General features: G+C 60.3%; 117 protein-coding genes, 1 tRNA gene and 1 pseudogene (2 of these 119 cut by a window edge). 58 read left to right on the forward strand and 61 right to left on the reverse strand.

Annotation, left to right across the window (positions count from 1 at the left end):
- The 4 genes from CAF90_RS05105 to CAF90_RS05120 all read right to left on the reverse strand — a co-directional run.
- On the reverse strand, positions 1–263 hold the 5' portion of the coding sequence (locus CAF90_RS05105) for a hypothetical protein (protein ID WP_085604417.1). The gene continues 235 nt to the left of window position 1, outside the view; the window shows 263 of its 498 coding nt (coding positions 1–263); it begins with the start codon at positions 261–263; its stop codon lies off the left edge, out of view.
- 74 nt (positions 264–337) lie between these two features.
- The gene (locus CAF90_RS05110) at positions 338–535 is read right to left on the reverse strand and encodes a hypothetical protein (protein ID WP_085604420.1); all 198 of its coding nucleotides are present in this window, start codon (positions 533–535) and stop codon (positions 338–340) included.
- A gap of 34 nt (positions 536–569) precedes the next feature.
- Positions 570–1,025 (reverse strand): GNAT family N-acetyltransferase, encoded by a 456-nt coding sequence (locus tag CAF90_RS05115; protein WP_085604423.1) that lies wholly within the window; start codon positions 1,023–1,025, stop codon positions 570–572.
- A gap of 108 nt (positions 1,026–1,133) precedes the next feature.
- Positions 1,134–1,790 (reverse strand): O-methyltransferase, encoded by a 657-nt coding sequence (locus tag CAF90_RS05120; protein ID WP_085604426.1) that lies wholly within the window; start codon positions 1,788–1,790, stop codon positions 1,134–1,136.
- Positions 1,791–1,902: 112 nt separating this feature from the next.
- Here CAF90_RS05120 and CAF90_RS05125 point away from each other — a divergent pair, with 112 nt between their 5' ends.
- Entirely contained in the window at positions 1,903–2,535 is a 633-nt protein-coding gene (locus CAF90_RS05125; protein WP_085604429.1) for a TetR family transcriptional regulator, read from the forward strand.
- Here CAF90_RS05125 and mug read toward each other — a convergent pair.
- Together mug and CAF90_RS05135 are read right to left on the reverse strand one after the other, a co-directional pair.
- Positions 2,508–3,020 (reverse strand): G/U mismatch-specific DNA glycosylase, encoded by a 513-nt coding sequence (gene mug, locus CAF90_RS05130; protein ID WP_085604432.1) that lies wholly within the window; start codon positions 3,018–3,020, stop codon positions 2,508–2,510. The two genes, CAF90_RS05125 and mug, sit on opposite strands and share 28 nt — an antisense overlap.
- On the reverse strand, positions 3,017–3,640 hold the full coding sequence (locus tag CAF90_RS05135; protein ID WP_085604435.1) for a TetR/AcrR family transcriptional regulator: 624 nt from the start codon (positions 3,638–3,640) through the stop codon (positions 3,017–3,019). Before CAF90_RS05135 ends, mug begins: the two co-directional genes overlap by 4 nt.
- Positions 3,641–3,868: 228 nt before the next feature.
- Here CAF90_RS05135 and CAF90_RS05140 point away from each other — a divergent pair, with 228 nt between their 5' ends.
- The 5 genes from CAF90_RS05140 (at position 3,869) to CAF90_RS05160 (ending at position 9,877) form a co-directional block, all read left to right on the forward strand.
- Positions 3,869–4,993, forward strand: coding sequence for an HlyD family secretion protein (locus CAF90_RS05140; protein WP_085604438.1), 1,125 nt, complete (start codon positions 3,869–3,871; stop codon positions 4,991–4,993).
- On the forward strand, positions 4,993–6,459 hold the full coding sequence (locus CAF90_RS05145) for a DHA2 family efflux MFS transporter permease subunit (RefSeq protein WP_085604441.1): 1,467 nt from the start codon (positions 4,993–4,995) through the stop codon (positions 6,457–6,459). The genes CAF90_RS05140 and CAF90_RS05145 overlap by 1 nt, the downstream gene beginning before the upstream one ends.
- Positions 6,460–6,477: 18 nt before the next feature.
- The gene (locus tag CAF90_RS05150) at positions 6,478–7,896 is read left to right on the forward strand and encodes an efflux transporter outer membrane subunit (RefSeq protein ID WP_085604444.1); all 1,419 of its coding nucleotides are present in this window, start codon (positions 6,478–6,480) and stop codon (positions 7,894–7,896) included.
- Between the two features lie 22 nt (positions 7,897–7,918).
- A complete protein-coding gene (locus CAF90_RS05155) occupies positions 7,919–8,869 on the forward strand; it encodes an aldo/keto reductase (protein WP_085604447.1) in 951 nt (316 codons plus the stop codon).
- A 72-nt stretch (positions 8,870–8,941) separates the two neighbouring features.
- Positions 8,942–9,877: a LysR family transcriptional regulator gene (locus CAF90_RS05160; RefSeq protein WP_085604450.1), complete on the forward strand. Its 936-nt coding sequence runs from the start codon at positions 8,942–8,944 to the stop codon at positions 9,875–9,877.
- A gap of 45 nt (positions 9,878–9,922) precedes the next feature.
- Here the strand turns inward: CAF90_RS05160 and CAF90_RS05165 are convergent, their stop codons facing one another.
- Entirely contained in the window at positions 9,923–10,180 is a 258-nt protein-coding gene (locus CAF90_RS05165) for a DUF2790 domain-containing protein (protein ID WP_085604453.1), read from the reverse strand.
- A 1,056-nt stretch (positions 10,181–11,236) separates the two neighbouring features.
- Between CAF90_RS05165 and CAF90_RS05175 the strand changes: the two genes are divergently transcribed.
- From CAF90_RS05175 to CAF90_RS05185, 3 genes are all read left to right on the forward strand, one after another.
- Complete coding sequence (locus tag CAF90_RS05175; protein ID WP_007955279.1) at positions 11,237–12,145, forward strand: alpha/beta fold hydrolase; 909 nt, start codon at positions 11,237–11,239, stop codon at positions 12,143–12,145.
- Positions 12,146–12,310: 165 nt separating this feature from the next.
- Positions 12,311–12,610: a hypothetical protein gene (locus CAF90_RS05180; protein WP_085604456.1), complete on the forward strand. Its 300-nt coding sequence runs from the start codon at positions 12,311–12,313 to the stop codon at positions 12,608–12,610.
- Between the two features lie 275 nt (positions 12,611–12,885).
- On the forward strand, positions 12,886–13,359 hold the full coding sequence (locus tag CAF90_RS05185) for a hypothetical protein (protein ID WP_085604459.1): 474 nt from the start codon (positions 12,886–12,888) through the stop codon (positions 13,357–13,359).
- A gap of 78 nt (positions 13,360–13,437) precedes the next feature.
- Here CAF90_RS05185 and CAF90_RS05190 read toward each other — a convergent pair whose 3' ends face one another.
- Entirely contained in the window at positions 13,438–13,884 is a 447-nt protein-coding gene (locus CAF90_RS05190; RefSeq protein WP_085604462.1) for an anti-virulence regulator CigR family protein, read from the reverse strand.
- Between the two features lie 136 nt (positions 13,885–14,020).
- Here CAF90_RS05190 and CAF90_RS05195 point away from each other — a divergent pair, with 136 nt between their 5' ends.
- The 4 genes from CAF90_RS05195 (at position 14,021) to CAF90_RS05215 (ending at position 17,551) form a co-directional block, all read left to right on the forward strand.
- The gene (locus CAF90_RS05195; protein WP_085604465.1) at positions 14,021–15,058 is read left to right on the forward strand and encodes an alpha/beta fold hydrolase; all 1,038 of its coding nucleotides are present in this window, start codon (positions 14,021–14,023) and stop codon (positions 15,056–15,058) included.
- 67 nt (positions 15,059–15,125) lie between these two features.
- A complete protein-coding gene (locus tag CAF90_RS05200) occupies positions 15,126–15,449 on the forward strand; it encodes a gamma-glutamylcyclotransferase (RefSeq protein ID WP_085604468.1) in 324 nt (107 codons plus the stop codon).
- 434 nt (positions 15,450–15,883) lie between these two features.
- Complete coding sequence (locus CAF90_RS05210; protein ID WP_085604471.1) at positions 15,884–16,576, forward strand: phytanoyl-CoA dioxygenase family protein; 693 nt, start codon at positions 15,884–15,886, stop codon at positions 16,574–16,576.
- Positions 16,577–16,633: 57 nt separating this feature from the next.
- Positions 16,634–17,551: a helix-turn-helix domain-containing GNAT family N-acetyltransferase gene (locus CAF90_RS05215; protein WP_085604474.1), complete on the forward strand. Its 918-nt coding sequence runs from the start codon at positions 16,634–16,636 to the stop codon at positions 17,549–17,551.
- 3 nt (positions 17,552–17,554) lie between these two features.
- Here CAF90_RS05215 and CAF90_RS05220 read toward each other — a convergent pair whose 3' ends face one another.
- The 3 genes from CAF90_RS05220 to CAF90_RS05230 form a co-directional block, all read right to left on the reverse strand.
- Positions 17,555–18,757: an FAD-dependent monooxygenase gene (locus tag CAF90_RS05220; protein WP_085604477.1), complete on the reverse strand. Its 1,203-nt coding sequence runs from the start codon at positions 18,755–18,757 to the stop codon at positions 17,555–17,557.
- Positions 18,754–19,275: a MarR family winged helix-turn-helix transcriptional regulator gene (locus CAF90_RS05225; RefSeq protein WP_085604480.1), complete on the reverse strand. Its 522-nt coding sequence runs from the start codon at positions 19,273–19,275 to the stop codon at positions 18,754–18,756. Before CAF90_RS05225 ends, CAF90_RS05220 begins: the two co-directional genes overlap by 4 nt.
- A 186-nt stretch (positions 19,276–19,461) precedes the next feature.
- A complete protein-coding gene (locus CAF90_RS05230; protein WP_085604483.1) occupies positions 19,462–19,917 on the reverse strand; it encodes a helix-turn-helix domain-containing protein in 456 nt (151 codons plus the stop codon).
- Between the two features lie 96 nt (positions 19,918–20,013).
- On the opposite strand from CAF90_RS05230, the gene CAF90_RS05235 reads away from it, so the two are divergent.
- The 7 genes from CAF90_RS05235 to CAF90_RS05270 all read left to right on the forward strand — a co-directional run bounded on the left by CAF90_RS05235 (position 20,014) and on the right by CAF90_RS05270 (position 27,250).
- Positions 20,014–20,955 carry an aromatic alcohol reductase gene (locus CAF90_RS05235; RefSeq protein ID WP_085604486.1) on the forward strand — a complete coding sequence of 314 codons (942 nt, stop codon included), beginning with the start codon at positions 20,014–20,016 and terminating at the stop codon, positions 20,953–20,955.
- A 130-nt stretch (positions 20,956–21,085) separates the two neighbouring features.
- A complete protein-coding gene (locus CAF90_RS05240) occupies positions 21,086–22,075 on the forward strand; it encodes an aldo/keto reductase (protein ID WP_085604489.1) in 990 nt (329 codons plus the stop codon).
- Positions 22,072–23,211 carry a carboxymuconolactone decarboxylase family protein gene (locus CAF90_RS05245; RefSeq protein ID WP_085604493.1) on the forward strand — a complete coding sequence of 380 codons (1,140 nt, stop codon included), beginning with the start codon at positions 22,072–22,074 and terminating at the stop codon, positions 23,209–23,211. Before CAF90_RS05240 ends, CAF90_RS05245 begins: the two co-directional genes overlap by 4 nt.
- A gap of 121 nt (positions 23,212–23,332) precedes the next feature.
- Positions 23,333–24,277: an alpha/beta fold hydrolase gene (locus CAF90_RS05250; protein ID WP_170929360.1), complete on the forward strand. Its 945-nt coding sequence runs from the start codon at positions 23,333–23,335 to the stop codon at positions 24,275–24,277.
- Positions 24,278–24,327: 50 nt separating this feature from the next.
- On the forward strand, positions 24,328–25,380 hold the full coding sequence (locus CAF90_RS05255; RefSeq protein ID WP_085604499.1) for an alpha/beta hydrolase: 1,053 nt from the start codon (positions 24,328–24,330) through the stop codon (positions 25,378–25,380).
- A gap of 81 nt (positions 25,381–25,461) precedes the next feature.
- Positions 25,462–26,355: a LysR family transcriptional regulator gene (locus CAF90_RS05260; RefSeq protein ID WP_085604502.1), complete on the forward strand. Its 894-nt coding sequence runs from the start codon at positions 25,462–25,464 to the stop codon at positions 26,353–26,355.
- A 532-nt stretch (positions 26,356–26,887) separates the two neighbouring features.
- Positions 26,888–27,250: a DUF6124 family protein gene (locus CAF90_RS05270; RefSeq protein WP_085604505.1), complete on the forward strand. Its 363-nt coding sequence runs from the start codon at positions 26,888–26,890 to the stop codon at positions 27,248–27,250.
- Between the two features lie 163 nt (positions 27,251–27,413).
- Here the strand turns inward: CAF90_RS05270 and CAF90_RS05275 are convergent, their stop codons facing one another.
- From CAF90_RS05275 to CAF90_RS05295, 5 genes and pseudogenes are all read right to left on the reverse strand, one after another.
- Positions 27,414–29,696 (reverse strand): P-loop NTPase fold protein, encoded by a 2,283-nt coding sequence (locus CAF90_RS05275; protein WP_085604508.1) that lies wholly within the window; start codon positions 29,694–29,696, stop codon positions 27,414–27,416.
- A gap of 179 nt (positions 29,697–29,875) precedes the next feature.
- On the reverse strand, positions 29,876–30,637 hold the full coding sequence (locus CAF90_RS05280; RefSeq protein WP_085604510.1) for a hypothetical protein: 762 nt from the start codon (positions 30,635–30,637) through the stop codon (positions 29,876–29,878).
- A 126-nt stretch (positions 30,638–30,763) separates the two neighbouring features.
- Entirely contained in the window at positions 30,764–31,165 is a 402-nt protein-coding gene (locus CAF90_RS05285; protein ID WP_085604513.1) for a hypothetical protein, read from the reverse strand.
- A gap of 336 nt (positions 31,166–31,501) precedes the next feature.
- A pseudogene (locus tag CAF90_RS29665) lies at positions 31,502–31,741 on the reverse strand (hypothetical protein).
- A gap of 66 nt (positions 31,742–31,807) precedes the next feature.
- Positions 31,808–32,047 (reverse strand): hypothetical protein, encoded by a 240-nt coding sequence (locus tag CAF90_RS05295; RefSeq protein WP_085604516.1) that lies wholly within the window; start codon positions 32,045–32,047, stop codon positions 31,808–31,810.
- A gap of 144 nt (positions 32,048–32,191) precedes the next feature.
- Here CAF90_RS05295 and CAF90_RS05300 point away from each other — a divergent pair, with 144 nt between their 5' ends.
- Positions 32,192–33,001, forward strand: a complete 810-nt coding sequence (locus CAF90_RS05300) for a DUF1206 domain-containing protein (RefSeq protein WP_085604519.1) — start codon at positions 32,192–32,194, stop codon at positions 32,999–33,001.
- 57 nt (positions 33,002–33,058) lie between these two features.
- Here CAF90_RS05300 and CAF90_RS05305 read toward each other — a convergent pair whose 3' ends face one another.
- Together CAF90_RS05305 and CAF90_RS05310 are read right to left on the reverse strand one after the other, a co-directional pair.
- Positions 33,059–33,535 (reverse strand): hemerythrin domain-containing protein, encoded by a 477-nt coding sequence (locus tag CAF90_RS05305; protein ID WP_007955324.1) that lies wholly within the window; start codon positions 33,533–33,535, stop codon positions 33,059–33,061.
- Between the two features lie 284 nt (positions 33,536–33,819).
- The gene (locus tag CAF90_RS05310) at positions 33,820–34,068 is read right to left on the reverse strand and encodes a hypothetical protein (RefSeq protein ID WP_170929361.1); all 249 of its coding nucleotides are present in this window, start codon (positions 34,066–34,068) and stop codon (positions 33,820–33,822) included.
- Positions 34,069–34,229: 161 nt separating this feature from the next.
- Between CAF90_RS05310 and CAF90_RS05315 the strand changes: the two genes are divergently transcribed.
- The 5 genes from CAF90_RS05315 to arsH all read left to right on the forward strand — a co-directional run bounded on the left by CAF90_RS05315 (position 34,230) and on the right by arsH (position 37,007).
- The gene (locus CAF90_RS05315) at positions 34,230–34,697 is read left to right on the forward strand and encodes a metallophosphoesterase family protein (RefSeq protein ID WP_085604522.1); all 468 of its coding nucleotides are present in this window, start codon (positions 34,230–34,232) and stop codon (positions 34,695–34,697) included.
- Between the two features lie 43 nt (positions 34,698–34,740).
- A complete protein-coding gene (locus tag CAF90_RS05320) occupies positions 34,741–35,361 on the forward strand; it encodes a LysE family translocator (protein WP_085604525.1) in 621 nt (206 codons plus the stop codon).
- Positions 35,362–35,478: 117 nt separating this feature from the next.
- Complete coding sequence (locus CAF90_RS05325) at positions 35,479–35,826, forward strand: metalloregulator ArsR/SmtB family transcription factor (RefSeq protein WP_085604528.1); 348 nt, start codon at positions 35,479–35,481, stop codon at positions 35,824–35,826.
- Positions 35,827–35,835: 9 nt separating this feature from the next.
- A complete protein-coding gene (locus CAF90_RS05330; RefSeq protein WP_085604531.1) occupies positions 35,836–36,306 on the forward strand; it encodes an arsenate reductase ArsC in 471 nt (156 codons plus the stop codon).
- Positions 36,307–36,317: 11 nt separating this feature from the next.
- Positions 36,318–37,007 carry an arsenical resistance protein ArsH gene (arsH, locus tag CAF90_RS05335; RefSeq protein ID WP_085604534.1) on the forward strand — a complete coding sequence of 230 codons (690 nt, stop codon included), beginning with the start codon at positions 36,318–36,320 and terminating at the stop codon, positions 37,005–37,007.
- Between the two features lie 56 nt (positions 37,008–37,063).
- On the opposite strand, the gene CAF90_RS05340 is transcribed toward arsH, so the two are convergent.
- The 5 genes from CAF90_RS05340 to CAF90_RS05360 all read right to left on the reverse strand — a co-directional run bounded on the left by CAF90_RS05340 (position 37,064) and on the right by CAF90_RS05360 (position 43,507).
- Complete coding sequence (locus tag CAF90_RS05340) at positions 37,064–37,414, reverse strand: copper-binding protein (RefSeq protein ID WP_085604537.1); 351 nt, start codon at positions 37,412–37,414, stop codon at positions 37,064–37,066.
- Complete coding sequence (locus tag CAF90_RS05345) at positions 37,411–40,569, reverse strand: efflux RND transporter permease subunit (protein ID WP_085604540.1); 3,159 nt, start codon at positions 40,567–40,569, stop codon at positions 37,411–37,413. The genes CAF90_RS05340 and CAF90_RS05345 overlap by 4 nt, the downstream gene beginning before the upstream one ends.
- Positions 40,566–41,813: an efflux RND transporter periplasmic adaptor subunit gene (locus tag CAF90_RS05350; protein ID WP_085604543.1), complete on the reverse strand. Its 1,248-nt coding sequence runs from the start codon at positions 41,811–41,813 to the stop codon at positions 40,566–40,568. Before CAF90_RS05350 ends, CAF90_RS05345 begins: the two co-directional genes overlap by 4 nt.
- Positions 41,810–43,066: a TolC family protein gene (locus CAF90_RS05355; protein WP_085604546.1), complete on the reverse strand. Its 1,257-nt coding sequence runs from the start codon at positions 43,064–43,066 to the stop codon at positions 41,810–41,812. Before CAF90_RS05355 ends, CAF90_RS05350 begins: the two co-directional genes overlap by 4 nt.
- Positions 43,067–43,165: 99 nt before the next feature.
- Positions 43,166–43,507: a hypothetical protein gene (locus CAF90_RS05360; RefSeq protein WP_085604548.1), complete on the reverse strand. Its 342-nt coding sequence runs from the start codon at positions 43,505–43,507 to the stop codon at positions 43,166–43,168.
- 158 nt (positions 43,508–43,665) lie between these two features.
- On the opposite strand from CAF90_RS05360, the gene CAF90_RS05365 reads away from it, so the two are divergent.
- Positions 43,666–46,050, forward strand: coding sequence for a DUF3772 domain-containing protein (locus tag CAF90_RS05365; protein WP_085604551.1), 2,385 nt, complete (start codon positions 43,666–43,668; stop codon positions 46,048–46,050).
- Positions 46,051–46,078: 28 nt separating this feature from the next.
- Here the strand turns inward: CAF90_RS05365 and CAF90_RS05370 are convergent, their stop codons facing one another.
- Genes CAF90_RS05370 through CAF90_RS05380 form a run of 3 tightly spaced genes read right to left on the reverse strand, consistent with a single transcriptional unit; the run spans position 46,079 to position 48,225 of the window.
- Positions 46,079–47,056 (reverse strand): trans-acting enoyl reductase family protein, encoded by a 978-nt coding sequence (locus tag CAF90_RS05370; protein ID WP_085604554.1) that lies wholly within the window; start codon positions 47,054–47,056, stop codon positions 46,079–46,081.
- Positions 47,053–47,454 carry a VOC family protein gene (locus CAF90_RS05375; protein ID WP_085604557.1) on the reverse strand — a complete coding sequence of 134 codons (402 nt, stop codon included), beginning with the start codon at positions 47,452–47,454 and terminating at the stop codon, positions 47,053–47,055. Before CAF90_RS05375 ends, CAF90_RS05370 begins: the two co-directional genes overlap by 4 nt.
- A gap of 27 nt (positions 47,455–47,481) precedes the next feature.
- The gene (locus CAF90_RS05380; protein ID WP_085604559.1) at positions 47,482–48,225 is read right to left on the reverse strand and encodes an SDR family NAD(P)-dependent oxidoreductase; all 744 of its coding nucleotides are present in this window, start codon (positions 48,223–48,225) and stop codon (positions 47,482–47,484) included.
- Positions 48,226–48,364: 139 nt separating this feature from the next.
- Here CAF90_RS05380 and CAF90_RS05385 point away from each other — a divergent pair, with 139 nt between their 5' ends.
- Positions 48,365–49,252 (forward strand): AraC family transcriptional regulator, encoded by an 888-nt coding sequence (locus CAF90_RS05385; RefSeq protein ID WP_170929352.1) that lies wholly within the window; start codon positions 48,365–48,367, stop codon positions 49,250–49,252.
- Between the two features lie 11 nt (positions 49,253–49,263).
- Here the strand turns inward: CAF90_RS05385 and CAF90_RS05390 are convergent, their stop codons facing one another.
- Positions 49,264–49,428, reverse strand: coding sequence for a DUF2986 domain-containing protein (locus CAF90_RS05390; protein WP_085605168.1), 165 nt, complete (start codon positions 49,426–49,428; stop codon positions 49,264–49,266).
- 70 nt (positions 49,429–49,498) lie between these two features.
- Positions 49,499–50,380: a LysR family transcriptional regulator gene (locus CAF90_RS05395; RefSeq protein WP_085604562.1), complete on the reverse strand. Its 882-nt coding sequence runs from the start codon at positions 50,378–50,380 to the stop codon at positions 49,499–49,501.
- 101 nt (positions 50,381–50,481) lie between these two features.
- Between CAF90_RS05395 and CAF90_RS05400 the strand changes: the two genes are divergently transcribed.
- The 3 genes from CAF90_RS05400 to CAF90_RS05410 are packed head-to-tail and all read left to right on the forward strand — an operon-like array spanning position 50,482 to position 53,028.
- The gene (locus tag CAF90_RS05400) at positions 50,482–51,546 is read left to right on the forward strand and encodes an alkene reductase (protein WP_085604564.1); all 1,065 of its coding nucleotides are present in this window, start codon (positions 50,482–50,484) and stop codon (positions 51,544–51,546) included.
- A gap of 11 nt (positions 51,547–51,557) precedes the next feature.
- Positions 51,558–52,394: a pirin family protein gene (locus CAF90_RS05405; RefSeq protein WP_085604567.1), complete on the forward strand. Its 837-nt coding sequence runs from the start codon at positions 51,558–51,560 to the stop codon at positions 52,392–52,394.
- 49 nt (positions 52,395–52,443) lie between these two features.
- On the forward strand, positions 52,444–53,028 hold the full coding sequence (locus CAF90_RS05410; protein ID WP_085604570.1) for an isochorismatase family protein: 585 nt from the start codon (positions 52,444–52,446) through the stop codon (positions 53,026–53,028).
- Positions 53,029–53,125: 97 nt separating this feature from the next.
- Here CAF90_RS05410 and CAF90_RS05415 read toward each other — a convergent pair whose 3' ends face one another.
- From CAF90_RS05415 to CAF90_RS05430, 4 genes are all read right to left on the reverse strand, one after another.
- The gene (locus CAF90_RS05415; RefSeq protein ID WP_085604573.1) at positions 53,126–53,821 is read right to left on the reverse strand and encodes a tRNA (adenine(22)-N(1))-methyltransferase TrmK; all 696 of its coding nucleotides are present in this window, start codon (positions 53,819–53,821) and stop codon (positions 53,126–53,128) included.
- Positions 53,822–53,937: 116 nt separating this feature from the next.
- Positions 53,938–54,645 (reverse strand): class I SAM-dependent methyltransferase, encoded by a 708-nt coding sequence (locus CAF90_RS05420; RefSeq protein WP_085604576.1) that lies wholly within the window; start codon positions 54,643–54,645, stop codon positions 53,938–53,940.
- A 108-nt stretch (positions 54,646–54,753) separates the two neighbouring features.
- Positions 54,754–55,350, reverse strand: coding sequence for a LysE family translocator (locus CAF90_RS05425; RefSeq protein WP_085604579.1), 597 nt, complete (start codon positions 55,348–55,350; stop codon positions 54,754–54,756).
- Positions 55,351–55,401: 51 nt separating this feature from the next.
- On the reverse strand, positions 55,402–56,238 hold the full coding sequence (locus CAF90_RS05430) for an AraC family transcriptional regulator (protein WP_085604582.1): 837 nt from the start codon (positions 56,236–56,238) through the stop codon (positions 55,402–55,404).
- Positions 56,239–56,405: 167 nt separating this feature from the next.
- Here CAF90_RS05430 and CAF90_RS05435 point away from each other — a divergent pair, with 167 nt between their 5' ends.
- A complete protein-coding gene (locus CAF90_RS05435) occupies positions 56,406–56,600 on the forward strand; it encodes a PLDc N-terminal domain-containing protein (protein ID WP_007955366.1) in 195 nt (64 codons plus the stop codon).
- Between the two features lie 210 nt (positions 56,601–56,810).
- Complete coding sequence (locus CAF90_RS05440) at positions 56,811–57,875, forward strand: alpha/beta fold hydrolase (protein WP_085604585.1); 1,065 nt, start codon at positions 56,811–56,813, stop codon at positions 57,873–57,875.
- 21 nt (positions 57,876–57,896) lie between these two features.
- Here the strand turns inward: CAF90_RS05440 and CAF90_RS05445 are convergent, their stop codons facing one another.
- The 9 genes from CAF90_RS05445 to CAF90_RS05485 form a co-directional block, all read right to left on the reverse strand.
- Positions 57,897–58,922, reverse strand: a complete 1,026-nt coding sequence (locus CAF90_RS05445; protein WP_085605170.1) for a GlxA family transcriptional regulator — start codon at positions 58,920–58,922, stop codon at positions 57,897–57,899.
- Positions 58,923–59,050: 128 nt separating this feature from the next.
- The gene (locus tag CAF90_RS05450) at positions 59,051–60,541 is read right to left on the reverse strand and encodes an aldehyde dehydrogenase (RefSeq protein WP_085604588.1); all 1,491 of its coding nucleotides are present in this window, start codon (positions 60,539–60,541) and stop codon (positions 59,051–59,053) included.
- Between the two features lies 1 nt (position 60,542).
- The gene (locus CAF90_RS05455; RefSeq protein WP_007955394.1) at positions 60,543–61,445 is read right to left on the reverse strand and encodes a dihydrodipicolinate synthase family protein; all 903 of its coding nucleotides are present in this window, start codon (positions 61,443–61,445) and stop codon (positions 60,543–60,545) included.
- A 66-nt stretch (positions 61,446–61,511) separates the two neighbouring features.
- Positions 61,512–62,840 (reverse strand): MFS transporter, encoded by a 1,329-nt coding sequence (locus tag CAF90_RS05460; RefSeq protein WP_085604591.1) that lies wholly within the window; start codon positions 62,838–62,840, stop codon positions 61,512–61,514.
- A 63-nt stretch (positions 62,841–62,903) separates the two neighbouring features.
- Entirely contained in the window at positions 62,904–64,220 is a 1,317-nt protein-coding gene (locus tag CAF90_RS05465; RefSeq protein WP_085604594.1) for an FAD-binding oxidoreductase, read from the reverse strand.
- A 117-nt stretch (positions 64,221–64,337) separates the two neighbouring features.
- Positions 64,338–65,396: a GlxA family transcriptional regulator gene (locus CAF90_RS05470; RefSeq protein WP_085604597.1), complete on the reverse strand. Its 1,059-nt coding sequence runs from the start codon at positions 65,394–65,396 to the stop codon at positions 64,338–64,340.
- A 42-nt stretch (positions 65,397–65,438) separates the two neighbouring features.
- Positions 65,439–66,461, reverse strand: coding sequence for a glycine betaine/L-proline ABC transporter substrate-binding protein ProX (gene proX / locus CAF90_RS05475; protein WP_085604599.1), 1,023 nt, complete (start codon positions 66,459–66,461; stop codon positions 65,439–65,441).
- 42 nt (positions 66,462–66,503) lie between these two features.
- A complete protein-coding gene (gene proW, locus CAF90_RS05480) occupies positions 66,504–67,457 on the reverse strand; it encodes a glycine betaine/L-proline ABC transporter permease ProW (protein ID WP_007955402.1) in 954 nt (317 codons plus the stop codon).
- A 67-nt stretch (positions 67,458–67,524) separates the two neighbouring features.
- Positions 67,525–68,559, reverse strand: coding sequence for a glycine betaine/L-proline ABC transporter ATP-binding protein (locus tag CAF90_RS05485; RefSeq protein ID WP_085604603.1), 1,035 nt, complete (start codon positions 68,557–68,559; stop codon positions 67,525–67,527).
- Between the two features lie 366 nt (positions 68,560–68,925).
- Here CAF90_RS05485 and CAF90_RS05490 point away from each other — a divergent pair, with 366 nt between their 5' ends.
- From CAF90_RS05490 to CAF90_RS05500, 3 genes are all read left to right on the forward strand, one after another.
- Positions 68,926–69,885 carry a LysR family transcriptional regulator gene (locus tag CAF90_RS05490; protein ID WP_085604606.1) on the forward strand — a complete coding sequence of 320 codons (960 nt, stop codon included), beginning with the start codon at positions 68,926–68,928 and terminating at the stop codon, positions 69,883–69,885.
- Between the two features lie 123 nt (positions 69,886–70,008).
- Positions 70,009–71,349 carry an MmgE/PrpD family protein gene (locus CAF90_RS05495; RefSeq protein WP_007955406.1) on the forward strand — a complete coding sequence of 447 codons (1,341 nt, stop codon included), beginning with the start codon at positions 70,009–70,011 and terminating at the stop codon, positions 71,347–71,349.
- A gap of 102 nt (positions 71,350–71,451) precedes the next feature.
- The gene (locus tag CAF90_RS05500) at positions 71,452–72,687 is read left to right on the forward strand and encodes an aromatic ring-hydroxylating dioxygenase subunit alpha (RefSeq protein ID WP_007955407.1); all 1,236 of its coding nucleotides are present in this window, start codon (positions 71,452–71,454) and stop codon (positions 72,685–72,687) included.
- 26 nt (positions 72,688–72,713) lie between these two features.
- Here the strand turns inward: CAF90_RS05500 and yddG are convergent, their stop codons facing one another.
- Positions 72,714–73,610 (reverse strand): aromatic amino acid DMT transporter YddG, encoded by an 897-nt coding sequence (yddG, locus tag CAF90_RS05505; protein WP_085604609.1) that lies wholly within the window; start codon positions 73,608–73,610, stop codon positions 72,714–72,716.
- Between the two features lie 516 nt (positions 73,611–74,126).
- On the opposite strand from yddG, the gene CAF90_RS05515 reads away from it, so the two are divergent.
- A complete protein-coding gene (locus CAF90_RS05515; protein WP_085604615.1) occupies positions 74,127–75,437 on the forward strand; it encodes an MFS transporter in 1,311 nt (436 codons plus the stop codon).
- A 60-nt stretch (positions 75,438–75,497) separates the two neighbouring features.
- Here CAF90_RS05515 and CAF90_RS05520 read toward each other — a convergent pair whose 3' ends face one another.
- From CAF90_RS05520 to CAF90_RS05535, 4 genes are all read right to left on the reverse strand, one after another.
- Positions 75,498–77,486 carry a U32 family peptidase gene (locus CAF90_RS05520; RefSeq protein ID WP_085605172.1) on the reverse strand — a complete coding sequence of 663 codons (1,989 nt, stop codon included), beginning with the start codon at positions 77,484–77,486 and terminating at the stop codon, positions 75,498–75,500.
- A 228-nt stretch (positions 77,487–77,714) separates the two neighbouring features.
- Positions 77,715–78,095, reverse strand: coding sequence for a RidA family protein (locus CAF90_RS05525; protein WP_065261325.1), 381 nt, complete (start codon positions 78,093–78,095; stop codon positions 77,715–77,717).
- A gap of 101 nt (positions 78,096–78,196) precedes the next feature.
- The gene (locus CAF90_RS05530; RefSeq protein ID WP_085604618.1) at positions 78,197–78,928 is read right to left on the reverse strand and encodes a DUF72 domain-containing protein; all 732 of its coding nucleotides are present in this window, start codon (positions 78,926–78,928) and stop codon (positions 78,197–78,199) included.
- Positions 78,925–79,356 (reverse strand): DNA methylase, encoded by a 432-nt coding sequence (locus CAF90_RS05535; protein WP_085604621.1) that lies wholly within the window; start codon positions 79,354–79,356, stop codon positions 78,925–78,927. The genes CAF90_RS05530 and CAF90_RS05535 overlap by 4 nt, the downstream gene beginning before the upstream one ends.
- 452 nt (positions 79,357–79,808) lie before the next feature.
- Here CAF90_RS05535 and CAF90_RS05545 point away from each other — a divergent pair, with 452 nt between their 5' ends.
- The 3 genes from CAF90_RS05545 to CAF90_RS05555 all read left to right on the forward strand — a co-directional run bounded on the left by CAF90_RS05545 (position 79,809) and on the right by CAF90_RS05555 (position 83,240).
- On the forward strand, positions 79,809–80,192 hold the full coding sequence (locus CAF90_RS05545) for a DUF6124 family protein (protein WP_085604627.1): 384 nt from the start codon (positions 79,809–79,811) through the stop codon (positions 80,190–80,192).
- Positions 80,193–80,422: 230 nt separating this feature from the next.
- A complete protein-coding gene (locus CAF90_RS05550; RefSeq protein WP_085604630.1) occupies positions 80,423–82,105 on the forward strand; it encodes an MFS transporter in 1,683 nt (560 codons plus the stop codon).
- 166 nt (positions 82,106–82,271) lie between these two features.
- Entirely contained in the window at positions 82,272–83,240 is a 969-nt protein-coding gene (locus tag CAF90_RS05555) for an AraC family transcriptional regulator (protein WP_085604633.1), read from the forward strand.
- Positions 83,241–83,269: 29 nt separating this feature from the next.
- Here the strand turns inward: CAF90_RS05555 and CAF90_RS05560 are convergent, their stop codons facing one another.
- Positions 83,270–85,177, reverse strand: a complete 1,908-nt coding sequence (locus tag CAF90_RS05560; protein ID WP_085604636.1) for a tyrosine-protein phosphatase — start codon at positions 85,175–85,177, stop codon at positions 83,270–83,272.
- Positions 85,178–85,392: 215 nt separating this feature from the next.
- On the opposite strand from CAF90_RS05560, the gene CAF90_RS05565 reads away from it, so the two are divergent.
- The 3 genes from CAF90_RS05565 (at position 85,393) to CAF90_RS05575 (ending at position 86,737) form a co-directional block, all read left to right on the forward strand.
- Entirely contained in the window at positions 85,393–85,662 is a 270-nt protein-coding gene (locus tag CAF90_RS05565) for a DUF4880 domain-containing protein (RefSeq protein WP_085604639.1), read from the forward strand.
- Between the two features lie 163 nt (positions 85,663–85,825).
- Complete coding sequence (locus CAF90_RS05570; RefSeq protein WP_085604642.1) at positions 85,826–86,317, forward strand: PaaI family thioesterase; 492 nt, start codon at positions 85,826–85,828, stop codon at positions 86,315–86,317.
- 24 nt (positions 86,318–86,341) lie between these two features.
- A complete protein-coding gene (locus tag CAF90_RS05575) occupies positions 86,342–86,737 on the forward strand; it encodes a RidA family protein (protein ID WP_085604645.1) in 396 nt (131 codons plus the stop codon).
- A 3-nt stretch (positions 86,738–86,740) separates the two neighbouring features.
- Here CAF90_RS05575 and CAF90_RS05580 read toward each other — a convergent pair whose 3' ends face one another.
- From CAF90_RS05580 to CAF90_RS05595, 4 genes are read right to left on the reverse strand one after another with little or no spacing between them, the layout of a single operon-like run.
- Positions 86,741–87,859, reverse strand: coding sequence for an agmatine/peptidylarginine deiminase (locus tag CAF90_RS05580; protein WP_085604647.1), 1,119 nt, complete (start codon positions 87,857–87,859; stop codon positions 86,741–86,743).
- Between the two features lie 47 nt (positions 87,860–87,906).
- The gene (locus CAF90_RS05585) at positions 87,907–89,010 is read right to left on the reverse strand and encodes an extracellular solute-binding protein (protein WP_085604650.1); all 1,104 of its coding nucleotides are present in this window, start codon (positions 89,008–89,010) and stop codon (positions 87,907–87,909) included.
- Position 89,011: 1 nt separating this feature from the next.
- Positions 89,012–89,920 carry an N-carbamoylputrescine amidase gene (gene aguB, locus CAF90_RS05590; protein WP_085604653.1) on the reverse strand — a complete coding sequence of 303 codons (909 nt, stop codon included), beginning with the start codon at positions 89,918–89,920 and terminating at the stop codon, positions 89,012–89,014.
- Between the two features lie 3 nt (positions 89,921–89,923).
- Positions 89,924–90,976, reverse strand: coding sequence for an agmatine/peptidylarginine deiminase (locus CAF90_RS05595; RefSeq protein ID WP_085604656.1), 1,053 nt, complete (start codon positions 90,974–90,976; stop codon positions 89,924–89,926).
- Between the two features lie 137 nt (positions 90,977–91,113).
- On the opposite strand from CAF90_RS05595, the gene CAF90_RS05600 reads away from it, so the two are divergent.
- Entirely contained in the window at positions 91,114–92,001 is an 888-nt protein-coding gene (locus tag CAF90_RS05600) for a LysR substrate-binding domain-containing protein (protein ID WP_085604659.1), read from the forward strand.
- On the opposite strand, the gene CAF90_RS05605 is transcribed toward CAF90_RS05600, so the two are convergent.
- Together CAF90_RS05605 and CAF90_RS05610 are read right to left on the reverse strand one after the other, a co-directional pair.
- Complete coding sequence (locus CAF90_RS05605; RefSeq protein ID WP_007955435.1) at positions 91,983–93,143, reverse strand: radical SAM protein; 1,161 nt, start codon at positions 93,141–93,143, stop codon at positions 91,983–91,985. The genes CAF90_RS05600 and CAF90_RS05605 overlap by 19 nt on opposite strands.
- Positions 93,144–93,212: 69 nt before the next feature.
- Positions 93,213–94,160, reverse strand: a complete 948-nt coding sequence (locus CAF90_RS05610) for a LysR family transcriptional regulator (protein ID WP_085604662.1) — start codon at positions 94,158–94,160, stop codon at positions 93,213–93,215.
- Positions 94,161–94,293: 133 nt separating this feature from the next.
- On the opposite strand from CAF90_RS05610, the gene CAF90_RS05615 reads away from it, so the two are divergent.
- The gene (locus CAF90_RS05615) at positions 94,294–94,701 is read left to right on the forward strand and encodes a RidA family protein (protein WP_085604665.1); all 408 of its coding nucleotides are present in this window, start codon (positions 94,294–94,296) and stop codon (positions 94,699–94,701) included.
- 21 nt (positions 94,702–94,722) lie between these two features.
- On the opposite strand, the gene CAF90_RS05620 is transcribed toward CAF90_RS05615, so the two are convergent.
- Complete coding sequence (locus CAF90_RS05620) at positions 94,723–95,175, reverse strand: Lrp/AsnC family transcriptional regulator (protein WP_085605174.1); 453 nt, start codon at positions 95,173–95,175, stop codon at positions 94,723–94,725.
- A 122-nt stretch (positions 95,176–95,297) separates the two neighbouring features.
- Between CAF90_RS05620 and CAF90_RS05625 the strand changes: the two genes are divergently transcribed.
- The 4 genes from CAF90_RS05625 (at position 95,298) to leuD (ending at position 98,988) form a co-directional block, all read left to right on the forward strand.
- Entirely contained in the window at positions 95,298–95,915 is a 618-nt protein-coding gene (locus tag CAF90_RS05625) for a LysE family translocator (RefSeq protein ID WP_085604668.1), read from the forward strand.
- A 27-nt stretch (positions 95,916–95,942) separates the two neighbouring features.
- Positions 95,943–96,818, forward strand: coding sequence for a 3-methyl-2-oxobutanoate hydroxymethyltransferase (gene panB, locus CAF90_RS05630; RefSeq protein WP_085604672.1), 876 nt, complete (start codon positions 95,943–95,945; stop codon positions 96,816–96,818).
- 136 nt (positions 96,819–96,954) lie between these two features.
- A complete protein-coding gene (leuC, locus tag CAF90_RS05635; RefSeq protein WP_085604675.1) occupies positions 96,955–98,376 on the forward strand; it encodes a 3-isopropylmalate dehydratase large subunit in 1,422 nt (473 codons plus the stop codon).
- A 3-nt stretch (positions 98,377–98,379) separates the two neighbouring features.
- Positions 98,380–98,988, forward strand: a complete 609-nt coding sequence (gene leuD / locus CAF90_RS05640) for a 3-isopropylmalate dehydratase small subunit (protein ID WP_085604678.1) — start codon at positions 98,380–98,382, stop codon at positions 98,986–98,988.
- 37 nt (positions 98,989–99,025) lie between these two features.
- Here leuD and CAF90_RS05645 read toward each other — a convergent pair whose 3' ends face one another.
- Complete coding sequence (locus CAF90_RS05645; RefSeq protein WP_085604681.1) at positions 99,026–99,943, reverse strand: LysR substrate-binding domain-containing protein; 918 nt, start codon at positions 99,941–99,943, stop codon at positions 99,026–99,028.
- A 104-nt stretch (positions 99,944–100,047) separates the two neighbouring features.
- Positions 100,048–100,944: a glycine betaine ABC transporter substrate-binding protein gene (locus CAF90_RS05650; protein WP_085604684.1), complete on the reverse strand. Its 897-nt coding sequence runs from the start codon at positions 100,942–100,944 to the stop codon at positions 100,048–100,050.
- Positions 100,945–101,150: 206 nt separating this feature from the next.
- Here CAF90_RS05650 and CAF90_RS05655 point away from each other — a divergent pair, with 206 nt between their 5' ends.
- Positions 101,151–103,187 (forward strand): NADH:flavin oxidoreductase, encoded by a 2,037-nt coding sequence (locus tag CAF90_RS05655; protein WP_085604688.1) that lies wholly within the window; start codon positions 101,151–101,153, stop codon positions 103,185–103,187.
- A gap of 48 nt (positions 103,188–103,235) precedes the next feature.
- Here the strand turns inward: CAF90_RS05655 and CAF90_RS05660 are convergent, their stop codons facing one another.
- Together CAF90_RS05660 and CAF90_RS05665 are read right to left on the reverse strand one after the other, a co-directional pair.
- Positions 103,236–104,012: a pyrroline-5-carboxylate reductase gene (locus CAF90_RS05660; RefSeq protein ID WP_085604692.1), complete on the reverse strand. Its 777-nt coding sequence runs from the start codon at positions 104,010–104,012 to the stop codon at positions 103,236–103,238.
- On the reverse strand, positions 104,002–104,709 hold the full coding sequence (locus CAF90_RS05665; protein WP_085604695.1) for a TetR/AcrR family transcriptional regulator: 708 nt from the start codon (positions 104,707–104,709) through the stop codon (positions 104,002–104,004). Before CAF90_RS05665 ends, CAF90_RS05660 begins: the two co-directional genes overlap by 11 nt.
- 699 nt (positions 104,710–105,408) lie before the next feature.
- On the opposite strand from CAF90_RS05665, the gene CAF90_RS05670 reads away from it, so the two are divergent.
- From CAF90_RS05670 to CAF90_RS05695, 6 genes are all read left to right on the forward strand, one after another.
- Positions 105,409–105,594 (forward strand): DUF1843 domain-containing protein, encoded by a 186-nt coding sequence (locus CAF90_RS05670; protein WP_085604698.1) that lies wholly within the window; start codon positions 105,409–105,411, stop codon positions 105,592–105,594.
- A gap of 34 nt (positions 105,595–105,628) precedes the next feature.
- Positions 105,629–106,255 (forward strand): DUF1842 domain-containing protein, encoded by a 627-nt coding sequence (locus tag CAF90_RS05675; RefSeq protein ID WP_085605176.1) that lies wholly within the window; start codon positions 105,629–105,631, stop codon positions 106,253–106,255.
- 41 nt (positions 106,256–106,296) lie between these two features.
- The gene (locus tag CAF90_RS05680) at positions 106,297–106,875 is read left to right on the forward strand and encodes a DUF1842 domain-containing protein (RefSeq protein ID WP_085604701.1); all 579 of its coding nucleotides are present in this window, start codon (positions 106,297–106,299) and stop codon (positions 106,873–106,875) included.
- A gap of 103 nt (positions 106,876–106,978) precedes the next feature.
- Complete coding sequence (locus CAF90_RS05685) at positions 106,979–108,442, forward strand: GDL motif peptide-associated radical SAM/SPASM maturase (RefSeq protein ID WP_085604704.1); 1,464 nt, start codon at positions 106,979–106,981, stop codon at positions 108,440–108,442.
- Positions 108,443–108,538: 96 nt separating this feature from the next.
- Positions 108,539–108,745 carry a hypothetical protein gene (locus tag CAF90_RS05690; RefSeq protein WP_085604707.1) on the forward strand — a complete coding sequence of 69 codons (207 nt, stop codon included), beginning with the start codon at positions 108,539–108,541 and terminating at the stop codon, positions 108,743–108,745.
- Positions 108,746–108,974: 229 nt separating this feature from the next.
- Positions 108,975–109,049 (forward strand) — tRNA-Gln (locus CAF90_RS05695).
- A gap of 50 nt (positions 109,050–109,099) precedes the next feature.
- Here CAF90_RS05695 and CAF90_RS05700 read toward each other — a convergent pair.
- The 3 genes from CAF90_RS05700 to CAF90_RS05710 all read right to left on the reverse strand — a co-directional run bounded on the left by CAF90_RS05700 (position 109,100) and on the right by CAF90_RS05710 (position 110,721).
- On the reverse strand, positions 109,100–109,492 hold the full coding sequence (locus tag CAF90_RS05700) for a DUF1801 domain-containing protein (protein ID WP_085604710.1): 393 nt from the start codon (positions 109,490–109,492) through the stop codon (positions 109,100–109,102).
- 153 nt (positions 109,493–109,645) lie between these two features.
- Positions 109,646–109,987: a hypothetical protein gene (locus tag CAF90_RS05705; protein ID WP_007955484.1), complete on the reverse strand. Its 342-nt coding sequence runs from the start codon at positions 109,985–109,987 to the stop codon at positions 109,646–109,648.
- Between the two features lie 86 nt (positions 109,988–110,073).
- A complete protein-coding gene (locus CAF90_RS05710) occupies positions 110,074–110,721 on the reverse strand; it encodes an ATPase (RefSeq protein WP_085604713.1) in 648 nt (215 codons plus the stop codon).
- 163 nt (positions 110,722–110,884) lie between these two features.
- Here CAF90_RS05710 and CAF90_RS05715 point away from each other — a divergent pair, with 163 nt between their 5' ends.
- Together CAF90_RS05715 and CAF90_RS05720 are read left to right on the forward strand one after the other, a co-directional pair.
- Complete coding sequence (locus CAF90_RS05715; RefSeq protein ID WP_085604716.1) at positions 110,885–111,130, forward strand: hypothetical protein; 246 nt, start codon at positions 110,885–110,887, stop codon at positions 111,128–111,130.
- Positions 111,131–111,181: 51 nt separating this feature from the next.
- On the forward strand, positions 111,182–111,921 hold the 5' portion of the coding sequence (locus tag CAF90_RS05720; protein ID WP_085604719.1) for an NAD(P)-dependent alcohol dehydrogenase. The gene runs 292 nt beyond the window's last position; the window shows 740 of its 1,032 coding nt (coding positions 1–740); it begins with the start codon at positions 111,182–111,184; its stop codon lies off the right edge, out of view.

Below are 111,921 nucleotides of genomic sequence, written 5' to 3' on the forward strand. Positions count from 1 at the left end.
AGCCCCGCCAATATCCCGCCTATGAATGAAGGCAGGATCAAAGCGAACCACGATTTGGAGAGGTTTTCGATTTCCGGATCAGTGAGTATCGACAGTCGCCTGTGAAACCCAACGTAGCCCCCGATATTCCCGGCGATACAAACAATAAAGGGCACTTTGTAGTCGGGCAAACTGTAGGTGACGATGATCGCCAGCACCAACAGGGCGATGAAAATCCAGAATATCCGCTTCCAGATGATGTTCAGGTCTTCCTGACGATTCATGATCAGCTCCCTGATCTTGACCCTGTGATGATTTTTTAGACGATAGACGAATCCTGACTCAGGATCAGTGGCTTTTACCCGCTGCGAGACAGGATGAGCAAAGCAATGAATGCCACGAACGGTGCGAACAACACCAGCCCACCGACGGCGACCGCCCAGCCCCAGGCAAAACCACTTTCACCCTTGAATCGACCACCACTCAGCAAGCCAAGCACATAGACACCGATTCGATGAGCCAACCGGTTGAGCAATATATCGAAGATGTAATCCATTCTTTGGCCTCGTGCCTCTCTGCACTCTGGGGCGCTACAGCTCCAATGCCTTCGCCATGATGACCGTGCGCTCCGCCCCGTGAAACTCGTCTCGAACCTTTTCAAACCCAAGCGAAGCATAGAAGCCCTCCGCGGTAATTGAAGAAGGCACACGCAGCCGGTTCAGACCTACATTGATGGCAAGTGATTGAAGCCTCTCCATCAGGTGTCTTCCGACACCCTTTCCTTGATAACGCGGGTCGACAAACACACTTCGAACAATGTCGTGATCCAGACTCGCGGTTGCAACGATATAGCTGCCGGCTGTAGCCACCAGGACTTGACGCTCACTCAACAGATGAAGGATCGCCGGGGGAGAAAAGCTTTGCGCCACTTGCTCGATGATTTCGGCGGAGTAGTCCTGAACGTTGGATTCGCGCAGAGCACTGAGGATCGTTCGACTGATCGCTGGCGCATCTGCATTCGTAGCGTTTCGAATCAGGTAATCCATCAAGGGCCGCTCCTTGCGCGTCATCACTTGATCGTAGCGAAAAATGGGGACTGATCCATTAATCCGTGGATCAGTCACCTTCTTTTGAAACGCGGACAGCAACGGCTATCACCCCAACCGCATCGACACCTCAATATCATCCGCAAACGGCACGCTCACGTAACCATTCACCGGCGAGCGCACATGCGCCAGATACTCCGGGCAGTAATTGGTGTTGTCCGCCACCACCAGCGCACCCGGTCGCAGGTGTTTCTCCACCCGTTTCAGCACGTCGCCATACAGCGCTTTCGCACCATCGAGCAGAAGCAAATCGACGGTCGATGGCAGGTCGCGAGCCAGAGTAACAAGCGCATCCCCTTCGCGAATTTCAATCAGATCACTCACCCCGCCCTCAACAAAATGATGCCGAGCCAGTTCAATCTTCGACGGTTCAAACTCGCTGCCGATCAGCACTCCGCCACCGTTGTCCCGCAGCGCTGCCGCCAGATGCAGGGTCGAAAGACCAAACGAGGTGCCGAATTCGACGATGGCTTTGGCCTTTGTGCTGCGGGCCAGCATGTACAGCAGTTTGCCGGTCTCGCGGGAGACGGGTAGCCACAGGTCTTTGAGCATGGCGTAGAGTTCGCGGTATTCGGTTTTGCTGTGCATCAGGCGGTCGCGTTCTTCGCCGGATACGTTGTTCAGCGCCGGGCTGGTGGCGGCGCTGGCCTGGGTGTAGAGGCGTTCGATCAGGGTCGCCAGCGGTTCGGTGGTCAGGGTTGTCATGATGGTTTTCCGTGGGTTGAGGGCTAATATGCGAATGATTCGTCGCATTTAAATGATGCGAGCGAATGGCGCTATTCGCTATTCGCATTCCGCCCCGACGCCCGAGCTGCCCATGACCGATCGCCAGACCGCCCGTATTTCCTCACGCAAACAGCCGCAGCAGGCGCGCTCCGCCGAGTTGGTGGCGGCGATTCTGCAGGCGGCTATTCAGGTTTTGGCCAAGGAAGGCGCGGCGCGTTTCACCACGGCGCGGGTCGCGGAGAAGGCTGGTGTGAGTGTCGGGTCGCTGTATCAGTACTTCCCGAACAAGGCGGCGATTCTGTTTCGCTTGCAGAGTGATGAGTGGTTGCAGACAACCGGAATGCTGCAGCGGATTCTGGAAAATCATGACGAGCCGCCGCTGGAACGCCTGCGCACGCTGGTGCATGCGTTCATTCGTTCGGAGTGCGAGGAGGCGCAGATGCGCAGCGCTTTGAGTGATGCGGCACCGCTTTATCGCGATGCGCCGGAGGCCCATGAAGTGCGGGCGGCGGGCAAGCGGATCTTTGCGACGTTCATGGAGGAGTTGCTGCCCGGGGCCAGCGAAGCCGTGCGCACGCAGGCCTGCGATCTGATCCTGGCCACGCTCAGTTCGGTGGGGAAGGATTTTTCACTCACCTCGCGCACCGACGCGGAAATCACCGCCCGTGCCGAGGGGATGGCGGACATGTTCAGCGCTTATGTGATGGCGCTCGATGCGCGCTGAAGCTGCTGATACGCCGTCACCAGTTGCGCTTGATTGAACGCCAGGTTGCGACCGCTGGGGTTAGGAAGGATCCAGACTTTAGCGCCGCCGAACGTCTCCTCTCGCAGCCCCCATTCAATCGACTTCCTGCGGGATAACCCGGCGTACGCAGCCTTGCCGAGAAACGCCACGAAGCGCGGCGCGTAACGAGCGATCTTGCGTTCAAAGCTGGCGGCGGCTGCGGTGAATTCCTCGGCAGACAGTTGATCTGCACTCGCCGTCGGCCGCTCGACCACGGCAGTCAAGCCGCAGTGGAATTGCAGGATCGTGCGGCCTTCTTCCGGGCGTAACTCGTGGGGCGTGAAACCGGCCAGATGCAGCGTGCGCCAGAAGCGGTTGCTGCGTCCGGCGAAGTGATGGCCCTGCTCTGCCGCCAATAAGCCCGGATTGATTCCACAGAACACCACGGACAGACCTTCGGTCAGGATGTCCTCAAGCCCGGTCAACCGCAGATCACCTTCACCGCATCGCGCGCCTGCCCCGCCAGTTCTTCGCGGGATTTACCGGCGCGGGCGCGGATCGAGATGCTGTGCAGCAGCGATGACGCGAGCATGGCCCGCGCCGCTGCATCCACATCACCCGTCAGTTCGCCGGAGTCGATCGCCCGTTGCAAACGGGCTTCGAGATCGGCATCGAGCTGGCTCAAACGCTGGGACAGCACGTTGCGGATTTCCGGATCTTCGACCGCTTCGGTGGTCGCGGTGCCGATGGCGAAGCAGCCGCGTGGCTGGCCGTCGCCGGAAAAATAGATCGCCAGTTGCCCTTCGTAAAAACCGGTCAGGGCCTGTTCCAGGGTCAGGCTGCTGTCGTTCAGCGCGGCCTGCATGGCGGCGTGGGCGGTGGCCCAATATTGATCCAGGGCCTTGATGTAGAGCGCGTGTTTGTCGCCGAACGCGGCGTACAGGCTGGGGCGGTTCATGCCGGCGGCGCTGGCGATGCTGTCCAGTGAGGCGCCGGAATAGCCGGTGTTCCAGAACACCCCGAGTGCCTGCTGCAGCGCGGTTTGCGGGTCATAGGCCCGTGGACGGCCACGGCCTTTTCCTTCTGTCGGTTTATTTTGTGCCATGTCGTACAAATTCCTTGCGGGGAAATGAAGTCGCTCATATTCTTACACCATCGCACAAAATTAAGGAATCAGAAATTCCTTGATCGGCAGGTTTGTTGTAACAGCGCTCGAACCGGGTCTGGCGACGACGAAAACAGCGGCACGGAGTGATCCTCCCCCACCGCGAATGGATTTGATGAATCACGCATTCAATGCCGTCCAGGCGCCCAGCCCTTTGGAGAGCCGTTCATGACTCAGCAATTCGATCTCACCGCAGAACAAGCCCGCGCTCATCCCGTGGACGCGCCGCCGAAAAAGCCGCTCAAGCAGCAACTGCGCCCCGTGTTGATGTTCGGCGTTCCGGCGCTTTTCGCCGCAATTGGCTACGGCCAGTACGTTGCCAACGAGCCCTTCGTTTCCACCGACAACGCCTATGCCCGCGTGGCCAAGGCCTCGATCAACGCGCGGATTTCCGGGCAAGTGGTCGAGATCGCGGTCGACGACAACCAGCCCGTGCACAAAGGCCAGGTGCTGTTTCGCATCGATCCCAAGCCGCTGCAGATCGCGGTCGACCGGGCCGAAGCGCAACTGGCCAACGCACGCCTGCGCATCGACGGGCTCAAGGCCAGCTACCGCCAGCAACAGGCCGAGCTGCAATCGGCGAAGGCCTCGGCGGATTACGACCAGAAAGAGTTCGGCCGCAAGAAAGCCTTGATCGCCACCGAGTTCGTATCGAAGGCCCTTTACGAGCGCGCCGAAACCGATCTGAAAGTCTCGCGCCAACGCATCGCGTCCATCGAGCAACAGATCGCCAGCACCGTCGTCGCGTTGAACGGCAACCCGGACATCGCCCTCGACAATCACCCGACCGTGCGCGAGGCCAAAGCTCAACTCGAAGAAGCGCAGCTGTATCTGTCCTACGCCACGGTCACGGCGCCGGACGACGGCATCGTCGCCAAGGTCGATGATTTGCAGGTGGGCAATTACGTCAACAACGGCGCACCGGCGTTTGCGCTGATTTCCGACCGGGAGATCTGGGTCGAGGCCAATTTCCGCGAGACCCAGGTGACGCACATGCGCCCCGGCCAGACCGCGACCATCACCCTCGATACCTACCCGGATCGCCCGTTCAAGGCGCACGTCATCAGCATGAGCCCCGGTGCCGGTGCCGACTTCGCGCTGTTGCCGCCGGAAAACGCCACCGGCAACTGGGTGAAGGTGGTGCAGCGGGTGCCGGTTCGTCTGGAACTGGACGAGGCCGACCCTGCCCTGCCGCTGTTCTCCGGCACCAGCGCCACGGTCAAGGTCGATACCGGGCACCGCACGCCATGGTGGCATCCGCTCAAGTCGTTGTTGTCTGCGGGTAACTCGTGATGAACAGCTCAACAGCTGATGCGCGGGCACTGCGGTTCGTCGCCCTGCTCGCCACCTATATGCAGTCGGCCAACCTACCGTTGCCGAACGCCGCGCTGCGATTGATTCAGGGCAGTCTGTCGATGACCGACGATCAGGCGGGATGGATTTTCACCGCCTACCTCGCGGCGAGCGCAATCACGATGCCGGTTGCGCAATGGCTCGCCGGACGCTTCGGATTAAAGCGGGTTTACCAGACCGCACTGGTGCTGTTCGCCCTCGGTCTGTGGCTCGGCACGTTGGCCGACACGCCGCTGGAGTTCATCGGCGCACGCATCCTGCAAGGTCTGGCCAGCGGCGTGATTGCGCCGTTGTCGATGGCCATCGCCCTGGAGACATTGCCAGCAGAGAAGCGCCCCGCCTTCGGCCCGAAATGGACGGCGCTGGTGCTGTTCGGCATCGTCAGCGGCCCGAGCATCGGCGGCGTGATCTGCGAGTATTTCGACTGGCGCCCGATGTTCTACCTCAGCCTGCCGCTGACCGCGTACATCCTGATGGTGGTGACGTTGCTGCTCGCCGTGAAGAAAGCAGACCCGCGTCCGACGTTCGATTTCTTCGGTTTCGCCAGTTTCACGGTCGGCATGATCGGCCTGCAGATGCTGCTCGATCGCGGCGAACGGCTGGACTGGTTCGACTCGCCGGAAATCTGGATCGAAGCGCTGGCCAGCGCCCTCGGTCTGTTCCTGTTCGTCGTCCATGCGCTGACCCGCAAGACCCACTTTCTCAGCAAGGGATTGTTCGGCGACCGCAACTTCATGTTGTCGACGGTGATGTTCTTTGCCTTGGGATTCGTGTTGCTGTCGACCATGGCCCTGACCTCGCCGATGCTCGATGAAATCCTCGGTTATCCGCCGGACACCACCGGGTTGCTGACCGTCCCGCGTGGCATCGGACTGGTGGGTGCGTTTCTGCTGATGGGCCGCGCCCCGGCGTGGATCGACGCCCGGTTGTTCATTGCCGCCGGCATCGCGCTGGTGGTGTACGCCAACTGGCTGATGCTCGGTTATTCGCCGCTGATGGACTGGACGCCCGTGGCCGTCACCGGGTTCATCCAGGGCGTGGGTCTGGGCATTCTGATGCCGGCGCTCAGCAAGACCGCGTTCAGCACCATCGACCCGAAACTGCGCCCGGAAGCCACCGGTTTCTTCAACCTGATGCGGGTTTACGGCAGCACCCTCGGGGTGGCCGTGGTGCAGATCTTTTTCTTCAACAACACCCAGGCGATGCACTCGGCGCTGGTCAGTCAGCTCACGCCTTATCGCGTGGTCATGCCGACGTCGTTGCCGGCGCTCGAAGGCCTCAACCATCTGGTCACCCATCAGGCGGCGTTCGTCGCGGTGATGGGCCAATTCAAGATTCTGATGCTGGCGATGCTCGTGGTGAGTCCGCTGGTGATGTTCCTGCGCAAGCCTGTTGCGGCCAACTGATGACGTGGAGTCTGAACCATGAAAGCTTCTATGCGCTTCACCCCGCTGGCGATGCTGGTGATGTTGTCCGCCTGCACCGTCGGCCCTGATTTTCAACGGCCTGCCGAGAGCCCGTCGCAGCATTACGATCAGGCGGCCGAACAGCATTTCGCGATGGGCCAGCGGATCAACGGCGACTGGTGGTCGGCGTTCCGTTCGCCGAAGCTCGATCAAGTGGTACGCCGCGCTATCGACGGCAACCTCGACCTGGCCGCCGCTGACGCCACCCTTCGCCAGGCCGCCGCTTCAGTCGCGGCAGCGGAAGGTGTGCTTTATCCGCAGGTGGATTTCGCTGCCTCGGCCGGGCGCCAGCGCACCCACAACGGCCCGCAACCGGTGGTCTCCAATTTCTACGGGATCGGGCCACGGGTCGCGTTCGATCTGGATGTGTTTGGCGGCAACAAACGCGCGGTCGAACAGCAGCAAGCACTGACCGATCTGCAAAAGCATCGCTACGAAGCGGCGTGGCTGACTTTGACCGGCGATGTCGCCAGTCAGGCCTTGCTGCTGGCCTCGGCCAACGCGCAGATCCAGGCCGTGGAAACCCTGCTGGCCAACGACGCGAAAAACCTCGATCTGGTGCGCCGCGCCCAGGCGAGCGGCAGCACCACGCAAATCGATGTGTCGCTGGCCGAAACCCGCCTCGCCCAGGATCGCACGCTATTGCCGCCCCTCGCCCAGCAGCGCGATGCGGCGCGTCATGCGTTGTCGATTCTGGCCGGTAAAGGCCCGGCGGACTGGATCGCGCCGGACTTCAGCCTCGACGAATTCGCCTTGCCATCGAGCATCCCGGTCAGCCTGCCGTCGGCCATGGCCCACACCCGGCCGGACATCCTGCAAGCCGAATCCGAACTGCACTTCGCCAGCGCGGCGGTCGGTGTCGCGACCGCCAATCTGTACCCGCATGTCGAGCTGTCGGCCTCGCTGATGCAAGCCGCGTCGGGTAATGGCGGCGCTGCACTTTGGGGATTTGCCGCTGGGCTGACGGCGCCGATCTTCAATGGCGGCACGCTCAAGGCTGAACGCGAAGGCGCCGTCGAAGGCTACAACGCATCGCTCGCCCGCTATCAACAGACGGTGATTCAGTCCTTCGGCCAGGTCGCGGACACCTTGCAGGCCCTCAACCACGGCGCAGAGCAAAACCTGGCGCAGGACGATGCCTTGCGCGCGGCCGACACCAGCCTGCGCCTCAATCGCCAGGCCTACGTCCAGGGCGAAACCAGCCTGTTGCAGGTGCTGGAAGCCGAACGCGCCTACCAACAGGCGCTGCTCGGGCAGATCCAGGTGAAGACCACGCGTTATCTCGACTCGGTGCGCCTGTTCGTGGCGCTGGGCGGCAACTCGGTGGGCGTGCTCGATCAGAAGCTCGCCGCCCGCAAGACCTCAACGCTTCTTTAACGGCAGATACCGGAGACACGACATGACTTATGAAGCCTTTCACGATGAACTTCGCGACACCCGAATTGCGCTTAATAACGGCGCAGGCTCGATGCCGGCCGTGGGGTTCGGCACGTTGTTTCGCGACTTGAGCACCACCACCGAAGCGGTCAAATGCGCGCTCGAGGTGGGCTTTCGCCACTTCGATTGTGCCGAGCGTTATCGCAACGAAACGCAGATCGGTGAGGCCTTTGCGCAGGTGTTTGCGGCGGGCAACATCCGTCGCGAAGACGTGTTCATCACCACCAAACTGTGGAACACCAACCATCGCCCCGAGCGGGTGAAACCGGCGTTCGAAGCCAGTTGCCAGCGGTTGCAGGTCGACTATCTCGATTGCTATCTGATCCACACGCCGTTCGCCTTCCAGCCCGGCGACGATCAGGACCCACGGGATGCGTTCGGGCACGTGATCTACGATGGCGAAACCCGTTTGATCGACACCTGGCATGCGCTCGAAGCGCTGGTGGATGAAGGTCGCTGCAAGTCCATCGGCCTTTCCGACATCACCCTCGATGCGCTGAAGGACATCGTCGCCGCCGCGCGGATCAAGCCGTCGGTGGTGCAGATCGAATCCCATCCGTACCTGCCCGAGTGGGAGATGCTGGAGTTCTGCAAGGAACACGGCATCATCCTGCTCGCCTTCGCACCGCTGGGGCATGGTATGGAGCCGAATGTGCTCGAGGACTCCGTACTCACCGGAATCGCCCGGCACGTACAGAAAACTTCGGCGCAAGTGGCCCTGGCCTGGGCGGTGCAGCGTGGGACGGCGTTCCTTACAACCTCGGCGAACCCGAGCCGGATTCAGGAAAACTTCGATATCGCGACCTTGCCGCACCGGGCGATGCGCGAGATCAAGGAAGAGATCACCACGCGGATCCGCTTCAATTCCGTGGTCGAGACCGGCGTACCCGGTTTCATCCCCCGCAAGAAGTGATACATGGCAAAGGGGCGGCCTCCTGTGAGGTCGCCCCTATACTCTTTCCACCTGACTGTTGAGACGACACCGATGGACGTCTTCCAAAGCATGCGTTTCTTCATCGCCGTCGCCCAAAGCGGCAGCTTCACTGCCGCTGCCGAGCTGCTGGACACCAACACCACCAACGTCTCCAAAGCCATCTCGGCCCTCGAAGCACGTCTGCACACACGGCTGATCAATCGCACCACCCGGCGTCTGGCTCTGACCGAAGCCGGCGTGCGCTATCTCGAGCGCTGCGAAAAAATCCTCGATGACGTGCGCGAAGCCGACGAAGAGGCCGGTACCGCCCAGACCCTGCCCGTCGGCCGTTTGAAGATCCACACCATGTCGGCCATCGGCAACCACTACGTGATCGATGCCATCGCGCGCTATCGCGAGATTCACCCCACGGTGATGTTCGACCTGACCCTGACCAACCGCGTCCCGGATCTGCTAGAAGAAGGCTTCGACATGTCCATCGTGCTGGCCCGCGACCTGCCGGATTCCGGCTTCGTCGCGCAACGTCTGGGCATCACCTACAGCATCCTCTGCGCCTCGCCCGCCTACGTGGCCAAGCGCGGCCTGCCGCAAACACCCGGCGAACTCTGCGAACACGAGTGCCTGCGCATCGTCAACACGGTGATGCCGGTGGAGAACTGGACATTCGAAGGGCCCGAAGGCATGGAAACCATCACCATTCCCGTGTCGCCCTTCCACATCAACACCGCTGACGGCATGACCATCGCAATCAGAAAAGGCATGGGCATCGGCATTCAGCCGATTGCTTCGGCCGTGGATGGTTTGAGGGCGGGAACTTTGGTGCGGGTGTTGCCGGAATACCGGCTGGAGGAGTTGAACCTGTTCGCGATCTATCCGTCGCGCAAGTTTGTCGATGCGAAGATCAAGACCTGGGTGGAGTTTCTGAAGCAGTCGATCCCGCAATTGCTGGCATCGGATGAAGACATCGTTGGAAAGAAAGCGGTTTGAGTACAGCAGACATGGAGTGTCGACCCTCCATCTTCTGCACCTGACTCAACTGGAACAGCCAGTGCCCATCACTTGATATTGCAGGACGTGGCGCTCGCCATGGGAATCTTCGTAGGTCATCTGCACCGGCACCGGGGCGCATTCGTTGGCCGGTTCGGTGATGGAGATGACGTGCTCGATGTCCAGTTTCGTCGAAGAACTGTAGGTCTCGACCGGGATGTTCGCCGCGTCCGCGTTATCGGCGTAAGCGTGTGCACCGAAACTGCCAAGCATTAAAACCAGCGCGATTTTCTTGAGGCTCATGATGTTCACCGTCTCGTTGAGGACCGTGTTTGTTCACGGGTTGGAGACGATGCTAAGGGCTGGGGTGGTGCTAAAAAATCGGCCAGCTGGACAAACACTGTTGCCGGATTTCGTATGAATCAGCGTTACGAATGATCTTGGCGAATCAGTACTTAAACACCAACGTTTAAACATCTGAAATTCGATACTTGAGCCTACAAACCCTTGCGCAAGTACCTACAAATTTGCCAGAAAGCGCCGGCTTTCAGAGTTCGCCCTCAAACCGTATGCTTTTTCCGTCACTGCCCATCGACTGAACGCAGAAGACATTCAGGATCGAAGGTTATCCCTTGATCGACTCAAAGAGTGAACGGTTGACGCCATCGTCATCGCTCCCTAATCTGCCCACATCCCGCCCAAGGCAGTAAGCCGTCCTAATCATCCAGGACGTGCCAAACCCTTGGGCGTTTTTGTTTTCAGGAAGAACGCATGCCCACAGCAGTTCTGGTTGACGGCGCCTACTTCATCAAGCGATTTCGAAGGATCGAACCCCACAATGCATTCAATGCTGAACGGGCCGCTGATCTCGTCCACCGATGGGCGACGGCGCATCTGATAACCAGGATGCCATCTCGCCCAAACTGCCCGGCTTCAAGGCTGCAACAGCCCTCCAGAAAAGACCTATACAGAATATTCTTTTACGACTGCCCTCCTCTGGACACCAAGCAACACAACCCCATCACAAAAAAGCTCGTCGATTTCTCCAAATCAAGAGAAGCCGTGTTTCGAAGAGAGCTGCACATTCGGTTGCGAAGCAAACGAAAACTGGCATTGCGTCTGGGACACCTTTCCAAAGATGTGAAATGGACAATCAAACCTTCGAGGATTGCCGAGCTACTCAAGGGAAAAATCCAGATAGCCGACCTCACCGAAACCGATGTCAGTATCGAGACCCGGCAAAAAGGGGTTGATATGAGAATTGGTGTCGATGCATACAAGCCGACCTGTGCCCATTTTTCACACTTCAGCTACAACAAATCCGTCTACGCTCCAGCCACCCCCTCTGGAGTGAACGCCATGATCCGCGCCCTGCTCACCGCTTCCCTGCTGCTGGCCCTGAGTGTTCCGGCCCATGCCGACGTGACGCCCTTCCCTGCCTCGTTCCGCACGCAGGACATCGCCGTGGACGGTGCAAAAATTCACACGCGCATTGGCGGCAAAGGCCCGGCGGTGGTGCTGTTGCATGGCTTTGGCGACACCGGGGATATGTGGGCGCCGCTGGCGGCGGATCTGGCGAAGGATCACACCGTGGTAGTGCCGGATTTGCGGGGCATGGGCCTGTCGTCGATCCCGGCCGATGGCTATGACAAGAAGACTCAGGCCGGTGATATCCGCGCGGTACTGGCTTCGCTGGGCATCGAGCATTCGGTGGTGGTCGGCCATGACATCGGTACCATGGTCGCCTTCGCCTACGCCTCGCGGTATCCGCAGCAAACCGATCGCCTGGTGGTGATGGACGCGCCCGTTCCGGGAATCCCGCCGTGGAACGAAATCGTTCGCTCGCCGATGCTCTGGCACTTCGATTTCGGCGGGCCGGATGCAGAACGGCTGGTGGCCGGGCGTGAGCGCATCTACCTCGACCGCTTCTGGAACGAGTTCGCCGGCGACCCGAAAAAAGTCGACGAAGCCACCCGCCAGCACTACGCCAAACTCTACGCCCGGCCCGGCGCCATGCACGCGGCATTCGCCCAGTTCCGCGCGATCCGCCAGGACGCGGTGGACAACGAAGCATCGATGAAGACCAAACTGAAAATGCCGGTACTGGCGGTCGGCGGCGAGAAATCCTTCGGCAACAACGAAGCCATCGTGATGCGCAATGCCGCCGACAACGTCACCGAACTGGTGATCGCCGGCGCGGGGCATTGGCTGATGGAGGAAGCGCCAGTGGAAACCACTCAAGCGATTCGCAGGTTTATTGCGCAGTGACTGGCAAGCGAATTGGTGTCATCGGTGCGGTTCAGCGCATCTCAGGCCACCGAGCTCAATCATTGACTGCATCAATAACAACCATTAATTCAATGAAGTTCTCATATCAAATCCAAAGCGTAGGATCTGCTCCATACCAACTCACTGCACACGGAGTACAGAACCATGAAACGCCAAACAATCCTCGGCATCGCCTTCTCGCTCTTCGCCCTGAATGCTTTTGCGGCGACTGAAACCGATCCACTGTTCAGCGATGCGGTTGCCGCTGCGACTCAAACCGACCCACTGTTCAGTGACGCCGTTGCCGCGACTGAAACCGATCCGCTGTTCAGCGATGCCGTCGCCGCGACTGAAACTGATCCGCTCTTCAGCGATGCCATTGCCGCAACCGAAACCGATCCGCTGTTCAGCGATGCGGTGGCCGAAGGTGGTTCTGACCGTCTGATCGAACGTCGTAACGTCTGAATGCAGGGTTTTACCGCAAGTCTCGACAAAAGCCCGGCCTTATCCGCCGGGCTTTTTCACGTTGGTCTGGAACTGAAACGGGTCATCCACGACGACAGCAACCCCCTGTTCCACGCGTTTTTTTGGGTGTCATCCGGATGTCCTCAATGAGAATTTTCTGCAGAACGAATAGAATCGCCAGCCCTGCACCTCGACACTTTTGGTCATGGACCGCAGCCGCCTGAACCAAAGCCAGACAACCCACACCACCCGATCAATCAAGGACTGATGCCCTCATGTTTATGCGGAAAATAACGTTTGTGGTGCTTTTGGCCGTTGCACTGGCAGCCTGTGGTGGTAGCAAGGACAAGGCGCGTGAACTGGTCGAATCCACTCGCGACGATGGTTTCGAGTCGCGCATGGACGACTTGATGAAAGTGTTCTCTTCACACTACTGGGCACTGCCCGACGATACGATTCGCGAGACCGTGATAGAAAAGCTCGATATGGAAGGTATCCGAAGCCTGATCGTCGATGTCTACGCCGACCACTTCAACAACGAAGAACTCGAAGTGATGATCCGTGCCAACAACAAGAGTCTGGAGGAAACCGAAAGCATTCTGTCCAGCACCGAGGAAGGCCGCGCCCTGTTCGACAGAGTGGTGGAAGTTCAGGCAGTCATTGATCAAGTCACGGAGGATGCGATGAAAGCCCGAACGACCGCAGTCATCGAGGCGCTGGACAAGCTGAATGAACCCTATGTGAACTAGGGCAAAGTTTCTCCGGCAGAAAGGTCTGCACTTTTGCTACGCTGGCGCACCGCTTGCCCCAGGACCTATGGCACATGCTCAATCGAAGGCGCCATTGAGCACTTCATAAATCAGCCCGGTGGCCAGCGCGACCAGGATCAGATCGGTGCCGACCTGCTGCCATTCGTAGCCGTCGTAGTGCGGCAGTCTGCCGACCAGTCGACCATCGAGCTTCTTCGCAATACCGGGCGGCAGCGGTTTGCCCCGGGCCAGGTTCTTCTGGATGCCGGGCGGCAACGCCGGGCCCGGGGTCCAGTAGCCGCGATAGCCGTCCACAATCCCGATCACTCCGGCGTGGTCGATACTCGGGCCATGCCCCTGATAGCCGCCCCCGCCTTTTTTCCCCTGATTGCCATGATCCTGGGTGTTATGCGGATTGCCTTTGCCCTGCCCCTTTCCGTTGCCCGGATCGGCCAGCGCTGTCAACGAACTGCTCAGCAGCGCAATACAGGTTGTGGTCGCAATCAATGTGCGTAAACCGGACATCGGCCGTTCCTTGAATGAATGGGTGTCTGTGGATTCTAGTCAGTTTTTTTACAGGTATGGAGAGAGCGCCATAAGACTGGTAGAACGTCTGGGCGAACGTCCCGTTTGCCCGATTTGATCAAGGAAGATAAAAACAATGAAAAACGTTTTTGGCCTGTTGTTTCTGATCTGCCTTTCAGCCAGTGCAAACGCTGACGAAAACCCCATCGGTTTCCGCTCCGCCACGCTGGCGGACGCGCACAACGAGCGCCCGCTGGACATGGTTGTCTGGTATCCCGCCAAGACCACCGCGCCCGCGCAATTGATTGCCGACGACGCAGTGTTCGTCGGGACTTCGGCGGTGCGCGAGGCGCCGCCAACAGCCGGCGATCATCCATTGCTGGTGCTCTCGCACGGGTTCAGGGGCAACTGGAGCAATCAGGCGTGGCTCGCCAGCGCGCTGGCCCGTCAGGGTTACATCGTCGCGGCGGTCAATCACCCTGGCACCACGACGCATGACCGCAGTCCGAAAGCCGCTGCACAGTTGTGGCAACGGCCTGCCGACATCAGCCGTGTGATCGATGCGGTCACCGCTCAACCGGAGCAATTTGGCGCAGTCTCGAAGGGCCGAATTGCAGTCGCCGGCCATTCGCTTGGCGGCTGGACCGCTCTGGAAATCGCCGGCACACGCTTCGACCCCGAGCGCTTTGCCGAGGACTGCGCAGCCCATCAAAAACTCGCCAGTTGCTCGGTTTACAAGACGATCAGCGTCGCCGACACGCCGGATGCGAAGAGCCAGATCAGCTCAGACTTGAGCGACAAACGCGTCCGCGCCATCGTGTCACTGGACCTGGGCCTGTCACGCGGGATGACCGACGCCAGCCTCGCCGCGCTGCCGGTTCCGACACTGGTGATCGGCGCGGGCGTGCCGTCCGAAGACCTTCCCGCCCAACTGGAATCGGCGAATCTCGCCACGCGCCTGCCTTCGGCTACCTCGCAGTATGTCGAGATCAGCGACGCCAGCCATTTCAGCTTCATGTCGTTGTGCAAGCCCGGCGCTGTGGCGCTGCTGGAAGAAGATTCGCCAGGCGACGGCATCATTTGCGCGGACCGCGGCGCTCGTTCCCGTGAGGTGATCCAGCAACAGGTGGTGGCGTTGATCGGCGGTTTTCTGAGTCGGTCGGTGCAGAACTGATCACGGTGTTGCCTGCACATCGTTGATACGTCAGGATCCCTCCCTTTTTTGACTGGCAGGAGCAATCGTGGAACGTCTCTTCGTTTATGGAACCCTGGGCCCTGGCCGGCCGAATGAGCATGTGATGCTGAACATCGGCGGCACGTGGCAAGCCGCTTCGCTGAAGGGGCGCCTGTCGCAGGCCGGATGGGGCGCGGCGATGGGCTTTCCCGGGCTGGTGATTGCCGAGGATGGCGATGTGATCGAAGGCTACGTCTTCTCCTCCGAGAATTTCCACCTGCACTGGGCGGCGCTGGATGAGTTTGAAGGGGCGGAGTATCAGCGGGTGTTGACCAAGGTCACGCTGGATGACGGAACGGCAATGGATGCCTATGTCTACGCGCTCAGGTAGTCGGCGTTCGCCCTTTTCTCGGCGGCTGAAGATCGTCCTTGCCGGGCTATTGTTTTGTGTCGGGCTGTGGAGTGTTTCCGAGTGGTGGGAGAAGGCGTTGGCGAAACCTGCCTATGCAGCGCATATCAGCCCTGATGGCTGTTTCAGGGTGCAAACGTTCAGACCCTTCTGGCTACTACCCAACTTCCTTCACCCTCAAGCACCGCCGGACGACGTCTTCGAAACTCAGTGGTTTGTCAGTTAGGAGTCTCCCGCCTTTTTCCGCTTGTACGATAATCGCGATGGTCAGTTACTTGGCGAACGCGAGATCTACGATCTGGTGAGTTACGGAGACCGATTGTCTTGGGGTTACGGCGGTGATACCGAGGTTCGCGTCGGCATGATCACGATCGGCAATACTCGTCCTGATTGTAAAAAGGGAGACTGATGAAGCCATGACGAGCCGCGAACTACTCCATGACAAAGGCTACACACTGCTCTTTGGAGCGGTTCCGAACACGTGGCTGCCCGCCCTTCGCCTCGCTTTCGATACCGGCATCAAACCCTCAAACGAATGGCCCGTGCCCCGTGGCATCGACTGGCGCCATTCGCAGCTGGACACTGACCCGACCGTTCAGGCCGTGTGCCGATTGCCACAATTGCTGACCGTGGTGGGCGAGTTGATCGGCGAGCGCTTCTTCCTCTCTCAGGTCGAGGGCCGCGAACCGCTCACCAATGGCGGCCACCAACAGTTGCACCGCGACTTGTCGGCGCAACGCCCCGGCGACACCGTCAACGCGCTGGTGTACCTCGACGATTACGGCGCGGAAAACGGTGCGACCCGCATCGTTCCCGGCAGCCATCGCCCTGCTCTGGGCGAGCCTCCGTTCGATTTCACTGACGAGTCCCGATCCGTGCAACTGGCGGGCAACGCGGGCGACATCCTGATCTTCGATGCCGACCTGATCCACGCCGGCAGCCTGAACTCTAGCGGCGCACGCCGGCGCACTCTGTTGATCACCTGTTTTTCCGAATCGCTCTACGCCACACACCTGGAAACGGTGGGCCTCAGAAGCATACAAATGGACACGACTGAGCGGTTCGATCCGGAGGACTTTGCGTTCGGGATCATGAAATCATTCATTTGACTTGATTGCCTTAGGCAACTATATAGTTGCCCAAGGCAACCATATGAGCATCCCGCCATGTCCACCATCACCGACCGCGCCGACATCGTTCGGCAATTCAACCGCTTCTACACTCACCAGATCGGCGTGTTGCAGGAGCATCTGCTGCAAAGCGATTACTCGCTGACAGAACTGCGCATCCTCTACGAACTCGCGTCCGGCGGTGACCTGACCAGCGCCGACCTGCGCCAGATGCTCGGCCTCGACGCGGGCTACATGAGCCGCCTCATCAGCGGTTTCGACAAAAAGGGCCTGATCCAGAAAGTCCCCTCCGCCACCGACGCCCGCGCCAGTCAGTTGCACATCACCGACCTCGGCCGCGAGATCCTCGCGCCGCTGGAGCAAGCCTCGCGGCAAGAGGTCATCACCCTGCTCGAACGCCTGGCCGAACCGCAGCAACTGCAACTGATCGCCTCGATGAAGCAGATTCAAACCCTGCTCGAAGGTGGCCAACCGACGACCTATCTGCTGCGCGATCCGCAACCCGGTGACATGGGCCTGGTGGTGCATCAGCAGACGGCGATCTACAGCCGTGAGTACGGCTGGAATTCAGAGTTCGAAGCGCTGGTGTCAGAGGTTGTCGCCAAATACCTGCGCGAATTCGACCCCACGGGCGAGCGCTGCTGGATTGCGGAGAAGGACGGCAAGGTGGTGGGTTCGGTGTTCGTCATCCGCCACGACGAAACCACCGCAAAACTGCGCATGCTCTACGTGGATGCCAGCGCGCGGGGCTTGGGAATCGGCAATCGGCTGGTCGAGGAATGCCTGCGGTTTGCCCGTGATATCGGCTACAAAAAGATGATTCTGTGGACCACCAGCAATCTGGTGGATGCCCGCCGGTTGTATCAGCGGGCGGGGTTTGAGTTGGTCGAGGAAGAGCCGATTCACAGCTTCGGCAAAGAGCTGGTGAGCCAGACCTGGGCGATCGAGTTGTGAGGTTTATGCTCGCGGTGAGTCGTCGTAGTCAGGCAGGACGATGGCGTCGGCTTTCGGCGAAAGGATTTTGCCGAACAGTTTCTTGAGCCCCGGCGCAGTGGCCATCCGCAGCACGGCATGGCCGAGTGCAATGCCCAGACGCGAATGCGGCGAGGCCAGCCTTGGGGCGAACTTGGGCACGCTTTGCGCCTGAGCCACGAATGGACGCATCAGCGCTTCATAGGCGGCGAAGGCCTGATGGTGATCGGCGTGGCGCCCGAGTTCTCCGGCCAGCACGTAGGCGCCGCACAGTCCAAGGCTGGTGCCCATGCCGCTGATGGGCGACGCACAATACGCCGCGTCCCCGAGCAGCGCGATGCGCCCCTTGGACCAATGGGGCATTTTGACCTGACCCACCGCTTCCAGATAAAGGTCAGTCGTGTCATCCAGCGCAGCGAGTACGCGAGGCGTTTCCCAACCGGCATCGGCAAACAGTTTTTTGAGCAAGGATTTCTGTTCGTCCTGCGCAAGCTTTTCGTATCCGCTCGGCGCCTGCTGAAAAGACAAAAACGCGCGCGTGGTGCCGAGGTTGTCAGGACGCAAACAAACGCAGCGACCGCCCGGCAAGTTGTGCCAGCGCATCACCTGGCCGTCGCTCGGCTGTCGAGGCACGGTGAAATAAGCCGTGTAGAGATCGAGCGGGCGCCGCTTCACTTCATCGCCGAACACCTGATTGCGGGTCGTCGAACCCATCCCTTCGGCCACGATCACCAGATCGTAAACCTGCTCCCCGCCCTGCTCGAAACGCACGTGAACCTGCTCGCCATCGTCCTCGATGCTTTCGATGCTGTCACCGAACCGGTACGTGACCCGGTCCTCGCTGTGCTGGATCAACAGCTTGGCGAGCTCACCGCGCAGGATCTCCAGTTCCGCAATCGGCCCGTCACCGTCAAACGCATCGACCCCGATGAACGCCTTGGTCTGGTTGTCCCGGTCAACGAAAGCGATACCCTGCTCGTGCGTCGTGTTCGCACGAATCAGCTCCTCCAGCCCCATGCGCCGCACCACTTCACGCCCGGCGCCGCGCACATCGATAGTTTGCCCGCCATCACGAAACGCCGGCGCCCGCTCGACCACCGTGACGTCCATACCCTGACGCGACAGCCAATACGCCAACGCGGGGCCGGCGATACTTGCACCGGTGACGAGTATTTTCTGTGGCTTCATTCTGCGTCCTGCGTTTCAGACGTGGCTGTCGTGCTGCCCGGCAACGTGTTGCGGTAGACCTCGATCACCCGGCCCAGAAAGGTCTCGATGACTGCACGATCCCGCTCGTCCAGCGCACCCAGCACCGCGCTCAACCCATTGAGCATCGGCGCGATATGCCGATAGGCCTGTGCCACCGACTCCGGCACCGGGCACACCAGTACCCGGCGCTTGTCGTTGAGCTGTCGCTCGCGCACCACGTGCCCGGCACGCTCCAGCCGGTCGATGACCTGGGTGATGCCCGCCGTGGTCACGGACAGACGCGAAGCAAGCTCGGTCGGCGGCAACGGACCGTCGGTAATCAGATGCTCCAGCGCCGCCACGTCGGTCTGATTGATGCCCAGCATCACGCCCAACTGGCCGGCCGCAGCACGGGTCAGGATGGCGATCTGTTGCAACTGCTGGCCCACGGCATCGCTGGCGATCTGCAGCGTGCGTGGATCTTCGGCGGGATTGGGCGGAGATGTGGGTGATGACATGCGCAGGTCTTGTTCGGAGATCGAGGGATTCGGTTCGAGGCGAGCGACACTAGCATATAGCTAACTTGCTTAGCTAGTTTTGTAAAGGCTGACCCGAGTGCTCAATGCCAAGACAGAAAATGGCAAAAAATCAAAAAGGGGACTGATGTCCCCTTTTCTCTGAAGCAACGCGCCCGTGCCGATTCACTAAGGCACCTCTGAATCCACTGCCATGGGCGTGGGGACTTGCCAAGAAGGTTTTTGGTCAACCTGAGTGTCGAAAGCACGACGTGCCTTGCGAATGTCGTCGACGTTTTCGACCACCCACGTCCACACAGGCGACATACGGACCAAAAGCCCCATGCCCAGTGGCGTAAGCTCGTATTCGACACGCGGCGGAACTTCACCGAACTCCCGCCGAATCAGAAGACCATCACGCTCCAGTGAGCGCAGCGTCTTGGTCAACATGCGCTGAGTCACGCCCCTCATCTGTCGCTTGATCTCGGCATGGCGCATCGTGCCGTACACACCCAAGGCGTGCAGGATGCCCAACGACCAGCGACTGCCGGCATGCGTGAGGACTTCTCGACGGACGCCGTCATCATCGTCTCTCAGCGTCTGGCAGATCATTTCTGCCTGGCCAAGAGTCTCTTGGTCGGTCATTTCTCCTCCCGGTATCACACGTGTGCCTTCTTACTGGTGCTGTCGAATGGTGCAAGTATTTGCCCATCTTACAGACAGCAGGTTTCAGGAGACATCATGACCGAAGTCACACAGCTTTCCCCCCAATCGATTCTCGTACTCGGCGCCGGCGAACTCGGCCTGCCGGTTTTGCGCAATCTCGCAAATGTGGCAAAACGCGCCCCGGGCTCTACAGTAAGTGTCCTCCTTCGGTCCTCGACCATCAGCACCCAGATGCCGGAGAAAAAGGCAGAAATCGATGAGCTGCGGAGTCTGGGGATCCAAATGGTCGCCGCCGACCTGGTGAGTGATTCGATCGATCAGCTGGCTGAAGTCTTCGCCCGATTCGATACCGTCATCGGCTGCGCAGGCATGGTGGCGGGTCGGGAAACGCCGATGAAGCTTGCCACCGCAGCGCTCAAGGCCGGTGTGAAGCGCTACTTTCCCTGGCAGTTTGGCGTGGATTTCGAGGTCATCGGGCGAGGCAGTCCTCAGGATTTGTTTGATGCTCAACTCGATGTGCGCGAATTGCTCCGCGCCCAGGATAAAACCGAGTGGGTCATCATCTCGACGGGCATGTTCACCAGCTTCCTGTTCGAGCCAGTGTTTGAGGTGGTGGACTTCGAAAACGACGCCGTGAACGCCCTCGGCAGTCTCGACAACAGCGTGACGCTCACCACACCGCAAGACATCGGCAGGTTGACCGCCGAAATCGTCTTCTTCGAACCTCGTTTTCGCAATCAGATCGTCTACCTTTCCGGCGACACCGTGACCTACGGACAAGTGGCGAGCATCCTTGAACGGGTGCTTGAACGTCCGTTCAAACGCAACGTCTGGACTGTTGAGCACCTGATCCAGGAACTTGAAAAAGATCCCACCCACCACATCAAAAAGTATCGCGCCGTGTTCGCGCAAGGCAGAGGCGTGGCCTGGCCGAAAGCTGGCACGTTCAACGAACAGCAATCCATTCAAGTCACCAGCGCGGAGCAATGGGTTCGAGAAAACCTCGTGAGCCGCTGAAATCACCTGGCGCTCACCGGTCCTGTCGGATTGATGAGCGCAACTCATAAACCCTTGCCGATTTACCCGTCTAGTCCCCTCTCCTGCGCTCGCTTACTGTTCTCCCAACGCCAAACGACGGGAGATCAGAATGCAAAAGCGCACACTCGGCAACAGTTCACTCGAAGTCTCGGCCCTGGGCTTTGGCTGCATGGGTCTGAGCCATGGCTACGGCCCCGCCACTGATACTCAACAAGCCATTTCCCTGATTCGCTCAGCGGTTGATCAAGGCGTGACGTTCTTCGATACCGCCGAGGTCTACGGCCCTTACTTGAATGAGCAAGTGGTTGGCGAAGCGCTGGCGCCGGTCCGCGATCAAGTGGTCATCGCCACCAAGTTCGGCTTCACCTTCGGCGACGACAATAAACAGCAGATCCTCAACAGCCGCCCCGAGCACATCCGAATCGCCGTCGAGAGTTCGTTACGTCGGTTGAAAACCGATTACATCGATTTGCTCTACCAGCACCGGGTCGATCCGGACGTGCCGATCGAGGACGTGGCCGGTGTGGTGAAAGCGCTGATTGGCGAAGGCAAGGTCAAACACTTCGGCCTGTCGGAGGCCGGTGCGCAAACCATCCGACGCGCCCATGCGGTGCAACCGGTCACGGCGCTGCAAAGCGAATATTCGTTGTGGTGGCGCGAGCCGGAGCAGGAAATTCTGCCGACGCTTTGGGAGCTGGGCATCGGCTTCGTGCCGTTCAGCCCGCTGGGCAAGGGTTTCCTTACCGGCACCGTGTCTGCCGAAACCACTTACGGCAGTGACGACTTTCGCAGCATCGTCCCGCGCTTCAGCCAGTCAGCGTTGCAGGCCAATCAGGGGCTGGTGGTGTTGATCCGGCAGATCGCCGCGCAGAAACAAGCAACACCGGCGCAAATCGCATTGGCCTGGCTGCTCGCGCAGGCACCGTGGATTGTGCCGATTCCCGGTACAACCAAACTGCATCGTCTGGAAGAAAACCTCGGTGGAGCTGACATCACGCTCGACGCCAGCGAACTCAAGGCAATTGATACGGCACTGGCGCAGATCCACATCGAAGGCGAGCGCTATCCCGAAGCTCTCAAGGCGCGGGTCGGCCGATGAATCGATTGATCGCGCCATTCGTTGCCTTATCGCTCATCAGCGCAGAAGCCCCAGCCGCCAGTGAAATCCGCATTACCCCGAAAGGCTCCCAACCTTCTATCCAGGGCGCACCCGAAAACTTCACCGGCACAGTGCGCGTGGACGGCCTGTTCAAGGGCGAGCTGCCGGCACGTGTCGGTGGCGGCACGGTGACCTTCGAGCCTGGCGCACGCACCGCGTGGCATACCCATCCGTTGGGGCAGACGCTGATCGTCACGGCCGGGGTTGGCTACGTGCAGCAAGAAGGCGGGCCGCGTCAGGAAATCCGCCCGGGCGACATTGTCTGGATCCCCCCGCTCACCCGTCACTGGCATGGCGCCACAGCGAGCACCGGCATGACGCACATTGCGATTGCTGAAGCCGAGGACGGCAAGACGGTCACGTGGGCCGAGAAAGTCTCGGACGCGCAATACGATCCAGCGACACCGCAAGACACGACCACCACACAAGCCAGCGCCGACACACTGTCGAAGAAACAGCAGGCGATTCCCCTGATCGCCGCGTTCATGGCCACCAGCGACATGCCCAATCTCAACGTGGCGCTCGACCAGGGGCTCGACGCGGGTCTGACCATCAGCGACACCCGGGAAATTCTCGTGCAGCTCTACGCCTACGTCGGCTTCCCGCGCAGCCTCAATGCGTTGAATGAGTTGATGTCCGTGGTCCAAGCGCGCAAACAACGCGGCATCGAGGACGCACGGGGGCGTGAGCCAAGCCGGGCGATTCCAACCGGGGATGAGCTGCTGACAGCTGGCACCGCCAATCAGACGAAGATTTCCGGCGCCCCGGTCAAGGGCCCGGTGTTCGAGTTTGCTCCGGTGATCAACCGGTTCCTGCAAACCCACCTGTTCGGCGACATCTTCGAACGTGACAACCTCGACTGGCAAAGCCGCGAACTGGCGACGGTCGGGGCGCTGGCGGCGACAACGGGCGTGGAACCGCAATTGCGCTCGCACATGCTGGCGAGTCTGCGCGTGGGGCTCAGCGCAGCGCAGTTGCGCCAAGTCACCGAGCAGTTGAAAAAGCACGGCGATGCACAGACCGTCGAGCGGGCCAACACGGCGCTGACCCAGGCCCTCGCGGCTTCGGTGAAATGACATGAAGCCTGCCAAAACCCTGCCGGTTATCACCCTGCTGGGCCTGTTGAGCGCCTGCGCGAACCAGCCCGAAAGCCCATTGCTGATTCAGAAACAAGGCAGCTTCGCCGCTGGCGGAACCATGACCACCGCACCGGGCACCTTCGATCCGCGCAAACCGCTGACGCCCGACGGCCAGACCTACCACGGCGACCACGCCTACGCGTTCTACCAGACCCCGGTCGATGCGCGAAAACTGCCCATCGTCATGTGGCACGGCGCCGGTCAGTTTTCCAAGACCTGGGAAACCACCGCCGATGGCCGCGAGGGTTTTCAGAACCTGTTTCTGCGTCGCCACTACGGCGTCTATCTGATTGATCAGCCTCGGCGCGGCGATGCGGGTCGCAGCAGTGTCGAGACGACCATCAAGCCTGTGCCGGACGAGCAACTGTGGTTCAACCAGTTCCGCATTGGCCTGTGGCCGAACTACTTCAACGGCGTACAAGTGGCGCGGGACGCGCAGAGCCGCGAGCAGTTTTTTCGTGCGATGACGCCGAACACCGGGCCTTTCGACATGGGCGTGGTCTCCGATGGTGTGTCAGCCGTTTTTGATCGAATCGGCCCGGGCATCTTGTTCACCCATTCCCAGGGTGGCGGACCGGGCTGGTTGACGGCGATCAAGAACGACAAGGTCAAGGCCATCGTGGCGTTCGAGCCTGGCAGCAGCTTTGTGTTTGCCGAAGGTGAAGTGCCGGCGCCGATTCCCAGCGCGTTCGACACGGTGCAAGGCGCAGCCGTGCCCATCGAGCAATTCATGGCGCTGACGCGTATTCCGATTCTGATCCTGTACGGCGACAACATCCCCGAACAGGCCGTCGACCTGCCTGCTCAGGACAGTTGGCGCGCCCGCCTGAAGATGGCCCGGCTATGGCGTGACGCGGTCAATCGGCACGGTGGCGATGTACGCCTGATTCACCTGCCGGAGATCGGCATCCACGGCAATACCCACTTCCCCATGTCGGATCTGAACAACGTGCAGATCGCCGATCTGGTGGCGCAATTCCTCAAAGAAAAACAGCTGGATTGACCCGTCCCCTTCTTTCGACTGCCGCCCTTTTGATTGCTCAGGAGCTTCACGTGAAAAACACTCTCAAAGCCACGGTCATGTCGGCATTGGTCGGCCTCTGTGCCGGCGAATCCCTGGCCGCCGACTACAAAAAGAACCCGTTCACCCTCGCCTATGACGGCGCGCTCACCAGGAACGAACCGGGCAAGGTCAACATTCATCCGGTCAGCTACAAACTCAACGGACTCGACATCGCCGCCAACGTCTACACCCCGGCCAACTACGACGCGAAGCGAACCTACCCGACCGTGGTCGTCGCACACCCGAATGGTGGCGTGAAAGAACAAGTCGCCGGTTTGTACGCCCAGCGTCTGGCCGAACAGGGTTACATCACCATCACCGCCGATGCGGCGTATCAGGGCGCCAGCGGTGGTCAGCCGCGCAGCATCGATAAACCCGCGTATCGCATCGAAGACATTCACGGCATGGCCGACTTCATCAGCCAGTTTGCCGGCGTCGATGACAAACGCCTGGGCCTGCTCGGCATCTGTGGCGGTGGCGGTTATTCGCTGGCGGCGGCACAAACCGACAAGCGCTTCAAATCGCTGGCGACCGTCAGCATGTTCAACTCGGGCCGGGTGCGCCGCAACGGCTACAACGACTCGCAGATGGACAGCATTCAGCAACGTCTGCAACAGGCATCGGCGGCCCGCGCGCAGGAAGCCGCCGGTGGCGCGGTGTTGTATTCCGGTGATGCCAACCTGACGGATGAGCAGATCGCCAAATTGCTGTTCGAACTCTATCGCCAGGGCTACGAGTATTACTGGAAGACCCACGCGCACCCGAACTCGACGTTCAAATACACCACCAGCAGCCTCATCGACCTGATGCGCTTTGACGCCACCAACCAGATCGAGCTGATCAATCAACCGTTGCTGATGATCGCCGGCAGCAAGGCTGACAGCCTGTACATGACTCAGGACGCCTTCCCCAAAGCCACTGGCACCACGGACAAGGAAGTGTTCATCCTCGAGGGCGCCACCCACATCGAAACCTATTGGGTGCCGCGCTATGTAGACGCCGCCATCGGCAAGCTGAGCGGGTTTTACGCCCGTACCTTGTAATGAACTCTGTGGGGGTCGCGCATCCGTGCGCAACCTGCTTTCATGGATCAATCCCGCGCCCCTCATGAGAGGTTCTCATCAATGTCCCGCGCCAATCTCAACGATCTGCAAGCCTTCGTGGTCATCGCCCGCGAAGGCAGCTTCACCCGCGCGGCCGCACAACTGGGCGTCTCGCAATCGGCGCTGAGCCACACCATGCGCACGCTGGAAACACGGCTGGGCGTGCGCCTGCTGACGCGAACCACCCGCAGCGTTTCGCCGACCGAAGCAGGTCAACGCCTGTATCAATCGATGGCGCCACGCTTCGATGAGATCGAACTGGAACTGGCCGCGGTCAGCGAGTTTCGCGACACCCCGGCCGGCAATGTGCGGATCTCGGCGTCCGAACATGCGGCGAACAATATTCTCTGGCCCAAACTGTTGAAGGTGCTGCCTGACTACCCCGACATCAAGGTCGAAATCACCGTCGACTACGCCCTCACCGACATCGTTGCACAGCGCTTTGACGCCGGTGTTCGCTTGGGTGAACAGGTGGCCAAGGACATGATCGCCGTGCCCATCGGACCTTCGTTGCGTATCGCCGTCGTGGGCTCCCCCCAATACTTCAAAGACCGACAAATTCCCATGACGCCGGGCGATCTGGCCGCGCACAACTGCATCAACCTGCGCCTGCCCACCCACGGCAGTCTGATGCAATGGGATTTTGAAAAGGACGGCCACGAACTGAAGGCCCGGGTCGAGGGGCAATGGACGTTCAACAGCAGCGTGCCGATCCTGCGCGCGGCGGTGGCTGGATGTGGTTTGGGGTTTCTGCCGGAGGATATGGTCGCCAGGGAGCTGGATGACGGCAGTCTGGTGCGGGTGCTTGAGGACTGGTGCCAACCCTTTGCGGGTTACCACCTTTACTATCCTAATCGTCGTGAGCAGTCGTCGGCGTTTGGGGTAGTGGTGGATGCGCTGCTCTATAAGGGCTGAATGAGCGTTGTGGCTGCCATGGATTCAATCGGTTGACGCAGCCCATTGAGCCCTCGTGAGTCCGTAACACTGGCACCAGGCGGGCACAGCGGAGAGCTGCAACTCGGCGTCATACAAATGCGTCGCACCGTATGGCAATCAGTAGCAGGTGCCATCGGAGGTTGTTTAAGGGTTTCGGCCTGTGCTGTTTAAAGACACTCAGCGTTACTTCCTCAAGGCTACAACGCCTTGCGTCATTGCCTACGACTACGCCAGAATCCGCCGGCTTGTGCGTCTGGGACGCGGGTTTTATCGTTTCCGGGTCACTGAAAAACAGTGATGGGGTTTGGTAGCCCGCTTCGTTCTAGACTCATGGCGTCACCGTGTGCAGCCCTTTCTCGGGGCTCGGATTTCATGGTGGTCATGCGTGGGGCTCATTCGTGGGCGCCGGGTTCTAGTGCGACCGGTCTACCAACCCGCGTATGGCCGCCACCCAACGTTTGGTAGCGAAGGGTGATGGTTCCTTTTGGTAATCGCGCTAGAGGATTCATCCATGTTCAAACCAACACCGAACCCACCGGAAACCGATCCGGTTTCTCCCTACAAATTCCCCGATTCCCGAACCCTGAACGAAGCGGCAGAACGCGCGCTCGATCACTACCTCACCCCGCAGCAACGGATCATGGGCAGCCATCACAAGCACGACCCCATGTATATGGCCAACCCGGCCTACAACACTGAATCCCTACTGGCCAATGCCAGCGAATCGCTGGGGTCCGCCAGCGAAATGCTTAATAACTTTGCTGCCACGCTGGAGCCTGCCCATCGCAAGACTGCGATCGGGATTGCGCAGCTGGTGATGTTGAGTGAGTTGGCGGTGAATCAGGCGTTGGATCATGTTGAGGTGAAGGGCTAAACGTTTGTCTTCTGCGGGCGGGTAAACGCGTCGGCAGAGAGAGTGAGCGTCGACCGAAGCTGCCATGGGGAATGGCAGCTTTCGCCCAAGAGTGGACATTCGGATCAGACTTTCTTAAGGAGCCAGTAAAGTCAAATTATCAAGAGAAGCAGAAGCGATTCAACTATCGGAATGAAAACGTATTACCTACCGAACTTTCTAATTTATCTTCTGCCTCTGGCAGTGGCAACCCTCCCACATCAACTCCCCAGGTTTGAAGCTGATACCTCAATGATTCCAAATCTCCGATGCCGCTTGAGAGCCATCGCTCTCGAGTCACTGCTCCCCAGCACGCTTCAATTATTTTTATGTGTTCAATGGCGAACGATGAAAACCCTGTCATCCGATTGGCTACCATATTGAGATAGTCTAAAGAGTTTTTTGCAAGAATACTTTGCTGCTCTGAAGAGCCGACATTCTCCCATAAATTTAGAAGCTTAGATTTGTGGCTATGGGAATATAGCAAAGAGTCCTTATCCCGAAGCAAGGCCGCGCGTTGATTTTCTTCGCCCTCCAAGTGGGACAGATAAATACCGTTGGCTGTCGTGAATAACTCCAAAGCATTGTCTACCGCCGCATCCGCAGTTAGCTGCTGAACGATCATAGCAAGTTCAGGCAACCCCGACTGCCTATTGTGTCTAAAACACCGATAAAACAATGATACTTTGTTTGAGCAACGCTCCGCCGTGTGCCTCACAAGCTGACGTTCTAGCACACGCAGCAGTGCCTCATCAGCATTACAATACTGTGAAAGATCAATGCTAACGTCCAATGCGCGGCTACAGAACTCTAAACCACCAGAAGCAACTACGAGAGCACTTATCTTGTCCTGTTTAATTAGATTAATGAGAAATTGAGCAATTCGCTCTGCCAACACAAGCGAATTTTCCCTGCCAGCCTTTATCTTTGGCAACCTTAGTTGGCGAGTACAGATGACGTATTGATCAAGCGTCATATTCAATAATTTATGCGAAGCTTCAAGCGAGTCTGTAAGCGCTCGCTCTGCGGATAGATCTAATGCGCAAGCCAAACATTGATCATCAACATCCGTACTCCACTTCTCAATTAGTTGGCCAATCTCTTGCTGTGTAAAACACGGTGCGTGCGTCCCTAACTGCATCTCATAATTTATTTGTTCTGGGTCCTGAAACGTTCGCAACCCTTGAAGCTTAACGATCAACTTATACAAGCGATCAAACTCTAGGCTACCCTGCTCGCACCCTGATGCATTCATAGCGTTGTTCAACAGAGTGGCAGCTTCAGTTTTTCTCTCCCGGTCAAAGGCAATCCCTAACGATGGCTTTCCCTTGCCCAGCAAGGTTCGTTCAACAATCTCTACCAACGCTTCAGATTCACGCCTAAACAAAGTCTGAATTATGATTGCCTCCCATCTCAACTCACCCTCTCCATGACGAACTGCTGACTGTCTGAGTCCGCTCAATTCGCGTGCGATGCTTTTTATTTGCCTTGGATTATCGGGGAACCATTGAGCGGCAGCATTCCTTGCATTTACTGGAATGAATTCGCAGTACTGGTCCAGCACCTGTTCAGCCATGCGTACCGAAAAATGCTTTGGTGGTACTTTGAGGTCATAAGTCACATCAATTATTTTTTCCAAAAATGGCTGACGGACAGATGAAAATGCAGCAGAGTAATCATCGAGAGAACGAGTTATTATTTCCTTATCAAAAGCCAGCACAAAAGCAAATCCCGGCCAATCCAAATATTCGCGTAGAGTCATCAGGGTTTTAGGTAATATTCTCGGATCTGCACGATCAAGATCGTCAACAAACACAATTACCTGATGTTCTTTCAGTAATTCCCGGAGTTGCTCAACCGTCTCTGAGCTCAAGCTTAAACGTTGCTCCACAGACTTAGCGATTGCTCCTGTAAACGCCGCACTGGCTGTGATCATCTGGGAGATATCACCGTCAAGCTTTCCTGACGCCTGCCCTGTTGCTTCAGCAATACTGACATAGCCTAAAGATAACTTGTGAACAAGACGCTTAAGCTTAAACTTCAGCGAGGTTTTTTTATTACGCTTTTCAATTTCTGAATTCATTTCACGACTAAGAGTAGTCATAAAACTGTCAGCTTCAGCCGCTCGCCAAGCAGAAACATGGATTACCACATCACCCTGCGCCACTGCGATGTCACGCAAAAGGTTGAGTAAACTGGTCTTCCCTGCGCCCCACTCCCCGTACAACCCCATGCGTGTAGAATATCCACCATGTGCGGATTTTATGGTTCTATACATTGAATGTGCAATCGGCAATCGGTCGAGGTAGTCTTCGCTGGAAGTGGATATTGCTGCATCGTGGCCAGCTTGTGTGTTGGCAACCTCGAAACCCTCGACATGGAGGTTGTTTTGATCGTTTCTCCTCCCGAAACTTCGCCGTAACGCCACCTTTACCACTCCTACCTAAGTTCATGTAAAAGCGGATGATAACGAAATACTTGGATTTTTGCTTGTTCTGTCTCGATACTTACCACGATAGACACCGCTTAGACCCATGTAAAAAGGGGACGAAAAAGCGACGAAAAAGTGGACTGATAAATTTATCAAAAAAAATCAGCCCCTCTTTTTTAGCTGACGAAAAATTTTGCTAATGAGGCGCCAGCGAAAGCGGCAAGAGCGATTGGAAACGCAATTTCAATCAAAAAAATCCTGAGATTCTGAGACTTAAGAAGAAGCCCGAATCGTCGATCAAATCGAGCGAGCGAAACAGGTACACGTGCTTGCGTCAAAATAGACTCAGTAGAGACTATCGATGAGTGAATCTGACCCATAGTAGTGTTTAACATAACTATTGCCTGATGGGCCATCGCCCCGTTTGCGTCTGGGTTTTCATTCTTAATGATTTCATCGATTCTCAAATTTATTTGTGAAACTTGCTCATCGACTTTTGAGGCGATCTCTTTGTAATCAACCAGCGCCCTAGACTGCTGGCGCCACCAATTATAAAGCGTCGACTGTTTCGGATCGGAAGGATAATCCATACCCTCTGCGCCGAATGTTCCGGCAGTTACGAAACCAAGCTTTGCGCCAGTTAATCGAATCGCCCACTCGCTATAAAGCTCATAACAATACCAAAGATAATGTGTCAACGAGTAAAGAAATACGACAGAAAGACCAATCATGAGCTTCGTTGAAGTCACACCAGTTAATGACACTCCAAAAATAGAAAAACCGGGAGCCGCTTCAACCCCTCCAAATATCAGAACAAGAACTACCGAAGAAACAAGTATTAGATTTCTTTTTATCTTCGCAGCAGCTTCAGATATATCAAAGCCGACGGGCTCCCCCATCGTTTTTTGCAGCGCGTCAATTTTTGCAGCATCGGTCATAAATTCACTCCGCTATCCCGCCCCTTTTTTAGTCCCCTTTTTTGAGAGCTGCATCGGGTCGTTCTCTTCCGTCACGCGACGAGCAGAAGACGCCCAAAAGCAGTCCTTCGGGGGCTCAAGTCGAACCTACTTCGAAAGCCCGTTTGCTCGGTCGTCGACCTCACGCAAAATTCTCATCAGCTCAGGCCGCGTCCACTTCTCCCAAGGAAATACTTCCCGGTCATCGTCGCTGTGCCAATACTCGCCTGCATCGAATGCCTGGTAGATAGAAAATGCCGGCTGGGGCATTTCTGCGTGAATGGACAAATCGACGATATCGCTGATGACAATATTCATCACCTCATCACAGTAATGAAAATCGCGGGTGCCCGTGATAAACAGTCTTGCTACTGAGATCGCCAATTGATTCAACAGATCGCGACTGTCAATCTGCAGATGCTCACACATCACACTTAATTCCGGATTTGGGGCCTTCTCAATGACCGCAAGTACGTAATCAAGGTTGTCGTCACTCAGACCTTTGCTCATGGGGTAAAAGTACTCGCCAATTCAGTTTTGCCATGGATTCAGGACAGGTTTGTCAGAAAACCATACTGCCAGATGTGCTGTCGAACTTCCGCTTTGGCTCGAAAGCAGCCATTCCCACCCGAACCACCAACGGAGAGCCCCCCATGAAAACCGCCCTGATCTCCGACACCCACAACCTCGTCCGCCCCGAGGCCCTCGCCGCGCTCCATAAAAAAGGGGACTGATTATTTCTCAGATGCGGAAAATAAATCAGTCCCTTTTTTTCCATGACCGGCTAGTTCCACGGCGCTGTATTCGGCTCTGGTAGGAACATTGGCTCAATCGGAGTGGATCGCCCTACTCGCCTTGGGCGTCCACCACTTCGATTCGAGTGATTCCGACCAGACTCGTCTGTTCGATAATCTTCTCAGGTGTCGAGTCTGCATCAGGCATGATCAGACTGTTCTCGCCATCCCCGAAATGTAACTGCAACTAGTGCATGGCCGCGTCCTGAATGGGCAACTCAGGCTGCTTCAGTTCGAGCTGATGGGTACGGGGCTGGTCGTTGAACAGGTACGTGATCGTGTAATTGCGCATCAAAAAAGGGGACTGATTTATTTCTCAGAAAATAAATAAGTCCCCTTTTCTCCTGAGTGGATCGCCCTACTCGCCTTGAGCATCCACCACTTCGATTCGAGTGATTCCGACCAGACTCGCCTGTTCGATAATCTCCTCAGGTGTCGAGTCTGCATCAGGCATGATCAGGCTGTTCTCGCCATCCCCGAAATGTAACTGCAACAAGTGCATGGCCGCGTCCTGAATGGGCAACTCAGGCTGCTTCAGTTCCAGCTGATGGGTACGGGGCTGGTCGTTGAACAGGTACGTGATCGTGTAATTGCGCATGGATGACCCCCTCAGAATAGTAATTAGCACCCATCCTGACTGAGTGGTCAGCTTATAGTTCAAGTAGATGGCTGTTCATGAATTTAGAGAACCCCCTCCAGAAAGGACGGTCTGCTCTTTTATGACCTCTCGGAGGTAAATCCAATGTCCGCGCAGCGCAACCTGGTAATACTCGCTCGGGGTGGATACGCCTCCCGCGGAATGCTCTATTTGATCATCGGTATATTCGCGCTGATGGCAGCCCATGATTCGACAAAACCGAAGGACAGCCACAAGAGCCTGGAGGCCTTGCTGAGCCAACCGTTCGGCTATTTTCTGGTGGGACTTGTGGTCGCGGGTCTGCTTGCATTTTCGGCCTGGCGTGTCCTGCAAGCCGTACGCGATGTCGATCATCACGGCGTGCAACTCAAGGGGCTGGTGATTCGTGCAGGCCTGTTTGCAGGAGGTTTGGTCAACGGTGCTCTGGCGTTTTTCGCATTGGGCCTGCTCGTGAGCGGCACCCGAAGCTCGAGCCATTCAGGAGAGCAGACCAAAGACTGGCTGGCGCATCTTCTGTCGTGGGAACACTCGAATTTATTGTTGTATCTGATCGCGCTCATACCACTGGGCGTTGGAGTGGCTCACATCATCAAGGGATGGAAGGCTTCGTTCGAAAAGTATTTTGAGGCCGACGACGAGGTCATGCGTTACGTCCGTCCAGTGTCACGATTCGGCCTGATCGCCCGCGGAGTCGTGTTTATGGAAATCGCTTTGCTGCTGGCAGTCAGCGGTTCCGCTTATCAAGCCATGGACCCACCCGGCATGAAGGAAGCGCTGGACGCACTCCAGAATCTACCCGCTGGATGGCTTGTCTTGATGGTGATGGCTCTGGGGCTGATTGCCTTCTCGGTTTACAGTTTCTCTGAAGCGTGTTGGCGCAAGATAAACATGGATGTGCCAGGCGTAGCCAAATGAAAAGCCCGGCATTAAGCCGGGCTTTTGCTTGCTCCGCAGGTCCATCTATCTATTTGTTCAGGCCGCCATATTCGACCCGCTGAGACTTTTCTTCAGTGAAGCCTTCATCACTTCCATTTCCTTGCCCAACTCTTCGAGCTTGGCATTGCCCAGCAGCTTTTTGGCTTGGGGAAACATCTCGGTTTCCTCTTCCTCGATATGGTGTTCCAGAAGCTCCTTGACCACCTTCACGCGACCGGCGAACTCGGGTGTAGAAGGATCGGTGGACTTCAGGTCTGGCAATACCAATGAATCTACCGTGCGGTGTTCTTCTTTCGCCTCGTAGTACATCTCATCCTGTTCCTTACCGCCTGCTTCCTTGAAAGCCGGATACAGAATCTGCTCCTCGAGCTGGGTATGAATGGTGATTTCCAGTTCAAGCTTGTCCAGCAACTCCGCACGTTTTTTTAATGCGCGATCGGTGGATTCACTGAGTTGATTCAGAATGCCTTTAACTTTTTCGTGGTCAGTTTTCAGAAGGTCGATGGCGTTCATTTGAGGCCTCTATCACGGATTATTGTTCGCCGATCCAAGTCGGCAATTCTCGCGTCATTCCAAACAGACATCGCATATTTTGTGCCAGCACTTCAAATTCTAAATGTCATTAAACATCAACGGTTTGTGCAGGATGATGGCCAAATAAAAGCATGCACTCTGCATGAGTAGAGGCTGAGATTCTTGCAAATAGCGGAAGCGCGCCAGTAATCGGCAATTGCTGCGAGAGGTAATAGCGATTGGATACAGACGGAGGACGCTAGGGCCAGTAGCCCTAGCTGATATCACTTTTTCTTGTTCGCCGGTTTTTCTGCTTTTTCTGATTTTTTAGCCTTGGTTGACTTGCTATCAGATTTTTTCGCAGATTTTTTTGGTTCGGCATCTTTTTTCTTGTCTTTCTTTTCGGGCGATTTGGCAAGAGCCGAGGCCGCCGCTGACTTTTTCGCCGGGGACGATTTTTTGTCTTTCAATTCCTTGGCATTTTTCGAGGACTCACCTTTATTTTTCTTTTCTTCTTTAGCCACGTCGACCACCTCACGAAGTGCCGGTATTGGCACATTGCCTATGAAATTTTCCACAAGCTGATCATTAGGCGAGAGCGCCCTGAAGCGGTTCAAATTATTTGATACCGTTAAATGGCTTCATATATAACCGAACCAACAATTCGTCTTTCAAAACATCATCGGAGATATCCATGAAAACCGCCCTGATCTCCGACACCCACAACCTCCTCCGCCCCGAAGCCCTCACCGCGCTCCAGGGCTGTGACCAGATCATCCACGCCGGCGACATCGGCAACCCGGACATTCTCACCCAACTGGCCAAAATCGCCCCCGTCCACGCCGTGCGCGGCAACAACGATCTCAACAGCCCATGGGCCGAAAACCTCCCCGACCTCCTGACCTTCTCCCTCAACGGCTGGGCAGCACTCCTCGTTCACGACATCGCCGACGTTCCCGCCGATCTCGATCCGGGCATCAGGCTCATCATCACCGGCCACTCCCACAAACCCCGCATCGAATGGCGCGGTGAGCGTCTCTACGTAAATCCCGGCAGTGCCGGCCCTCGGCGTTTCAAGTTGCCGGTCACGCTGGCGATCCTCGAGATACAACCCGACCGCATCGAACCACGCCTGATTTCCCTGCTGGATCCCCCCGCCTGAAACCGCTACCGTTCCCGCATCCAGAACAGGGAACCCACGCACCATGTCCATCGCCGACAACCTCCTCGCCTTCACTTTCGCCGCCACGCTGTTGACCCTGACACCCGGTCTCGACACCGCGCTGGTGCTGCGCACCGCCACCGTCGAGGGCAAACAGCAGGCCTTGCGTGCGGCGTTGGGGATCAATGCCGGTTGTCTGTTGTGGGGCGCGGCGGTGGCCTTTGGGTTGGGGGCGTTGATTGCGGTGTCGGAGTTGGCCTACAACCTGTTGAAGTACTGCGGCGCGGCGTATCTGGCGTGGCTGGGGTTGAACATGTTGCTGCGCCCTCGCCGCTCGCTGGCACCGGCCGAGGCAGACGGCAAACCGGGGGCGAACTGGTTTCTCAAGGGCATGCTGGGGAATGTGCTGAATCCGAAGATCGGGATTTTCTACGTGTCGTTTCTACCGCAGTTCATTCCGCAAGGGCAGCCGCTGGTGCCATGGACGTTCGGGCTGGTGAGCATTCATGTAGTGCTCGGGCTGATCTGGTCGCTGGTGTTGATTGGCGCGACGCAGCCGTTGTCCGGGTTCCTTCGGCGCGAGAAGGTGATTCGCTGGATGGATCGAACCACCGGGATGATTTTCGTGTTGTTTGCCGCGCGGCTGGCTTTCAGCAAGCGTTGAAGCGCCTGCGCTAAACACACCTTCGGTCGAGAGCTGCCACTTCATCAAACTCAAGACTTGCCCAATACATATGGATATCCGTATATTCGGACAACCATATGTACTCAAGGCATCGTCATGCTCAACCCCGCCTCCGTTTTCAAATGCCTCGCCGACGAAACCCGCGCCCGCGCCACACTGCTGATCACCCGTGAAGGTGAGCTGTGTGTCTGCGAACTGGTCTGCGCGCTGGACGACAGCCAGCCGAAAATCTCCCGCCATCTCGCGCAGCTGCGCACCTGCGGTCTTTTGCTGGATCGCCGTCAGGGCCAGTGGGTTTATTACCGGCTCAACCCCGATCTGCCGGCATGGATTCGCACGCTGCTCGATACCACGCTCGCCGCCAACACCGCCTGGCTGGAAGAAAACAGCGCGCGGCTGGCGGTGATGGGCGATCGCCCGCTCAACACATCTGCCTGCTGCTGAGGAACGATCATGCGCGTTCTATTCATGTGCACCGCCAACAGCTGCCGCAGCATTCTCTCGGAGGCGATGTTCAATCACCTGGCGCCACCCGCTTTCGAAGCAGTCAGCGCCGGCAGCTTCCCCAAGGGCCTGGTGCTGCCACGCAGCCTGACCACGTTGCAGGCGGCCGGCATTTCCATCGATGGATTGAGTAGCAAGGGCAACGATGCCTTCGAAGACAACCCGCCGGACATCGTCATCACCGTGTGCGACAAGGCCGCCGGTGAGGCCTGCCCGGTGTACTTCGGCCCGGCCCTGAAAGCTCATTGGGGGCTGGAAGATCCGTCGGACGTGCGCGGCGATGAGCGCACCATCGATGCTGCTTTCCGCGCCACCCTCGCCCAAATCGAAACCCGCTGCCGGGCATTTCTCGCCCTGCCCTTCGCCGAACTTGACCGTGATGCCCTCAAGCGCGAGCTCGACCGCATCAGCACGCTGTAACCGGAGCCGACATGACCGACCTGCCCAACCTCGATCCTTCACTGGTTCAAACAACCACGCATGACGAAGGCGCGCACAAACCGCGCATCCTGCTGCTGTACGGCTCGACCCGCCCGCGCTCCTTCAGCCGTTTGCTGGTCGAAGAAGCCGCCCGCCTGCTGGAGCATTTCGGTGCCGAGACGCGAATCTTCAATCCCTCGGGCCTGCCGCTGCCGGACGATGCACCGGGCGATCACCCGAAAGTCCAGGAACTGCTCGAGCTGATGCAATGGTCAGAAGGCCAGGTCTGGTGCTCGCCGGAACGTCACGGTGCGATGTCGGCGGTGTTCAAGGCGCAGATCGACTGGGTGCCATTGGCCCTCGGCGCGGTGCGTCCGACTCAGGGCAAGACCCTGGCGGTGATGCAGGTCTGCGGCGGTTCGCAGTCCTTCAACGTGGTCAATCAACTGCGCGTGCTGGGGCGCTGGATGCGCATGTTCACCATCCCCAATCAGTCGTCGGTGCCCAAGGCTTATCTGGAATTCGACGAAGGCAACCGCATGAAACCTTCGGCGCTGTACGACCGGGTGGTGGATGTGATGGAAGAGTTGGTGAAGTTCACGCTGTTGCTGCGTGATCGCCCGGACCTGGTGGATCGTTATTCCGAGCGCAAGGAATCGGCGGAAGAGTTGATGCAGCGGGTCAATCAGCGGTCGATCTGAAAGATTGAATAAAAACCGGCGCGATGATTCCCGCCGGTTTTTTTTACATCACACGCTTACTTGTTGATCGACACGATGGTCGCTTTGCTGCCCTCCATCTGGAACGAAAACTTCACCCGATCGCCCACCGCCAACCCGGCCAGTTGTTCCTGAGTTGCCGCGAAGCCCATGGTCATCGGCGGCCACTGCAACGCCGCAACGGCGCCATGGGCGATGGTCACGGTGCGCTTCTCGACATCGATGGACTTGATCGTGCCCTCAGCATTCGCGGTCGGAGCCTGTTGAGTGGTGGGTTGCATCTGCATGCCCTGCATGTCGTCCATCTTCATGCCGGGCATGTCCTCGGCGTGGGCAGTCAGTGCAAACGCAACCAGCGTGCCCGCAACAGTGATCGGGATCAGTTTCATGAGGTTTTTCCTTCAGATTGGAGGGTTTCAACGGACAACTGCCGACGGCGCATCAGGCGATACGCCGCCGGTATGACAAACAGCGACAACAACGGCGCCGTGACCATACCGCCCACCATGGGCGCGGCAATGCGGCTCATGACTTCGCTGCCAGTGCCGCTGCCCAACAGAATCGGCAACAGGCCAGCGATGATTACTGCTACGGTCATCGCCTTGGGGCGCACACGTTGCACGGCGCCTTCGCGAATCGCCGCGATCAACCCGCGCTCGGTGTGATCGCCGAGGTCTTCGCGTTCGGCCCAGGCGTTCTTCAGGTAGAGCAGCATGATCACGCCGAACTCGGCCGAAACCCCGGCCAGTGCAATAAAGCCAACCCCGGTCGCGACCGACAGGTTGTAGCCCAGCAGATACAGGAACCATGCACCGCCGCTCAACGCGAACGGCAACGTGGCCATGATCAGCAGCGCTTCATCGAAGCGAGCGAACGTCAGGTAGAGCAGCACGAAGATGATCAGCAGCGTGGCCGGCACCACCAGTTTCAGCCGCGCATTGGCCCGCTCCAGAAACTCGAACTGCCCCGAATAGGTCAGGCTCATTCCGGGCTGCAATTTCACCTGTTCGCTGACGGCGTGACGCAGATCAGCCACCACCGAAGCGATGTCCCGCCCCCGCACGTCGATGTACACCCAGCCGGACGGCCGGGCATTCTCGCTCTTGAGCATCGGCGGGCCGTCCGTGACCTTGATCTTCGCCAGCATGCCGAGGGTGATCTGGCTGCCCGAAGGTGTGTAGATCGGCAATTGCTCCAGCGCGCCGGGCGAATCACGCCACTCTCGCGGGTAGCGGATGTTGATCGGAAACCGCGCCAGCCCCTCGATGGTTTCCCCGACGTTTTCCCCGCCAATGGCACCGGCGATGATGGATTGCACATCGCTGATGTTCAGCCCGTAGCGCCCAGCGGCGTTGCGGTCGATATCCACGTCGATGTAGCGGCCACCGGTCAGGCGCTCGGCCAGTGCCGAACTGACGCCGGGCAAACCTTTGGCCACCCGCTCGACAGCCTGGGTCGCGGCGTCGATCTGGGCCAGATCGTTGCCGGCGACCTTCACGCCGATGGGGCTTTTGATCCCGGTGGCGAGCATGTCGATGCGATTGCGGATCGGCGGAATCCAGATGTTGGTCAGGCCCGGCACGCGCACCACTCGATCCAGTTCTTCTACGAGTTTTTCCGGAGTCATACCCGGACGCCATTGATCGTGGGGCTTGAACTGGATCGTGGTTTCGAACATTTCCAGAGGTGCCGGGTCGGTCGCAGTTTCCGCGCGGCCGGCCTTGCCGAACACATGCTCGACTTCGGGCACGGTCTTTATCAGCCGATCGGTCTGCTGCAACAGCTGCGCGGCTTTTTGCGCCGACAAACCCGGCAAGGCCGAAGGCATGTACAGCAGATCACCCTCGTCCAGCGGCGGGAGGAACTCGCCACCGAGCCGCGAAATCGGCCAGGCCGCGCTGACGAATACCAACAGCGCCACCAGCAAAGTGAATTTCGGCCGGCGCAGTACCACGTCCAGCGCCGGCTGATAGATCCGGATCAGCCAGCGGTTGAGCGGGTTGTGGCGTTCATCCGGAATCCGCCCGCGAATCCAGTAGCCCATCAGCACCGGCACCAGCGTCACCGACAATCCCGCTGCTGCCGCCATGGCGTAAGTCTTGGTGAACGCCAACGGACCGAACAGCCGCCCCTCCTGGGCCTGCAAGGTAAACACCGGAATGAACGACAGCGTGATGATCAGCAAACAGAAAAACAGCGCCGGCCCCACCTCCGCCGCCGCGTCGGTCATCACCTGCCAATGGCGCTCGCCCTTGAGCGCCTGCCCCGGATTGGCCGCGTGCCACGCCTCGATTTTCTTGTGGGCGTTCTCGATCATCACCACCGCCGCATCGACCATCGCACCAATGGCGATGGCGATCCCGCCCAACGACATGATGTTGGCGTTCAAGCCCTGATAACGCATCACGATGAAGGCGATCAACACACCCACCGGCAACGAAATGATCGCTACCAGCGACGAGCGCAAATGCCAGAGGAAGATCCCGCACACCAGCGCGACGACGATGAACTCTTCGAGCAGTTTGTGGCTGAGATTTTCCACGGCGCGATCAATCAGCTTGCTGCGATCGTAGGTGGTGACGATCTCCACGCCGGGCGGCAGGCTGCTTTTCATGTCATCGAGTTTGGCCTTGACCGCCGCGATGGTCTCGCGGGCGTTCTTGCCGCTGCGCAGGATCACCACGCCGCCAACGGTTTCGCCTTGGCCATCCAGTTCGGTGATGCCCCGGCGCATGTCCGGCCCGGTCTGAACCGTTGCGACATCGCCCAGAGTCACCGGCACCCCGCCAGCACCGAGTTTTAACGGGATCGCCCGAAAATCATCAAGCGTCTTGAGGTAGCCGGAAGCGCGCACGATGAATTCGGTTTCGGCCATTTCCAGCACGGCTCCACCGGTTTCCTGATTGGCCTTGCCGATGGCTTCGCGCACCTGCGCCAGGGTGATGCCGAGGCTGGCCAGCCGCACCGGATCGGGCTGCACCTGATACTGCTTGACCATGCCGCCGACGGTGGCGACCTCGGCGACGTTGGGCAGGGTCTTGAGCTCGAACTTGAGGAACCAGTCCTGCAACGCCCGAAGCTGCGCCAGATCATGTCCACCGCTGCGATCCACCAGCGCGTACTGATAGATCCAGCCCACCCCGGTGGCATCCGGACCCAGTGCCGGTTTGGCGCTGGCCGGCAGGCGACTCTGGATCTGGCTCAGATACTCCAGCACCCGCGAGCGCGCCCAGTATTGATCGGTGCCGTCCTCGAACAGCACGTACACGAAGCTGTCACCGAAGAACGAATAACCGCGTACGGTTTTCGCCCCCGGCACCGAGAGCATGGTGGTGGTCAGCGGATAGGTCACCTGGTTCTCGACAATCTGCGGCGCCTGTCCGGGGTACGGCGTGCGGATGATCACCTGCACATCGGACAGATCCGGCAGCGCATCGATCGGCGTGCTCTGCACCGACCACACGCCCCACCCCGTGACAAACAGCGTCGCCAGCAGCACCAGAAAACGGTTGGCGACGGACCAGCGAATCAGCGCAGCGATCATGGCTGACTCCCCGAAACGTTCCCGTCTGTTTCAAGCGGCTCGGCGACGATGCCCTTTAGACTGGCCTCGGAATCGAGCAGGAACTGGCCGGACGTCACGACGTTCTGCCCTTCTGCCAGGCCTTCTAGGATCACCGTTCTGCCGGCGCTTTCCTGGCCGAGCCGCACCTCCACCGGGCGATAGTGCCCCGCGTCTTCCGCGAGCATGACCAAGTCGCGCTTGCCGGTGCGGATCACGGCTTCACTCGGCACCCACAATTGACTCTGCCCGGTCGAACGGTTCAGCCGCACTTGCGCCGTCATCCCCGGCCGCAAGCGGCCATCGGCATTGGACAGCTCGATCCGCACGCGCAGGGTACGACTGTCCGGGTTGGTGTCCGGCAGAATCGCGCTGACCATTCCGTTGAACACGCAGCCAGGAAAGGCCGACAGATGCGCTTCGACGGCCTGCCCCACGGCAACCGAACCGGTCTGCGATTCCGGCACCGCCACCGCGAGCCAGACACTGTTCAGCCCGTTGACCCGCGCCAGGGTTTCACCGCTCGCCACGGTCATGCCCGCCCGCACGTCGAGTTCTTGCAGTACGCCACCCAAAGGGCTGGTGACCGTCAGTTCGGACTGCACCTTGCCGCTGCGCTCCACCTGAGCGATCAGGCTTGATGGCATCCCGGTCAGCCGCAACCGCTGGCGCGCCGCCGCGATCAGGTCGGCATCGCCGCTGCGCCTGAGCGCCAGAAACTCGCTCTGGGCCGCCGTCCATTCCGGCACGAGGAGGTCGGCCAACGCCGCGCCAGCCGTGAGCACATCCCCCGGCGCACGGGCGTAGACCCGCTCGACAAACCCGTTGGTACGCGCCTGGATCACCGCGACATCGCGCTCGTTGAACGCCAGCACGCCGCTCACATCGAGGCTTGAGGTGAAGGCGCCGCGACTGACCGGCGCCACACGCAGACCGAGGTTCTGACTCAACCCCGGATCGATGCTGACGGTCGCACTGTCCTCCGCGCCGCTGGCGTATCGCGGCACCAGTTGCATGTCCATGAAGGGAGACTTGCCCGGTTTGTCGAACTTCTGCTGCGGGAACATCGGGTCATACCAGTACAAGGCCTTAGGCTCAGTGCTCGGCGCCGGAGCTGCAGCCGTTCCACCATTCATTCGTTGATAGGCCAATCCGTAACCGCCACCCACGCCCACCGCCAGCGCGAGGCCGGCCAGCCACACACCGTTCCATTGTTTAAGGTTCACAGGCTGGTCTCCCCATAAGCGAAATGCAGGCGCGCAGCAGTCAGTGCGCGCTGTTCTTCCATGTCGATCTGTTTGAGGCGGGCCTCGATGAGTTCGCGGCGGGCGCTGACTACCGCGTTCAAATCGCCCTGGCCGGCGCGATAACTGGCCAGGCTCAGATCGACTTTCTCTCTGGCCAGCGGCACCAGGCTTTCCTCGGTGCGGCGCACGGCCCGATCGAGGCGCTGGTAGTCGGCCAACTGGTTCTCAAGCTGTTCGGTGTGCTCGCGGGACAAGGCCTCGCGCTCGGCTTGCAGCTGGCTGACCTCGGCCTGTCTGGCGGCGATTTTCGGGTTCTGCCGCGTCTCGGGAAACAGCGGCAGATCCCAGGAAAACTGCACGCTGACCATGTCGCCAAACTCACGGCCCCGGTGCTGGTAATCCACTTCCCAGCTCCAATCGGACTTTTTCTCGGACATTGCCTCTTGCACCTTGGCCTCGGCTTCGCGGGTCATGGGGGCGAAAGCGGCCAGTTCAGGATGGTGTTGCAGCTGATGATTGAAGGTCGAGGCATCGACCGGCCACGCGGGCAAACCGCCCTCGGGCTTGTCGTTGGCTGCGGTGCCGATCCAGCGTTTGAGCGCGGCTCGGGCCTGGGTGCGTTCAAGGGTCAGATTGTCCTGTTGCTCGGCGAGTCGGGCCGCTTCCTGCTTCGGCGTCACCGCATCGGCAGGTTGCGCGCGGCCACCGGCAATCTGCGCCCGGACGGTCTCGCTCAGCAGACGGTTTTCCTTGAAGAGGTCCTGGAATAAAGCCTCTTTGCGCTCGACCGAATAGCCGCTGATCCACGCCAACGCCGTCGCCTGGCGGACCTTTAAACGCTCGACACGTCGCTCGGCCGCCGCGCGTTCGATGGCTGCGTCGGCAACCTCAACGCGCGCCTTGCGCTTGTCTGCGTTGGGCATTTCCTGCCGGTAACCGACCATTTGCATGGTCATGAAGTCCTGATCGAGGCTCCAGCGATCCGGGCCGCCCACGGGGTAGTTCTGCAAACCGAGCACAAGCTTGGGATCGGGCAACTCGCCCGCCGGAATGGCCGCGCTGCTGGCGGCCTGGATTTTCTGGTCTTGTGCGGTCAGCGACGGCGCATTGTTTTCGGCCAGCCGCAGCGCTTCATCGAGTGTCAGCGCGACGGCGAAACCCGGCCACGCGAGCACGCTTGCCGCAAGGCCGGCCAACAAAGGCCAACCCGTGCAATTGCACTTGAATGTCATGTTTACGATTCCTGTGATCGTCCACTGCGCGCGGCGTAAAACACGCGCACAGCCAAATCACTCCGCCTGGACGGAATGAGCTTCAAGGGGAGACAGGAATCAGGTGCGGGGCGGTCGCCAGACCCCGGACGGGGCCGCTACGGGCAGGGAATCACTGAAGAACGAATGCGTGACGGGACTGAGCACGGTAACGGGCGGCTTGAGGATCGCGACTTGCAGCAGGCCGCCGGTCTTGCACTCCTGGCCGGGTTTGCAGGGGGAACCATGGTCGGCAGGACTTTTCATGTCCTGGCAGCAATCCATGTTCATGCCGTCCATCATCGCCATGCCCATGGCTTGCATCGGGCAGGGTTCTGTCGGTGCCTGCACGCCCGCCATCCCGCTGAGGGGAAGCGCCAGGCTGATCAGGAAAACGAGACAAAACCGCAGATAGCGTTTCATGGCCGGGAGTCTAGTCGTGAAAACGGGCGCCTACAATCGGCAGCCCGGCGATCTCACCGGACACGCATTAAGCCAGGATTAGCAGCAGAAAATGATGCAGCAGGCGCCCGATCACCTAACCTCAATGTTTGTGTGATCAACCGGAATCGGCCAGTCCCATGCGTAATGCATTGAAGTCATTGATGTTCGTCGCCCTGCTCGTGCTCGGTTCGGGGGGCCTGGCGGTGTCGGCCGCCGACGTGTCCGGCACACCGGATGTCAGCACTGGCGCCCCGCTCCCCGGCGTCACGCAAAGCGATCTGCAGGCCCTGCAACTGCGCCTCGACGGCCTCAAGCAGCAGATCTCGTCCGCCAACAATTACAACCAGCTCGAAGGCCCGCAGGATCGGGTGCAGACGTTCATTCTGGACATCGATCGGCTGTCGGCATCGCTGTTGCCGCAGCAGGCGCAACTGACCGTACAACTGGGCGTGCTCGGTGCCGCGCCGGCCGAAGCAGTCGCCGCCGAACAAGCCGATATCGCTGCGCAACGGGCGACGTTGATCGAGCAGAAAACCAAAGTCGATACGGCGCTGAAGAACCTCGCCACCCTCAAGCAAAGCGCCACGGACCTGATCACCCAGATCGCGGGCATCCGCCGCACGTTGCTCGAAAGCGAACTGACGCTCAGCACCCACAGCATTCTGAATCCCGGCTTCTGGACGCCCCTTTTCAATCCATCGGCGGATGACCGCCAGCGCCTGCGGTTTTTCCTCGAACAGGTGCAACAGACCGGCGCCGAAGCCTGGCAACCCGGCCAGCGTTTTTACACCGGCCTGCTGGTTGTGCTGGCCTTCGTCGTCTGGACGCTGGGTCGGCGACTGGCCGACCGCTGGCTGGCGTGGGTGTGCATTCACCGCATGCCGGAGGGTCGGCTGCGCCGCAGTTCGCTGGCGTTCGCCTCGGCACTGGCGACACTCGCGACCACCGCCATCGCCCTGCAATTGCTGTACTACGCCTGCACCCGTCACGTGCCGTTGCCGCCGATGCTGGCGACGTTTTCCGATGAGTTCGAGAAGGTCGTTTACGCCTGCGTGCTAATCACCGGCCTTAGCCGCGCGTTGCTGTCCACCGAGCACCCGTCGTGGCGGCTGCCGGCGGTGGCCGACGAGGTCGCACACACGCTCCAGCCGTTCGCGCGGATTCTGGCTGCGACGCTGTTGGTGCTGGTGACGGCGGTGCAGGTCAGCAACGCCTCCGGGATGAGCAGCCAGATCGTTATCGCCGGGCGCGGGGTGATTGCGATAGTGGTGCTGGGCATCGTCACGACGTTGCTGATGCGTGTCGGCAAGGTGCGCAAGGTCTTGGTGGCGGCCGGGGATACGCAGGTGTCGGGCAACACCTTCGCCGGCGTGATCTACACCGTGGCCACTCTGGCGATGGTGCTGTCGTTCGGCGCCCTGCTGACGGGGTATGTGTCGCTCGCGCGGTTCATCACCTATGAAATGGTGTGGGCGTTTATCGTGTTTTCCGGGTTTTACCTGCTGATGCAGTTGCTCAAGGACAGCTGCGAGTATTTCTTCTCACCCCGCCATTCAAGCGGCAAGGCGCTGAAGCAACTGCTCGGCGTGGGGGATCGACGTCTCGAACAGGCCTCGACCCTGCTGGCCGGCTTCGGTCGGGCTGCGCTGTTGCTGTTGGCGGTCATCACGCTGTTTGTCGGCGGGATCGGCACCACCCTGGGCCAGCTGGTCAACAACATCGGCACGATCCTCGGCGGCGCCGGCCTGCGCAAACTGAACATCGTCCCCGGCCATTTGCTCAACGCGATGCTGGCGCTGCTGATCGGCATCTACCTGATCCGCGCCCTGCGCCGCTGGCTCGACAACGAGTTTCTGCCCAAGACCGACATGGACCCGGGCATGTGCGCCTCGCTCAGCACGCTGTTTTCCAACATCGGTTATGCGGTGGTGATTCTGCTGACCCTGTCATCGCTGGGCGTGCAATGGACCAACCTGGCGTGGATCGTCAGCGCCCTGTCGGTGGGCATCGGCTTCGGCTTGCAGGAGATCGTGAAGAACTTCGTCTCCGGGCTGATCCTGCTCACCGAACGCCCGGTCAAGGTCGGCGACCTGATCAGCATCAGCGGCGTCGAGGGCGACATCCGCCGGATCAACGTGCGCGCCACCGAGATCCAGCTCAGCGATCGCTCGATCGTGATCGTGCCCAACTCGCAACTGATCTCGCAGAACCTGCGCAACGTCACCCTCGGCGGCAGCGCCCAGGGCGTGGCGACGCTGGAGCTGATGTTCCCGCTGGATATCGACCCCGAACAGGTGCAGAACCTGCTGTTCGACACCTACAAGGAACACGAAACCATCCTCGAAAAACCGGCGCCGTTCGTGCGCTTCAGCAAGCTGACGCCGGACGGGATTACGTTGACGGTGACCGGGTATGTCGCCAGCCCGAGGATTGTCGGGACGACCAAGAGTGATTTGCTGTTCGAGATTCTCAAGCGGCTGGGGGCGGCGGGGATTGAGCTGGCGAAGCCGCCGAGTACCTGAGGGGGTTGCGGTTCATCGCCCGATGGTTTCAGAAGTCAGTCACGGTTGTACCTGCAATGCTCTCGGCAAAGCCGGCACCGAACACGCGGGCCGGCGTTTCAAAACCCGGTCGCCGCTCCCCCTCCATCACTCGACGCGCGGCCGCCACTGCCGCCAACGGGGTGTAGGTATAGCCATTGACCGTTTCAATGACCGACCGCGCGGCGCTGCCATTGGCGCCCGAGACTTCTGCCACCGCACGGGCGCGGTGAGCCGCACGCTGTTCGGCGCTGGGGCCGTCCGGCAACAGCGACAAATCGCCCTCGGGAAACGCATCGCCACTGATGTGCACGTACATGGCGATATCGGGAATGCCGGTGGAATGCCAGCCCGTGACCAGATCACCAAACGACAACGGCGCGCACAGCACGGGCCCGTCACCAAAATCGAAAGACCGGGGCTGTGCGTCGGGCGTGGCGATGAGTTGTCCGTCAACCCGGGCCAGCAAACCTGCGTCAATAATCTCGCCGACACTCAGAGCCGATCCGCGCGACATGGAGCCTGCTACCTGCAGCGCAATTTTCAGCGAATGTGGTGCCTGCACGCGTCGAGCGACATGCATCGCCAGACAATCGGTCGGCACCACATCCCAGCCGACGCCGGTCAACAACATGACACCGGCCTTCGCGGCCTCGACGCCCAGCTGCTCGGCCCGTCGATAGACATTGATCTCTGCGGTGATGTCCAGATAGTCCACCCCGGCCCTGATACACGCCTGCATCAACACGTCCGCCGTCTGCGCGAACGGCCCTGCAAAGTTCAGCAATACCGCAATGCCCTCCAGAGACTCCGCTGCAAGGGTCTCAGGTGCGAATACTCGATAAGGCACATCCAGTTGCGCCGCGAGGGATTCGATTTTTTTTGCCGTACGACCGGCAATGACGACGTCCAGGCCCAGCGACCGGGCATGCTCCGCCGCCATGCGCCCGGTGTACCCCGTCGCCCCATAGATCATTAATGTGCTCATTGGCCGTGCTGCCATTTTTTGTAGACGAATTCGAGGCTGTAGCCGTCCGAATCGAGGACGTTGGCCGCGTAGTAATCGGGGTCGTAGTGCAGGCGTGCGCCCGGGGCGCCGTTGTCGACAGCACCGCTTTCGATGGCCGCTGCGTAGGCAGCGTCGACCTGCGCCGTGTTGCTCGCGACGAAGCCAACATGCACGGCCCGCCCCTCTACTACGCCCTCACGCAACCAGAAAAACATCCGGCCGTTGGCACCGAATCCCTTCAGGTCTGGATGCCCTGGTGGGCCGTCCTTGCCGTCGTAATCGAGCCTTGCGGTGATGCCCAGTGGAGTCAACACTGCCGTGTAGAAAGCAATCGAGCGTTCAATGTCGCTGACCGACAGAAAAATATGATCAAGCATGATGCCTCCTCGCATTCGGGTATTGATTCAGATGAAGTAACCGCCTGCGACCTCAATGGACTGAGCATTGATCCAGCCGCTCTCATCAGACAGCAACAGGGCAATCACCCGAGCGACGTCCTGCGGCTCGCCCACCCGACCGAGCGCCGTTTGCGAAGCGAGCAAGGCCTCGAACTCATCATTCAGACCGCCGCCCAATTCAGTGCGGATCGCACCCGGCGAAACTGCGTTGGCCCGAATGCGACGATCCGCGAACTCCTTGGCCATGTAACGCGTCAGCACTTCCAGTCCGCCCTTGGCAGCAGCGTAGGGCGCGACGCCGGGCATGGCGACGCGGGTGGTGGCGCTGGTCAGATTGACGATACTGGCGCCCTCGCTCATCAGGGGCAGCAGGGTCTGCGTGAGAAAAAACGGGCCTTTGAGGTGGGTGTTCAACAGACCGTCGAACTGTGCCTCGGTTACTGTTTCCAGCGAATTGAACAGGCCGTGGCCGGCGTTGTTGACCAGCCCGGATAGCCTTTTTTCGCCCCAAGTAGCCTGGAGTGCGTGAACGACCTTCTGGCGGAAATCGTCGAACTGACTGACGTCGGCAACGTCCAGTTGAAGCGCCACGGCGGTGCCACCCGAGACTTGAATGCGCTGGACGACCGAAGCTGCCGCCTCGGCATTGCGCTGATAAGTCAGGATGACGCCCATACCGAGTCGTGCACACTCCTCGGCCGCACTGGCGCCGATGCCACGGCTGCCGCCGGTAATAACGATAACGCTCATGCGCTGCTCCACTGTCATTTGAGTTGAAGCACCACAGTAGCCATCGGCCGGGCGGCGAGCGCAGCGGTTCCTCTTCGAAACCTGCCTGTTACTGCTTTTTGCTTGCGCGGGTGTATCCGTGTGGGGTCAGATGCACGGCATGAACAGCCAACTGACAGAACTTCGCGCCCTGGCCCGAAACGCGCAGAACCGCCGCACGGAAACAGGCATTCCACGGGTTGCCATGGTTCAGGGTGAAATCCCTGAACACTTGCTGGCGGCGGTTTACCAACCGATGATCAACCTGATCCTGCAAGGCAGCAAATCCATGACCATCGCCGACCGTACGCTGCATTACGACCCGGCGACCTACTTTGTCATGTCCATCGATCTGCCGGCCGTCGGCCAGGTTCACCCCTCTCCCGCTGGCGAGCCGTACCTGGCAGTGAGTCTGACGCTTGATCCGGTTGTCTTGACGACGCTGCTGGCCGACCTGCCCAAACCTCTCGGCCAACACGAGCAGGACGCCGGTTTTTCGGTGGCGGCTGTCACCCCGCCCTTGATGGATGCCTGGGTGCGGATGCTGCGTCTGATGGGCCAGCCTGAAGAGATCGCGGCACTGGCGCCGGTCTATGAGCGGGAGATTCTGTACCGTGTCCTGCAAGGCCCCCATGGCTGGATGCTGCGGGACATCGCTGCCCCCGACAGCGCCATGGCGCGCGTCAACCTGGCCATTGCGCACATACGGCAGGACTTTGCCGAACCGATCCGGGTAGACGACCTGGCCCGGCTTGCGTCAATGAGCGTGTCCGCCTTCCACCGACACTTCAAAGCCGTTACGGCGCTGAGTCCATTGCAGTATCAAAAGCGGGTTCGTCTGCTACAGGCCCGGACGCTGATGGTGGCGAGTACCAGGAATGTCACCCAGGCGGCGTTCGAAGTGGGGTATGAAAGCGCTACACAGTTCAGCCGTGACTACGCACGGGTGTTCGGGTTGCCACCCTCGCGGGACGCGGCGCGGATACTTGGGGAAACCCGAAACGGTTGAACCCCGCTCAATCAGTCCTCGGTGACAGCACTTGCTTCGGGGGTCGCTTCAGCCGCCATTTTCAGGCGATCCGCCTTGCTGATGTACTTCGGTTTGTTGCTCTTGGGTGCCAGTTTGGCGTTGGCCTTTCTGGATTTTTCCTTGAAGAGCTGTTGCAGTTTTTTCTGACGGTTCATGGTGATTTGGCCTGCTTGAAAGTTGTTGGATGATATCAGCTTCAATCCGTTACTGATCCCAGAGTACCCCTCACGCGCAATCGAGCCTGTCACGCAGAAACTCGATGAAACGTTGCGTCTTGGCCGGGAGCAGTCGCGTCTCTGTCAATGCGTAGACCGAAACCGGTGGTGCCTGCCATTGCGCCAGCACTCTGCGCAATGTTCCGCTCGCCACATCCTGGACGGCGATACCCTCCGGTAACAGCGCGATCCCCAGATCCAGAGACGCCATGCGCCGGAGCATGCCCACACTGTTGAGTTCAAAACGTCCTCCGACCTCCACCTGTTCGCTCCCGGTTTCACTGATGAGTGTCCAGTGGTCAGAACCGGAGCCACGCATTCTGAGGCATTCATGATTGATGAGTTGGGCAGGTTGCTCCGGTTCCCCGAACAGTTCGAGATACCGGGGCGATGCGTAAAAAGCACGCTTCATACTCGCCAACTTGCGGGCAATCAGGTTTGAGTTCGGCGGTTCGCCCATCCGAATGACGATGTCGACCGGGTCGCTGACCAGATCCACCTGCCGTGGTGTGAGTTCAAGATCGAAGCGGATACCCGGATACTCACGGGCAAACTCGGCAATCAGCGGCGCCAGATAGATAGTGGCGAAGTCCACCGGCATCGAAACCCGCAGCAAACCACTGGGCCGGGCAAGCATTTCGCCCAATTGCTCATGGGCCAGTCTCGCCTCTTCCACGATCCGCTTGCAGCGCTCGAAATAAAGTTGCCCGGCCTCCGTCAACTCGATCCGGCGTGTCGTGCGGTGCAACAGACGCAAGCCGATGGCCTTCTCCAGGCCACTGATGCGCCGGGAAAGCGTTGAGTTGGGCATGCCCAGCGACTCCGCCGCCCCACGAAAGCCGCGCATTTTCACAACTTCCACAAACAACGCCATGTCGTTCAGGTATTCCAAAAAGATTGCTCCATCAGTGGATCAGTAATTTCAATTTTGACGGATTTATCCCGAATTTGAATTGACTGATGATAGCTCCATCACTACTGAGGAGCACCGCGATGAACCCACTTTTTTCTGAAATCCAGGTCGGCCGTCACACCCTCTCCAACCGTATCGTCATGGCACCCATGACGCGTTCGCGCGCCGATGATGACGGTGTACCGACGGATCTGGTCGCGACTTACTACGGTCAGCGCGCCAGTGCCGGGCTGATCATTTCCGAAGGCGTGTTTCCCGTTGCTCTCGGCAAGGGCTACGTCCGAACGCCGGGTATCGCAACTGCCGAACAGATGGCGGCCTGGAAGCAGGTCACGGACGCCGTGCATGCCCGTGGCGGTCGCATCTTCATGCAACTGATGCACTGCGGACGGGTTTCCCACCCTTCATTGCTCGCCAATGGCGCTCAGCCGCAGGCACCTTCTGCCATCAAGGTAGAGGGGCAGACCTACACCGCCAACGGTTTGCAGGATTTCGTCGTCCCGCACGCCTTGACCATCGTCGAAATCGCTGCCGTCGTCGAAGGCTATCGCCAGGCTGCACGCCGCGCGATCGAGGCGGGTTTCGATGGTGTCGAGTTGCATGCGGCATCCGGTTATCTGCCGGAGCAATTCTTGTCCACTGGCAGTAACCAGCGAGATGACGAATATGGCGGCCCGGTTGAAAACCGCGTCCGCTTCGTGCTGGAAGTGCTCGCCGCCATGGCGGATGAGATTGGCGGTGACCGCGTCGGCATCAAGATTTCGCCCGAAATGAACTTCAACGACATCGTCGATGCCAACCCGCAGGAAACCTACACGCACCTGGTCGAACAACTGCGCGCTTTCAATCTCGCTTACCTGCATGTCGCGCTGTTCGGCGCCACGTTCGACTACCACGCAGCGCTGCGACCTCTCTTTACCGGGCGCTACCTGATCGGCAGCGCTCTCGACAAAAATACCGCCGAATCCCTGATTTCCAGTGGCCAGGCCGATGCGGTGGTGTTTGGCAGTGCGTTTATCGCTAACCCTGACTTGCCCGAGCGTTTGCGCAGTGGTGCCGAGCTGAATACTGCGGACAAAAACACCTTTTACGCCCCGGGCCCAGAAGGCTACATCGACTACCCGACCCTGTCCGCAGAGGCTTGAGGAACGCAGCCATGCTCACCACCGCACGTTTGCAGCGCATGAACCACGGCAGCCGATTCAGGGCGTTCACCCTGCGAGGCGATCGGCATGCGAAACCGATCGACCCGTTTTTGGGCGTCGATCACGCCTGGATCAGCGGACCGACGTTTCCGGCCCACCCTCATGCAGGGTTCTCGGCGGTGTCTTACCTGTTTATGGATTCGCAAACCGGTATCGATAACCAGGACTCACTGGGCAATCGCAACCTGATCCAGCCCGGAGGTCTGCACTGGACGGCGGCGGGCAATGGCGTCGTGCACGAAGAAGTTCCGGCCGAGCCCGGCAAGACCGTTCACATGCTGCAGATTTTTATCAATCTGCCGGAGGACAAACAGTCGCAAGCACCGTTTGCCTTCAGCGTTGAATCTCAGGAGGTGCCGGTCGTTCATTCGCCGGGCGTGAAGGTTCGAGTACCTCTGGGCAGCTTCCGAAACGTTGTGTCTCCTCTGTCGCTGCCAACCGACGTGCGACTGCTGGACATATCCCTGGAGGCCGGGCGCGAACTGAGCGTCTCGATTCCCGAAGGTCATGTGGCGTTCGTCATGCCTATAGATGGCGAAGTGTCTGTCGACGGCCACCCCTTCGATCTGTCCGATCCGAAAGTACCGGTCAATCTCCCGCAAGGGGCGGATCGTAGAGTCACCTTGAGTGCGCCGACCGGCAACGCCAAGGCCGTCGTTTTCTCAGGCACGCCCTTGAACCAGCCGGTGCATTGGCAGGGCCCGATGGCGCTCGCTTCTTCAGAAGCCCTGACCGCCGCCGTGGCCCGCTATCAACGGGGTGATTTTGGAAATCTGAATCTTCGCTGACTCCACCACCGGGGGCATTCCTCCCATTTCAAATGCCAGGAGAACCACCATGACGTACGAAAACTTCAGTGCCGACAATGCTGCCCTTCTGCTGATCGATCACCAGGTCGGGACCATGGGCTGGGCCAAATCGATGGCTTTCGAAGAACTCAAACGCAACGCCCTGATGCTCGCCAAGGCCGCGCGCATTCTGAAAATGCCCGTCGTGTTGACCTCCAGCATGGAAGAGCACGCACAAGGTCCGCTCCTGAGTGAGCTTGAGCAGATCCTGCCGGCTGAGTTTGCGAGCCGCATCAAACGCCTTGGCATCGTCAACGCCATGGACGACGAACACTTCGCCGCCGCAGTGAAGGCGACCGGTCGCCGTAAACTGATCATCGCCGGCGTCACCAACGACGTCTGCACCGTTTACCCGGCGCTCTCGCTGGTGCGTGATGGTTACGAAGTCCAGGTCGTCGCCGATGCCGGTGCGTCACCAACCAAAGCAGCCGATGACATCGCATTGCGCCGCATGGACAAGGCTGGTGTCACGCTGACCAGCACCAACCAGTTGATTGCCGAACTGGCCGGTAGCTGGGCGACGCCTCAGGGCGGTGAATTGGTGCAGGTTTTGATGGAGTCTTTCGGTAGCTGATCGCGCTGGAATCATTGCCCGGTGTGGCGCTGGCAGGCGCAGCACCGGGCAAACCTGACTTCGGACAGGATCGCCCTCATTAGCATCTCCGAGAGTTTCACCCCAGCACGTCAGTGATCCAGCGCACCTGCTGCTTCAGATCCTGCACCTTTTGCTCGCATACCCCATGCCGAGCCCGAGCGAAGTGGCTCAGCGTCTGCTGCTTGTGCCGCAACCGATGCTGCCACTTGCTGACAAACGCAGGACTGCGCGTCTGCAACTGCAGCGGCCCGAAGTACAGTTCTTCGGCGGTATAAGTCACCGGCTCGCCTCGCTCGGCTACGATGATTTCGTAGTCGAAGCGGTTTTCGTGCAGCACGTCTTCGCAGAGGATTCGATAGCCGTTGTCCATCAGCCATTGGCGCAGCGGTTGTTCGCCGCCGTTGGGTTGCAGGATCAGACGTTCGCGGCCGCTCAGGCGCGCCTTGCCGCCTTCGAGAATGTCGCGGATGGTCTCGCCACCCATGCCGCACACGGTAATTGCCGTGATCCCGTCCGCCGGCTCGACGGCCATCAAGCCATTGGCCAGGCGCACAGTGACCTGCTGCTCAAGATCGTTTTCGCGCACGGTGCGTTGTGCCGAACGGAACGGCGTCTCGGCCATCTCGCCCGCCACCGCCGCCGCGATCGCGCCACGGCGCATCAGGGCCACCGGCAGGTAACCGTGATCCGAGCCGATATCGGCCAACCGCGCACCGGCGGGCACATGCGCCGCCACCCGCTCCAGGCGCATGGACAATGTCTGTTCGTTCAACCGCAACCCCTTTCACTCTGAACGCCCGGCACTGGTGACCGGATCGGGGCGCGATTCTGGGGGGCAACGGCGGGGATTTCAAATGCGCGTGGTCGGATTCGTCGCTAAGGCACCGGTCAACTCGTTTTACGCGTCAACCACGCGCCCCAGAACAGGCTGCTGAAAAACCGGGTGGCCTCGCCGAATCCGGCCCCATGCAACAGCTTTTGAACCGCCGCCTCGGAATGGGGAGGATCGGCGCCCTGGAGGATTTTCCCCAGTTTGGCCTTCACCTCATCGGCGCTGGCACCGTTCTGGCGCCAGCGCTGCGCCCACGCTTCCAGCAGCAACGGCTGGCTGGCATACGCGTAGTGATTGCCGGCCACGATCAGCGGAGCTCCCGGTTTCAAACGCGCCCGAATGGATTGCAGAAGCGCTCGTTTGGCCTCATCGCCTTCCAGATGATGCAGAACGCCGATCACCGTTGCGGCGTCGTAAGACTCATCGGCAGGCAAGTCATCGACCGGCCCGAGATGCAGATCCGTTCGCTCAAGCAAGTCATGCGACCGCAACTGCTCGGTCGCCGCCGCCAGCATCGGCTCTGAAGGGTCAACCGCCATGAAACGCCAGCCTGGCTCCAGACGCCCCATCGCGATGATTTCCTGGGCTGTCCCGCCTGCGCCAACCGCCAGAATCCGCGCCAAACCTGCGTTACCGAGACTGGCGGCCAGCATGCACGCGGCTAGGTCATGGCAAGCGTCATAGCCCGCCAGCGCAATGCGGCTTTGCTTGCCATATTCATTGGCGCGGGAGGTGTCGAATTTCTCAGTAGATGAAGTGTTCAAGGGCGTTTCTCCGTGTCCTTGAATCACCCTACGTCACGAAGATTGATAATAGAAATTCATTGATTTTATGCGGTGCATTCCTGTCAGGAATGCGGCAGGTGCCGATGCCTAGACCAACACCGCCAACCAAGCCGACAGCAACAACAAAAACGCCAGCCCGGCATTCATGCGCCGCAATGCCCGTGGCGAGCCAAAGAACCGCGCACTGCCCACGCCCAGCAGCGCCCACGCCGTCATGCACGGCAGGCAGACCATTAGAAAAACCGCCGACAACAGCAGCATCCGCGCGCTGTCGTCACCGTTGCCGCCAAACACACTCACCACCGCCACGGCCATCATCCAGACCTTGGGGTTGATCAATTGCAGGCCGGCGGCGCCGAATACGTTGAAGCCGTCATCATTCGACGTCGAGGACTCCAACGATGGCGGTGTGCTGCGAAAGATCTGCCACGCCAGCCAGCTCAACCACAACACCCCGACCCAGGCCATCGCCTGCTGCACGCGGGGATAGCGCAGCAAGGTTTCCCCCACGCCGAGCCCGACCACCAGCACCACCAGCGCCGCCGACACACACGCGCCGAAGATGATCGGCACGGTGGCCGTCAGACCGCGCCGCGAGCTGTGGCTCATCACCAGAATATTGGTCGGCCCCGGGGTGATCGAGGCGACGAAGGAAAACAGCAGAAAAGGCAGCAACGATTCCATGACAGGACTCCCGGATCAGAACAGGAAGTCATGGTCGCGGTTGTGCGGGTTTCAGTCTGGAAGGTTTGAGCAGCGCTTGCGGTAATCCGCCGGCGTCAGGTGATAGGCACGGCGGAACCAGCGCCCGAGATGGCTCTGATCGGCGAAACCGAGGGCGCTGGCGACGGTGGCGGGTGTTTCGCCCCGCGCCAGCAATTGCCGGGCGCGGGCCAGGCGCAACTGAATCAGGTAGGCATGCGGCGCTAGTCCGAAAGCGGCCTTGAATGCACGGGTCAGACGAAAGCGATCAACCCCGCAGGCCTGGGCTACGTCGTCCAGCCCGATGTCCTCAAAGGCATGAGCATGCAGATAGTCCCGCGCCACTTGGGCTACCCGTGGCAGGCGCGGATCGAATGGCTGGCGCTTGCGCCAGTCGAGGTGCGACGTCAGCGAACCGAGCAAGGTGTCGATGGCGGTCTGGCGCACGATGCGCAAGTCGCCTTGATGCAAGGCGTTGAAGGCCTGATTGATGGCCGTGGACAGGCGCGAATCCTGACTCAGGGTATCGGTGAACCCGAGTTGGCTGTTGTCCGGCGCGTGTTCGAACAACACGCGCAATTCGCGCTCCAGCCAGTGCGGATCGAGATAAAGCATGGAATAGGTGAAGCCCTCCTCCGTCGGCGCGTGCCCGTCGTGGATCTCACCCGGTTCCAGCATGAAAATCTTGCCCGGCGTACTCAGATGCCGCACCCGCCGGCAATGAAACTGCTGCACGCCCTGCTCGGTGACGCCCACCAGAAAGCTGTCATGCCAGTGCGGATCGTAGGCATGGCCCTGGAAATGGGCACGAATCGACTCGATCCCGGTGTCGGCATCCTGGGACAGCTCGATCCAGTTGCGTTTGTCCACGCAAGGCTCCGAAGGCAGTGGTTGTTCGTTGAGGACGTCTACGTTACCGCGACTTTGCCGAGGCGTTTAGAACATTTGTGCACGTGGGCGAAGCAAGTCACCAGGCAAATTAAATGAACCCTGAGTGGCATGCCCCGCCTAAACCAATGACCATCAGGAGGTAGCCCATGCAACTTGAAACCACGTGGATCGTACTGGCCGTCGTTCTTTTGCTCATCGAATTGTGGGCGATCAACAGGGTGCGCAAGAGTGAGGGGAAAGCCAGCAACAAAGGCGTCTGGATCGTATTGATCGTGTTTGTGCCGCTGTTCGGGCTGATCGCCTGGGCGCTGGCCGGGCCCAAGCACGTCACTCAGGCCTGAAGCCCAAGGTCAGCAAGAGCCCCGAACATTCGGGGCTTTTTGTTGGCCGCAGGTTTGTATCCCAGTGTGTACGAACGCCCCCCGGATACATGCCCGTGCATCAGCCCACGAAAACGGAAACAGCGCAGATACGTGGCCAGTCTTTAATGAACGCCAGATACGAAGGGTTCAGCCAGAACCCGGCCCTCGCCGATCATAAGGAGACTTGCCATGAAGCACGCACCACACGCCACCGTCCCCACCGGGAAAAACCGTCGCCGCCTGCTGGGTCTGTCGATTCTTGCCACCGCGCTGTTGCAGTTTGGCGCCTTCGCTCAGGCGCAAACCGCAGCACCCGAGCCGGTCAAGACCGAAGCCGCCAGCGTCAAAGCCGACCTGCCCTTCGGCCCGCTCAAGCATGTGAAGGCTGGCCTGCTGGACGTGGCCTACGCCGAAACCGGCCCGGCCAATGGCCCGGTGGTGATTCTCCTGCACGGCTGGCCCTACGACATTCACAGCTACGACGACGTCGCGCCGCTGCTGGCGGCCAAGGGTTATCGGGTGTTGATGCCGTATGCCCGGGGTTATGGCGACACGCATTTCCTGTCTGAAAAGACCGTGCGCAACGGTCAGCCGGCGGCGCTGGCCAGTGACGTGATCGATTTCATGGATGCCCTGAAAATCAAACAAGCCGTGCTCGGCGGCTACGACTGGGGCGCGCGTTCGGCGGACATCGTTTCGGCGCTGTGGCCGGAGCGGGTCAAGGCGCTGGTGTCGGTCAGCGGTTACCTGATCGGCAATCAGGCCGCCGGCAAGAATCCGCTGCCGCCCAAGGCCGAGCTGCAATGGTGGTATCAGTTCTACTTCGCCACCGACCGTGGTGAGGCCGGTTACACCATGAACACCCATGACTTCGCCAAGCTGATCTGGCAACTGGCGTCACCGAAATGGGCCTTCGACGACGCCACCTTCGACCGCAGCGCCAAGGCATTGCAGAACCCGGATCACGTCGCGATCACTGTGTTCAACTACCGCTGGCGTCTGGGCCTGGTGCAGGGTGAAAGCCAGTACGATGCACTGGAACAGAAACTCGCCACCGCGCCGTCGATCAGCGTGCCGACCATCACTATGGAAGGCGATGCCAACGGCGCGCCGCACCCGGCGCCGGAGGACTACGCCAAACGCTTCACCGGCAAGTACCAGTTCCGCCTGATCAACGGCGGCATCGGTCACAACCTGCCGCAGGAAGACCCGAAAGCCTTCGCTCAGGCGATCATCGACGCCGATCACCTCTGAAGGAGCACGCCAAACGGCTCGTCATTTGACGAGCCGTTTTTCTTTGGAAGGTCGATAACCGAAATAGGCGCTGTAGCACTTGCTGAAATGACTCGGCGACACGAATCCGCACGCCACCAGCACGTCCACCTGGGACAGCTCGGTGTGTTGCAGCAGACGCCGGGCCTCGGTGATGCGCAGTTCCATGTAATAGCGTTGTGGCGTGGTGCCCAGTTGTTCCTTGAACAGCCGCTCCAGCTGACGTCGGGATCGGCCGGCATACACCGCCAGTTGCTCCAGCTCTAGCGGTTCCTCCAGATTGGCATCCATCAGCTTCACCACTTCACGCAACGGCGCGCTGACGCAGATGTTCTCGGTCGGTTTGATCCGCCGATAGCGCGATTCCTCGAACGCCAGAATGTCTTCGATGCCTTCGACCAGCGCCTTGTCGTGCAGGCCCTTGATCCAGTCCAGCGCCATGTGGAATGCACCGGACGGACTGGACGCGGTCAGCCGGTCGCGGTCGATCACGTAGGGTTCGCTGCTGACCTGAGTCGCCTTGGAAATCTCCGCCAGCGCCGGCCGATGCTCCGGGTGAATCGCACAGCGGTAGCCTTCCAGCACCCCTGCCCGGCCCAGGAACCACGCGCCGTTCCACAACCCGGCCAGGATCACGCCGGCCTCGGCGGCCATTTTCAGCAGGTTGATGAACTCGTCGCTCGCCTTCAATTCCGTGCGGTAGCCGCCGCAGATCACCAGCAGATCCAGTTCCTGCAACGCGCTGGTTTCCAGACCCAAGTCCGGGCGAATCACCAGCCCCAGATCGCTGATCACTTCGCCGTCGCTCAAGCCGAAAGTGCGCGTGGAAAACAGACCGGGGCGCAGCAGATTGGCGGTGACAAGGGTGTCCAGCGCCTGGGTGAAGGCCGGCAGGGAAAAATGCTCCAGCAGCACAAACCCGGTGCGGGTCATGCGTCCCGGCCCGCTGGTGGGCTCGTTCAGGTAGCGAAGGTTCTTGCCCTTCATGCCACCGCTGAATTGGCGTCGTTCGATCAAGGTGTGGTCCATCGGTTTCATTGTTGTAGCGCCATGCTAACCGCCGGGGCGGCAAAATACTCGGGAATGAACGCAATTCGCCCCAACCGGTACGCGCGTACCGATCGGGGCGAAAAAGACCTGCGATTAACCGCGATGAATCAGGACGCGTCGATCCAGATGGTTTTCAGCTCGGTGTACTGGTCATGGGCCCAGATCGACTTGTCACGCCCACCGAAACCCGACTCCTTGTAGCCGCCGAAAGGCGTTGAAGCATCGCCCTCACCGAAGCAGTTCACGGTGACGATGCCGGCGCGGATCCCACGCGAGAGTTTCAGCGCATGGCGCAGGCTGCCGGTGTACGCCGACGCGGCCAGACCGTAAGCCGTGTCGTTGGCCAGGCTGATCGCTTCGTCGACGGAAGTGAACGTGGTCACGCTCAGCACTGGGCCGAAGATTTCTTCCTGGAAAAGACGACTGTCACGGCTGACGCCATCGACGATGGTCGGCTCGACGAAGATGTTGTCGGCCGTGTTGCCCCCCGCCAGCACCGAAAGATTCTCGTCCCGGGCATGGTCGAGGTACGAACGGACCTTCTCGAAATGCGCCTTGCTGATCATCGAGCCCAGACGGTTTTCCGGGTCCAGTGGATCGCCCATTTTCCAGTCGGCCAGATGCACCTGCACGCGCTGGAGCAATTCGTCCTTGATGTCCGAATGCACGATCAGCCGCGATGAGGCCGAGCAGTTTTCGCCCATGTTCCAGAACGCGCCGTTGACCACGTGCTGGGCGACCAGATCGACGTCTTCGACATCGTTCATCACCACCGCCGGGTTCTTGCCGCCGCACTCCAGCACGATGCGTTTCAGGTTGGATTCGCTGGAATACTTGAGGAACAACCGCCCGGTATCGGTCGAACCGGTGAAGCTGACCATGGCGACGTCGGGGTGACGGCCCAGCGGCTCGCCCGCCTCCTTGCCGCCGCCGGGCACCACGTTGAACACACCGGCCGGAATCCCCGCCTGATGCGCCAGCTCGGCCACACGCAGGGTGCTCAGGGTGGTTTCCTTGGCCGGTTTGACCACAATCGAGCAGCCAGCGGCCAGCGACGGGCCGATCTTCCACGCGAGCATCAGCAGCGGGAAATTCCACGGCAACACCAGACCGACCACGCCGATCGGTTCGCGCACGACCATGGTCACCGCGCCGCTACCGGTCGGTGCGGTCGAGTCGTAGATCTTGTCGATCAGCTCAGCGTGCCAGCGCAGGGTATGAATCGTTTCGGGCACGTCGATGTTCTGGCATTCGCGGATCGGTTTGCCGCTGTCCAGGCTTTCCAGCACCGCCAGTTCATGAGAGTGGTCGTCCAGCAACTGGGCGAATCGCAGCAACACCGACTTGCGTGCCGACGGTGCCAGCCCCTGCCAGCGTCCATCCTCGAACGCCTCCTTGGCGGCGGCGACAGCGACGTCCACGTCCTGGGCACCGCACGCAGCAATCTCGGTCAACACCGCTTCAGTGGCCGGGTTGGTCGTGGTGAACGTCTTGCCGGACAGCGCGCTGCGAAACTCGCCGTTGATGAACGCCTGATTGCGAAACTCAAGCTTCGCCGCCAGTTCGCGGTATTGCGCTTGACTCAGAAGATCGGCCATTTCAAACCTCCGCGACGATGCGCGCCACATTCTGTTTGAGGGTTTTGATCACGCTTTCCAGCACTTCCTTCTCGGACGCTTCCAGCGGCTGCATCGGCTTGCGCACACCGCCGGCCCGCAGGCCGACCAGTTCGCTGCCGTGCTTGATCGACTGGACGAACTTGCCGCTTTCCAGCACGTCCATCAGCGGCAACAGCGCCGACATGATCCGCCGGCCCTTGTCGAAGTTCTTCTCCAGAACGCAGGCTTCGTACAGCGCAATGTGCTCGGCCGGAATGAAGTTCGAACCGGCGCAGACCCAGCTGCGCGCGCCCCAGGCGAAGAACTCAAGAGCCATGTCATCCCAGCCGCAGGACAGTTGAATCGAAGGATGTGAATGCGCCAGACGATGCAACTGGGCGGTGTCGCCGGAGCTTTCCTTGATCGCGACGATGTTCTTGCAACCGGCAATCGCCTCGAAGAATTCAGGCCCCATCGCCACGCCCATCCGCGCCGGATAGTTGTAGAGCATGATCGGCAGGCCGGCGGCCTTGTCCACGGCCAGCACGTGCGCGGCGATTTCCTTTTGCGTCGGCAAGGCATAGGGCGGCGAGCCCACCAGAATCGCGTCGGCCTCAATCGACTTGGCGTGCTCGGCGAAGGCCACCGCATCTTCGGTGCGGATCCCGCCCGTGCCGATTACCAGCGGGATGCGGCCGTTGATCACTTCCTTCGCGCGCTCGGCCACTTTCAGCCGCTCGGCGGTTGTATGGGCGTAGTACTCGCCGGTCGAACCACCGATGACGATGCCGTGAACCCGTGACTCGATCAGGTACTCGACCACTTCGGCAAACGCCGAATAATCGATCTGGCCATCGGCGGACAAAGGCGTAATGGCTGGGGTAAAGATGCCGTCAAAGTTCATAGGGTTTTCTCCAGTGATTGCAGTGTTTAATTCGTTGGCCCGACACCGTTAAGGCCCGGGCAAGGTTCAGTTCAGCGAGGCAGCCTGTTGCAGGTTGAGCGATCGGGTTTCCGGCGCGAGCACCCACGACAGCACCAGGCCGACCAACGTGACGGCCGCCGCGATGTACATGGTCTGGGCGATGCCCAACGTGCTCAGGGAAACCGGTACCAGATAAGTCCCCGCCGCCGCGCCGATGCGCGACAGTGACGTGCCGACACCGACCGCGAAGGCGCGGATTTCCGTGGGAAACAGTTCATTGGGGTACACCAGCGTCAGCACCTGGGCGCCGCCGATGAACAAGGCGTAAACGGCAAAGAACGCGAGCACCAGCGCATTGGGCCCGGCGTGACCGACGGCCAGCCCGAGCAGCGCAAGGCCCGAGCAGAGAAAGCTGTAGATCAGCAGATTGCGTCGGCCGACGCGGTTGATGATTCGGGTCGAAATCACGCAGCCGATGACAAAGAACAAGGTAATCGCCACCGATCCCAGGGACGACCAGTCGCCCTGCAGATTCAGCGCGGCCAGCACCTTCGGCGCAAAGGCATACACGGCAAACAGCGGCACCACCGAGCAGGTCCAGAACACTACGACAAACAGCATGCGTTTGCCGTAGCCGGAGTGCAGCAGGTTGAAGATCGTCAGCTTCTCGCCCACCCGGTGTTCAGGAAGATTGGCCAAGGAAAAGTCGTTGCCGTAGACCTGTTTGATGATCGCCTCGGCTTCGGCGGCGCGGCCCTTGCTCAGCAGCCAGCGCGGCGATTCGGGGGTGCCGATGCGCACCAGAAACAGCATCGCGCCGATGATCGCCGCGCTGGCCAGCACCAGCCGCCAGGCATCTGAGCCCCACAGCTTGAACATCAGCTCGCCCACCACATACGCCGTTGCAGCCCCGGCGAACCACATGATTGTCAGCGTCGCCAGACGCGGGCCGCGATATTTGCGCGGCATGAACTCGACCAGCAGCGAGGTCGCCACCGGGTACTCGATGCCGACCGCCACTCCCAGCAGCAGCCGCAGAAAAAACAGCGCCACCGCGGAATCGACCCACAGCTGCGCCAGCGAGGCCACGATGAACAGGGTCGGCCCGACAAACAGCAGACGTTTGCGCCCCAGCACATCGGTCAGCCAGCCGCCGAGAAAACCGCCGAAGAAAATGCCGATCAGCGCCGAGGCGGCGATCATGCCTTCCCAGAAATCGTCCAGCGCCAGAGACCTGGACATGTGCACCAGCGCCACACCGATGATGCTCAGAACATACCCGTCGACTAAGGAGCCACCGGCCGAACGGATCGTCAGCAGACGATGAAAGCCATTGAGCGGTACGTCCTCGATTGATACAGCAACGTTGTTCATTTCTTGTCCTTGTATTCAGTGCATCGCTACTTCAGTTCATCGCGCAGGTCGGGCGATGAGCGTTCAACTTTCGCGGCCGGCGCGGTATTGCCCCCACTTCAGGTTCATGTTCACGCCCAGCGACAGAAACGGTTCGGGCGGGTTGCCCGTCGGCCCCGGGGCCTGCAACAGAAAATCGATCAAGCCGTCGCGCTCCCCGGCCAGCCAGTCGGCCAGCAACTTGCCGGTGACCGTGCCACGGGTGACGCCCAGTCCATTGCAGCCCAGCGCGCCGTAAACGTTCGGCGCCAGTTCGCCGAAGAAGCCGTTGTGGTTCCTCGACATGGCCAGCGCCCCGCCCCAGGTGTATTCGAACTTCACCCCCGGCAGCATCGGGAAGCGCTGATCGAACGAGGCGCGGTGCCGGCGCACGAAGCGCTCGTTGTATTTGCTGTTGCTGCGGCCATCGGGGTTGAAGCTGAAACTGTTGCGGATCAGCAAACGGTTGTCGGGAGTGCGCCGCACCGTGGTGCCGAACGGGTCTGCCGGGATCGCGCCCCAGAACGGTTTGCCACCGAGACGCGCCTGCTCCTCTTCGGTCAGCGGGCGGGTGATGCTGGCGTAGGTGTAGATCGGCAACATGCGGCCCTGCAGAAAACCGAAGCGCATGCCGAACGAGTTGTTGGCCAGGATCAGTTTGTCGGCGGTGATGCTGCCGTGAGCGTGCTTGAGCAAAGTCTTGGCGCCGTACTCCACTTCGAGAATCGGCGTGCGCTCGTAGAGGGTCACGTTGGCCGGCAAACTGTCCGCCAGGCCCTTCACCAGCGCCGACGGCTGAACCAGCACCGCCCCGGGGGTGAACAACGCCTTGCGGTAGAAACGGGTGCCCAGATGCTCGGGCAATTCTTCGGCCTCGATCATCTGATACGGCTGACCGAGCTTGTCGAGACCCCGACGATAAGCTTCCAGCACCGCGATGCCGCGTTCTTCCACGGCTGCCTGATACTTGCCGCAGGCTTTCATCTGGCAATCGATGCCGAACTGATCGACCAGATTACGCAGGATCGACTGCCCCTCCAGGTTCAGCTTCAGACTGATCCGGGCCAGATCGATATCACCGATATAGTCCTCGGCCCCGATGTCGTGGGGCAGATCGATCGCGAAACCGGCATTGCGACCGGACGGCCCCAACCCCACTTCCTGCGCTTCGATCAGCACCACTTCATCGTCGGGGAAGTTCAGCGCGAGCTGGCGTGCCGCCGCCAGCCCGGTGAAGCCGGCACCCACGACGACCCAACGCGCCGAACGGTGGCCGCGATGGCCTGGCTCGGGACTGCGCGGCCGGCTCAGGTGGAACCAGCCACAGCTGTCATCATCGGCGGGCAGCGAACTGACTTTCATAGTGTTGAACCGTTTATTGTTGAAATGACAAATCGAACCCGACACGAAGCAAACGCGCGGAATCGCGTTGAATGAAAACAGCCATCAAAGTTGCGTTACTTGAATCTTTTCAATCGCTCAGAAGTTGGCGGCGAGCGCATATCGCCCGGCATCGGAATCGTTCGCGTAGTAGTAATCCCGGAAGGTCATGGGCGGCAGTCCGAACAGATCCTTGAAGCGTTTATAGAAGTGCGGATAGCTGACAAACCCGGTTGCCAACGCCACATCCGTCAATGAGCGATCACTTTGCACAATCAACTGCCGGGCCCGGGTCAGCCGCAACTCCAGGTAATAGCGGTTGGGAGCGGCATTCAGATATCGCGCGAATCGTCTTTCCAGTTGGCGACGGGAAACACCGACGTGACTGGCGATCTCGTCAATTTCCAGCGGCTCCTCGATGTGTTGTTCCATCAGCGAAAGCGCCATGTTCAACGGCTTTGGAATGGCCGCCGGCCGGACATCTTCGGTGCGCAGCGTTTCCCGGCTTTTCGGCTGGTGCACTCGTCTGATCTCACCCACCAATGACGCATCGCTGCGCGAACCCAGCTCCTGCATCAGCGCCAGCGTCATGTCCAGCGCCGAGCAGGCATTGGCGCACGTCCCGCGACGCTGGCCAAAGGCGAAGTCCCGAGTGCACGCCTTCAATTGCGGGAAATACTCGCCGATCAGTGCGCGACTATCGCCATGGCAGGCGAACTCCTGCCCCTCCAGCAATCCCGCATCCGCCAGGTAGAACGCAGCGTTCCAGCAACCCGCCACGACGCCTTTGGCGCAAGCCACTTTTTTCAGAACCCGACGCAACATCGGGCTGGACGACAGCCGGACCCGCTGACCACCCACAACGATCACCGCATCCTGATTGAACCCTTCCGCCGCCAGCCGTTGCGAGGAAATCGGCACGCCGACATCACTGTCGACCAGACCGCCTTGCAACGAATAAGTCGAAATCCTGTAAACCGTATCGCCGTTGATCAGGTTGCCGGTGGCCAGCGCGTCCATGGCTGTCGAAAGGGTCGTCAGCGAGAAGTGATCGAGCAGAATGAACGCCACCCGCACGACGCGTTCATGCCCGACCAGATCCGTGGTCTGGCGAAACCCGATGTTCTGCAGTTTCAATGTGCTTTGGAAAGTGTCCATGCTGCGCCACCCGATACCGTCACTTGACAAGGAACAACCCGCTTACTTGGCCGCCGCCCGCGCATCATTCAGCCAACCGTCATAACTTTGCTGGTGGGCCTTGATCCACTCGGCGGCGTGGCGCTTGATGTCGGCCAGGGACTTCTCGCCCTGCTGCATCTTCAGGTTCTGCGCGCTTTCGTCGGCGGTGCTGATGCTGACTTCGGAGAGGAACTTGCGGGCCACCGGGTTCTTCTCGGCGAACTCCTTGTTCATGACAACGTTGACCGTGTCCACCGGGAAGCCGAGGTTCTTGCCTTCGTAGAAGGTGTCCTTGCTTTCCTTGCCGTCAGGCAGATCGGTGTACGGCACCGGCAGCCAGACCACATCGCGCCCTTCGACCAGCACGCTGGAAATCCACTGCGGCACCCAGGTGAAGAACAGCACCGGTTTGCCTTGCTGGTAGCGGGCGATGGTGTCGGCCATGAGCGCGAAGTACGAACCGCGGTTGTCGACGACTGTCGGCTCCAGGCCGTAGGCCTTCATGTGGTGTTCGACCATGACTTCGCAGCCCCAGCCCGGGTTGCAACCGGTCAGGTCGGCCTTGCCGTCACCGTTGCTGTCGAACAGTTTGGCGATCTCCGGCTTCTTCAAATCCGACAGATCCTTGATGTGGTAAGCGTCTGCGGTTTTCTTGTCGATCAGGTAACCCTGCAGCACGCCCTTCATGATCTGCCCGACCTTGACCATCACATCATCGCCGCCAGCCTTTTCATAAAACGCTTCGTGCAGGTGCTCCCACTCATGCACGGTGAAATCCGCGTCGCCGTAGGACAGCGCCAGGAACATCGCCGGGTAATCCGTCTCTTTGGGCTGCTTGACGTCGTAGCCCAGTTCCTTGAGCCCGGCCACGACCACTTCACCGCGAAAGCGCTCTTCGGCGATGGTCGGGAAAATCGGCGTGATCGACACACCGGCGCCGGGCTTGTTCGCGTCCGCCGCGAACGCTGCCGAGCACAGGATCGTGCCCATGACTGAAGCCACCACACCCGCTACGACGCTTTTCTTGAGATTTGCCAGTTTCATGTTTCACCACGCTTTGGAGTTTTAATCGGTGAGCAGAAAGGTTCAGTTAATGACCGCACGAGCAACGTTCTTCTTTTTCTTCAACTTCATGACCAGGCCGACCGGCCCGCTCTCATACCAGCGCTGTCCGGTGGCCAGATCGCTGCTGCGTTCACCCATGGCCTGGGTCAGGCGATCGAGGAACACCGCCAGCAACACCAGCCCTGCTCCGCCGACACTGGCCAGGCCCATGTCGAGGCGACCGATGCCGCTGAGCACCATCAGCCCCAGCCCGCCGACTGAAATCATCGAGGCGACCACCACCATCGACAGCGACAGCATCAAGGTCTGGTTCAGCCCGGCCATCATGGTTGGTGCGGCCAGCGGTAATTGAACCTTCATCAGCATCTGCATCGGTGTGCAGCCAAAGGCCCGCGCCGCTTCGACTTTGTCCGCCGGCACCTGACGAATGCCGAGGTTGGTCAGCCGCACCAGCGGCGCAACGGAGAAGATGATCGTGACAATCACACCGGGCACGTTGCCGATGCCGAACAGCATCACCACCGGCACCAGGTAAACGAACGCCGGCAGGGTCTGCATGGCGTCGAGCACCGGGCGGATAACCATTTCCGTGCGGTCGCTGCGGGCACACAGAATGCCCAGCGGAATCCCGATCACCGCGCAGAACAACAGCGAGGTCAGCACCAGCGCCAGGGTGACCATCGCGTCGTTCCACACGCCGATCAGCCCGAGCCCGGTCAAGGTAGCCACGCTGAAGATCGCGATGCGTTTGCCGCCGATCTGCCAGCTGATCAGCCCGGCGATGATGATGAACACCGTCGGCGGCAGCGAGAGCAGCCCCCACTGGACGCCGTCGAGCACCTGATCGACCGGCCAGCGAATCGAGCGGAAGACATCCCGAAAGTTATGCACCAGGTATTTAAGGGCGGTTTCAACCCACGACCCCAGCGGAATATTCAAACTCTGGAAGGGATCCAGAAAGTTAAAATCGGACATAACGCTACCTCGCACTTGCGTACTGCGTGATCATTCTTGTTAAACAGACGTTCTGTTAAATAGACGCTCAGCTATTACCCAGGCAACTTAAAAGATGCCCTTGCGAGATCGACCCTTTATAAAGTCCAACTTCATCAACTACCGGCATTGGCGTAGATGAAGCCGCAACAAGATGAAAGATCTCGCGCAAGGAAGCGTCAGCCTTTATCGGAGTTTGGCGACCCGGTTCATAAACAATGTCCGAATCGGTTTGGGCGATATCGCCGGCGCGCAATATCCGGCTGGTGTCGAAACCGTTGAAAAAGTCCCGGACATATTTGTTCACCGGGTTGCACAGCAGCTCACGGGGCGTGCCGATCTGCACCACGCGCCCGCCTTCCATGATCGCGATGCGGTGACCGATGCGAACGGCTTCTTCAATGTCGTGGGAGATGAAAATGATGGTGCGATCCTGCTCGGCCTGAAGCTTGATCAGTTCGCCCTGCATTTCGCTGCGAATCATCGGATCAAGCGCGGAGAACGCTTCGTCCATCAGCAGGATGGCCGGGTCGTTGGCCAGCGCCCGGGCCAGGCCGACCCGCTGTTGCATGCCGCCAGAGAGCTGATGAGGAAAGCACATTTCCTGCCCGGAAAGCCCGACTTGCTCAAGGGCGCCCATGGCCCGGCAGTAGCGTTCCTTTTCGCTGACGCCGCTGATTTCCAGGCCGAAGCTGACGTTGTCGATGACGCTCATGTGTGGCATCAGGGCAAACGACTGGAACACCATGCCCATGTCTTTGCGGCGCACCTGCAACAGGTCCTTGTCGCCCAGGCCGGTGATTTCCCGGCCATTGAGAAAGATGCTGCCGGAGGTCGGTTCGATCAGGCGATTGAACAGTCGGACCATGGTCGATTTGCCGGAACCGGACAAACCCATGATGACAAAGATCTCGCCGCGTTTGACCGAGAAGTTGGCATCGAATACACCGATGGCCTGGCCGGTCTTTTTGAAAACTTCCGCTTTCGATGCGCCTTCTTCGATCAACTTCATGGCCAGTGCTGGCTGAGTACCGAAGACTTTATAAACATTCTTTACGCAAATTATTTCGTCGGAGCGAGTCATACCTTGCCTCCATCGCGTAGTGCATATTCGGGTTCAAACAATATGCAATCGAGCGAAACTGGTTTTGAGCGGCAGCGGTAATAGTTATATGTCGTCACGACGGGTTTCCTTTTATTATTTTTGGGACCCCAGGAACGAGGGACGTTTCAAATTTATTAGCATCCCCCTGCTTAATCCAACGACATTTACAGGGACATGTTGATAACGTCGGGTTATCGATTCCGCCGCTCTCCCCCGTTTGAAGCAGGCATCGCCTGCCAGCGACCGCGACTATCCTTGCTGCGACGCCGGCGTATCCCTGCGCGCAGGCTTGGGCTACCCTCGTCGCGCTTCGCCCGGGAGCCGTATCGTGAGGAGGCCGTACAGATGACCAAGCATGTCGACCCAGACACCATCTTGCTGAAGATGCCGTCCTTGAGGGCCGTAAAGGCATTTGTCGCGGCCGCGAAGTACCAGAGCTTCACCCGTGCCGCCGAAGCATTGTGCGTTTCCCAGGCCGCGATCAGCCGGCAGATCCGCGAGCTGGAAAGCTACCTCGGGGCGCAGTTGTTCACCCGCGTCGGGCGCGCTGTCGAGCTCACGTCGGCGGGCGCGCTGTTCTTCGATGCCGCGCAGCTGTCGTTCGTCAACATCGCTCAGGCCGCCGAGCGCATTCGCAGCAGTCAGTCGGTCAAGAAGGTGCTGACCATCTGTTGCTCCCCGGCGTTCTCTGCGCTGTGGCTGTCGAATCACCTGCCCGAGTTTTTCGCCCAGAGCGAAGGCATCGAGCTGAACCTGATCACCACCCAGAACTTCCTGACCATGGAACCGGGCGTGCAGCCCGACGTGTTCATCACCAAGATTTCGCGCATCCGCGAAGGCTATCGCAGCTACCCGCTGTGCCATGACCTGATCTACCCGGTGTGCACGCCGCAGTATCTGGAGCAGCACCCGGAAATCGCCACCATCGAAGGCGTGCGCGATTCCGCCCTGCTCAACCTCAGCCCTTACGGTCGCTCGCAAGTCGCCGAGCATGTCGACTGGGGCGTGTGGCTGGCGTTTCAGTCCATCGACATCGACGACCGCCCGGCGACCAGTCCGCAGATTTTCAACGCCAACGACTACAACCTGCTGATCAGCATGGTGTTGACCCATCAGGGCATCGCGCTGGGCTGGAATCATCTGGTCGCACCGCTGGTGCAACAGGGATTGCTGGTGCGTCCGATCGAGCAGGAAGTCCAGCTACGCAACAGCTGGCACTACCTGAGCTGCCGCGAAAACGCCGACAACGAAGACGCGCTACGACGGTTTCGCGAATGGATCCTGTCGAAGTTTCCCCGCCGCTAGCCATCGATTTGGTTATCAATTGCCCGACGAAAATGTCGTTGGAGCCGCACATCCTTCCTGACTCATTGTGGAGCGGCGCCGGCCGGGATCTGGCCGGTTCCCCTCACAGGAAGGAATTGTTGAATGTCACTCTACGAATTCTGCCGCGACTTTGACTTCATCCAGGCCCCGGCCAAGACCCGGGAGATTTTGCAAAACAGCCTGCTGGATATCGTCGGCGTCATGGCCGGTGCTGCGTCCAATGACACCAGTGTGGCGCTGCGCCGTTTTGCTGTTTCGCACTATCCCACCGGCGAATACGGCAGTCGTCTGCTATTCGACGGTCAGCGTGTAAGCCTGTTGGGCGCGGGTTGGGCTGGCGGCTTTTCTGCCGACAGCCTCGATGCCCACGAAGGGCACTTCCGATCCAAGGGGCACGCCGGCGCGACCGTGGTGCCGGCCCTGCTCGCCCTCGCCGATGCGCTGCATCACCAAGGCAAGGAAGTCAGCGGACATGAGCTGTTGAGCGCGTTGTGCATCGGTTATGAAACCGGACTGCGTGCCGGAACCGCCCTGATGGCGACCTCCCCGACCTACCATGCTTCCGGCGGTTTTTCGGCGATTGGCGTGGTCTGCGCCGGCGCCCGGCTGCTGGGTTTTGACGAACCGACCTTTCGCCATGCGCTCGGCATCGCCGAATACTTCAGCGCCCGTTGCCCGATGATGCGCCTGATCGCGTTTCCGACCATGTTGCGCGACGCCCACGGCAGCGGCGCCTTTGTCGGTTTGAATGCGCTGCTGATGGCAAAGGAAGGCGTAACCGGCGCGCCAGCGGAAACCGTCGAGGACGCCTCGGTCGCCGAGCACTGGCTCGACCTCGGTCAGCGCTGGGAAATCGACAGCCAGTATTTCAAACCCTGGCCGGTGTGCCGCTGGGCGCAACCGGCGCTGACCGCGATGCTGCAACTGCAACAGGATCATCCTGCGCTCAACGCTGAGGTGATCGAGACCATCCGCGTCGAGACCTTCTACGAATCGATGTGCCTGCAAGGTCACACCCCGGCGGATGCCGATCAGGCGCAATACGCCCTGGCCTTTCCGCTGGCGGCGCTGATCGTCAGGGGCAAACTCGGACCGGACGAAGTCACCGGCGAATCGATCCACGCGGCCGACATCCGAGCCTTGAGCGCACGCATCGAGATCGTCGAAGCCGCCGATATTTCCGCGCGATTCCCCAATGAAATCCTTTCGCGCGTCACCGTCACCCTGAAAAACGGCAACGTGCTTGTCAGCCCGATCACCGCCGCACGCGGCGATCCCGAAACGGCCCTGAGCCGCGAAGAACTGGAGCAGAAATTCGACCTGTTCGCCTCAAGCCTCGGCAGCGAACGCAGCCTCGCGGTGAAACAGGCGATTCGCAATCTGGACCAGTCTGCGTCGGCCATCGCCACGCTTGAGCCGATCTTCGAACGCCCTCACCCATAACCGCAACGCATCGATTGCCCGCAGGAAATGTCGTTTGTGACGGCTTTCCCGGCACAGATAGGCTGGACCTGTTCCGGCCCTACGCGCATGACGAGGAAAACAATGAACAATAAAGACACCGTGTTTGACCTGATCGCCCAGCGCAAACCCTGGCACTCGCTGCCGGGCGTCCTCTACAAGGATGAAAACGTCTATCGCCAGGATCTCGAGCAGATCTGGCACAAGGACTGGATTTTCGCCGGGCACACCTTCGAAATTTCCAAACCCGGCCAGTACTTCACCCTGCAGATCGGTGATTACCCGGTCGCCGTGGTGCGCGGCAAGGATGGCGAGGTCCGGGCATTTCACAACGCCTGCCGCCATCGCGGCGCGAAGATCTGCGAACACGAGCACGGCAAGGTCGCGAAGATGGTCTGCCCCTATCACAAGTGGACCTACGAGCTGGACGGCAACCTGCTGTACGCCGGCAACATGGGCCAGGATTTCGACAAGGCCCAGTACAACCTGAAGTCCGTGCATTGCGAGATCGTGCACAGCTACATCTATGTCTGCGTCGCCACCAAGGCGCCGGACTTCGAAGGCTTTCGCAAGGCCGTCAGCCCGTTCATCGCTCCGCACTATCTGGACAACTGCAAAGTGGCGTTCGAATCGACCATCATCGAGCAAGGCAACTGGAAGCTGGTGTTCGAGAACAACCGCGAGTGCTACCACTGCGACGGCTCCCACCCGGAACTGCTGAAATCCTTCGTCGACAACCTGTCGGTGGGCGGCCTCAGCGGCGAAGACGACCCACAGTTGTCGGCCTACTGGAACACCTGCGAGCAGGCCGGTTTGCCGAGCCGTCTTGTGATGGACATCAATGGTCAGTACCGCATGACCCGCATACCGCTGTCGTCCGGGGCGGTCAGCTACACCATGGACGGCAAGCCTGCGGTGAATGGGCGGCTGGACAAAACCGCCGAGCCGGACATCGGCGCCCTGCTGTACTTCCACTACCCGTCCACCTGGAACCACTTCCTCGGCGACCATGCCCTGAGCTTCCGGGTTCTGCCGATCAGCGCCACGCAAACCATGGTCACCACCAAATGGCTGGTGCCCGACACAGCAGTGGAAGGCGTGGACTACGACCTCGAACGCCTGACCAAAGTCTGGATCGCCACCAACGATCAGGACCGCACGCTGGTCGAAGGCACCCAGCGTGGCGTGACGTCCCCGTCCTATGAACCGGGGCCGTACTCGGAAACGGCGGAAACCGGCGTCTGCCAGTTCGATGACTGGTATTGCGCCACGATGATGGACCGGCTCAAGGGGCCGATTCCGTTGAAGTCCGTGGGCTGACGGGCATGCGCGGCAACGCCGGTTTTTCAGGAGAACTGACGTCGCCGCGTCGCTTGCCAGCAGATCAGCGAACCCACGGTCACCAGCACCGCGCCCTGCCAGAACTGCATCTGCAAACTGCCCCCCAGCCACAGCGCGGCGAACGCCGAGGACAGCACCGGCGCGCCGTAGGACGCGGTCGCCAGCAAAGTCAGGTTGCCGCGCAGGATGCCGATATTCCACAGCGCATAACCGCCGGCCATGGCGATGCCGGTGGCGATCAGTTCGAGGGAGTTGCCCAGCGTGAATGCGGAAATCCGTTCACTGCTGAAGCCCCACTTCACCCACAGCACAATGGCCGTCAGCACGAAAAACAGCATCACCAGACTCTGCCCGTTGGCATAGCGGCGCGTGACGTTGCAGTACAGCGCAAACGTGATCGCACAGGCCAGCGCCAGGCTGTAACTCAGCGGGTTGGAATTGACGTTGGCGATGATCCCCGGCAGCGACAGGCCCTGACCGCTGACCACCCAGAGGATGCCGAACAGCGCGAGCGCACTGCCGGGGACGATGAACCAGCGGGTTTTCTGCCCGTTCATGAAGATCGCCAGCACCACCGTCAGGCACGGCCACAGGTAATTGACCACGCCCAGTTCGATCGCCTGTTGCCGGTCACTGGCAAACCCAAGCGCCAGGGAAAGGCACACCTCATACGCAACGAACAACCCACTGCCGAGCAGGAGATAGAGTGTTGACGTGGAACGAAGACGCGGTCGCCCGAGAAACATCACCAGCAGGATCGCCCCCAGGGTGTAGATCATCGCCGCTCCGCCGAGCGGGCCGAAATGTTCACTGACGCCCCTGATCAACCCGGCAGCGGTGCTCCACAACACAATCGCCAACAGCCCGCACGCCGTGGCAGCGCGCTCGCCTCTTATCTGCATCATTGCCTCTGGATCAACATCGCGATTCGACCGCACAGGCTAACGAGGGAAACCGGATCGATACAGCAACTTTTCTTCCGGGCAATGAATGCGCTGGGGTTATCGATCCTGTCTTTATCGATCGTTCCCACGCTCTGCGTGGGAATGCAGCCCGGGACGCTCCGCGTCCCTTCCAACGGCGGACGCGGAGCGTCCATGGAGGCATTCCCACGCGGAGCGTGGGAACGATCGGCGTGATCAGTGCTGAAACGGACGAGCCTGCGTCCCAACGTCGCAGGCCCGGCACCTTGGCAAACGCCACACAAGGCTTAAAATCGCGCCTCCTCTTGCAGTCGCCCGACCGGCGCCTGCCCGCAGCCATGACAACCCTCAGGTTTGAACAGCCGGCCACTTTCACGAAGTGCGCCAGGCTCAATCGTCCTGCCCGTTCGGCGGTCGTTTGTCTTCAACACACTTCGGCTTGGCACTCGCATGCGCAGAGGCGCACGTTCCGCTGTTCGATCACTTGAGGTTTTTATGACACCGCGTTTGCTGGCCATGGCGCTGGCGCCCCTGCTCGGGCTATTCATTGTTGCCCTGGGCAACGGCTTTCTGTCTTCTTTGACCACCCTGCGCCTGGGCGCGGCCGGCGAATCGGCGACGATGATCGGCATCGTGTCCTCGGCCTATTTCATCGGCCTGACCCTGGGCGCGATCTTCAACGACCGGCTGATCCTGCGCATCGGCCACATCCGCGCCTACAGCAGCTTCGCCTCGCTGATCGCCGCGACCATCCTGCTGCAAGGGCTGTTTTATGACACCTGGGGCTGGGTCGTGCTGCGCCTGATCAACGGCTGGGCCACGGTCGGTGTGTTTCTGGTGATCGAGAGCTGGCTGCTGCTGGCCGGTGACGCGAAGATTCGCGGCCGTCTGCTGGCGCTGTACATGATCGTCCTCTACGGCGCCGGCGTGCTGGGTCAGGCATTTTTGGGAAAAATCACCGGGCTGGGCGACACCGCGCCGTTCATGGTCGCCGGCATGCTCGCGACCTTGTCGGTGCTGCCGATCGTGATCCTGCCGCGCGTTTCGCCGTTGCTGGAACAGGTCGAACCGCTCAAGCCACGAGCGCTGCTGGGCGTATCGCCTACCGGTCTGGTCGGCTGCTTCGGCTCCGGCGTGACCATCGCCGCCATCTACACCCTGCTGCCGCTATACCTGCAACGCATCGGCCTGAACGTCGGCGAAGTCGGCAGCATGATGGCCTGGACGATCCTCGGCGCGATGCTGCTGCAATATCCGGTCGGGCGTTGGTCCGATCGCAAGGATCGCCTGCAAGTGCTGACCGTTCTCTGCGCCGCGTGCACCGTGCTGTCGCTGGTGATCGTGCTGGTGCCGCTGTCCTCGGCCATGCTTGCGGCGATGCTGTTCCTGTTGGGTGGCGGCGTGTTCGCGTTGTATCCGGTTGCCGTCAGCCACGCCGCTGACCGTGCGCCGGTCGAAACCCTGGTGCCAATGATTCAGGGAATGTTGCTGATCAACTCGCTGGGCTCGGCGATGAGCCCGCTGCTGATCTCGCCGGCGATGAATGCCCATGGCGAAACCGGCCTGTTCTGGGCCTTCGCGCTGGTCAACCTGGCCATGGTGACGTTCTTCTTCTGGCGTCGCGGCAAGCGTCCGGTGCCGGCCAATCCGGCGCCGTTTGCGGCGGCAGCTACGTTCTCGCCAACTGGCGCCGAGCTGCGGGTGACCGAGGATCTGCGTCAGGCAGCGCAGGAGCATCCGCCGATGGTTGATGCGTTGAGTGGCGAAGCGGCGCCGCCAACGGGATCCCGCTACGAAGCCAGTTGAGTTTCTGGCAGGCATAAAAAAACCGGTGACTTTCGTCACCGGTTTTTTATTGCCTGCTAATCAGTGTGGAGCCCGAGGAATGGTCTTCATCAGATCCTCAGGGCTGATATGCCCCACCACACTGCCCGGCTGCGGCAGATTCAGGATGTGGCCCTTCATCTTGCCGATCACGTGCATCTCGCACGGTTTGCAGTCGAACTTCAGGGTCAGCACTTCGTCGCCGTGAATCAGCTGCATCGGCGCGACTTTGGTTTTCACACCGGTCACGCCTTTGGCCTGTTTCGGGCACAGGTTGAAGGAGAACCGCAGGCAGTGCTTGGTGATCATCACCGGCACTTCGCCCGCCTCTTCGTGGGCCTCGTACGCCGCGTCGATCAGCTTCACGCCGTGACGGTGGTAGAAGTCGCGGGCCTTCTGGTTGTAGACGTTGGCCAGGAACGACAGATGCGCCTCCGGGTACACCGGCGGTGGCGTGGTCTCGGCCTTGCGCGAACCGCGCGGGTGGGCGGCAACGCGGGCGGCGGTCAGCGCTTCGATCACTTCACGGCGCAACGACTTGAGCTGCGAGTTCGGGATGAAGAACGCTTGCGGCGCATCCAGCTTGATCGAGGTCGCGTGGTACTCGGTGGTGCCGAGTTGGCCGAGCAGGTCGTGCAAGGTGTCCAGCGCCTGTTCCGGTTTGTTGGCGACGCCGAACGGGCCTTCCAGCGCAACGCTGGCGCTGATGCCCTCTTCGCTGGTCACGATCAGTTCCAGACGCTCTTCACGCAGCTTCGCCAACCAGCTCACGCCGATACGACGCTCGGCAGAGGTCTTGAGCAAGGCCTGCTGCCAGTTGTGGTCGAGGTTGCGGTTCAGTGGGTGGTTCGGGCGCAGCTTGTACAGGCCTTCCGGCATTTCGTTCGGCTCGACGCGGTAGCGGTAGCGCTTCTCGCCTTCTTCCTCGAACTCGCCCTTGGCTTCGGCGATGTTGGCGCGGAACCCCACCACTTCGCGCTTGACCAGCACGTTGAGGCCGTCGCCGTTCGACAGCGGCTCGTGGGTGATGACCTGCATGTCACGCTTGCCGACTTTCTCGACCGTGCCCACCGCCAGACCGGTGAAGGTCGGCGAATCGAACGCGCCGATGTCGATCTTGCGCTCGCTGACGAAGTAGTCGGTGCTGCCACGGTGGAAGGTCTTTTCCGGGTCCGGCATGAAGAAATGCGCGGTGCGGCCGCTGGAAGCGCGGGCCAGGTCCGGACGGTCGTTGAGCACGTCGTCCAGGCGCTGGCGGTAATAGGCGGTGATGTTCTTCACATAGCCCATGTCCTTGTAGCGACCTTCGATCTTGAACGAACGCACACCGGCCTCGACCAGCGCGCGGATGTTGGCGCTCTGGTTGTTGTCCTTCATCGACAGCAGGTGTTTTTCGTAGGCGATCACGCCACCCTTTTCGTCTTTCAGGGTGTACGGCAGACGGCAGGCCTGGGAGCAGTCGCCCCGGTTGGCACTGCGCCCGGTCTGCGCGTGGGAAATGTTGCACTGACCGGAGAACGCCACGCACAACGCGCCATGGATGAAGAACTCGATGGCGGCATCGGTTTCATCGGCAATCGCGCGGATTTCCTTGAGGTTCAGTTCACGGGCCAGTACCAGTTGCGAGAAACCGGCCTGATCGAGGAACTTCGCCCGCTCAAGGGTGCGGATGTCGGTCTGGGTGCTGGCGTGCAGCTCGATGGGTGGAATGTCCAGCTCCATCACGCCCAGGTCCTGGACGATCAGCGCATCAACGCCGGCGTCGTACAACTGATGGATCAGCTTGCGCGCCGGCTCCAGTTCGTTGTCGTGCAGGATGGTGTTGATGGTGGTGAAGATGCGCGCGTGGTAGCGACGGGCAAATTCCACCAGTTCGGCGATTTCGCTCACCTCGTTGCACGCGTTATGGCGCGCACCGAAGCTCGGGCCGCCGATGTACACCGCGTCGGCGCCATGCAGGATGGCCTCGCGGGCGATGGCCACGTCACGGGCGGGGCTGAGCAGTTCCAGGTGATGTTTGGGCAAGGACATATGTTTTTTAGTCAGGCTGTCACGGTCGAGGCGCGCATTGTAGCCGCGAAACGCGTGGGCGGCACGCCTGTGCTGCCGGGTGGCTGTTTTCAACCCGCCCGTTCGCAGATCGTTCCCACGCTCCGCGTGGGAATGCAGCCCGGGACGCTCCGCGTCCCTTCCACGGCAGGACGCAGAGCGTCCATGGAGGCATTCCCACGCGGAGCGTGGGAACGATCATTACGCGGGTCAGGCCTTGGCGGCCATCGCAGTCACTTCCACTTTCATCCCTTCCACCGCAAGCGCCGCCACACCCACCGCTGCGCGCACCGGCCAAGGCTTGGCGAAGAAGCGCTTGTACACCTCGTTGAACGCAGCACGATCAGCCATGTCGGTCAGGTAAATGGTCAGGTGCAGCACGCGGTCCATCGAACTGCCGGCCTTTTCAAGCGCCACTTTCAGCGCCTGCAACGTGCATTCGCTCTGCGCGGTGACGTCGCCCAGTTCCAGGCTGCCGTCGGCACGGGTCGGAATCTGGGTCGACATCAGGATGCCGTTGAATTCGGTCACGTCCGAAGAGATCGAGTCTGCATCCGGATCCGGGGTGTAGGTGATGTCTTGGTTGGCCATGGGAAAGTCCTTCGCTGGCAGTGAGGACGGCGCCATCGCGCGCCGTTTCGGGCGGCCAGTTTACAGACACGCTCGCTGGTTGGAAGACCAGACATCGAGTGTCAGCTGTGCGCCAGTATCCGCCGCAGTTCCAGCGCATTGCCGATTGCCGCGCCGCTGGCGGTGTTGTCGAAGATGCACCAGGTGTCGACGCCATCGACAGCCGCCACCCGTAAATCGCCGGCGAGCCTTTCCAGATACGCCCAGTCATAGGAGCTGTAATAAATGCGCGGCGAACCGTGTAGCCGCCAATAACGCACGCTGGGCCAGCCGCGCGGAGCCGCATCGGTGCTGATTCGCGAAGGATCGACCACCGCTTGCGCGATGCGATACGCCATCAACAACAGTTCGGCGGCGGCCCAGGACTCGTGACGCGGCTCAACCACCAGAGCCCCGGAATAACGTTGGCGCAATGCGACGAAAAAGGCCTCTGCAAGTGCTTCGTCGAACGCCAGCGACGGCGGCAACTGCAGCAGCAGACAACCCAGGCGATCGCTCAGCCCTGAGCACTGTTCAAGAAATGCATCGAGCTCATGTTCGCAGTCCCGCAGGCGCCGCTCATGGCTGATCGACTTGGGCACTTTCACGCAAAAGCGAAATCCGTCCGGCACCGACTCGGCCCATCGGGCGTAGGTTTGGGGTTTGTGCGGACGGTAGAAGGAACTGTTGATTTCAACGCCATTGAATTGTGCGGCATAGCGTTGCAGGTGGGTGCCCTGCTCCGGGAATGACGGCCAGTATTCGCGGGGCAGGCTCCAACCGGCGCAACCGATGAAGATCGTCGGCGCACTCAAAACAGCACCTTGCCCGCTTCGCGCATAAAGATTTCCACGGTTTTCGGGCCGATGCCGTCGAAGGCTTGCAAACGCTTTTCGAAGTCCTGGCGGTTGGCGCTCGCCTCGACCATGTTCATTACCCGCCCGGCGTACTCGTCATTCAGTTTGACAGCCAGAGCGAGCAGTCGCTCGGCGGTGGTTTCGTCGTAACGCACGTAATGCGCTTGGCCGAGCATCCGCACCAGTTCACGGTGAGTGCAATGGCCGAGTTTGCGCGGTGTATCGCGTTGGTGTTGGTCGACTATTACTCGGTAGGCTTCGGCGGCAATCTCGGCCTGGATTCGTTTGCCCATCAGGAAACTGGCGAGTAGCCATTTGAACAGGGCTGATTCGCTCAACGGGTGGAGGGTGATATGCAAGTCTTCGGCGCTGATGGTTTTGGTCATGCAGCTTTTGAGCGAGCGTCGGCGTGATGAGTGCGAGGCTGGCGACGAATGGCCCGGAGGTGTGAAGCGTCAGGCGTCTCCTCGTTGGGTGAGGATCGATAAACAGGCTTGGATCGCTCTGTTTAAAGACATGTCGGAATGCTTCCAGATGCCTACAAATCCTTGCGCCAGAGCCTACCGCTACGCCAGAATCCGCCGGCTTGTGCGCCTTGGGGTCGGCCGGTAACTTGGATCGGGTCACTGATTTCCAGTGATCGGGTTTAGCAGCCCGTGGTCAACCTAAGGTCGTACGTGCACTATCAATCAGGTTCCATGCCTGCACTTGATGGCGGCTGTACGCAGGGCGCTTCGGCGCGCCGGCTTCCTTAGGTTCCCCGGTCTGCTAACCTGCGTCCAGCTGCCACCCTTCTTTTAGCAGAGAAGCGGTTTCAGCATCATTTCGGAACCTGAAAATGATCAAACCGACTCCAAACCCTCCGGTCACCGAACCGGCCAGCATCACCGACCCAACTTCCCCCTACGAATGCCCTGACTCCAAGAGATTCAACGAAGCCGCCAACCGCGCCCTCGACTACCACCTCGGCCCAATATCAGCCCACATGATGGCCGCTCCCTACTACCCCAACCGCCTCTACCAGGCCAACCCGGCCAGCAACACCGAATCCCTGCTCGCCGACGCCGTCGAAACCCTGGGCTCGGCCAACGTCATGCTCAACAACTTCGTCGACCTCCTCGAAGGCCCCCACCGCAAGACCGCACAGGGCATCGCGCAGATCGTGATGCTGGCGGAACTGGCGGTGAATCAGGTACTGGATAACGTCGTGCCGACGGAATAAAACCCTAGGCGGCAGGTCTCTCCTGCCGCCTCTGCATCAGTCGATCAATCCCCGCCACTGGATATCCCCCCAATCCCAATTATGCTCAATGAAACCCCGCCCTCCCGCGCGGGGCGGTGATTCTGTGCACGCTCCACGAAACACCTGATACGGCATCCGCCACAGGCCTCGGGTACGCGACGTTGATGAAGTGCTCTGGCCTACAAAAACAAGCACGACGGAGAACACCCATGGCAGTACTCGACAGCATGTCCACCGGCAGCGCGCCGCCCACCAACCACAGCATCAGCCGCGAGGAGCGCAAGGTGATTTTTGCGTCGTCCCTCGGCACGGTGTTCGAGTGGTATGACTTTTACCTATACGGCTCACTCGCCGCGATCATCGCCAAGCACTTCTTTGCCGGGGTGAACGAGACCACGGCGTTCATTTTCGCCCTGCTCGCCTTCGCCGCAGGCTTCGCGGTGCGGCCGTTCGGGGCGATTGTGTTCGGGCGGTTGGGCGACATGATCGGGCGCAAGCACACCTTTCTGATCACGATTGTGATCATGGGTGTGTCGACGGCAATTGTGGGATTCCTGCCCGGTTACGCGACCATCGGAGTGGCGGCGCCGATCATTCTGATTACCCTGCGGCTGCTGCAAGGTCTGGCGCTGGGCGGTGAGTACGGCGGCGCGGCGACTTATGTGGCCGAGCATGCGCCGAAGGGCAAACGCGGGTTCTTCACTTCGTGGATTCAGACCACCGCGACGCTGGGGCTGTTTCTGTCGCTGCTGGTGATTCTGGCCTGCCGCACGGCACTGGGCACCGAGGCGTTCGAGGCCTGGGGCTGGCGGATTCCGTTCCTGTTGTCGATCCTGCTGCTGGCGGTGTCGGTGTACATCCGCCTGCAACTGAGCGAGTCGCCGGTGTTCATGAAGATGAAGGCCGAAGGCAAGGCGTCGAAAGCGCCGCTGACCGAATCCTTCGCCCGTTGGGACAACCTGAAAATCGTGATCATGGCCCTGCTCGGCGGCACCGCCGGCCAGGCGGTGGTCTGGTACACCGGGCAGTTCTACGCGCTGTTTTTCCTGCTGCAAACACTGAAGATCGACCCGCAGACCGCCAACCTGCTGATCGCCGGTTCGCTGCTGATCGGTACGCCGTTCTTCGTGATTTTCGGCAGTCTGTCCGACCGCATCGGGCGCAAGGGCATCATCATGGCCGGCTGCATTCTGGCGGCGGTGACCTACTTCCCGATCTTCCACGCGCTGACCCAATACGGTAACCCAGACGTGTTCATCGCCCAGGAGAAAAACCCGGTCAAGGTGATCGCCAACCCCGACCAGTGCTCGTTCCAGTTCGATCCGGTGGGCAAGGCCAAATTCACCAGTTCCTGCGACCTGGCGAAAACCATCCTGGCCAAACGGGCGATCCCGTACGAAAACGTGGTGGCGGAACCGGGCACCGTGGCCCAGGTGCGCATCGGCGACAAGGTCATCGAAAGCTTCGAAGGCACGCCCCTTCCGGCCGCTGACTTCAAGACCCGCAACGACGCCTTCACCGCCAGCCTCACGACCGCGCTGAAAGAAGCCGGTTACCCGGAAAAAGCCGACCCGGCCAAGACCAATTACCCGATGGTCTTGCTGCTACTGACCATCCTCGTGATCTACGTGACCATGGTCTACGGCCCGATTGCCGCATGGCTGGTCGAGCTGTTCCCGGCGCGCATCCGCTACACCTCGATGTCGCTGCCGTACCACATCGGCAACGGCTGGTTCGGCGGGTTCCTGCCGACCGTGGCGTTCGCGATGGTCGCGGCGACCGGGGATATCTACTACGGCTTGTGGTACCCGATTGTCATCGCGGTGATGACGGCGATTCTCGGGATCTTCTTCATGCCTGAAACCAAGGATCGGGACATCCATCACACCTGAGGATTGAGCGTCGCCCGCTTCTGCAAGGAAGCGGGCGGCGCACGCCTCACCTCGTTTCTGAAGGCACACTGGCAAGCCACGTAATCCGTTTGTGTCATGTCGCTGTCATTCTGGGTTGCTAACGTCCTCGCGCCTCTTTGCCCAGACTGCCAAGGTGACCTTCCCGGTGTACTCCAGCCCGACGCGCCAGACCATCATCCTCAGATCCGCCGACATGTCCTGCGACGACTTCGGCGCGTTGTTTTCCCGCATGTTCGGCAATCGTTATGGCGACACACCGCCACCGCCCAAGGACATCATCATCGGCGGCGTCTACGGGCGGCACGATGGGGTGAGTTTCCGGCGCATGCATTACCGGGGTGATTTCACGGTGGCGTTTCCCGAGCCGTTCGACGAAATCACCTTCGTCATTCCCACCGCCGGCAAGATCGTTTTCAACCATGAATCCGTGGGGCTGAGCGATGTGGGGCTGGCCATCGACAAGGCGGATCTGCGTTCGATGCGTTTCGTTGACAATCATGCCCAGCACGGCATGTCGATCAGCCGCGCGGCGCTCACCGAACGGCTATCGTCGCTGTTGGGCCGACCAATCGTGCACAAGCTGCATTTCGAGCCGAGGGTGGATCTGAACAGCCCGGCGTTTCAGGGCATTCGCGCGCTGATCGATCTGGCCACCGGCACCGAGTTCGATCTGTTGTTGAACGCCGGTTCGCTGATGCCGTCACGCCTGCGGGAGATGCTGGTGGACGCGGTGCTGGAAGCCTGGCCGCACAACTTCAGCGAGGCCTTGCGCCGCCCCGAAGCGCAGATCGCACCGCGGCATGTGAAGCAGGCCATCGAATACATTCAGGCGCATCCCGAGCAGATGGTCAGCGGGACGGATCTGGCGGGTTTGGTGAACGTCAGCCTGCGGGCCTTGCAGGAAGGCTTCCGGCGGTTCGTCGGCACCTCGATTGTCGCGTACCAGCGCCAGGTCAGACTGGAGCGCGCCTGTGATGCATTGAAGCAAGGCCCATCGTCTTCGGTAACCAACGTGGCCCTGCAATTCGGGTTCAGCAATGTCGGCAGGTTCTGCCAGTACTTTCAGGATGCCTACGGCGTAAGCCCTGCAGAAATGCGAAAAGGACTGCGCTGAGGCAGTCCTTTTTCTTCACTTTCAGTTGATCAGAACTGATAACTGGCCTTGAGCCCGCCACTGAAACCGTGGCTGTCGCCGCCACCGCTGGCACCGACTTCGGCGCCCAGGCTAAGCGCACCGAGGCTGGCCATCAGGTTGACGCCGCCGCTGAACTGATCGCGGTTGTCGAACGCCGCGCGTTGTTCGATATCCAGCCCCAGCAGGTGCCCTTCGCTGTCGACCTGATGATCGCCCAGCACATGCTCATAACCGACCCGCACGCCCGGCACCAGTTGCCACGCGCCCATCGGCATCGGGGCGAACGAGACGTCGAGATTGGCCACCGCGCTGCGGCGGGTTTCTTGAATGTCATCGACATTAAGGGCCAATTCGCTGCCCTTCTCCTGGAATCCCGACAGGTCCAGACGGCTGACACGCACGCCAAGGCTCGGCTCCAGAACCACATCGTTCATCGGCATGCGATAACCGAGTGCCAATGTGGCACCACTGAGATTGCCATGAGTGTCGCCCTTCGCCGAGCCGAGGCCGCCGCCGAGGTCGCGTTTGCTGTCGTAGTCAACGTAACCGGCGCTGAGGTTGGCATCGACAAACAGGCCACGTTCCAGGCTGGTGAAGCCATAACGTGCACCCAGATTGAGGAAGGTGAAGTCGGTATCAGCCTCGCCGCCCGCCCCGCCGACAGTACCTTTGCTGTAACCGATCCCGCCGCGAGCGCTGAGTTGTTCGGAGAAACGCTGGGTGACCCCAACCATCAGGCCCTGGCTGTGTTCGTTGCTGCTTTGCGCATGGGCCGAGCCGTCGGTGCCGAGGTAACCGGCGAGCGCGGTGCTCCACAACCGGTACTGGCCGACCTTGAGGTCAGAGCCGCTGACGAATGGCGCGGCGGCCTGCTCGATCATCGCGTTCTGACGCAGCAGATAACTGGCCGCGTCCGCATGCACCTGACCGCCGACCGTGGACTCGACACCGCCCAAAGTGCCGGCGTCGATGGCCGATTGCAGGTAGTAGTTGTAGGCGCTGTAAGTGCCCGAGAGTTTGCTGTTCTGCAACTCCTGCAACAGTTGCGCGCCAGCGGCGGCGTTGCCGATCAGCCCTGCCTGACCGGGCAGGCTGTTGTACTCGACCATTTTGCCGCGCAGCACATAGATGGTTTCCTGGGACAGACCCAGCCCCTGCTTGAGGTAGTTGTCCATGCTGCCGTATTGCGCGGTCACCTGATCCAGGCCCGCTTGCAGGTAACTGGCTTCGACGCCCAGCAGCGGCGCGTAGATCGCCGCCATGCTCGGCGGCATCATCGCCAGGGTCTTGGCTACGCGGTCGGCGGTGTAGTCGTTGGTCGCCAGGTAGTTGCTCATGATCGTCGCGTTGTCGACCCCGGCGATGCTTTGCAGCACAGCGGCGGTCCAGCCCGTGCGGTCCTTGCCGGCGGTGCAATGGAACAGCGCGGCGCCGTCGACACCGGCCAGTTCGTTGAACAGCACACCTAACTGGCCGCGCATGCCGGCGTCGCTGACAAAGGCGCGGTTGGTCTCCTGCATCATCGCAGTCGCATCGGCCGCGCTTTTGAACGAGACCGTGGTGATGTTCGCGCCCGACGTGGTGGCGCCGATGATGTCGATGTTCTGGTAGGTCGCCCCGCTGATCATCGTGTCCGGCGTGCCGGCGATTTCGCTGGGGGTGCGCAGGTCGTATACGGCCTTGATCCCCAGACCGTTGAGGGTCGCCAGGTCCGACGCTGTCGGCGTCAGGGCATTGGAGCGGTAAAACACACCGGCGCGCATTGTGCCGTCATGGGTCGTGGAGTAAGCGGTGGTGATACCGGCAATATCGCGGAAGTTGTCGATGCCTTTCAGGCGCGGGGTATCAAGGTCGGCCGCGTGGGCGGCGATGGACAGACTCAATACGGACAGCGAACACAGAAGACGTGGAAACACGATGCAGCCTCATTGGGAACCGGTTGGGCTGCCCACTATCTACAATGAAATGTGACTGAATATGGCAATTCTTCGAAAAACGTAAATGGCGGCGCGATCTGTCCGGCACACGCGCGTTCTGTCCGTGGTTGCCGACTAAATCCGTTCCGTGCTTTGACGTTTTTTTTGCAAGCACCCACGTAAACTGCAGTCTTCGCCCCTTCTGGAACCCGTCAATGAACGACGCAGATGATGAAATCCTGACGCAAGCGGCGCACTGGTGCCTGCGCCTGCAAGACGAAACCTGCACGCCCGACGAACGCCAGGCATTCCAGCAGTGGATTCAGATCGACCCGCGCCACGCCTTCGAATACGCCAAGATGCTCGAGGTCTGGGAACTGAGCGATCAACTGCCGGACGAGCGCGACAAGTCGAAAAAACGCAAAGCCACGACGCTGCCCTGCAGCTTCGAAGAGTTTCAACGCAACCTGGCGCAGCGCACCTAGTGCGCCGCGATACGCTGGGGTTGTTGATCTGACGTAAAGCTACGCCCCCCCAGCTCGCCCAGTCCCGCACCGCCTGAGCGAACAATCGCATTGATCGAGCTGCGTCCTTTATTCAGGGTTAGAATCCGCCCGGTTCGGCTAACAGTTTAAGGATGATCCCGGCATGTCCCACGACACCTCCCTGCAAGACACCGCCGCCCCCGAGGGCGTCTGCTTTGGCTGCGGCAGCAGCAACCCGCACGGTTTGCACATCAAGAGTTTCTGGCACGAGGACGGCGTGCACGTCATGGCCGAGCACGTGCCAGAAGCCAAATACTGCGGCTGGCCGGAGCTGGTCTACGGCGGTTTGATCGCGATGCTGGTGGACTGCCATTCCAATTGGACCGCAATGGCCTACCACTACCGCGCGGAAAATCGCGAAGCCGAAAGCCTGCCGCGCATCAACTGCGTCACCGGCAACCTCGGCATCAAGTTCATCAAGCCGACGCCAATGGGCGTGCCGCTGACGCTGAAGGCCAGAGTCGACGGTGAGGTCGGGCGCAAGACCCGGGTGATCTGCGAGGTCTACGCCGGGGATGTGCTGACGGCGGTGGGCGATTCGGTATTTGTGCGAGTGGATACCGAGCAGCTGGCAGCGGCGGCGCACGGTCGCTGAAATCCGTCACTGAAGGAAAACACGATGCCCGATCGCAAAATCATCATCCCCGACTCCATGAAAACCATCGTCGAACGCGCCGGTTACGCCCCGGCGGTTCTGGTCGGCGACACGCTTTACTGCGCCGGTCAGGTGGGCCGGACGGCTGATCTGACAGTCATCGAAGATCCCGAGCAACAGTTCATTCGTGCCTGGGAAAACCTCGACGAAGTGCTGAAGGCCGGTGGCTGCACCTTCGACGATGTGGTGGAGATGACCACCTATCACGTCGACATGAGCCAACACATGCCGGTGTTTCGCGAAGTGAAAAACCGTGTGTTCCCCAAGGGCTTCTGCGCCTGGACCTGCATCGGCGTCAGCGAACTGGCCCATCCGGGGTTGCTGGTGGAAATCAAATGCGTGGCGGTGCGCAGAAGCTGAGCCTTACGCCGGCTGGTGACTGGTCACGCAGTGAATCCCGCCACCACCGGCCGCGATGGCGTCGATGTTGATCTGCACCACGTCGCGGTTCGGATAGAGCTTTTTCAGCAGGTCGAAGGCCTTCTTGTCCGCCTCCTTGTCGCCAAATTCCGGGGCGATCACCGCGCCGTTGATCACGAAGTAGTTGATGTAGCCGGCCGCGAAGTCGTCGTTGTCCTTGTTGAACTTGGTCTTGCGCGGTTTCAGCGGTGGCGACACGGTGTGGATCTGCAACGGGCGACCGTCGGCGTCGGTGGCCTTTTTCAGGATTTCCAGGTGCGCCAGGGTGACCTTGTTGTCGTAGGAGCGCGGGTCGGTGTCGAGGTTGGCGATCACCACGCCGGGCGTGACGAAGCGCGCGTAGAAATCGACGTGGGCATCGGTGATGTCCTTGCCCTTGATGCCCGGCAGCCAGATGATCTTGCGCAAACCGAGGCGTGCTTTCAGTTCAGCCTCGACGTCAGCCTTGCTCCAGCCGAGGTTGCGGTTTTCGTTGACCCAGCAGCTTTCGGTCATGATCGCGGTGCCGTGGCCATCGACTTCGATGCCGCCGCCCTCGCCCACCAGTTCGCTGCGCTGGTAAGTCGCCTGCGCATCGGCCGCCACGCGTTTGGCGATCTTCGCGTCTTTCGAGTGCTGTTGCTTGTTGCCCCAGCCGCTGAAGTTGAAGTCCACGGCGCCCAGGCCGTTCTTGTCGTCGATGACGAAGTTGGCGCTGATGTCACGCATCCAGATGTCGTCGAGGTTGGCGATCTGGTAGGTGATGTTGGAGGTGCCGCAAATCTCTTCGGCGAGGCTGCGTTCGCCGCTACGGCAGTAGATGGTCAGCGGTTCGTAGCGGGCGATGGCGCGGGCGATCCGGCCCAGCGCTTCCTGGACGTCTTCGGTGAAGTCTTCCCAGATCGCGTCCTGCGCGCCGAAGGCCATGTAGGCGCGTTCGTGCTTGTCGCCCTCGTCGGGCATGAACCAGCGACCTTCGCTGGCCGCCAGCAAGCGCGCCGGTGACAGGCCGAGGCCCATGACGGCAGCGCCTACGCCGGCGGCGACTGAAACCTGTTTGATGAACTCGCGACGAGTCGGCATTTGTACGTTCCTGTGGTGTAAGGGGCCACCGAGGCGGCCCGGAAAAATCACTTTGCAGTGGCGGTCTTGAACTTGGTCCAGGTGCGCATGCGGGCGCGCATGTCGGCCTGGGGAATGTCCTTGCCCGGTATCAGACGAGCATAGGTCGCTTCGTCGAGGTAGATGTCCGGGTTGTTGCGCATCGCCTCATCCACGTTTGGCCGGGCCTTGGCGTTGGAGGTCGGGTAACCGGTGAAATTGCTGATCGCGGCCATGTTCTCCGGGCGCATCACGAAGTTGATGAACGCGTAGGCGTATTCCGGGTGTTTGGCATCGACCGGAATGGCCATGGTGTCCATCCACACCGTGGTGCCTTCGCGCGGCACGCGGTACTGGAAGCGGGTCTGCTTGCCGGCGCTGTCCGAGGTGCGCTGGGCCTGGGTCATGTCGCCGCTGTAGCCGAGGGACAGGCACAGGTTGCCGTTGACCAGATCGGTGACCGGTTGCGACTGGAACTTGCGGATGTACGGCCGCAGCTTCATCAACAAGTCACTGGCCGCCGCCAGATCCGCAGGCTTGGCGCTGCGCGGGTCGCGGCCCAGGTAATTGAGCACCACCGCCAGCACTTCGTCCGGCGAGTCGATCATCGAGATTCCGCAATCGGCGAATTTGGCCGCCAGTTCCGGCTTGAACAGCATGTCGAGGCTGTTGACCGGGGCGTCGGCCATGCGCTGCTTGATCTGCTCGGCGTTGTAGGTCAGGCCGATGGTGCCCCAGGTGTACGGCACGGTGGCCTTGTTCGAATGCTCGTAATGGCTGCGCAGCTTTTGCAGGCCCGGTTCGATGTCGTTCATCGCCGTGACTTTCGAAGGATCCAGCGGCAACAGGCTGCCGGCGCGCATCAGCCGTTCGGCCACAGTGTCGCCGGGGAAGATCAGGTCGTAGCCGCTGCCGCCGGAAAGCATCTTGGCTTCCAGGGTTTCGCTGCCGTCCATCACGTCGTAGATCACCTTGATCCCGGTTTCGGCGGTGAATTTGCTCAGCGTGTCTTCAGCGAAATAATCCGCCCAGTTGTACAGCCGCAAGGTCTTGTCTTCGGCGTGTACGGCCGGCATCAGACCGGCCAGCGCCAGGCCCAGAGCGCCCAGCAACCACTTGTGTGAAGTAGGCATATCAGACTCCTTGAGGATTCCAGCGGACGTTAAGGTGACGGCCGTCCTGACTCAACAACGCGCCGTACATTTCCGGACGACGGTCGCGGTAGATGCCCCAGCTCAGGCGATCTTCACGCATGGCTGCCAGATCCAGGCTTTGCACCAAGACACCGGTGCTGGCGCGATCGGCTTCGGCGAGCATTTTTCCCTTGTGGTTGCAGATGAACGACGAGCCGTAGAAATTCATTTGCAACGCTGCATCGGTGCCCGCCACTTCACGGCCAACCCGGTTGGAGGCGATCACCGGCAGCAGGTTGGCAGCGGCGTGGCCACGCATGGTCATCTGCCAGTGATCCCGCGAATCCAGATCCGCGCAGCCCGGTTCAGAGCCGATAGCCGTCGGGAACAACAGCACTTCGGCGCCCATCAAGGCCAGGCAGCGGGCGGTTTCCGGGAACCACTGATCCCAGCAGATGCCCACGCCGAGGCGACCGAACGCGGTATCCCAGACTTTGAAACCGGTGTCGCCGGGGCTGAAATACTCCTTCTCCTGATAGCCGATGGCGTTGGGGATGTGGGTCTTGCGGTACACGCCCAACAGGCGCCCGTCGGCATCGGCCACGCTCAGGGAGTTGAAGTAGGCGTTGCCGGCCTTCTCGTACCAGCTCAACGGCAGCACCACGCCGAGTTCACGGGCCAGCGCGGCGAAGCGCGACAGCACCTGACTGTCGCGGTACTCCTCGGCCAGTGCCATATGGTGGTGGCTCTGCTCGATGCAGAAATACGGCGTGGCGAACAGCTCCTGCAACAGGACCACTTGCGCACCCTGCGCAGCCGCTTCACGCACCAACTGCTCGGCGCGATCCAGATTGTTTTTCAGATCCCAGGTGCACGGCATCTGGGTGGTGGCGACTTTCAGCAGCGTCATCGATCAACCCTCCACCGGCCAGGCGGGCTGTTGCTGGGTGATGCAATGCACACCGCCGCCGCCATGGGCCAGATGATTGATCTGCACCGGCACCACTTCACGCCCCGGGAACGCCTTGGCCAAGGTTTCTGCTGCTACATGGTCTGCCTCGATGCCGTACGCCGGCATGATGATCGCGCCGTTGGCGATGTAGAAGTTGGTGTACGAGGCGCAAAACACTTCGGCTTCGGTGTCCACCGCATCGGTGGCTTCATACAATTCGATCAGCTCGAACTTGCGGCCTTGGGCGTCGGTAGCCAGTTCCAGTGCGCGACGGTTTTCCCGCACGACTTCGGCATACACCGAACTGCGATCATGAGTCGCGTCCACCAGCAACACGCTGGGACGAGCGAAGGCGCAGACGCCATCGACGTGGCCGTCGGTCATGTCGCCGGTGACGTAATCCGGATCGCCCGGCAGCCAGATGGTTTTCTTCACGCCGAGCAGGCGGCTGAAGATTTCTTCCATCTCGGCCTTGCTCACGCCGGGGTTGCGATTGGGGTTGAGCAGCACCGATTCGGTGGTGATCAACGTGCCCTCGCCGTCCACGTGGATCGCGCCTCCTTCATTGCTCAGCGCCGTTCCAAAGCACTCGCCGCCCAAATGATTGAGCACTCGGCGGGCCAGGCTTTCGTCCAGATCATGGGCCGACTTGCCGCCCCAGGCGTTGAAGCGCCAGCTCACGCCAGCCAGGCCTTGCTCCGGATGCACGACGAAGCTTGGGCCCGAGTCGCGGCACCAGCTGTCGTTGACGGCCAGTGGAATCAGTTCGATGTTCGGTCCGCAAAAGGCTTTGGCACGGGCGATGGCCGACGGATCGACGACCATTTTCACTGGCTCGAACCGGGCGATCGCATTGGCGACGCGGGCGAAATCTTCCTGCACCAACGGCAAGGTGACGCCCCAACCCGATTCCCACAGGGCCTGATTGTGTGGCCAGACCATCCAGGTCGCCGCGTGCGTCACCCACTCTGCCGGCATCATCCAACCGCTGTTGTTATTTTTGTTCTGCTGCATGGTAAAAAGCCCTTTGAGTTAAGCCATTGTGTTCAATGAAAACAGCCTTGGCGGCGTTGATGTGCATGCTAATGGCGGCCTTAAGGGCAAACAAACGATGGATTTAGCGGAAAACTGATTAGAGGAACTTATCGATCATGCTGAAACACTGGCCACCCCTCAGCTCGTTGCGCGGCTTCGAAGCCGCCGCAAGGCTGGGCAGTTTTCACAAGGCCGCGGAGGAGCTGAGCCTCACGCAATCGGCCATCAGCCAGCAGATCCGCAGCCTTGAGGCGTATCTGGAACAGCCTCTGTTTTTCCGCAGCGGGCGCAGCGTCAGCCTGACCGACGCCGGCCACGATTTGCTCAGCACCACCCAGGCGATGCTGCAGCAACTGTCGGTGGGAATTCGGCGGCTGGGGCAATACCAGAAACCCAATCAACTGGTGCTCAACACCACGCCGGCGTTTGCCCGGCACTGGTTACTGCCGCGGCTGGGGGATTTCCGCCGTCAGCATCCGAATGTGGATCTGTGGATTTTCAGCACCGATGAAGTGCCGGACATGGCGACCCAGACCATCGATCTGGCGGTGCGCGACGACATCAGTTCGCAAGCTGAATGCAGCTTCAAAGTGCTGCATGCCGACCGCCTCTACCCCGCGTGTCATCCGAGCTTGTTAAGCGTGCCGAGCGCGCAGCGGACAACGCTGCACGGCGAGCGGGAAATGGACTGGAGCCATTGGGCGGTGGAGTCGGGAATCGATGTAGGCCAGCAGGATCAGGGTTTGAATTTCTCTGATCCGGGCCTGCTGCTGGACGCGGCATGTTCAGGTCTGGGGATTGCGCTGGTCAGTCAGTTGCTCAGCCGTCAGGCGCAACAAAACGGGCTGTTGCAGCCACTGGTGGAGCAAACCATTCGCGGCCCGAACTGGGCAATGCTGACGCACCGCGACAGCGATAACGACCCGATGGCGCGATGCTTCAGTCAATGGCTGACAACTCAGCTGGCAGAACCCGACCCGCAGGTTCAGACCGCCGTGAAATGACCGGCGCCGAGCCGGCCTTCCAGTCGACCGAACAGCACGTAATGCTGATAACCGCTGGTGAACGCACCCGTGGAAATTGCGTTCCTGACGTCCTGATTCATATGCAGGTATTGCGCTTCGTCGAAGTTCTCGGCACTGACTTCGCCATTGCGCCCAAGCTTGTCGCTCTCGACCGGCGCCCCCATGATCGTGCGCCGCTGGAAATCGATGATCCGGTTGACGGCGTGACTTTCCAGCGGTCCCCGATTGGAGTGTGCCGAGTAGATGTGCAATCCGTTGTTTGCGCAGCGATTGCACATGTCGATGCAGTTCGACTGAGTGGACTTGCGTTCGGTCAGTTGCGCCAGCGGCATGTCCAGGTATTTGCCGACCTGATATTCGGTCTGATTGAAAATCGAACAACACAGGATGGTGTTGCCATTGCAGTCGAGCACCAGCCAGTCATCCTTGAGCGTGCAGGCCTGCTGAGGATACTGGCGGACCAGATTGACCAGATCGTCGTAGGGCGGCAGCGCGAGTCGCTGCAGGGTCTCGCGATCAGTATCGGTCACCGACGGGTCGCGCTCGATCAGCGCCAGCGTCTTCTCCAGCGGCATCATCACTGAATAACCGGTCGAGAATTCGAAGCCCAGGCGCTGGCTGAATTCGCGCATCAGCCCTTCTTCTTCCATGTTGTCCAGGTAGCGGTGGTAATAGACCTCGATCCGCGTGTTCAAGCCATGTTGCTGCTTGAGCTCATGCAGTTTGATCATGTTGGCCTTCACGACTTCGATGTCGCCGCCGACGTGCCCTTGTTCGTACGTCTGCTGATAAAACCCGGACAGCGAGATACGGAAGAACCATGGATTGGCGAGCATCGCCGTCTCCATGTTTTTCGCCAGATTCAGGTTGGAACTGATACCACTGCGCAGACCGGCCGCGTTGATGATTTCGACGAACTCGCCGATTCGCGGGTGGATCAACGGCTCGGTCCAGTTATACAGAAAAATCGCCTCGACCCCTTCGTTTCGGGCCTTCTCGACGATCTTCCTGAACATGTCTACTTGCATGGCTTTCTTGAAGTTGACGTTTTCCGAGTTACCCATCGGACACGAAGGGCAGCTCAAATTGCACGCGCCGACAATATCGATGTACATATTCATTGCGAGTGACGCTCCTGGGGTGAATAGCGGTGCATCCAGACTGTCGACTTTTGTGATTGCCGTTATTCGCTATTTTTTTGACAGTCCGAAAGCGCGGCCAGCAAGTTCCGCGCCATTGGCACGCGTGGCCATCAATTCCACGATCCAATCGATAAATACCCGCAGCTTTTGGCTGATATGCCGGTTCGGCGGGTACGCAACGTACAGCGGCATCGGGTCAAGCGCCCAACCCTCGAACAGCGCCACCAGCTCACCGCGGGCCTCGTGCACCGCCGACATGTAGCGCGGCAGCCAGAGCACACCCAGACCGGCAAGGCCTGCCGCCAGATAGGCATTGCCATCGTCGACCGCCAGAACATGCCGGCCCTTGATCAGCAGGTTCTCCGTGGCATTGCGCAAGGCATAAGGCACTGGCCTGCCGGTGCGCGCCCAAAGGAAACCGACCACCCGGTGATGGCTGTCTTCCAGCTCCCGGGGATGCATCGGGGTGCCGGAGCGGGCCAGATAACTCGGCGCGGCGTACACGCCAAGTTGAAGATCCGCCACCTTCCGGGCCATCAGTGACTGATCCCGCAGCTCCCCGCCTCGGATAACGCAATCGACGTTTTCATCGATGATGTCGACGATCCGGTCGCTGACGCCCATGTCGATCTGGATCTCCGGGTAGCGCGCGTAAAACTCGGGCAGCGCCGGCACCAGAATCAGGTTGGCCAGAGGACTGGGCACGTCGACCCGCAAGCGTCCCTTGGGCTGCGCTGCCGCGCCAGGCAGGCTGGTTTCGGCATCGTCCATGTCTGCCAGCAACTTGATCACCCGCTCGTAATAGGCCGCGCCGTCCGCCGTGGCGTTGACCTTGCGCGTGGTGCGGTTGAGCAACTTCACTCGCAGCCGCGCCTCCAGTTGCTGGACGAGCTGGGTCACGGTGGTCTTGCTCATGTGCAGGGTTTCGGCGGCCTTGGTGAAACTGCCGGCCTCCACCACTCGGGCGAAGGCTTGCATCGCGTCAAAACGGTCCATATCCCACCTCTGATAGCGGCTCGATTGTTTGGGATTTGCAAACAGTGAGCGCCAAGGTTGCGCGTTTATCGCGCCGAGGCAAGTCCTTAGAGTTGCTCCATCACCGGTTTTCAACCCATTGAAGGAGACACCCATGACTGACGCTCAGCCAAAACGCAACGTGGTTTTCCCGCCCGGACGCCATGCGCTTTACGAGCGCAATCGTTATTCCCCGGCGGTTCGTTCCAATGGTTTTCTGTTTGTCTCAGGCCAGGTCGGCAGCCTTGAGGACGGTTCACCGGAGCCGGATCTGAAACAACAGGTGCGACTGGCCTTCACCAACCTCAATGCGATCCTCGGCGCGGCTGGCGGCAGCTTCGATGACGTGGTGGACGTGACGGTGTTCATGGTCGATCCGCAATCGACCTTCGAAACCATCTGGGAAGTGGTGCCGGAGTTCTGGGGCGAGGCGCCGCATCCGACGATTACGGCGGTCGGCGTGACGTGGCTGTATGGCTTTCAGTTCGAGATCAAGGTGATTGCCAGATTGCCAGAGGCGTAGACCTCCCGACAGGTGAGCGCTTCAAAGTGGCAGCGAACGATCCTGAATTACCCGTTTCATCACCAGCGTGGACGTCAGTCGCTGGACGTTGGGCAGGCTGGACAGGCGCTCGTCGTAAAGCTGCTGAAATTCCGGCAGATCCCGCGCAACGACGTGCAGCAGATAATCGGGTTCGCCGAACAGTCGCTGCGCCTCGACGACCTGCGGGATCTGCGTCACCGAGTCTTCGAAAGCCTCCACCGCCTGGCGATTGCCCTCGCGCAGCGTCACAAACACCATCGCCGAAAAATTCAGCCCCAGCGCTGCCGGGGCCAGTTGCGCGCGATAACCGACGATCACCCCGCTCTCTTCGAGCGCCCGAACCCGACGATGGCAGGGAGACAGGCTGAGCCCGACCCGATCGGCCAGCTCGGTGATCGAAAGACGACCGTCGGCTTGCAGCTCCGCAAGAATCTTCTGGTCAATCCTGTCCATCAGCATTTTTCTCCCACTTAAAGCCCTATCGACTGGAATGTTTGAGAAAAGATTCTAGCCCGATATCTCTATTCTTTTTCGTGAACGTTGCATGCCTTGAGCCGATTGTTTGCGAGATCAAAATGTCCCTGAGTGTTTTTGCCGCCTTCTGGGCGGTTTCTTTTCTGTTCGTCATCACCCCCGGCGCGGATTGGGCCTATGCCATCTCGGCGGGGCTGTTCGGTCGCGTGGTGCTGCCCGCCGTGGCCGGTTTGCTGATCGGTCACTTGCTCGCAACGCTGGTGGTTGCGGCAGGCGTCGGCGGTCTGGTGGCAAGCAATCCCCTCGCCCTCTCGGTGCTGACGATTGGCGGCAGCCTTTATCTGCTGTGGCTGGGCATCAACATGTTGCGACACCCCTCCACGCCCGAAGCGGCAGAGAGCCAGGCATCCGGATCCTGGTCGCGCTGGACGCTCAAGGGCGCCTGCGTCAGCGGCCTCAATCCCAAGGTTTTTCTGTTGTTCCTGGCACTGCTGCCGCAATTCACCGACCCGACGGCGGCATGGCCGGTGCCGATGCAGATCATGGCGCTGGGGCTTTTGCACGCGTTCAGCTGTGGAGTGATTTATCTGCTGGTGGGGTTCGGCTCGCGTTCCGTATTACAGGCACGACCGGTGGCGGCGCGATTCGTCAGTCGTCTGTCGGGCGCAATCATGATTCTGATCGCCGCGATTCTGTTGGCTGAACAGCTCCCGAACTGAAACCTGGCGCTCGCCAAAGGAACCACCATGAGTGACACAACTTCGCTGTACAGCAATAACCAGGGCCCGGAACAGCAGTCCCGCATCCGCATTCCCCATCTTCAGAGAATGAAGGCGCTTGGGCAGAAATGGGCAATGCTTACGGCCTACGACATGTACGCCGCGAGTATTTTTGAAGAGGCCGGAATTCCTGTTTTGCTGGTGGGCGACTCGGCTTCGAACAACGTTTTCGGCCACGAATCAACGTTGCCAGTGACCGTTGACGAGCTGATTCCGCTGGTGCGTGCCGTCAGCCGGACAACCCGCAGACCGTTGGTGATTGCGGATCTCCCGTTCGGCTCGTATCAGGCGTCGCCAGAGCAGTGCTTCCATACCGCCGTGCGTTTCATGAAAGAAGCAGGTGCACACGCGGTCAAGATCGAAGGCGGCGTTGAAATGCTGCCGCAGGTTGAAAAACTCGCAGGATCAGGCATTCCCGTGATGGCCCACATCGGTTTTACACCGCAGGCTGAACATCAACTCGGCGGCTATCGTGTTCAGGGACGGGGGCATGATGCCCATCGGCTGATCGAAAGCGCCCGCGCCTTCGAAGCAGCGGGTGCCTTTGCTTTATTGATCGAAATGGTGCCTGACGAAGTCGCGACGCAAATCAGCGCCGCCGTTTCCATCCCCACGGTTGGCATCGGCGCCGGCGTGGGTTGCGATGCACAGGTGTTGGTCTGGCAGGACATGGCGGGGTTGCGAACCGGGCATCTGCCCAGATTCGTCAAACAATACGCCGACCTTCGTGGCGTATTGCTCGGAGCAGCTCGCAACTTCATTGACGACGTGCAAATGTCGAAGTTTCCGGGGCCCGAGCATTCATTCCCCTTAGAGAATGCGCAGGAGAAAAACCATCGATGAAAAGCTTCAGGTAACACGCGGGCAACTATTCACACTTCGTGTCCTATGGCATCACCAATGCGCTCTTGATGCCATTTCTGCGATCAATATTCTGTCCTCATGTTGTTTTTGCCCCGGACAGAAAAGAGCGCAAGCCATGCCCAGCCCGAGAACGCTGTACCAGAAGCACATCGATAGTCACACCGTCTGCACCCTCGACGATCAGGGCCACGTGCTGCTTTACATCGACCGCCAGGTCGCCAACGAATACACCAGCCCGCAAGCCTTCAGCGGCCTGCGCGATGCCGGGCGCACGGTGTGGCGGCCCGCAGCGACGCTGGCGGTGGTCGATCATGTGAACCCCACCGCACCGAAACGCATCGCGACCATGCCCGACGCCGGGGGCGCGCGCCAGGTGTCGTACTTCGAAGAAAACTGCCGCGACTTCGGTATCGAGCTGTTCGATGTGCTGGACAAACGCCAGGGCATCGAACACGTTGTGGCGCCGGAACAGGGTTTCATTCTGCCGGGCATGGTGGTGGCGGCCGGTGATAGCCACACCACCACTTACGGCGCACTGGGCGCCTTCGGTTTCGGCATCGGCACTTCGGAAATCGAGCACCTGCTGGCAACCCAGACGCTGGTCTACAAACGCCTGAAAACCCTGAGGGTGACGGTCAACGGTGAGCTCGGCGCAGGCGTCACCTCCAAGGACATCATCATGGCGCTGATCGAAAAAATCGGTGCGTCCGGCGCCACCGGTTACGCCATCGAATTCACCGGCCCGGCCATCAGCGCCCTCAGCGTCGAGGCGCGCATGACCATCTGCAACATGGCCGTCGAGGCCGGTGCCCGGGGTGCGTTCATGGCGCCGGACGACAAGGTTTTCGCCTATCTGCAACGCAAGCCGCGTGCGCCCAAGGGCAAGGTCTGGGAGCAGGCAATAGAGCGCTGGAAAACCCTGCACAGCGACGAGGGCGCGGTGTTCGATCGCGAAGTCATCCTCGATGTCGCCGCGCTGGAGCCGATGGTGACCTGGGGCACCAGTCCCGATCAGGCCGCGCCGATCAAAGGCCACGTGCCGGACCCGGCCGCCCAGCCCGATCCGATCCTGCGTCAGGGCCTGCAGCGCGCCCTCGACTACATGGGCCTGACACCCGGCATGCCGCTGAACGAAGTGACGATCAGCCATGCCTTCATCGGTTCCTGCACCAATGCGCGGATCGAAGATTTGCGTGATGTCGCCCGCGTAGTGCGCGGCAAGCGTGTGGCGGCCCATGTGCGGGCGATGATCGTTCCCGGCTCGACGTTGGTGCGCAATCAGGCCGAGGACGAAGGCCTGGCGCAGATTTTTCTCGACGCGGGTTTCGAGTGGCGTCAATCGGGTTGTTCGATGTGCCTGGCGATGAACGATGACGTGCTCGCGCCGGGTGATCGCTGTGCGTCCAGCACCAATCGAAACTTCGAAGGCCGTCAGGGCGCCGGTGCGCGCACCCACCTGATGAGCCCGGCGATGGTCGCCGCCGCCGCCATCAGCGGCCATTTGACTGACGTGCGCACCGTCGCGCTGGAGGCTTGAACCATGCAACCTTTCGACACTGTCAGCGGCAGCGCCGCGCCGTTTCTCGCGTCCAACATCGACACCGACGTGATCATGCCCAAGCAGTTTCTCAAAGGCATCGATCGCCAGGGGCTGGATCGCGGGCTGTTCTTTGATCTGCGCTTTCTCGCTTCAGGCGAACCCAACCCGGAATTCGTGCTCAACCAACCGGCCTGGCAGGACGCGGCGTTTCTGGTGACCGGCCCCAACTTCGGTTGCGGTTCCAGCCGCGAACACGCGGTGTGGGGCTTGAAGCAAGTGGGGATCCGAGCCTTGATCGGCACCACGTTCGCGGGGATTTTCTACGACAACTGCCAGCGCAATGGCGTGTTGGCGATTCAACTGGACGAGGCGCAGTTCAAGCGTGTGGCCGAGGCGATCAGCGTTCCAGCGACCGCGCGGATCAGCGTGAACCTGGCGCAGCAGACCCTCGAGCTGGCAGACGGCACGCTGATCGACTTCGAGATCGATCAGTTGCGCAAACAGTCGTTGCTGCTCGGGCTGGACGCCATCGGCACCACGCTGCAACGCACCGAGCAGATCCGCGCCTTCGAGGCACGGCATCTGGCGGACAATCCTTGGCTGGGTTGATGGCAAAAAAACGGGCGGTTCATTGAACCGCCCGTTTTCATTCCACAGACAAATCGCGGAAGTACTCTTCCAGAAACTCCACGCACACCCGCAATTTCGCCGACTCGCTGAGCCGGGTCGGATAGACCGCCCAGACGTTGGCGCTCTGGGTGTAGCCGTCCAGCACCTGCACCAGCCTGCCCTGCTCGAGCATCGGTTTGACGTCCCACATCGAGCGCAACAGAATTCCGCCACCGCTCAAGGCCCACTCCAGCACGATCTCGCCGCTGTTGGAGGACAACGGGCCATTCACTCGCACCGTTTCCTCTTGTCCGTCCTTGCTCAGGGTCCAGATGCCGAATGCGTTGTTGCGCTCCTTGAGCACCAGACAATCGTGGTCTTTCAGGTCTTCGAGAGATTGCGGCGTGCCCCGGCGTTCGAGGTATTCCGGCGTGGCGCACAGCACGCGCCGGTTGCTCACCAGTTTGCGCGCGAGATGCTGGCCCGGCAGGTCATCGCCGACGAGGATTTCCAGATCGAAGCCCTCGCCCACCAGATCGACCACCCGGTCGAACACGTCCAGCCGGATGTCGAGTTTCGGGCACGCCCGGGACAGCTGGCTGATCGCTGGCGCCACATGATTGCGGCCGAAACCGAAGCTGCTGCAAATGTGCAGCGAGCCCGCCGGCTGGTGCCGGGCCTGGGAAATCTCGCCGAGAAACTGATCGAAATCCCCCAGCAGTTTCTCCGCCCAGATCCACACCCGCTCTCCATCGTCGGTCAGCGCGATGCGCCGGGTGGTGCGGTGCAGCAGCTTGGTCGCCAGCGTGGTTTCCAGCACCGAGATGCGTTTGCTGACGTAGGCCGGTGAGAAGCCCAGCTCGTCAGCGGCGCTGGCAAAGCTGTTCTTGCGGATGACGGTGAGGAAAACCTTGAGGTCTTCAGGCAAGGGAAATTGGTCACGATTCGTGTTCATAGGCCGCGCGCCTTCGCTATTTGTCACACATTCTGCGAAGGATAACATCGAATCAACACCTCGCCAGCCGGGGCCCGGTGCTTGCTGGAACCCCGGCGCCGTGATCAGGGTTGTCGATTGCTGGCGGTTTGCGTGCCCGGCTCGAACATCGCCTCGAACCGCGATTTGTTGGCCGCGTAATAGGCCGCGACCGCCTGATCCGATGAGGTCTGGCGCGCCTGCATCATCAAGCTTTCCAGATCTGCCTGCGGGATCGAGTAGTGGGCGAAAAAGTACGCCACCTGCGGGTATTCCTGACTGAACCCCTTGCGCGCCATCGCATGGATCTGTTCGGCGCCACCGAAAATCTGCTTCGGATCATCCAGATAGCGCAACGACCATTTGGAGAACATCCAGTGCGGGCTCCAGGCATTGACCAGTGACCATTTGTCCCGTTTCAGGTTGCGATCCAGTTCATTGAGCATGCCGCTTTCCGAAGACGCCACCAGTTTGTAGCCATCAAGCCTGTATTCCTCGATCGCCTTGACCGTGAGTTTGTACTGGCCGTTGCCCACCTCCGAGGTGAGGATCTTGCCTTCGAGTTTTTCCTTCACTTGCGGCTTGTTCAGATCCTCGACACTGGCCACTTCGCTGATCGGCACCGATGTCGGGACGGCCATGCCGATCCGCCCTTCGTACAGCACGCCGAGGTCTTCGAGGCGATCCTTGTATTTGTCGTAGAACGCCTTGTGGGTACTCGGCAGCCAGACCATCGGGATCAGGTCGATGTTGCCGTTGGCCAGGGCCTGGAACTGAATGCCGATATCGGCCATCACCAGTTTCACCGGTTGTTTGAGGTGATCCTGAAGCGCCGCGCTGGCGAGTTTGACGGTGATTTCGGTGTCCGACCAGTTGACCCAGCCAATGCGCACGGGTGCAGGTTCGGCGGCCTGGGCCTGTGCAGCGAGCGTGGCCAGAATCAGGGCGAAAAGCGTATTTCGATAAGGCGAATGAGCGTTCATCAAGCGTCTTCCTGGGGAGGTGGGATCGGCAGGTATGTCTCAATCTGGACAGCCTTGCGGTTGAGGCGTCTGGCGCAATCCTATGCCTGGGCGAAGCACCGCGCAAGAAAAATGTACACCTGTGTCAGCCATGATTGACATGCCTGTACAGTTGACCTAATTTCAAGTCGCCGAGCCTGATGAAGCCCACCCCGGAGCGCACCACCATGTCCAGCGATCCCCTGTTGCAGCCTTACAAAATCAAGAACCTGACGCTCAGAAACCGGATCATGACCACCGCTCACGAACCGGCCTACCCGGTTGACGGCATGCCCAAGGATTTGTATCGCGCCTACCACGTCGAACGCGCCAAAGCCGGCGTCGCGCTGACCATGACGGCCGGCTCCGCCGCCGTTTCCAGAGACAGCCCGCCGGTGTTCAACAATGTGCTCGCCTACCAGGATGAGGTGGTGAAGTGGCTGAAGGACCTGACCGACGAATGCCACGAGCACGGCGCGGCGGTGATGATCCAGTTGACGCATCTGGGTCGCCGCACCCGCTGGGACAAGGCCGACTGGTTGCCGGTGGTCTCGCCGTCGCACCATCGCGAAGCGGCGCACCGCTCTTTCCCGAAGAAAATGGAAGACTGGGATATCCAGCGCATCATCAAGGACTATGTGGACGCCGCCGAGCGGATGCACGCCGCCGGCATGGACGGTCTGGAGCTGCAGGCCTACGGGCACTTGATGGACCAGTTCTGGTCACCGTTGACCAACGAACTCGACGGGCCGTACGGCGGCTCGCTGGAAAACCGCATGCGCTTCACCTTCGACATCCTGCGCGGGATTCGCCAGCGGGTCGGCGAGGACTTCCTGCTGGGCGTGCGCTACACCGGCGATGAAGGCTTGCCCGGCGGCTTCGACGCCCGCGAAGGCTTGCAGATTTCCCACCTGCTGAAAGACAGCGGGCTGGTGGATTTTCTCAATGTCGTACGCGGCCACATTGACACCGATGCGGGTCTGACCGATGTCATTCCGATCCAGGGCATGCGCAATTCGCCGCATCTGGATTTTGCCGGTGAAATCCGTGCGGCCACCGGATTCCCGACCTTCCATGCAGCCAAGATCCCTGACGTCGCCACTGCTCGCCATGCCATCGCCTCAGGCAAGGTCGATATGGTCGGCATGACCCGGGCGCACATGACCGATCCGCATATCGTGCGCAAGATCATCGAAAAACGTGAGGAAGATATCCGTCCCTGCGTCGGCGCCAACTATTGTCTGGACCGCATCTATCAGGGCGGCGCCGCTTACTGCATCCATAACCCGGCAACCGGCCGGGAAACCACCATGCCCCACGACATTCCCAAGGCAGCACGCAAACGCAAAGTGCTGGTGATCGGCACCGGTCCTGCGGGACTTGAGGCCGCGCGGGTAGCGGGCGAACGCGGTCATGACGTGACTGTGCTCGAAGCGGCGGATCGCCCCGGCGGGCAGATCCGCCTGACCGCCCTCAGCGAACGGCGGCGGGAGATGATCAGCATCATCGACTGGCGCATGGCGCAGTGCGAACGTCTGGGCGTGAAGTTTCATTTCAACACCTGGGCCGAAACCGACACGGTGCTGCAGCATGAACCGGATGTGGTGATTGTCGCCACCGGCGGCCTGCCCCACACGGACGTGCTCAGTGCAGGCAACGAGCTGGTGGTTTCGACCTGGGACATCATTGCCGGTGACATCAAGCCAGGCCGGCATGTCCTGATCTATGACGATGCCGGCGACCACGCCGCGCTACAGGCTGCCGAGGTCATCGCCGCCAGCGGCGCGAGTGTCGAAATCGTCACCCCCGATCGCAGTTTTGCTCCGGAAGTCATGGCGATGAATCTGGTGCCCTACATGCGCAGCCTGCAGGATCTGGATGTCACCTTTACCGTCACCTATCGCGTCGATTCGGTCGAGCGCCGCGACGGGCGACTGGTGGCAACGCTCGGCAGTGATTACGGAACGGTGCACAAGCAGCGGGTGGTGGATCAGGTGGTGGTCAATCACGGCACGATCCCGCTGGATGACTTGTATTTCGACCTGCGCGCGCATTCGAGCAACGGCGGCGCGGTGGAACAACACAACCTGATTGCCGGCAAGACGCAGGACATCGTCACCGACCCGCACGGACGTTTTCAGCTGTTCAGGATTGGTGACGCCGTGGCCGCACGCAACACCCATGCGGCCATTTACGATGCGTTACGGCTGATGAAAGACCTCTGAACGTGGCCCTCCCTTCTGTGTCGGGAGGGAAGTCGCCGTATCTGCCCACTACAGGCCGCGCCGGGCAACCTGGGCGCCGGCCTGTACGGCCCGACCCACGATGTCTTCGAGGTTCTGCCCGGTCATCGACTGCAACGCAGCCGCCGTGACCCCGCGATAAGCCATCAAGGCATCCAGCAGAGCTTGCGGTTCCCGCCCCGCCAGCAGTTGACCGCCGCCCACCACCACCGCCCGTGCCGCCCGCTGCGCAATCCGCGCGGGGATGCCGGCCGCTTCGGCCTGACTGGCGAGCGCAGCGCACAACAGCGCCGGAAACGCCGGCCCGGTACCGGACAACGCGCTCAGATAATCGATGCAGTCTTCATCGGGCACCTCGTCCGCCGTGCCCACGCATTCGAACAATCGCTGCAGCCAGTCGCGCTCTTCATCGGTCAAGGAGCCGGCCACGAACCACGGCGTATAGGATTGGCGGATCTCCACCGCCGCGTTCGGCATGGCCCGCACCACCACTCGCGCGCCTGTCGCGGCACCGAGGGTGGACGCTGAAATGCCGGCCATCAGCGATACCAGCGTTTTGCCTCGGGCATCGATCTGCAACGCCCGAAACTGCTCGGGCCGGACCGAGAGCATTACAATATCGCTGCTGTCGACCAGCGACTGGTTGTCCTTCAACACGCGCACTCCCGGCGCAACATCAGCACTGCCCGAGCGGTTCGAGATCAGCAGATCACTCGGCCTGATAAATCCCAGGTCCAGCAACGATTCGGCAATCGCCTTTCCCAGCCAGCCCGTGCCGCCGATGATCCCCAGCGTTCTATTGGTCATCGGGCAGCGCCTCTTCGAAGGTTTCCACCAGTGGAACAAACACCCCCGGCTCCGTCTCGGCATAACCGAACTGACCGAAAAACCGGTCCAGCTCGCGCCGCTTGGGTGACTTTCCGGTGAACACGGTGACGTACTGCGGGATTCGCCGGAACCGCACGATCACGTCTTCGGTGGTTTTCATCGAGATGTAGCCGATCTGCGTGAGATAGATCGTCCGGGCACGGGCATCGGCCGCCCCCGGCTCGTAACCGAAACGGCGAAACATAGCGGCCAGCGCATTGATCCGCGCATCGTCGGCCAGCGCGATTTGCCCGGCGACTTCATCCGATTGCAACGCCCAGCTGCGCACGGCGAATTCAAACTGCGAATCGAACAACGCAGGGTTCAGCCAGCATTCGAAAACATTGAGGATCGCCTCGGACACGCTTTCGGCATAACGCTCGCACTGCCCCACCAGCCCACCGGTGTTCTTGTCCCGCCAGCGGGCCAGCAGCGCCGCGAGCAGTTGCTCCCGATCTTCGTAGAACCAGTAGAAGCTGGTGCGCGACAGGTTAAGGCGCTTGGCCAGCGGCATTACCCTGACCGCATCGACTCCGGATTCCTTCAAAGCCTCATACGCGGCGTCCAGCCAGACGTCCACAGAACCGCGCCATCCTGAATCCTGAGCCTTGTTTTTTGTCCGTCCTGCCTGCGTCATTGCAATGCACCTGTCTTTGAGACTTTGACCGGACTTTACACGGGGCGTACACACAATGTACATCGGCGTACATTTTCCATTTTCGAACGTTCCTCAGCGTCCATGGCGATCTCGATTCAATCGCTTGAACACGCTGCCGAAAGGTCGGTTGTGCGTGCGCCAAAATCCCTGCATTGGACAGACATGACCGTTCGGCGCTTTTTCTGGCAGCCCTGCACAAACGGGTCTAGGGTTGCGTGGCTGGCAAAATGCTGGCCACTTGGCAAGCGTCGCTCGACGAGCGCCATCAGCGGCACTGGAAGAAAAATCAGGGATGGTTTTTGTGCTTGCGCGGGTATTGCACTCTTGAAGAGTGAACGACCTATCCCTGTGTTTCGTTGCTTTCTATCAAGGACAGAAAGATGACCAACGTACAGGTGAGTTTCCCCCGTTTGCCCCACCGGCAACCCCCTTCATTGACGCCCGAGGCCAGGCCCGACGGTTTTGGCTGACGACGCTTGCGCGTGAGACGGCGCTGCGGTGTCGCCCCTGCGCGAACCCTGTTTGCGAATTGATCAGATCCCGACAGATCAGGCTGTCACGTCGCCGAGAATCCCGGTTGCCGGTGGTTCTGGCCGATGTCGTTCGCCTGCCTGTCTGGAAAGGCGCCCCTTCTGCGCAAGGGGTCGAGCGGCACACACCCACAAGGAAGGCCTCGATATGACCGGTTCAAACCACAACATCCCGCCCTACGGCGTCGCCATCCAGAGCGCGATCACCGACGGCGATCTGCAGCAGATGAAGACTTTGTTGAAGCAGCGCGATTCAACGAAGCCGGAAGCGAAGGAGCTACAAACCGCGTACGAAAAACTGGCCAAAGAAGTTTCTCGACTGGAAAAACCCTAAGGCCATTTCCCACATTGCAATGGAGGCAATCAACATGTCAGCAACTCAGCAAAATGTCGGCTTGTTCCCGGTGAGCTACCGGATCGGTACGGGCCAGCCAGGGGCGCAGAGTCTTGCGCTGAACCTGCTGGTGTCCACGCCACAGCAGCATGTCACCGGCAACGCCGCGGTGACTCAGGCGACCAATCCGCCGCTCGACATCGACTCGGACGTCTGGGGCGAATACACCTACATGACGGTGATGAAGCCCGGTGTCAGCAAGATCCTGATCACCGCCCAGGGCAACCACGGCGGCCCTGGCTCCAACTCCATCATCAACTTCAAGATCCATCTGGTGGTCGGCACCGACTGGCGCGAAGGCGTGGCCAACTATGAGTACTTCGACGGCCAGCGCTGGCACGAAATCAACAACGTGCCGGCGCATCTGGTGGAGGTGCCTTCGAACGTCCTTCAGCCGTTCAATCCCGGCCCGGTGATCGAGCCGCACAAGCCGGTCCTGCCGCTGTACGCCGCGCCGATTCAGGGCGCTATCGCCAGCGGTGACCTGGCCCAGATGAAAAGCCTGTCCGCACAGGCCAGACAGCAGCTGGAGCAACTGCCGCTGTTGCGCAAAGCCGTGGACGACGCCAACAAAGAAATCAGCCGCGTGCAAAGTCGCTGATCGGCAATCTGGAACCATAACTTTCACAAGGGAGCAGCATCATGTCGATCGGACTTTTTCACACCCGCCTCATCGCCAGTAACTCACTGCTGGGCGCACCGGTTCTGACCCTCGATATCGTGGTCGATACCGTCCGCAAAAAAGTCAGCGGAACCGCCAGCGTGTTTCAAAGCACCTGGCCACCGGTAAATTTCCATGCCCGGGTCTGGGGCGATTACTCCGAGGCCAGGCTCACGCCATCCACCGAGACCTACCTTATTCTCACCCTCGACGGCAGCCCGAGCGGCCCGGTGAGCCAGATCGCCCAGACCTTCCACCTCAAGGGCATTCTGAACGACTGGACCAGCGGTTTTATCGATTACCGCTACAACGAAGGCGGCCAGTGGCAGGACGTGCGGCACGTTGCCGTGCATCAGGCGCCGAGCGTCGAGCCACTGCCGCCCGAGCATCATGTCCAGCCGCTGTATGCGGTGGCCGTGCAAACAGCTCAGGCCAGCGGTGATCTGGCGCAGTTGAAAGTCGCCGTGCAGCAGGGCGAACAACAGCTGGCCCACGAGGACGCCTTGCGCAGTGCCCTTGCGCAGCTGAACGCGGAAATCGCGCGACTGGAAGCGCGCTAAGCGGTACGGCCCGGGCGCGGTCATGGGTGACCGCGCCCGGTCTTCCAGCCAATCGAGGTCAGTCCAATCGTGCCGCGCACAGGCCCGTGCGCAAGGATCTCCCATGACAGACAACCGCCCTGCCCGCTACCTCAGCGACACCGATCTCAAACGCTACGTGCCGGTGCACGTGGTCTGGGAAATCACCCTCGCCTGCGACCTCAAGTGCCTGCATTGCGGCTCCCGCGCGGGGCATCGGCGTCCCGATGAACTCAACACCCGCGAATGCCTCGATGTGATCGATTCCCTCGCCGCCCTCGGCACCCGCGAGATCACCCTGATCGGCGGCGAAGCCTATTTGCGCAAGGACTGGACGCAACTGATCCGCGCCATCCACGACCACGGCATGTACTGCGCGATCCAGACTGGCGGGCGCAATCTGACGCCGGCGAAAATGCAGGCAGCGGTCGATGCCGGGCTCAACGGGGTCGGCATTTCCCTGGACGGACTCGCGCCGCTGCACGACCAGGTGCGCAACGTGCCCGGCTCGTTCGACAAGGCCGTCGACACCCTGCGCCGGGCCAAGGCGTCGGGGCTGGCGGTGAGCGTCAACACCCAGATCGGCGCGGCCACGTTGCCGGACTTGCCGGAGCTGATGGACACCATCATCGAGCTCGGCGCCACCCATTGGCAGATCCAGATCACGGTGGCCATGGGCAACGCCGTCGACCATCCGGAACTGTTGCTCCAGCCGTATAAGCTGCTGGAAGTGATGCCGCTGCTTGCCCGGTTGTACCGCGAAGGGCTGGATCGCGGCCTGCTGATGAACGTCGGCAACAACATCGGTTATTACGGCCCTTACGAACATCTGTGGCGCGGCTTCGGTGACGAGCGCGTGCACTGGAGCGGCTGCGCGGCCGGCCAGACCGTGCTGGCGCTGGAAGCAGACGGCACGGTGAAAGGTTGCCCGTCACTGGCGACCGTTGGTTTCTCCGGCGGCAACGTGCGCAACATGAGCCTGCACGATATCTGGCACTACAGCGAAGGCATGCACTTCGGCCGCCTGCGCTCGGTCGATGACCTGTGGGGCTACTGCCGAAGCTGTTATTACAACGACGTCTGCCGGGGCGGCTGCACCTGGACATCGCACTCGCTGCTGGGCAAACCCGGTAACAATCCCTACTGCCACTACCGAACCCTGGAATTGCAAAAACAGGGTCTGCGCGAGCGCATCGTCAAAGTCGAAGACGCCGCCCAACGCTCGTTTGCCGTCGGACGTTTTGACCTGATCACCGAACGCATCGACACCGGCGAAAAAGTCAGCAGCGTCAGCGACAGCGGGCAAGTGATCAAACTGACCTGGATCAATCAGGGCCAGTCCTCCCCCGAGGAAGGACGCCTGCCGACGCAACTGGCCCTGTGCCGCGACTGCCTGCAATACATCCAGCCGCACGAATCGATCTGCCCGCACTGCCACGCCGACGTCGCCGCCGCCGAGGCCCGACACCTGACCGACCGGGCGCGGCAGCAGGCGATCATGAAGACGCTGACCGGTTTGCTGGCGGGAGTGCCGGGTTCGTTGAGCTGAGACGGTGACGGCTGCCGTTTGCCCGCTCGCCGCGAAAAATCTCGAACTCGCTCAGTGGCGCTGCATCCAACGATTAAGCCAACGGAGGTCAGCGCCATGAACAACGACAGTAAAGCTCCACCCACCGATAAGTCCGGCAAACCGGTCAATGTGGTGAAACGCGATCTTGAAGACCCGGACGACGACACCCGCGGCGTGGATGAGGTCATCACGCCCTCGTCGACCCGCACCAAGGAACAGGACGCTGAAGCGTTGCAACGCAAGGTCGACGAAATCGAACGCAAGGTTGCAGACGGCAACTGATCGGTTGGTCGAGGCAGGTCTTTGCCAGGTTTTCGGGCTACAGCGGTCGCGCCGGCTTGCATGGCGTTCGCTGAAAAGCCCGAAAAACCTGACCGGCGATACCGTCCGGGAAATAAGTAGCTGTTTTCTCTGAAATTTATTGGCTTCAGGGGTTCACAGAACGCAAGAGCGCTGGTAAAGTGCCGCCCACTGTTGCAGAGGTCCTCCCGGGACTGAAACCAATAGCTACAGGGGCGTCGCCAAGCGGTAAGGCAGCAGGTTTTGATCCTGCCATGCGTTGGTTCGAATCCAGCCGCCCCTGCCATTTTTTCCTCGTTTCACCCTACTCCGCTTCACCTTTGCCTCAACGGCAAATCATTTCTTTGTATTCAACGTAATCGCCGAACGCACCAGCGCTTTCAGTGCCTTTGCATCGATCTTGTCGTCTTCGTGAACATCAATCGCCCGCCGGGTATTGCCCTCCAGACTGGCGTTGAACAGTCCTGATGGATCCTCCAGCGCCGCGCCTTTGGCGAAGGTCATTTTCACCACGGCCTTATAGGTTTCCCCGGTGCAGATGATGCCGTTGTGTGACCAGACCGGAACGCCCCGCCACTTCCATTCCTCGACAACTTCCGGATCCGCCTGATGAATGATCGCGCGGATCTCGGCCAACTTCTGGCCGCGCCAGTCGTTCAGTTCCTTGATTCTCGCGTCGATCAGCACAGAGGGATTCTCAGTCGCCGCGCCGCTGCTTTCCTTCCTCATATCCTTGTTCTCCCGAAAACCTTTTCCGCTATCCAGCGTAGCGCCGACTGCGCCAAACGCCGGGCAAAAAAAGCCCCGCAAGGTGCGGGGCAAAAGAATTGGTTGGTTGCGGCCAACCAAAGGAGCATCGTCAAAAGCGTTAACCGTCAGGCGTTACAGGCACTCCTGGGCAGCCCGTTCAAAACTCGACGGCATGAAACTCGACGCCAGCAAGTGGCGCTCATACAAAAACACCTTGCCGCCGTCCTGTGCCTTGTAGGCTTCCAGGACGTTGTCCGCCGCCACCTTGCTCGGCACCACGATCCGGTAGCTGCGCTGGGTCTGCGAAACCGTCGGGTTCAGCGCGCTGCCCTGCAGTTTCGGCACCACGCATTCGGCGTACTGGGCAGGCGTCTTGTGCGTCTGCAGGGTCAGCGTCGGGTCGTTCGGCGCAGAAGCGCATGCGGTCAGCAACAAACTGGCAGAAGCCATGGCAGGGATAAAAAAGGCACGCATGGATAAAATCCTGAAAATAAAAGGTTCGGTTCTTCGGCAACGTTCAGTGTCACGGGCACTGCCGTTGCCGTTTTTGATTTGGGTGTTCAGCCTGCACTCACCAGGGCTTTGAGCGAGTCATCGAACTGCTTCAAGGCACTCAGTTGCAGGTCGCGCTGCTGTTCAATCCCGGCAGCGATTTCGGGCGCTGCCTTGTTGTGTACCCACACCGAAGGCAGTTGCTTCTCCACCGCGCCTTCGGCCTTGCCGATGTATTGCAGGTTGGCGTCGTAGAAGCGTGCGGCAAACCGCGCTTCGACCTGACTGTTGCGTTGGGTCAGCAGCCGGTTGTGGGTGTCGAGCATCACCACCACGTCCGGATGGGCCTGCACCAGCGCATCGAGGCTGTCGTAGACGGTCACCGAGAGAAACTGTTGTTGCAGCGAACTCATCAGCCAGTCGATGGCCAGTTCCGGATCGGAGCTGTCGACGAAGGCGTCACGGATTCGCGCATCGAGCGCATCCTTGGCACCGTTCACCGCTACATCGTGGTAACGCTCGAGGTATTGCAAGTTGTCCAGGGTGTTTTCGCTGTACAGCACACCGACGGTTTGCGAGTGCTGCAGCGCGGCGCTGCTGCCGGCGACGGGCAGAAAATGGCACGACCGGGCGTCGTCTGCGTAGGCTGGGGCTACGGAAGCGGCCACCCCGCCCATCAGCAGGGCGACTACAGCCAGTCGGGTCAAAGTCTTCATCGCGCAATTCCTTCAGCGGTGTGTTCGATGGAGGCGATTTTCCGCCCATCGGCGCCAAAGCAGAACTTGCGTTTCTTGATGGTCACTATTACTTGAACCAATAGTTGCGCGGCGTGCAGACTGCTGCACACTCAATCACAACGAAAACAGATGAGGATTACCCGTGCGAACCTTTGATCTGATCCGCGATGCCGTCCTGCCCGAATTCCGCGACCGGGTGGCCGAATACCTGGTCGAATACGAAACCGTGCTGGGCCAGTCAGCGGACAATTCGGAGTCGGTGCGGGCCGCGGCCAATCAACTGCGCGGCTATTTGCGCGGCCTCAATACCACCCGAGTGCTGGGTATGGCGGACTGGGAAGAACTCGACCGGCGCGTGCTGAACACCTGGCTAGCGCCCGCTCGATGACACGCTAGACTCTTCAGGCTGCGCCCGCAGCGCCAGACCTGGAGGTGTCCCATGAGCAATAACACCGAACCCACGACATTCACCGGCTGGGCCGCCACCTCGGCCGGCGCGCCGCTGGAGCACTTCAGTTACGACCCCGGCCCGCTGGGCGATGAGGAGGTCGAAGTCGCCGTGGAATATTGCGGCGTCTGTCACTCCGACCAGTCGCTGATCGACAACGACTGGGGCATCAGCCAATACCCGTTCATTCCCGGCCATGAAGTGGTCGGCCGCATCGTGCGCACAGGCCCGCAGGTGCGCGGCCTGGAAGTCGGCCAGCGTGTGGGGATCGGCTGGTATAAGGGCAGTTGCATGCATTGCTCGTCCTGCATCGGCGGTTCCCATCACCTTTGCGCTACGGCCAAACCGACGATCATCGGCAGCCATGGCGGATTCGCCGATCGCCTGCGCACGCACTGGGCCTGGGCGCTGAAACTCCCGGACAACCTCGACCCGGCACTCGCCGGCCCGCTGTTCTGCGCCGGCTCCACGGTCTTCAATCCGCTGGTGGAGTTCGACATCAAACCGACCGACCGGGTCGGCGTGGTGGGCATCGGCGGCCTCGGACACCTGGCGCTGCGGTTTCTCAATGCCTGGGGTTGCGACGTCACGGCCTTCACCTCTTCCCTGAGCAAACAGGAAGAAGCCAAGCGCCTCGGCGCCCACAAGGTCGTCGCCTCCACCGACAGCGAGGCGCTGAAAGCAATTGCCGGCACCCTCGACTTTCTGCTGATCACCGCCAACGCCAACCT

Origin of the sequence: Pseudomonas sp. B37(2017) (assembly GCF_002112885.1) — a bacterium.
Taxonomy (GTDB): Bacteria; Pseudomonadota; Gammaproteobacteria; order Pseudomonadales; family Pseudomonadaceae; genus Aquipseudomonas; species Aquipseudomonas paraglycinae.

Bases quoted from the DNA above. Each gene is read 5' to 3' on its own strand.
- CAF90_RS05110 (WP_085604420.1), bottom strand. From the start codon at position 535: ATGGATTACATCTTCGATATATTGCTCAACCGGTTGGCTCATCGAATC.
- CAF90_RS05115 (WP_085604423.1), bottom strand. From the start codon at position 1,025: ATGGATTACCTGATTCGAAACGCTACGAATGCAGATGCGCCAGCGATC.
- CAF90_RS05120 (WP_085604426.1), bottom strand. From the start codon at position 1,790: ATGACAACCCTGACCACCGAACCGCTGGCGACCCTGATCGAACGCCTC.
- CAF90_RS05125 (WP_085604429.1), top strand. From the start codon at position 1,903: ATGACCGATCGCCAGACCGCCCGTATTTCCTCACGCAAACAGCCGCAG.
- CAF90_RS05135 (WP_085604435.1), bottom strand. From the start codon at position 3,640: ATGGCACAAAATAAACCGACAGAAGGAAAAGGCCGTGGCCGTCCACGG.
- CAF90_RS05140 (WP_085604438.1), top strand. From the start codon at position 3,869: ATGACTCAGCAATTCGATCTCACCGCAGAACAAGCCCGCGCTCATCCC.
- CAF90_RS05145 (WP_085604441.1), top strand. From the start codon at position 4,993: ATGAACAGCTCAACAGCTGATGCGCGGGCACTGCGGTTCGTCGCCCTG.
- CAF90_RS05150 (WP_085604444.1), top strand. From the start codon at position 6,478: ATGAAAGCTTCTATGCGCTTCACCCCGCTGGCGATGCTGGTGATGTTG.
- CAF90_RS05155 (WP_085604447.1), top strand. From the start codon at position 7,919: ATGACTTATGAAGCCTTTCACGATGAACTTCGCGACACCCGAATTGCG.
- CAF90_RS05160 (WP_085604450.1), top strand. From the start codon at position 8,942: ATGGACGTCTTCCAAAGCATGCGTTTCTTCATCGCCGTCGCCCAAAGC.
- CAF90_RS05165 (WP_085604453.1), bottom strand. From the start codon at position 10,180: ATGAGCCTCAAGAAAATCGCGCTGGTTTTAATGCTTGGCAGTTTCGGT.
- CAF90_RS05175 (WP_007955279.1), top strand. From the start codon at position 11,237: ATGATCCGCGCCCTGCTCACCGCTTCCCTGCTGCTGGCCCTGAGTGTT.
- CAF90_RS05180 (WP_085604456.1), top strand. From the start codon at position 12,311: ATGAAACGCCAAACAATCCTCGGCATCGCCTTCTCGCTCTTCGCCCTG.
- CAF90_RS05185 (WP_085604459.1), top strand. From the start codon at position 12,886: ATGTTTATGCGGAAAATAACGTTTGTGGTGCTTTTGGCCGTTGCACTG.
- CAF90_RS05190 (WP_085604462.1), bottom strand. From the start codon at position 13,884: ATGTCCGGTTTACGCACATTGATTGCGACCACAACCTGTATTGCGCTG.
- CAF90_RS05195 (WP_085604465.1), top strand. From the start codon at position 14,021: ATGAAAAACGTTTTTGGCCTGTTGTTTCTGATCTGCCTTTCAGCCAGT.
- CAF90_RS05210 (WP_085604471.1), top strand. From the start codon at position 15,884: ATGACGAGCCGCGAACTACTCCATGACAAAGGCTACACACTGCTCTTT.
- CAF90_RS05215 (WP_085604474.1), top strand. From the start codon at position 16,634: ATGTCCACCATCACCGACCGCGCCGACATCGTTCGGCAATTCAACCGC.
- CAF90_RS05220 (WP_085604477.1), bottom strand. From the start codon at position 18,757: ATGAAGCCACAGAAAATACTCGTCACCGGTGCAAGTATCGCCGGCCCC.
- CAF90_RS05225 (WP_085604480.1), bottom strand. From the start codon at position 19,275: ATGTCATCACCCACATCTCCGCCCAATCCCGCCGAAGATCCACGCACG.
- CAF90_RS05230 (WP_085604483.1), bottom strand. From the start codon at position 19,917: ATGACCGACCAAGAGACTCTTGGCCAGGCAGAAATGATCTGCCAGACG.
- CAF90_RS05235 (WP_085604486.1), top strand. From the start codon at position 20,014: ATGACCGAAGTCACACAGCTTTCCCCCCAATCGATTCTCGTACTCGGC.
- CAF90_RS05240 (WP_085604489.1), top strand. From the start codon at position 21,086: ATGCAAAAGCGCACACTCGGCAACAGTTCACTCGAAGTCTCGGCCCTG.
- CAF90_RS05245 (WP_085604493.1), top strand. From the start codon at position 22,072: ATGAATCGATTGATCGCGCCATTCGTTGCCTTATCGCTCATCAGCGCA.
- CAF90_RS05250 (WP_170929360.1), top strand. From the start codon at position 23,333: ATGACCACCGCACCGGGCACCTTCGATCCGCGCAAACCGCTGACGCCC.
- CAF90_RS05260 (WP_085604502.1), top strand. From the start codon at position 25,462: ATGTCCCGCGCCAATCTCAACGATCTGCAAGCCTTCGTGGTCATCGCC.
- CAF90_RS05270 (WP_085604505.1), top strand. From the start codon at position 26,888: ATGTTCAAACCAACACCGAACCCACCGGAAACCGATCCGGTTTCTCCC.
- CAF90_RS05280 (WP_085604510.1), bottom strand. From the start codon at position 30,637: ATGACCGATGCTGCAAAAATTGACGCGCTGCAAAAAACGATGGGGGAG.
- CAF90_RS05285 (WP_085604513.1), bottom strand. From the start codon at position 31,165: ATGAGCAAAGGTCTGAGTGACGACAACCTTGATTACGTACTTGCGGTC.
- CAF90_RS05295 (WP_085604516.1), bottom strand. From the start codon at position 32,047: ATGCGCAATTACACGATCACGTACCTGTTCAACGACCAGCCCCGTACC.
- CAF90_RS05300 (WP_085604519.1), top strand. From the start codon at position 32,192: ATGTCCGCGCAGCGCAACCTGGTAATACTCGCTCGGGGTGGATACGCC.
- CAF90_RS05305 (WP_007955324.1), bottom strand. From the start codon at position 33,535: ATGAACGCCATCGACCTTCTGAAAACTGACCACGAAAAAGTTAAAGGC.
- CAF90_RS05315 (WP_085604522.1), top strand. From the start codon at position 34,230: ATGAAAACCGCCCTGATCTCCGACACCCACAACCTCCTCCGCCCCGAA.
- CAF90_RS05320 (WP_085604525.1), top strand. From the start codon at position 34,741: ATGTCCATCGCCGACAACCTCCTCGCCTTCACTTTCGCCGCCACGCTG.
- CAF90_RS05325 (WP_085604528.1), top strand. From the start codon at position 35,479: ATGCTCAACCCCGCCTCCGTTTTCAAATGCCTCGCCGACGAAACCCGC.
- CAF90_RS05330 (WP_085604531.1), top strand. From the start codon at position 35,836: ATGCGCGTTCTATTCATGTGCACCGCCAACAGCTGCCGCAGCATTCTC.
- arsH (WP_085604534.1), top strand. From the start codon at position 36,318: ATGACCGACCTGCCCAACCTCGATCCTTCACTGGTTCAAACAACCACG.
- CAF90_RS05340 (WP_085604537.1), bottom strand. From the start codon at position 37,414: ATGAAACTGATCCCGATCACTGTTGCGGGCACGCTGGTTGCGTTTGCA.
- CAF90_RS05345 (WP_085604540.1), bottom strand. From the start codon at position 40,569: ATGATCGCTGCGCTGATTCGCTGGTCCGTCGCCAACCGTTTTCTGGTG.
- CAF90_RS05355 (WP_085604546.1), bottom strand. From the start codon at position 43,066: ATGACATTCAAGTGCAATTGCACGGGTTGGCCTTTGTTGGCCGGCCTT.
- CAF90_RS05360 (WP_085604548.1), bottom strand. From the start codon at position 43,507: ATGAAACGCTATCTGCGGTTTTGTCTCGTTTTCCTGATCAGCCTGGCG.
- CAF90_RS05365 (WP_085604551.1), top strand. From the start codon at position 43,666: ATGCGTAATGCATTGAAGTCATTGATGTTCGTCGCCCTGCTCGTGCTC.
- CAF90_RS05370 (WP_085604554.1), bottom strand. From the start codon at position 47,056: ATGAGCACATTAATGATCTATGGGGCGACGGGGTACACCGGGCGCATG.
- CAF90_RS05375 (WP_085604557.1), bottom strand. From the start codon at position 47,454: ATGCTTGATCATATTTTTCTGTCGGTCAGCGACATTGAACGCTCGATT.
- CAF90_RS05380 (WP_085604559.1), bottom strand. From the start codon at position 48,225: ATGAGCGTTATCGTTATTACCGGCGGCAGCCGTGGCATCGGCGCCAGT.
- CAF90_RS05385 (WP_170929352.1), top strand. From the start codon at position 48,365: ATGAACAGCCAACTGACAGAACTTCGCGCCCTGGCCCGAAACGCGCAG.
- CAF90_RS05390 (WP_085605168.1), bottom strand. From the start codon at position 49,428: ATGAACCGTCAGAAAAAACTGCAACAGCTCTTCAAGGAAAAATCCAGA.
- CAF90_RS05400 (WP_085604564.1), top strand. From the start codon at position 50,482: ATGAACCCACTTTTTTCTGAAATCCAGGTCGGCCGTCACACCCTCTCC.
- CAF90_RS05405 (WP_085604567.1), top strand. From the start codon at position 51,558: ATGCTCACCACCGCACGTTTGCAGCGCATGAACCACGGCAGCCGATTC.
- CAF90_RS05410 (WP_085604570.1), top strand. From the start codon at position 52,444: ATGACGTACGAAAACTTCAGTGCCGACAATGCTGCCCTTCTGCTGATC.
- CAF90_RS05425 (WP_085604579.1), bottom strand. From the start codon at position 55,350: ATGGAATCGTTGCTGCCTTTTCTGCTGTTTTCCTTCGTCGCCTCGATC.
- CAF90_RS05435 (WP_007955366.1), top strand. From the start codon at position 56,406: ATGCAACTTGAAACCACGTGGATCGTACTGGCCGTCGTTCTTTTGCTC.
- CAF90_RS05440 (WP_085604585.1), top strand. From the start codon at position 56,811: ATGAAGCACGCACCACACGCCACCGTCCCCACCGGGAAAAACCGTCGC.
- CAF90_RS05445 (WP_085605170.1), bottom strand. From the start codon at position 58,922: ATGGACCACACCTTGATCGAACGACGCCAATTCAGCGGTGGCATGAAG.
- CAF90_RS05450 (WP_085604588.1), bottom strand. From the start codon at position 60,541: ATGGCCGATCTTCTGAGTCAAGCGCAATACCGCGAACTGGCGGCGAAG.
- CAF90_RS05455 (WP_007955394.1), bottom strand. From the start codon at position 61,445: ATGAACTTTGACGGCATCTTTACCCCAGCCATTACGCCTTTGTCCGCC.
- CAF90_RS05460 (WP_085604591.1), bottom strand. From the start codon at position 62,840: ATGAACAACGTTGCTGTATCAATCGAGGACGTACCGCTCAATGGCTTT.
- CAF90_RS05465 (WP_085604594.1), bottom strand. From the start codon at position 64,220: ATGAAAGTCAGTTCGCTGCCCGCCGATGATGACAGCTGTGGCTGGTTC.
- CAF90_RS05470 (WP_085604597.1), bottom strand. From the start codon at position 65,396: ATGGACACTTTCCAAAGCACATTGAAACTGCAGAACATCGGGTTTCGC.
- proX (WP_085604599.1), bottom strand. From the start codon at position 66,461: ATGAAACTGGCAAATCTCAAGAAAAGCGTCGTAGCGGGTGTGGTGGCT.
- proW (WP_007955402.1), bottom strand. From the start codon at position 67,457: ATGTCCGATTTTAACTTTCTGGATCCCTTCCAGAGTTTGAATATTCCG.
- CAF90_RS05485 (WP_085604603.1), bottom strand. From the start codon at position 68,559: ATGACTCGCTCCGACGAAATAATTTGCGTAAAGAATGTTTATAAAGTC.
- CAF90_RS05490 (WP_085604606.1), top strand. From the start codon at position 68,926: ATGACCAAGCATGTCGACCCAGACACCATCTTGCTGAAGATGCCGTCC.
- CAF90_RS05495 (WP_007955406.1), top strand. From the start codon at position 70,009: ATGTCACTCTACGAATTCTGCCGCGACTTTGACTTCATCCAGGCCCCG.
- CAF90_RS05500 (WP_007955407.1), top strand. From the start codon at position 71,452: ATGAACAATAAAGACACCGTGTTTGACCTGATCGCCCAGCGCAAACCC.
- yddG (WP_085604609.1), bottom strand. From the start codon at position 73,610: ATGCAGATAAGAGGCGAGCGCGCTGCCACGGCGTGCGGGCTGTTGGCG.
- CAF90_RS05515 (WP_085604615.1), top strand. From the start codon at position 74,127: ATGACACCGCGTTTGCTGGCCATGGCGCTGGCGCCCCTGCTCGGGCTA.
- CAF90_RS05520 (WP_085605172.1), bottom strand. From the start codon at position 77,486: ATGTCCTTGCCCAAACATCACCTGGAACTGCTCAGCCCCGCCCGTGAC.
- CAF90_RS05525 (WP_065261325.1), bottom strand. From the start codon at position 78,095: ATGGCCAACCAAGACATCACCTACACCCCGGATCCGGATGCAGACTCG.
- CAF90_RS05535 (WP_085604621.1), bottom strand. From the start codon at position 79,356: ATGACCAAAACCATCAGCGCCGAAGACTTGCATATCACCCTCCACCCG.
- CAF90_RS05545 (WP_085604627.1), top strand. From the start codon at position 79,809: ATGATCAAACCGACTCCAAACCCTCCGGTCACCGAACCGGCCAGCATC.
- CAF90_RS05550 (WP_085604630.1), top strand. From the start codon at position 80,423: ATGGCAGTACTCGACAGCATGTCCACCGGCAGCGCGCCGCCCACCAAC.
- CAF90_RS05565 (WP_085604639.1), top strand. From the start codon at position 85,393: ATGAACGACGCAGATGATGAAATCCTGACGCAAGCGGCGCACTGGTGC.
- CAF90_RS05570 (WP_085604642.1), top strand. From the start codon at position 85,826: ATGTCCCACGACACCTCCCTGCAAGACACCGCCGCCCCCGAGGGCGTC.
- CAF90_RS05575 (WP_085604645.1), top strand. From the start codon at position 86,342: ATGCCCGATCGCAAAATCATCATCCCCGACTCCATGAAAACCATCGTC.
- CAF90_RS05580 (WP_085604647.1), bottom strand. From the start codon at position 87,859: ATGCCGACTCGTCGCGAGTTCATCAAACAGGTTTCAGTCGCCGCCGGC.
- CAF90_RS05585 (WP_085604650.1), bottom strand. From the start codon at position 89,010: ATGCCTACTTCACACAAGTGGTTGCTGGGCGCTCTGGGCCTGGCGCTG.
- aguB (WP_085604653.1), bottom strand. From the start codon at position 89,920: ATGACGCTGCTGAAAGTCGCCACCACCCAGATGCCGTGCACCTGGGAT.
- CAF90_RS05595 (WP_085604656.1), bottom strand. From the start codon at position 90,976: ATGCAGCAGAACAAAAATAACAACAGCGGTTGGATGATGCCGGCAGAG.
- CAF90_RS05600 (WP_085604659.1), top strand. From the start codon at position 91,114: ATGCTGAAACACTGGCCACCCCTCAGCTCGTTGCGCGGCTTCGAAGCC.
- CAF90_RS05605 (WP_007955435.1), bottom strand. From the start codon at position 93,143: ATGAATATGTACATCGATATTGTCGGCGCGTGCAATTTGAGCTGCCCT.
- CAF90_RS05610 (WP_085604662.1), bottom strand. From the start codon at position 94,160: ATGGACCGTTTTGACGCGATGCAAGCCTTCGCCCGAGTGGTGGAGGCC.
- CAF90_RS05615 (WP_085604665.1), top strand. From the start codon at position 94,294: ATGACTGACGCTCAGCCAAAACGCAACGTGGTTTTCCCGCCCGGACGC.
- CAF90_RS05620 (WP_085605174.1), bottom strand. From the start codon at position 95,175: ATGGACAGGATTGACCAGAAGATTCTTGCGGAGCTGCAAGCCGACGGT.
- CAF90_RS05625 (WP_085604668.1), top strand. From the start codon at position 95,298: ATGTCCCTGAGTGTTTTTGCCGCCTTCTGGGCGGTTTCTTTTCTGTTC.
- panB (WP_085604672.1), top strand. From the start codon at position 95,943: ATGAGTGACACAACTTCGCTGTACAGCAATAACCAGGGCCCGGAACAG.
- leuC (WP_085604675.1), top strand. From the start codon at position 96,955: ATGCCCAGCCCGAGAACGCTGTACCAGAAGCACATCGATAGTCACACC.
- leuD (WP_085604678.1), top strand. From the start codon at position 98,380: ATGCAACCTTTCGACACTGTCAGCGGCAGCGCCGCGCCGTTTCTCGCG.
- CAF90_RS05645 (WP_085604681.1), bottom strand. From the start codon at position 99,943: ATGAACACGAATCGTGACCAATTTCCCTTGCCTGAAGACCTCAAGGTT.
- CAF90_RS05650 (WP_085604684.1), bottom strand. From the start codon at position 100,944: ATGAACGCTCATTCGCCTTATCGAAATACGCTTTTCGCCCTGATTCTG.
- CAF90_RS05655 (WP_085604688.1), top strand. From the start codon at position 101,151: ATGTCCAGCGATCCCCTGTTGCAGCCTTACAAAATCAAGAACCTGACG.
- CAF90_RS05660 (WP_085604692.1), bottom strand. From the start codon at position 104,012: ATGACCAATAGAACGCTGGGGATCATCGGCGGCACGGGCTGGCTGGGA.
- CAF90_RS05665 (WP_085604695.1), bottom strand. From the start codon at position 104,709: ATGACGCAGGCAGGACGGACAAAAAACAAGGCTCAGGATTCAGGATGG.
- CAF90_RS05670 (WP_085604698.1), top strand. From the start codon at position 105,409: ATGACCGGTTCAAACCACAACATCCCGCCCTACGGCGTCGCCATCCAG.
- CAF90_RS05675 (WP_085605176.1), top strand. From the start codon at position 105,629: ATGTCAGCAACTCAGCAAAATGTCGGCTTGTTCCCGGTGAGCTACCGG.
- CAF90_RS05680 (WP_085604701.1), top strand. From the start codon at position 106,297: ATGTCGATCGGACTTTTTCACACCCGCCTCATCGCCAGTAACTCACTG.
- CAF90_RS05685 (WP_085604704.1), top strand. From the start codon at position 106,979: ATGACAGACAACCGCCCTGCCCGCTACCTCAGCGACACCGATCTCAAA.
- CAF90_RS05690 (WP_085604707.1), top strand. From the start codon at position 108,539: ATGAACAACGACAGTAAAGCTCCACCCACCGATAAGTCCGGCAAACCG.
- CAF90_RS05700 (WP_085604710.1), bottom strand. From the start codon at position 109,492: ATGAGGAAGGAAAGCAGCGGCGCGGCGACTGAGAATCCCTCTGTGCTG.
- CAF90_RS05705 (WP_007955484.1), bottom strand. From the start codon at position 109,987: ATGCGTGCCTTTTTTATCCCTGCCATGGCTTCTGCCAGTTTGTTGCTG.
- CAF90_RS05710 (WP_085604713.1), bottom strand. From the start codon at position 110,721: ATGAAGACTTTGACCCGACTGGCTGTAGTCGCCCTGCTGATGGGCGGG.